Source organism: Kitasatospora sp. NPDC002227, from assembly GCF_040296285.1.
Classification (GTDB): Bacteria; Actinomycetota; Actinomycetes; order Streptomycetales; family Streptomycetaceae; genus Kitasatospora.
In genome coordinates this window covers 1-82,709 of record NZ_JBEOWY010000034.1, presented here as the reverse complement: position 1 = coordinate 82,709, position 82,709 = coordinate 1, and the positions used below count along the sequence as shown (strand labels likewise).

At 73.0% G+C, this 82,709-nt stretch carries 78 protein-coding genes, 2 pseudogenes and 1 riboswitch; of the genes and pseudogenes, 18 read left to right on the top strand and 62 right to left on the bottom strand.

All coding sequences use genetic code 11. The annotated features are described in order from the left end of the window. Positions 1–101: 101 nt before the first annotated feature. The 3 genes and pseudogenes from ABT095_RS26445 to ABT095_RS26435 form a co-directional block, all read left to right on the top strand. A pseudogene (locus tag ABT095_RS26445) lies at positions 102–317 on the top strand (RHS repeat-associated core domain-containing protein); the annotation flags it as partial. A 141-nt stretch (positions 318–458) separates the two neighbouring features. Beyond that, positions 459–1,493, top strand: a complete 1,035-nt coding sequence (locus ABT095_RS26440; RefSeq protein ID WP_350532003.1) for a hypothetical protein — start codon at positions 459–461, stop codon at positions 1,491–1,493. Between the two features lie 144 nt (positions 1,494–1,637). After that, positions 1,638–1,964 (top strand): hypothetical protein, encoded by a 327-nt coding sequence (locus ABT095_RS26435; RefSeq protein WP_350532002.1) that lies wholly within the window; start codon positions 1,638–1,640, stop codon positions 1,962–1,964. Between the two features lie 76 nt (positions 1,965–2,040). Here the strand turns inward: ABT095_RS26435 and ABT095_RS26430 are convergent, their stop codons facing one another. Beyond that, complete coding sequence (locus tag ABT095_RS26430; RefSeq protein WP_350532001.1) at positions 2,041–2,256, bottom strand: hypothetical protein; 216 nt, start codon at positions 2,254–2,256, stop codon at positions 2,041–2,043. A 135-nt stretch (positions 2,257–2,391) separates the two neighbouring features. On the opposite strand from ABT095_RS26430, the gene ABT095_RS26425 reads away from it, so the two are divergent. From ABT095_RS26425 to ABT095_RS26415, 3 genes are read left to right on the top strand one after another with little or no spacing between them, the layout of a single operon-like run. Further along, entirely contained in the window at positions 2,392–2,709 is a 318-nt protein-coding gene (locus ABT095_RS26425; RefSeq protein WP_350532000.1) for a transposase, read from the top strand. A gap of 17 nt (positions 2,710–2,726) precedes the next feature. Further along, positions 2,727–3,629: an integrase core domain-containing protein gene (locus tag ABT095_RS26420; RefSeq protein WP_350531999.1), complete on the top strand. Its 903-nt coding sequence runs from the start codon at positions 2,727–2,729 to the stop codon at positions 3,627–3,629. Beyond that, positions 3,626–5,878 (top strand): alpha/beta fold hydrolase, encoded by a 2,253-nt coding sequence (locus ABT095_RS26415; RefSeq protein WP_350531998.1) that lies wholly within the window; start codon positions 3,626–3,628, stop codon positions 5,876–5,878. Before ABT095_RS26420 ends, ABT095_RS26415 begins: the two co-directional genes overlap by 4 nt. Before the next feature lie 15 nt (positions 5,879–5,893). Here the strand turns inward: ABT095_RS26415 and ABT095_RS26410 are convergent, their stop codons facing one another. The 3 genes and pseudogenes from ABT095_RS26410 to ABT095_RS26400 form a co-directional block, all read right to left on the bottom strand. Then, positions 5,894–6,544, bottom strand: a complete 651-nt coding sequence (locus ABT095_RS26410; RefSeq protein WP_350531997.1) for a class F sortase — start codon at positions 6,542–6,544, stop codon at positions 5,894–5,896. Beyond that, positions 6,531–7,205 carry a hypothetical protein gene (locus tag ABT095_RS26405; RefSeq protein ID WP_350531996.1) on the bottom strand — a complete coding sequence of 225 codons (675 nt, stop codon included), beginning with the start codon at positions 7,203–7,205 and terminating at the stop codon, positions 6,531–6,533. The genes ABT095_RS26410 and ABT095_RS26405 overlap by 14 nt, the downstream gene beginning before the upstream one ends. Before the next feature lie 162 nt (positions 7,206–7,367). Next, positions 7,368–8,084 (bottom strand): annotated as a pseudogene (locus ABT095_RS26400) (AMP-binding protein); the annotation flags it as partial. Between the two features lie 288 nt (positions 8,085–8,372). Here ABT095_RS26400 and ABT095_RS26395 point away from each other — a divergent pair. Beyond that, complete coding sequence (locus ABT095_RS26395) at positions 8,373–10,319, top strand: potassium transporter Kup (RefSeq protein WP_350531995.1); 1,947 nt, start codon at positions 8,373–8,375, stop codon at positions 10,317–10,319. Between the two features lie 139 nt (positions 10,320–10,458). Here ABT095_RS26395 and ABT095_RS26390 read toward each other — a convergent pair whose 3' ends face one another. The 5 genes from ABT095_RS26390 to rpe all read right to left on the bottom strand — a co-directional run bounded on the left by ABT095_RS26390 (position 10,459) and on the right by rpe (position 16,130). Further along, complete coding sequence (locus ABT095_RS26390) at positions 10,459–13,290, bottom strand: AfsR/SARP family transcriptional regulator (RefSeq protein ID WP_350531994.1); 2,832 nt, start codon at positions 13,288–13,290, stop codon at positions 10,459–10,461. A gap of 130 nt (positions 13,291–13,420) precedes the next feature. After that, positions 13,421–13,741, bottom strand: coding sequence for a response regulator transcription factor (locus ABT095_RS26385; protein WP_350531993.1), 321 nt, complete (start codon positions 13,739–13,741; stop codon positions 13,421–13,423). 52 nt (positions 13,742–13,793) lie between these two features. Then, complete coding sequence (locus tag ABT095_RS26380; protein ID WP_350531992.1) at positions 13,794–14,285, bottom strand: SRPBCC family protein; 492 nt, start codon at positions 14,283–14,285, stop codon at positions 13,794–13,796. A gap of 60 nt (positions 14,286–14,345) precedes the next feature. Then, positions 14,346–15,305 (bottom strand): pirin family protein, encoded by a 960-nt coding sequence (locus tag ABT095_RS26375; protein ID WP_350531991.1) that lies wholly within the window; start codon positions 15,303–15,305, stop codon positions 14,346–14,348. Between the two features lie 141 nt (positions 15,306–15,446). Then, a complete protein-coding gene (gene rpe / locus ABT095_RS26370) occupies positions 15,447–16,130 on the bottom strand; it encodes a ribulose-phosphate 3-epimerase (RefSeq protein ID WP_350531990.1) in 684 nt (227 codons plus the stop codon). Positions 16,131–16,332: 202 nt separating this feature from the next. Between rpe and ABT095_RS26365 the strand changes: the two genes are divergently transcribed. Next, positions 16,333–17,187: an SCO6745 family protein gene (locus ABT095_RS26365; protein ID WP_350531989.1), complete on the top strand. Its 855-nt coding sequence runs from the start codon at positions 16,333–16,335 to the stop codon at positions 17,185–17,187. A 112-nt stretch (positions 17,188–17,299) separates the two neighbouring features. Continuing rightward, positions 17,300–18,151, top strand: a complete 852-nt coding sequence (locus tag ABT095_RS26360) for an SCO6745 family protein (protein ID WP_350531988.1) — start codon at positions 17,300–17,302, stop codon at positions 18,149–18,151. Positions 18,152–18,153: 2 nt separating this feature from the next. Here the strand turns inward: ABT095_RS26360 and ABT095_RS26355 are convergent, their stop codons facing one another. The 5 genes from ABT095_RS26355 to ABT095_RS26335 all read right to left on the bottom strand — a co-directional run bounded on the left by ABT095_RS26355 (position 18,154) and on the right by ABT095_RS26335 (position 23,666). Beyond that, entirely contained in the window at positions 18,154–19,347 is a 1,194-nt protein-coding gene (locus ABT095_RS26355) for a serine hydrolase domain-containing protein (protein ID WP_350531987.1), read from the bottom strand. A 56-nt stretch (positions 19,348–19,403) separates the two neighbouring features. Beyond that, positions 19,404–20,957: an ATP-dependent DNA ligase gene (locus tag ABT095_RS26350; protein WP_350532005.1), complete on the bottom strand. Its 1,554-nt coding sequence runs from the start codon at positions 20,955–20,957 to the stop codon at positions 19,404–19,406. A 271-nt stretch (positions 20,958–21,228) separates the two neighbouring features. Continuing rightward, on the bottom strand, positions 21,229–21,972 hold the full coding sequence (locus tag ABT095_RS26345) for an APH(3') family aminoglycoside O-phosphotransferase (RefSeq protein WP_502885012.1): 744 nt from the start codon (positions 21,970–21,972) through the stop codon (positions 21,229–21,231). Positions 21,973–21,983: 11 nt separating this feature from the next. After that, positions 21,984–22,634, bottom strand: a complete 651-nt coding sequence (locus tag ABT095_RS26340) for a cysteine peptidase family C39 domain-containing protein (protein ID WP_350531986.1) — start codon at positions 22,632–22,634, stop codon at positions 21,984–21,986. Between the two features lie 60 nt (positions 22,635–22,694). Beyond that, positions 22,695–23,666, bottom strand: coding sequence for an aldo/keto reductase (locus ABT095_RS26335; RefSeq protein WP_350531985.1), 972 nt, complete (start codon positions 23,664–23,666; stop codon positions 22,695–22,697). A 232-nt stretch (positions 23,667–23,898) separates the two neighbouring features. Between ABT095_RS26335 and ABT095_RS26330 the strand changes: the two genes are divergently transcribed. Beyond that, entirely contained in the window at positions 23,899–24,582 is a 684-nt protein-coding gene (locus ABT095_RS26330) for a DUF6426 family protein (protein ID WP_350531984.1), read from the top strand. A gap of 181 nt (positions 24,583–24,763) precedes the next feature. Next, on the top strand, positions 24,764–26,320 hold the full coding sequence (locus ABT095_RS26325; protein ID WP_350531983.1) for a class I adenylate-forming enzyme family protein: 1,557 nt from the start codon (positions 24,764–24,766) through the stop codon (positions 26,318–26,320). On the opposite strand, the gene ABT095_RS26320 is transcribed toward ABT095_RS26325, so the two are convergent. Further along, complete coding sequence (locus tag ABT095_RS26320) at positions 26,275–26,772, bottom strand: HAD domain-containing protein (RefSeq protein ID WP_350531982.1); 498 nt, start codon at positions 26,770–26,772, stop codon at positions 26,275–26,277. The two genes, ABT095_RS26325 and ABT095_RS26320, sit on opposite strands and share 46 nt — an antisense overlap. Before the next feature lie 77 nt (positions 26,773–26,849). Here ABT095_RS26320 and ABT095_RS26315 point away from each other — a divergent pair, with 77 nt between their 5' ends. After that, complete coding sequence (locus tag ABT095_RS26315; RefSeq protein ID WP_350531981.1) at positions 26,850–27,734, top strand: LysR family transcriptional regulator; 885 nt, start codon at positions 26,850–26,852, stop codon at positions 27,732–27,734. A 164-nt stretch (positions 27,735–27,898) separates the two neighbouring features. Here the strand turns inward: ABT095_RS26315 and ABT095_RS26310 are convergent, their stop codons facing one another. From ABT095_RS26310 to def, 7 genes are all read right to left on the bottom strand, one after another. After that, positions 27,899–29,320: an FAD-binding oxidoreductase gene (locus ABT095_RS26310; RefSeq protein WP_350531980.1), complete on the bottom strand. Its 1,422-nt coding sequence runs from the start codon at positions 29,318–29,320 to the stop codon at positions 27,899–27,901. Between the two features lie 92 nt (positions 29,321–29,412). Then, positions 29,413–30,405 carry a cucumopine synthase-related protein gene (locus ABT095_RS26305; protein WP_350531979.1) on the bottom strand — a complete coding sequence of 331 codons (993 nt, stop codon included), beginning with the start codon at positions 30,403–30,405 and terminating at the stop codon, positions 29,413–29,415. Positions 30,406–30,425: 20 nt separating this feature from the next. Next, positions 30,426–31,619, bottom strand: a complete 1,194-nt coding sequence (locus ABT095_RS26300; RefSeq protein ID WP_350531978.1) for an NAD(P)/FAD-dependent oxidoreductase — start codon at positions 31,617–31,619, stop codon at positions 30,426–30,428. Between the two features lie 215 nt (positions 31,620–31,834). Next, entirely contained in the window at positions 31,835–32,617 is a 783-nt protein-coding gene (locus ABT095_RS26295; RefSeq protein ID WP_350531977.1) for a class I SAM-dependent methyltransferase, read from the bottom strand. A 241-nt stretch (positions 32,618–32,858) separates the two neighbouring features. Continuing rightward, entirely contained in the window at positions 32,859–34,298 is a 1,440-nt protein-coding gene (locus ABT095_RS26290; protein WP_350531976.1) for an RsmB/NOP family class I SAM-dependent RNA methyltransferase, read from the bottom strand. A 67-nt stretch (positions 34,299–34,365) separates the two neighbouring features. Next, positions 34,366–35,298 carry a methionyl-tRNA formyltransferase gene (fmt, locus tag ABT095_RS26285; RefSeq protein WP_350531975.1) on the bottom strand — a complete coding sequence of 311 codons (933 nt, stop codon included), beginning with the start codon at positions 35,296–35,298 and terminating at the stop codon, positions 34,366–34,368. Positions 35,299–35,337: 39 nt separating this feature from the next. Further along, on the bottom strand, positions 35,338–35,883 hold the full coding sequence (def, locus tag ABT095_RS26280; protein WP_350531974.1) for a peptide deformylase: 546 nt from the start codon (positions 35,881–35,883) through the stop codon (positions 35,338–35,340). Between the two features lie 231 nt (positions 35,884–36,114). On the opposite strand from def, the gene ABT095_RS26275 reads away from it, so the two are divergent. Then, positions 36,115–36,612 (top strand): hypothetical protein, encoded by a 498-nt coding sequence (locus tag ABT095_RS26275; RefSeq protein WP_350531973.1) that lies wholly within the window; start codon positions 36,115–36,117, stop codon positions 36,610–36,612. 106 nt (positions 36,613–36,718) lie between these two features. Here ABT095_RS26275 and ABT095_RS26270 read toward each other — a convergent pair whose 3' ends face one another. The 15 genes from ABT095_RS26270 to pyrR form a co-directional block, all read right to left on the bottom strand. Further along, entirely contained in the window at positions 36,719–38,779 is a 2,061-nt protein-coding gene (locus tag ABT095_RS26270; RefSeq protein ID WP_350531972.1) for a primosomal protein N', read from the bottom strand. Positions 38,780–38,900: 121 nt separating this feature from the next. Beyond that, entirely contained in the window at positions 38,901–40,109 is a 1,209-nt protein-coding gene (metK, locus tag ABT095_RS26265; RefSeq protein ID WP_350531971.1) for a methionine adenosyltransferase, read from the bottom strand. Between the two features lie 167 nt (positions 40,110–40,276). Continuing rightward, on the bottom strand, positions 40,277–41,503 hold the full coding sequence (coaBC, locus tag ABT095_RS26260) for a bifunctional phosphopantothenoylcysteine decarboxylase/phosphopantothenate--cysteine ligase CoaBC (RefSeq protein ID WP_350531970.1): 1,227 nt from the start codon (positions 41,501–41,503) through the stop codon (positions 40,277–40,279). Between the two features lie 156 nt (positions 41,504–41,659). Next, complete coding sequence (gene rpoZ, locus ABT095_RS26255) at positions 41,660–41,926, bottom strand: DNA-directed RNA polymerase subunit omega (RefSeq protein ID WP_030240625.1); 267 nt, start codon at positions 41,924–41,926, stop codon at positions 41,660–41,662. A gap of 82 nt (positions 41,927–42,008) precedes the next feature. Then, positions 42,009–42,566: a guanylate kinase gene (gmk, locus tag ABT095_RS26250; RefSeq protein WP_350531969.1), complete on the bottom strand. Its 558-nt coding sequence runs from the start codon at positions 42,564–42,566 to the stop codon at positions 42,009–42,011. 61 nt (positions 42,567–42,627) lie between these two features. Then, positions 42,628–42,954 (bottom strand): integration host factor, actinobacterial type, encoded by a 327-nt coding sequence (gene mihF, locus ABT095_RS26245; RefSeq protein ID WP_104820664.1) that lies wholly within the window; start codon positions 42,952–42,954, stop codon positions 42,628–42,630. Positions 42,955–43,221: 267 nt separating this feature from the next. Further along, positions 43,222–44,076 carry an orotidine-5'-phosphate decarboxylase gene (pyrF, locus tag ABT095_RS26240; RefSeq protein ID WP_350531968.1) on the bottom strand — a complete coding sequence of 285 codons (855 nt, stop codon included), beginning with the start codon at positions 44,074–44,076 and terminating at the stop codon, positions 43,222–43,224. 9 nt (positions 44,077–44,085) lie between these two features. Then, entirely contained in the window at positions 44,086–45,045 is a 960-nt protein-coding gene (locus tag ABT095_RS26235; protein ID WP_350531967.1) for a dihydroorotate dehydrogenase, read from the bottom strand. Beyond that, positions 45,045–45,944, bottom strand: coding sequence for a dihydroorotate dehydrogenase electron transfer subunit (locus tag ABT095_RS26230; protein ID WP_350531966.1), 900 nt, complete (start codon positions 45,942–45,944; stop codon positions 45,045–45,047). The genes ABT095_RS26235 and ABT095_RS26230 overlap by 1 nt, the downstream gene beginning before the upstream one ends. Before the next feature lie 340 nt (positions 45,945–46,284). After that, positions 46,285–47,385, bottom strand: a complete 1,101-nt coding sequence (locus ABT095_RS26225) for a quinone-dependent dihydroorotate dehydrogenase (protein WP_350531965.1) — start codon at positions 47,383–47,385, stop codon at positions 46,285–46,287. Positions 47,386–47,471: 86 nt separating this feature from the next. Beyond that, a complete protein-coding gene (gene carB, locus ABT095_RS26220; protein ID WP_350531964.1) occupies positions 47,472–50,780 on the bottom strand; it encodes a carbamoyl-phosphate synthase large subunit in 3,309 nt (1,102 codons plus the stop codon). Positions 50,781–50,782: 2 nt separating this feature from the next. Beyond that, a complete protein-coding gene (gene carA, locus ABT095_RS26215) occupies positions 50,783–51,958 on the bottom strand; it encodes a glutamine-hydrolyzing carbamoyl-phosphate synthase small subunit (protein ID WP_350531963.1) in 1,176 nt (391 codons plus the stop codon). Next, entirely contained in the window at positions 51,955–52,533 is a 579-nt protein-coding gene (locus tag ABT095_RS26210) for a PH-like domain-containing protein (protein ID WP_350531962.1), read from the bottom strand. Before ABT095_RS26210 ends, carA begins: the two co-directional genes overlap by 4 nt. Next, on the bottom strand, positions 52,530–53,834 hold the full coding sequence (locus tag ABT095_RS26205; protein WP_350531961.1) for a dihydroorotase: 1,305 nt from the start codon (positions 53,832–53,834) through the stop codon (positions 52,530–52,532). The genes ABT095_RS26210 and ABT095_RS26205 overlap by 4 nt, the downstream gene beginning before the upstream one ends. 55 nt (positions 53,835–53,889) lie before the next feature. Beyond that, on the bottom strand, positions 53,890–54,495 hold the full coding sequence (gene pyrR, locus ABT095_RS26200; protein ID WP_350531960.1) for a bifunctional pyr operon transcriptional regulator/uracil phosphoribosyltransferase PyrR: 606 nt from the start codon (positions 54,493–54,495) through the stop codon (positions 53,890–53,892). 297 nt (positions 54,496–54,792) lie between these two features. Between pyrR and bldD the strand changes: the two genes are divergently transcribed. Further along, entirely contained in the window at positions 54,793–55,296 is a 504-nt protein-coding gene (bldD, locus tag ABT095_RS26195; protein ID WP_280715562.1) for a transcriptional regulator BldD, read from the top strand. Between the two features lie 106 nt (positions 55,297–55,402). On the opposite strand, the gene ABT095_RS26190 is transcribed toward bldD, so the two are convergent. The 6 genes from ABT095_RS26190 to nicT all read right to left on the bottom strand — a co-directional run bounded on the left by ABT095_RS26190 (position 55,403) and on the right by nicT (position 60,730). Beyond that, the gene (locus tag ABT095_RS26190) at positions 55,403–56,260 is read right to left on the bottom strand and encodes a DUF8829 domain-containing protein (RefSeq protein ID WP_350531959.1); all 858 of its coding nucleotides are present in this window, start codon (positions 56,258–56,260) and stop codon (positions 55,403–55,405) included. A 137-nt stretch (positions 56,261–56,397) separates the two neighbouring features. After that, positions 56,398–57,222, bottom strand: a complete 825-nt coding sequence (locus ABT095_RS26185; protein ID WP_350531958.1) for a thioesterase family protein — start codon at positions 57,220–57,222, stop codon at positions 56,398–56,400. A 165-nt stretch (positions 57,223–57,387) separates the two neighbouring features. Next, complete coding sequence (gene nusB / locus ABT095_RS26180) at positions 57,388–57,828, bottom strand: transcription antitermination factor NusB (RefSeq protein ID WP_350531957.1); 441 nt, start codon at positions 57,826–57,828, stop codon at positions 57,388–57,390. A 2-nt stretch (positions 57,829–57,830) separates the two neighbouring features. Next, the gene (efp, locus tag ABT095_RS26175) at positions 57,831–58,394 is read right to left on the bottom strand and encodes an elongation factor P (protein WP_350531956.1); all 564 of its coding nucleotides are present in this window, start codon (positions 58,392–58,394) and stop codon (positions 57,831–57,833) included. A gap of 70 nt (positions 58,395–58,464) precedes the next feature. Then, positions 58,465–59,571: an aminopeptidase P family protein gene (locus ABT095_RS26170; protein WP_350531955.1), complete on the bottom strand. Its 1,107-nt coding sequence runs from the start codon at positions 59,569–59,571 to the stop codon at positions 58,465–58,467. 37 nt (positions 59,572–59,608) lie between these two features. Then, complete coding sequence (nicT, locus tag ABT095_RS26165; protein ID WP_350531954.1) at positions 59,609–60,730, bottom strand: Nickel transporter NicT; 1,122 nt, start codon at positions 60,728–60,730, stop codon at positions 59,609–59,611. Between the two features lie 30 nt (positions 60,731–60,760). Then, positions 60,761–60,970: riboswitch (cobalamin riboswitch) on the bottom strand. Between the two features lie 175 nt (positions 60,971–61,145). Between nicT and ABT095_RS26160 the strand changes: the two genes are divergently transcribed. Beyond that, a complete protein-coding gene (locus tag ABT095_RS26160) occupies positions 61,146–61,508 on the top strand; it encodes an ArsR/SmtB family transcription factor (protein WP_350531953.1) in 363 nt (120 codons plus the stop codon). Between the two features lie 193 nt (positions 61,509–61,701). After that, positions 61,702–62,271, top strand: coding sequence for a 2'-5' RNA ligase family protein (locus ABT095_RS26155; RefSeq protein WP_350531952.1), 570 nt, complete (start codon positions 61,702–61,704; stop codon positions 62,269–62,271). On the opposite strand, the gene ABT095_RS26150 is transcribed toward ABT095_RS26155, so the two are convergent. The 9 genes from ABT095_RS26150 to ABT095_RS26110 all read right to left on the bottom strand — a co-directional run bounded on the left by ABT095_RS26150 (position 62,219) and on the right by ABT095_RS26110 (position 71,922). Further along, the gene (locus ABT095_RS26150) at positions 62,219–63,043 is read right to left on the bottom strand and encodes an ATP-grasp domain-containing protein (protein ID WP_350531951.1); all 825 of its coding nucleotides are present in this window, start codon (positions 63,041–63,043) and stop codon (positions 62,219–62,221) included. The two genes, ABT095_RS26155 and ABT095_RS26150, sit on opposite strands and share 53 nt — an antisense overlap. 9 nt (positions 63,044–63,052) lie before the next feature. Beyond that, positions 63,053–63,862 carry an Fpg/Nei family DNA glycosylase gene (locus ABT095_RS26145; RefSeq protein ID WP_350531950.1) on the bottom strand — a complete coding sequence of 270 codons (810 nt, stop codon included), beginning with the start codon at positions 63,860–63,862 and terminating at the stop codon, positions 63,053–63,055. A 62-nt stretch (positions 63,863–63,924) separates the two neighbouring features. Then, positions 63,925–65,094 carry a nucleotidyl transferase AbiEii/AbiGii toxin family protein gene (locus ABT095_RS26140; RefSeq protein ID WP_350531949.1) on the bottom strand — a complete coding sequence of 390 codons (1,170 nt, stop codon included), beginning with the start codon at positions 65,092–65,094 and terminating at the stop codon, positions 63,925–63,927. 5 nt (positions 65,095–65,099) lie between these two features. After that, positions 65,100–65,762, bottom strand: coding sequence for a hypothetical protein (locus ABT095_RS26135; protein ID WP_350531948.1), 663 nt, complete (start codon positions 65,760–65,762; stop codon positions 65,100–65,102). A 43-nt stretch (positions 65,763–65,805) separates the two neighbouring features. After that, positions 65,806–66,267, bottom strand: a complete 462-nt coding sequence (locus ABT095_RS26130) for a MarR family winged helix-turn-helix transcriptional regulator (protein ID WP_350531947.1) — start codon at positions 66,265–66,267, stop codon at positions 65,806–65,808. Continuing rightward, positions 66,264–67,709: an MFS transporter gene (locus tag ABT095_RS26125; protein ID WP_350531946.1), complete on the bottom strand. Its 1,446-nt coding sequence runs from the start codon at positions 67,707–67,709 to the stop codon at positions 66,264–66,266. Before ABT095_RS26125 ends, ABT095_RS26130 begins: the two co-directional genes overlap by 4 nt. 67 nt (positions 67,710–67,776) lie before the next feature. Beyond that, positions 67,777–69,108: a tetratricopeptide repeat protein gene (locus ABT095_RS26120; RefSeq protein WP_350531945.1), complete on the bottom strand. Its 1,332-nt coding sequence runs from the start codon at positions 69,106–69,108 to the stop codon at positions 67,777–67,779. A 76-nt stretch (positions 69,109–69,184) separates the two neighbouring features. Beyond that, positions 69,185–69,592 (bottom strand): peptidase inhibitor family I36 protein, encoded by a 408-nt coding sequence (locus tag ABT095_RS26115; RefSeq protein ID WP_350531944.1) that lies wholly within the window; start codon positions 69,590–69,592, stop codon positions 69,185–69,187. Between the two features lie 89 nt (positions 69,593–69,681). Next, the gene (locus ABT095_RS26110; RefSeq protein WP_350531943.1) at positions 69,682–71,922 is read right to left on the bottom strand and encodes an MMPL family transporter; all 2,241 of its coding nucleotides are present in this window, start codon (positions 71,920–71,922) and stop codon (positions 69,682–69,684) included. Between the two features lie 241 nt (positions 71,923–72,163). On the opposite strand from ABT095_RS26110, the gene ABT095_RS26105 reads away from it, so the two are divergent. After that, the gene (locus ABT095_RS26105) at positions 72,164–73,321 is read left to right on the top strand and encodes a sensor histidine kinase (protein ID WP_350531942.1); all 1,158 of its coding nucleotides are present in this window, start codon (positions 72,164–72,166) and stop codon (positions 73,319–73,321) included. Positions 73,322–73,323: 2 nt separating this feature from the next. After that, the gene (locus ABT095_RS26100; protein ID WP_350531941.1) at positions 73,324–74,004 is read left to right on the top strand and encodes a response regulator transcription factor; all 681 of its coding nucleotides are present in this window, start codon (positions 73,324–73,326) and stop codon (positions 74,002–74,004) included. On the opposite strand, the gene ABT095_RS26095 is transcribed toward ABT095_RS26100, so the two are convergent. From ABT095_RS26095 to ABT095_RS26050, 10 genes are all read right to left on the bottom strand, one after another. After that, positions 73,965–74,291: a DUF6221 family protein gene (locus tag ABT095_RS26095; protein ID WP_350531940.1), complete on the bottom strand. Its 327-nt coding sequence runs from the start codon at positions 74,289–74,291 to the stop codon at positions 73,965–73,967. The genes ABT095_RS26100 and ABT095_RS26095 overlap by 40 nt on opposite strands. Before the next feature lie 32 nt (positions 74,292–74,323). Continuing rightward, the gene (locus tag ABT095_RS26090; protein ID WP_350531939.1) at positions 74,324–75,061 is read right to left on the bottom strand and encodes an AAA family ATPase; all 738 of its coding nucleotides are present in this window, start codon (positions 75,059–75,061) and stop codon (positions 74,324–74,326) included. Positions 75,062–75,208: 147 nt separating this feature from the next. Further along, positions 75,209–75,649 carry a type II 3-dehydroquinate dehydratase gene (gene aroQ / locus ABT095_RS26085; RefSeq protein ID WP_350531938.1) on the bottom strand — a complete coding sequence of 147 codons (441 nt, stop codon included), beginning with the start codon at positions 75,647–75,649 and terminating at the stop codon, positions 75,209–75,211. Continuing rightward, a complete protein-coding gene (gene aroB, locus ABT095_RS26080; protein WP_350531937.1) occupies positions 75,646–76,734 on the bottom strand; it encodes a 3-dehydroquinate synthase in 1,089 nt (362 codons plus the stop codon). Before aroB ends, aroQ begins: the two co-directional genes overlap by 4 nt. Further along, positions 76,734–77,243: a shikimate kinase gene (locus tag ABT095_RS26075; RefSeq protein WP_350531936.1), complete on the bottom strand. Its 510-nt coding sequence runs from the start codon at positions 77,241–77,243 to the stop codon at positions 76,734–76,736. Before ABT095_RS26075 ends, aroB begins: the two co-directional genes overlap by 1 nt. After that, positions 77,240–78,424, bottom strand: coding sequence for a chorismate synthase (aroC, locus tag ABT095_RS26070; RefSeq protein WP_350531935.1), 1,185 nt, complete (start codon positions 78,422–78,424; stop codon positions 77,240–77,242). Before aroC ends, ABT095_RS26075 begins: the two co-directional genes overlap by 4 nt. A gap of 288 nt (positions 78,425–78,712) precedes the next feature. Further along, a complete protein-coding gene (locus ABT095_RS26065; protein WP_350531934.1) occupies positions 78,713–79,555 on the bottom strand; it encodes a shikimate dehydrogenase in 843 nt (280 codons plus the stop codon). Between the two features lie 23 nt (positions 79,556–79,578). After that, positions 79,579–81,378, bottom strand: a complete 1,800-nt coding sequence (mltG, locus tag ABT095_RS26060; RefSeq protein ID WP_350531933.1) for an endolytic transglycosylase MltG — start codon at positions 81,376–81,378, stop codon at positions 79,579–79,581. 112 nt (positions 81,379–81,490) lie between these two features. After that, positions 81,491–82,495, bottom strand: a complete 1,005-nt coding sequence (mltG, locus tag ABT095_RS26055; RefSeq protein ID WP_350531932.1) for an endolytic transglycosylase MltG — start codon at positions 82,493–82,495, stop codon at positions 81,491–81,493. 29 nt (positions 82,496–82,524) lie between these two features. Further along, on the bottom strand, positions 82,525–82,709 hold a 185-nt coding region (locus tag ABT095_RS26050; protein WP_350531931.1), incomplete at its 5' end, for an LPXTG cell wall anchor domain-containing protein.

Here is an 82,709-nt window from a genome sequence, read left to right as displayed (position 1 = left end):
ACAACCGCAAGCGGCGGCACTCCGCCCTCGGTTACCGCAGCCCGGTCGACTACGAGCGACAGCACGCCGCCAGCGTCACTAACCTGGAGCTGGTCGCATAACTGGCGAGTGTCCACGAAATAGGGCAAAGCCCGAACCTCGGCTACCAGGGCGGCTGGACCGACAGCGCCACCGGCCTCGTTGGCACGGCCAGCCGCTGGTACAACCCGGCGACCGGGACCTTCACCAGTCGCGACACCGCCGATCTGCCGCCCGTCAGCTCCGTCAACGCCAACCGCTACGCCTACGCGAACAACAACCCGCTCACCAGCCAGGACCCGTCGGGCCACAGCAGCCGCTGCGACGAGGGACCAGATGGCGGCGGGGACGGCGCTGGGGCCGGTAGTGGTGGAGGCGGTGGCGGCGACGGCTGGGAACCGCCCGCAGGCTACGACTCCGCTGACGATGGCTCGGAGGCGATGGCCGAGGCCAACTACGAGGCCCGGCTGGCTGCTCAGCCCTACTACTCCAGGCCGGCTGGCCCGCAGCGCTCGCAGTACATGCTCTCCAACGGCAGCGTCGTCTGGGTTTACAGCGACGGACAAGCACAACAGATGCAGGAGGACCTCAACCGCGAGCTCGAGGCCGACCGGATCGAACGGGACTTCGAAGAGTGGGAGCGCGAGCTCGAGGAGTACCGGAGGGAAATGACATCCGCCGGCGACTCCAGTCATGACGTTGACGTCAACGAGCTTCTCGGCCTTGCCTCGATTCTCCCTGGAGGATCCAGCTGCAGCATCGTCACCCACCCTTCCCCCCCGCCGCCTACTGCCAAGGACGGGCTCGGCAAGAAGCCGGTCAACGACAAGCCCATCGACAACGGCGACAATGACCTCGTCAACGAAACGGTCAAGCATCACGCGCCCCCGGCATCCAAGCCGGGTGACACGCCGACCGACCCGCTCCAAGTCCAGGCCCAGTCGAATCCGGTGACCGCTGCCACTTCTCATCCGGCATTGCCTGTGGGGGACAGCAGCTCAAGGCTTGCTCTACCGGCCGGGAACAACCGATTGGCATTGAGTACCGCATTGGGGAGGGGGTGGCAGGCCGGTGAAGACTATGCTCGCAATATGTATGGCGGGAAGGCCACTCCTTTCAAGGTTGACCCTGAGGCGGATGCGGTTGACCGATTTCCGATCACCGATACAGGTCTCCGAAATGTGGACTCTGCCAGCCATGAGCAAAATGGGACTATTCTCGCCGTAGAGGTCAAGAGCTACCGGAGGTTCCTTTCCAAGGTCTCGATGGTCGACGGGGAGGAAGTGGTTTCCTGGTACAAGAACTCCGTTTCACTGCGCGGCATCGAACATCAAATAGCAAAGGACGTGGCTTTGCGGAGCATTGATCCGAGCTACGATCCCAGATGGGTATTTATGGGGGCGGGGCCGGCCCAAGATACGGCCGACAGGTTGAATGAAGCTGGTATCATCTATGTGTGGCACAACCCGTACTAGGAAGGGCGGCATATAATCGTGAGGTACCCCCAGCCGGACGTGGCCGCATTTGCAGCGGGGAGTCGAGATCATTGTCGAGGTATCCTGGGGGACATCGGCGAGGATCCTGCTCTGATGGAGAGGGATCCAGCCTCCGCTCTCCGCGTGATGGAGGAAGTCCTCTCGGCCGGAATGGATCCGATCGCCATGACGGACGACGAGAGGGTGAGATTCCAATCGCTTCTCATGGCATTCATCGCCGAGTTTTTGATCAGTCAGCACGGGGCCAAATGGGATTGGGTTGTTGATGATTCATCGCCGCTGGGCGGACGGTGGGTTGTGAACGGAATTCCTCATCCTTTGAATCAGCAGACATTTGCCGTTGATGTTGGCCAGATTGCTCATAATGCACTCGCTAGTCGCAGGGTCAGCCTGGTTAGCCTGGTCAATGAGGCGGAGCGGGAGTCGGGGATGCGCATTATCAGGGCGTAGGTTTTGCGGCGATGGGGTGTGCTGCGGCACTCACCCCATCGCCGTAGCCTTCAAGGCTGGGGCGGATCACCGCCACCTACGGCAGGTCGTCGATGTCCGTGAGCAGTGCTGGGTACTCGCCGGTCGATACGGGCGAGCTCAGGTCCAGCAGGCGCCGCGAGTCGCTGCTGCCAACCAAAGGCAGGAACGGCGAGGGCGGCAGCCGTTCGAAATCGGTGAACATCCCGATCATCACCCCGTCCAAGCCGCACATTCGCCCGGCGGTCTTGCCGAGCACCCGGGCGTCGAACACCGGCTCCCGCTCGTCCTCGTACCACTCCAGGCCAGCGAGCTACTTAAACTTGATTGGGTCCTACTGTCGCGCGTCAGACTATGTGGCAGGGCTCGTTTCTTTCGGGTCCTGCTGCACAGAGGAGTCTGATCGTTCATGGCAAGGCCAGCGGCGGTGCCGCCGGAGGAGAAGGTCCGGATCGTGCTGTCGATCCTGGCCGGTGAGATGACGGTCCCCGAGGCCGCGCGGCGGGCGAAGGTGTCCGAGCAGTCGATCGGGAACTGGAAGCGGCAGTTCCTTGAGTCCGGCCGGGCCGGCCTGGCGTCCGGGAAGTCCGGTCCCAGCAGCCGGGAACAGCAACTCGAGGCCCAGGTAGCGGACTTGACCCAGGCCCTGGGCGAGGCCGCCGTCGAGTTACGGGTGTGGAAGAAGTCCGCGGAGGGCCGGCTGGGCCCTTCGAAAACCTTGAGGTGATCCGCGTGGATGCGGGCATGCCGACCGCGAGGTTCTGCAGGCTGATCGGCGTGCCCGAGCGGACCTGGCGCCGCCACCAAGCCCGAGCCCGCTGTGGCGCTGACCTGCGGGGACCGTGGCCGCGTCCCGCCCGGGAACGGGTGCGGGACGCCGCTCGCCGGCACGCGCTCGCCCACCCGGCCTGGGGCCACCGGAAAGTCTGGGCGATGTGCCGCCACGACGGCCACGACGTGTCGCAGGCGACCGTGCTTCGGCTGCTGCGGGACGAGGGCCTGCTCCTGGAGGCGAACTACCAGCGCGAACGCCGCCAGCTCGCCGCCCGGCGCAAAGCGGCCTTCGCCACCGAGCCGACCGGCCCGAATCAGGTCTGGCAGCTGGACTTCTCCGAGTTCGAGACCACCTCGGGCGGAGTCTGGCGGCTGGCCGGCTGCCGGGACTACTGGTCGAAGTACGAGCCGGGCTGGCATGTGGCGCCCACGGCGAACCAGCACGACGCGATCGCCGCGGTCGAGCTCGCCCTGGCCGAGGCCGAACGCCTGGCTGGGCACCCGCTGGTCGCCCTCGCCCCGCGCGACGCGGACGGGGCAGTCCAGCCGCTGGTCACGATCGTGACCGACAACGGCGGACCGTTCCGCTCGTTCCGGTTCGAGGCGTTCATCGCCACCCGTCCCGAGCTGCGGCACGTCCGCACCCGGGTCCGCACTCCAGGCCAGAACGGCTCCCGCGAGCGCGGCTTCGGGTCACTGAAGTACGAGAAGCTCTTCCTGGAGGAGATCCCCGACGCTCTGGAACTGGTCCGTCACGCCGAGGACTACCGGCGCAAGTACAACACCGTCCGCCCGCACGAGGCCCTGGCCTGGAACCGCCCGCACGACGTCCACACCGGAGTCGCTGCGCCAGTGGGTCGCGCGCTCACATGACCCCCACCGAGCGGGAGAAGCTGCGTCAGCTGCGCGGGCAGGTCTGTGAGCTGGAGCTGGAGAAGGAGATCCTGCGGATGGCGGCCCAGCCGCTCGACGGCGATCCGGCGCTGCTGCTGCCGGAGGCCCCCGTGGTCTGCTTCGACCGCCGCGACGACCTCCAGGACGCCTTCGTCCGCGAGCTGACCGGCAGCCTCGACGCGAGCCCGCTGCGCCACTACGTCCCGTCCAGCGAGGGGTTCGCGGACGCGGTCTGCGCCGGTCTCGGCTGGGGTCTCGTCCCGCACAGCCAGGCCGAACCCCGGCTGCGCGGCGGCGCGCTGGTCCGCTTCCTGCCGGACCGCACGGTCGAGGTTCCGCTGTACTGGCAGCAGTGGCGGATGGACTCGCCCGCGCTGACGGCGGTCGCCGACGCGGTGGCGGCGGAGGCCGCCCGGGCCCTGCGGGAGGCGGCGGGGCAACGGGCTCATCAGAACCTCATGGCACAGGCCCCAGACTGCCGGAGCCGGCGACGGCGCTCCCTGAACCCCCCTGCCGGGGAGCGCCGTCGCCGCCCTGCCCGGCCCTCACCGGCCGGGCACCGGACCAGCACGGCAGAACGGACCAGGACAGTGCGCGCACCGACTCGGCAGACCGCCCGCCCCCTCCTCCCGGCGCTGGCGGCCCTGCTCGCGGCGGCGGCCCTGGCCGGCTGCGTCCCGGAGGGCGCGAACGCCCCGCGCCCGGCCGCCGCCCCGCCCACCGCGAGCACCGCGCCCGCCGACCGGCCGGAGCTGCGCCCCTTCTACAAGCAGCAGCTCGCCTGGAGCAGCTGCGGCGAGCAGCTGCAGTGCGCCACCCTGACCGTCCCGATGGACTACGCCGCGCCGCAGAACGGCAAGACCTTCACCCTCCCGCTGGCCAAGGCCACCGCCACCGACCCGGTGCACCGCAAGGGCTCGCTCGTCTTCGGCACCGGCGGCCCGGGCGGCTCCGGCGTGCAGCACCTCAAATCCGGCGGCGCCGACTCCTTCGGCAAGCAGACCAGAGCCCGCTTCGACCTGGTCGGCTTCGACCCGCGCGGCGTGGCCGGCAGCACTCCGGCCGTCGACTGCACCCCGCCCGACACCCCCGCCGGCGGAGGCCAGGACAGCCCCGCGCCGCTCCACCCCGGCACCGAGGCCGAGCGCCGGGCCGCCCTCGCCGACGCGGACCGCGCCGCCGCCGAGTGCAAGGCCCGCAGCGCCGAGCTCCTGCCGCACGTCGGGACGCTCGACGGCGCCCGCGACCTGGACGTCCTGCGGGCGGCCCTCGGCGACGAGAAGCTGACCTACCTGGGCTGGTCGTACAGCACCTACCCCGGAACGGTGTACGCCGAGCAGTTCCCCGAGCGGGTGCGCGCCCTGGTGCTCGACGGCGTGGTGGACCCGGCCCAGGACTGGACGCAGCAGGTGCTCACCGGCGGCCGGGCGTTCCGCCGGGCGGTCGAGGACTACGCGGACCGCTGCCCCCAGGTGGTCCAGCAGGGCTGCCCGGCCGCCACCCCGGACGGGATCCGGCAGCTGATCGCCGACCTGTACGCGAGGACGGCCCGCCACCCCCTCCCGGCCGGGGACCACGACCGGCTGGACGAGACCACCCTGCACACCGCCCTGACCATGTCGATGTACACCCCGGAGAGCCAGTGGCAGCCGCTGTCCGAGGGCCTGAGCGCCGCCGCCAAGGGTGACGGCAGCAAGCTGGCGGCCATCGCCAAGGAGAGCGCCGGCGTCCAGGACCCCGGGCCTGACTCCGACTCGGATACTGACTCCGGCTCCGGCTCCGACTCCGACTCGGGCACCCCGGCCGCCGAACCCCGCGACAACAGCGCCGACGTGCTGACCGCCGTCAACTGCCTCGATGTGCCACACCCCGCCGACCCCCAGGCGTACTGGGACCTCCTCGACCGCACCCACCGGGACTCCGGCACCTACGGCGACTCCCTCCTGCTGGCCGAACTCACCTGCCGCACCTGGCCCAAGGGCCCGACCACCCCGCACCGGGTCTCCGCCACCCACCTCCCGCCCGTCCTGGTGGTCGGCACCACCCTCGACCCGGCCACCCCCTACGAGAACTCCCAGAGCCTGGCCGGCCAGTTCCCCGGCGGCATGCTGCTGACCCTCGAGGGCCCGGGGCACACCGCCTACGGCCGCGGCAACACCTGTATCACCGAGGCGGTCGACCACTACCTGGTCGACCTCGCCCCGGTCCCCGCCGGCACCACCTGCTGACGGGCCGTCGGCAGCTCAGCGGGCGGAGGTCAGGTGGGCGAACACCACGGTGTTGGACTCGTAGCCCGTCCGGCGGTCGAACCGGCCGCCGCAGGTGATGATCCGCAGCTCGGCCCGGTCGGTGGCGCCGTACACCTGGGCGTCCGGGAAGTCCTTCTTCGGCAGCACCCGGACGGAGTCCACGGTGAACACCGCCGTCCGGCCGTCCTTGCGGGCCACCTGGACGGTGTCGCCTGGGCGCAGCAGCCCGAGCCGGTAGAAGACCGCCGGTCCGCTGCGGTTGTCGGCGTGCCCGACCACGATCGCGTTGCCGGCGGCCCCCGGCGTGGCGCCGTCGCGGTACCAGCCGGCCAGGTTCCGCTGCTCCAGCGGCGGGGTGTCCAGCCGGCGGGAGGCGTTGAGCCCGAGCCCGTTCATCGGGGCGTCCACCTTGATCGCGGGGATCCGGATCCTGGTCGGCACCGAGACCGGCAAGGGGGTGGCGCTCGCGACGGGTGACGGAACGTCACTGCGGTGGGCGGACGGCTCGGGGGCCAGCGGCGGCCCCGCCCGGCCGGTGCTCCCGTCGAGCACCAGCCAGCCCCCGCCCGCCGCGAGCAGCACGGCGAGCACCCCGGCCCGCCACCGGCGACGAGCGGCACGTACGGGGCGGTCAGGACTCGGCATTGCGCCCGGAGCGGCGGCGCAGCGCCCGCAGGCCCAGCCCGGCCGCACCGGCCAGCAGGGCGGCGCCGCCGAGCAGCTCGCCGGAGTCCGGCCCCGACGTGCCGCCACCGCCGGTGCTCACCGGGCCCTGCGGCGCGACGGGCGAGGACGACCCGCCGGGCGCCGGACCGGCCGAGGAAGTGACCGACGGGCTCGGCGAGACCGGCGGGGTGGGCGGGTGGCCCGGGGGTGTGGGAGTGGGCGTGGCGCACTGCACCTGGAAGACCTTCTGCTTCGCGTTGCCGCTCTCGCCGACGAAGGTCCATTCGAGCTTGTAGTGCCCGTCGGGCAGGGTGTACGTCTGGGTCGAGCCGGTGCCGGTGACCAGCACGATCGACCCGGCCAGCACCAGTGCGTTGCCGGTCGGCGGCTGCTGCGAGATCGTCCAGCTGACCAGCTGGACGGTGTCGAAGCCGAAGGCGTCCAGGTAGAACTTGCAGACCTTCGGATCGTCGTTCTGGCTGGTCACCGCCGTGGCGCTGTCGTGCACCTTGACGTCGCCGTTGTCGCCGGGCGCGGCGGCCGCGAGCGGGGCGGTGCCGAGGCTGAGCACGACGGCGGTGGCAGCGGCGGCGGCAGCGGCCGGCCACCGGTGGATCGGCAGGAGGGAGGCAGGTCTCACGGGCGGGCACTCCAGGGTCCGGGGCCGCCCCCGGGCCGGGCGGCCGTCCCGCCACCGTCCGGCCGACCGCCCCCGGCGACAGCCTCGCCACGCGCACGCCGCCCTCCCAATCCCCTCAATGGCGCAACTCAATGGCGCAACTCGGCGGCGCGACCGGCGCCCTCAGGCCAGCCGCTCGGCGAGCCAGGCGCCGATCGTCCGCCGGGGTGCCTGGGCCAGCAGGCCGTCGTGGGTGGCGTCCACCGGGACGGTACTGACCCGGCCGTCCACGTAGGGCAGCCAGTCCGCCGGCTCCCGGCCGGGGCGGGGCTCCTCCCGGGTGACCCGGAAGACCGTCAACTCGCCCCGGTAGCACGGCGACCGGGCCGCCAGGGCGAGCCGGTGCACGTGCGCCGAGACGGCCACCGCCCGCCGGAGCAGGCCCGGCCCCGCCGAACCGGCGTACTCCGCCGCCTCCACCGCCCCCTCGCGGTGGCGCGGCGTCGGGAAGGCGTCGAGCAGGGCCAGCAGCGCACTCTCGGCGAGCCCGGGGTAGGCGGTACGGCAGTGCTGGAGGTAGGTGCCGAGCGCGCCGCGGGTGACCACCACGCCCTTCGGGCGGCCCGTGGTGCCGGAGGTGTAGCACAGGTACGCGGCGCTGTCCGGCCCGGTCTCGCCGCCCGCCTCCGCGGGCTCGCCCGGCAGCAGCTCCGGCGAGTCCGAACCGGCGCCGTCGGTCAACGGCCAGGCCGGGCAGGCGTCTTCGGTGATCTGCGCGAGCCGCTCGGCCGGGTGGTCCGGGTCGAGGTAGACGGCGGTCGCGCCCGCCTCGGCCACCGCGAGCAGCGCGGCGACCAGCCGGGCCGAGCGGCGCATCCGCACCCCGACCCGCACCTCCGCGCCCGCGCCGACGGCCCCGCACTCCCCTGCCTCGCCGGAACCACCGTCGGCTGCCGCACGGCCGCCTCCCCGTCTCCTCGCTCACCCTCGGCCCGCCACGGCTGCGGCGGCCCCAGCCGTGAACCCTGGCAGCCCGCTCTTAACCCTAGAGGCCGGGGCTCGGCGGCGATCCCTCGCTCATGCCCCCTGACGGCCCATCACGCGGCCCGGCCTGCCGAACATCGGATCACCTGATCGGTAACGTCCGCTCCAGTGTGCCCACCGCGGCCCGACCGGAGGAGGACCACCATGGCCGACCGCGACCCCGCCCTCCGGCCGCCCGAGGCCCACCACCCGGCCGCCCACGACACGGCCCGCCTCGCGCTGGTGGTCGGTGCCCTCGGCGTGGTCTTCGGCGACATCGGGACCAGCCCCATCTACACCCTGCAGACCGTCTTCAACCCGGACGACCCGCACCCCGTCCCGGTCACCACCGCCAACGTCTACGGCGTGGTCTCCCTGGTCTTCTGGTCCATCGTGGTCATCGTGCTGGTCACCTACGTGCTGCTCGCCATGCGCGCCGACAACGACGGCGAGGGCGGCATCATGGCGCTGATCACCCTGCTGCGCCGCTCGGCCGCGCAGCGCGGCAGGCGCACCACCGCCGTACTGGCCGCCCTCGGCATCTTCGGCGCGGCCTTGTTCCTCGGCGACAGCATGATCACCCCGGCGATGTCCGTCCTCTCCGCCGTCGAGGGCCTCAAGGTAGTCGAGCCCTCCTTCGAGGACGCCGTCGTCCCGCTCACCGCCGTGATCGTCGCCGCGCTCTTCCTGGTCCAGCGCCGGGGCACCGCGGCCGTCGGCCGCGTCTTCGGCCCGGTGATGATCCTCTGGTTCCTCGTCATCGGAGCCTGCGGAGTCCGCGGCATCGCCGACCACCCGCAGATCCTCAAGGCCCTCTCGCCCAGCTACGCCTTGTCCTTCCTGGCCGGCCACTTCGGCACCGCCTTCTTCGCCCTCGCCGCCGTCGTCCTCGCCGTCACCGGCGCCGAGGCGCTCTACGCCGACATGGGCCACTTCGGCCGCCGCGCGATCACCCGTGGCTGGCTGTTCGTCGTCCTCCCCGCCTGCGTCCTCAGCTACCTCGGACAGGGCGCGCTGATCCTCGCCGACCCGGCCAACATCAGCGGCCCGTTCTTCCTGCTCGTCCCCGGGTGGGGCCGCTGGCCGATCATCCTGCTCGCCACCGCCGCCACCGTGATCGCCTCCCAGGCCGTCATCACCGGCGCCTACTCGGTCGCCTCCCAGGCCGCCCAGCTCGGCTACCTGCCACGCCTGCGGATCGCCTACACCTCCGAGTCGACCATGGGCCAGATCTACGTCCCCTGGATCAACTGGCTGCTGATGGCCTCCGTCCTCACCCTGGTCTTCGCCTTCCGCAGCTCCGCCGCCCTGGCCTTCGCCTTCGGCATGGCCGTCACCGGCACCATCACCATCACCACCCTGCTCTTCCTCTACGTCGCCCGCGCCCGCTGGAACACCCCGCTCTGGGTGATCGCCACCGGCGGCACCCTGCTGCTCGTGGTCGACCTGCTCTTCGTCTCCGCCAACGCCACCAAGCTGCTGCACGGCGCCTGGCTGCCCCTGCTGATCGGCCTGACCGCCTTCACCGTCATGACCACCTGGCAGCGCGGGCGCGAGATCGTCACCGCCGAGCGCGAGCGCCACGAAGGCCCGCTGCAGCAGTTCGTCGACCAGCTGCACACCGGCGAAGTGCCCGCCGTCCGCGTCCCCGGCACCGCCGTCTTCCTCAACCGCGGCAACCTGACCGCGCCCCTGGCCATGCGGGCCAACGTCGAGCACAACCACGTCCGTCACCAGCAGGTCGTCATCCTCTCCATCGAGACCGACACCGTGCCCCGCGTCCCCACCGAGCGGCGCGTCCTGGTCGACGACCTCGGCTACGCGGAGGACGGCATCGTCCACGTCACGGCCCGCTTCGGCTACATGGAGACCCCCGACGTCCCCGGCACCCTCGCCCTGCTGGCCCCCGCCGCCACCGAAGGCCCGGTCGAGCTCGACCAGGCCTCCTACTTCCTCTCCACCATCGAACTGCGCCGCGGCCAGGAGCCCACCATGGCGCCCTGGCGCAAGCGCCTCTTCATCGCCACCTCCTACATCACGGCCGACGCCGCCGAGTACTTCAGCCTTCCCCGGGACCGCACCATCATCATGGGCTCCCACATCGAGGTCTGAGCCCATTGAACCCGGGCCGGCCCGCCTTGACGGCTCCTTGATCCGCCCGGCCGCGGCGTTGACGCGGCCTGGGCCCGCTGACCGGCAGCCTGCTCTCCCCCAACGTGCTCCGGCAGGCCGAGCTGGTCGCCCTGCGGGTTCAGGCCGAAGCGCCGCCCGGAGCGCCCTGACCGCCCACCGGGAGCCCGAAGTCGGCGCACAGCCCGTCGATCCGCGCCTCGGCCGCCGGGTCCAGCTCGGCCAGCAGCTCCCGGGCCCGGTCGAAGGCCTCCGCCGCCTGCGCACCGTCCCCGCGCGCGGCCAGCGCCGTCCCCAGGTACTCCCAGCACTTGCCCTCGAGCGAGACGTGCCCGACCTCGCGGTTGGCCTCGATCCCCTTGCGGGAGGCCGTCACCGCTTCGTCCAGCCGCCCGGCGCCGTACAGCAGCAGGCTCAACTGCTCATAGCCGATCGCGGTGTTGAACCGGTCGCCGAGCTCCTCGTAGACCGCCATCGCCGCGCCCTGCAGCTCCAGGCCGCGCTCCGTGTCGCCGAGCGCGAGCGCGATCTGCCCCAGGCCGCTGAGGGTCGCACCCTCGCCGAACCGGTTGCCGATCGACCGGTGGAGCTCGAGGGCGGCCTCCATCGCCCGCGAGGCCTCCTCCAGGCGCTGAAGCTCGTAGAAGACGATGGCGAGGTTGTAGCGGGCCGTCGCCTCGCCTCGGACGTCCCCCTGCGCCCGCCGCATCACGATGGCGGCGCCGAAGGAGTCGATCGCCTCGGCCAGCCGCCCGGCCCGCAGCTGCGCCGAGCCGAGGTCGATCAGCAGGCTGGCCTGGTGGTCCTCGCTGCCCGCCTGGCGGGCGGCGGCCAGCCCGAGGGTGCAGGCGGTGATCCAGTCCTCCCAGTAGCCCCGGTGGTTGAACAGCTCCCAGAGCGCTGTCGGCAGCCGCATGGCGACCCCGTGCCGCTCGGTGGCGGCAGCCGTCGCGAGCACGGCCATCAGGTTGCGGTGCTCCGCGTCCAGCCAGCTCTGCGCCGCTTCGTACGAGGCGAACTCCAGCCGCCCGCGCCCTGGTTCGACCTGCTCGGGCACCGCGTGGCGCCGCTGCGGGGTCATCACCCGGGCGGCGGCGTCCGCGCTGTGCAGGTACCAGCCGAGGTACCGGTTCAGCGCGTCCTCCCGGGCACCGGCCGGTACGTCGGCGAGCAGCCGCTCCCGGGCGAAGACCCGGATCAGGTCGTGGAAGGCGTACCGGCGCGGCCGCGGCGCTTCGAGCAGGTGGATCCGGGCCAGGGCGTCGAGCGTGTGCTGGGCGCTGCGGGTGTCCACGTCCAGCAGGGCCGCCGCCGCCGGGGCCGTCACGTCCGGGCCCTCCCACAGGCCGAGCAGCCCGAAGGCCGAGGCCTGCGGCGCCGGCAGGCTGTTGAAGCTGACGGCGAAGGACGAACGGACGGCCCGGTCCTCCACCGCGAGCTCGTCCAACAGGCTGCTCTCGTCCTGGAGTTGCTCGGCCAGGGTCTCCACCGTCCAGCCGGGCTGGCAGGCCAGGCGGCTCGCGGCGATCCGGATGGCCAGCGGGAGCCCGGCGCAGATCCGCAGCACGGTGGCGACGGCCTCCGGATGGGCGGCGACGGAGTCCTCCCCGACGATGCGGGTGAACAGTTCCAGCGCCTCCGCCTCGCCCAGGACGCTGACGGTCAGCCGCTGCGCGCCGTCCAGCGCGGGCAGCGCGCTGCGGCTGGTGATGATCACCGCGCAGCCGGCCACCCCGGGGAGCAGCGGGCGCACCTGCGCGGAGTCCTTGACGTTGTCGAGCAGGATCAGCGCGCGCCGGCCGGCCAGGGTGCTGCGGTAGAGCGCCGCGCGCTCCTCGGGGTCGGAGGGGATGTTCTCCTCGGTGATCCCGAGCCCGCGCAGGAAGCGGGCGAGCACCTCGTGCGGGTCGGCGGGCGAGGCCCCGGCGCCGTGCAGGTCGGCCTGCAGCTGGCCGTCGGGGAACTGTGCGAGCACCCGGTGGGCGACGTGCACGGCCAGCGCCGTCTTGCCGATGCCGCCGGCCCCGTCGAGCGCGGTGAGCACGACGGCCGTACCGCCCTGGCGCCCGCCCGCACCGACCAGCAGACCCTCCAGCCGCCCGACCAGCTCGGCCCGGCCGGTGAAGTCGGCCAGATCGGCGGAGAGTTGGGCGGGGCGCACCGCCGCGGGCCCGTCCGGCTGCGGAGCGGCGGGGCGCTGCGGCGGCGAGGCGTCGCCGCTCAGCACGGCCCGGTGCAGCTCGGTCAGCTCGGCGCCGGGTTCGATCCCGAGCTCGTCCACCAGGGCCCGCCGGGCGTTCTGGAAGACCTCGAGCGCCTCCGCGCGGCGGCCGCAGCCGTGCAGCGCGAGCATGAGCTGGCCCTGGAGCTGCTCGTCGAAGGGGTGGTCCTCCACCAGGTCGGCGATCTCGCTCACCAGCTCGGCGTGCTCCCCGAGCTTCAGGCGGGCCGCCACCAGCTGCCGCTGGGCCCGCAGCCGGAGCCCGGCGAGTGCCTCCTGCTCCCGGTCCAGCGCCGTCCCGGGCTGCACGTCGGCCAGCGGCTCCCCGCGCCATTCGGCCAGCGCCCGGCCGAGCAGCTCGCGGGCCCCGGCCCAGTCCTGCGCCGCCAGCGCGGCGGAGCCCTCCTGTGCCAGCTCCTCGAACCGGTGCAGGTCCAGCTCCCCCGGCCGGACGGCCAGCCGGTAGCCCGGCCGGGCACTGGTGATCCGGGCGCCCGCCTCGGGGCCGAGCTGCTTGCGCAGCCGTACGACCATCACCTGGAGTGCCTGGCGCGGCTGCCGCGGGCGCTGCTGCTCCTCCCAGACGCAGGCCGCCAGGGTCTCGAGCGACACCGCGCTGTCGGCATGGACGAGCAGCACCGCCAGCAGACTCCGCATCCGCCCCGGCGGGACGGGGCACGCCGCCCCGGCGTCGTCGCCGACCCGCAGTGCCCCGAGCAACCCGAACTCCATGCCCCACCCTCACTGTCCGCCCGGCCTGGCTGTAGGCACGCTGTCGAATCGATGTAGACGCAGTGTAGGCGGCCCGGGCGGGCCGCTCACCTGCGCTCACGGGCGGCGAGCGCGGTGCCCGGGCAGGCGGTCACCCCGGCTGGGCGAGACCGTGCCGGAAGGCGTACCGCACGGCCTGCGAACGGTCGCGGGCTCCGGTCCTGGTGCAGATCCGGTTGAGGTGGGTCTTGATGGCGGCCTGGCTGATGTGCAGCCGGTCGCAGATCCCGGCGTTGGGCAGCCGTTCGGCGATCAGCCGCAGCACTTCGGTCTCGCGCGGCGTGAGCCCGTCCGGCACAGACGCGCCGGTGCCGGTGCCGGTGGCACCGGCACCGGGCGGGGCGTCGGCGGGCGCGGTGGCCCGGGACAGGCTGAGGACCAGGTACTCCTGCACGACGGGGTCGAGCCGCACCTGCCCGGCGTGGACGCCCCGCAGGGCTTCTCGGCGGCCGGCCGGGCCTCGGTCAGTGGTCCGCGGCACCGCCGGGCCCGGCGTGCAGTTCCGCCGCACGCTTGAGGTGCTCCAGGGCCTGGCGCATCCCGGTCTCCAACTCGTCGGCGTGGCTCCGGCCGCCGCCGAGGAGCAGGCCGGCGAAGATCCGGCTGAGCAGGGTGAGCCGCTTCGGGACGGGGCGGCGGTGGGTCACCAGTGTCCCCTCGGCATGCGGCGTGAGTTCGTAGATCCACCGCGCCCCGCTGGTCCGGGTGTCCCAGATCAGGCTCTGCTGCGGCACGACCTGCCGGACGACGTTGCGCGTCGGCCAGACGACCAGCTTGCGCCGGTTCCAGCCGATGTAGACCTGGCCCGCCCGGAAGCCGCCCGGCTTGAGAGGGGTCATGCCGAGCAGTTCGGGACTGGCGACGGCGAGCGCCCGGGTGTCGGTCAGCAGGGCCCAGACCACTTCGGGCCGCGCCCGGACCACCGTCCGGGCGTGCAGTTCGCGGTCCGCGTCCATCGCCTGTCTCCTGTCGGTCCGGTCGTGACGTCACTCGTCGGCCTGGGCGGGCCCCGCCGGTCAGCGCACCCGCCCCCGGGCCTTCAACGGTACCGGCGGCAGCTCCGGCGCCATCAGCCGGTCGCCGTCGAAGCCGTGCACCTCGCCGAAGAGGGAGCCGGTCTGCCAGTCCTCCCGGGCCTGCTTCATCTCCTCGCCGGTGCGGGTGATGAAGTTCCACCACATCACGATCTTCTCCTCGAACGGCACGCCGCCGAGCAGCAGGATCCCCGCGTCCGTCCGGGCCCGCAGCGGCAGTTCGCGGCGGCCGCAGCCGAGGTAGAGGAGCGAGTTCGGCTCGACGGTCACGCCGTCCACGTCCACGCTGCCGCTCATCGCGAGCACCGCGTACTCGAACTCCGGCTCCAGCGGCAGCCGGTGCGCAGCGCCCTCGCGCAGCTTGAAGTCCGCGCCGACCAGCGGCGAGTAGGCGGTGCCGGGCGAGGTGGCGCCGTCCAGGGTGCCCATGATGACGGTCGCGTCCAGGCCGGAGGCGGTGACCGTCGGCAGGGCGCCGTGGTGCTCGAAGGCGGGGGCGACGCCCCGGTGCTCATCCGGGAGGGCGACCCAGAGCTGGGCGCCGTGCAGGATCCGCGGGTGCGCGTGCGGGGACTGCTCGGCGTGCGAGATGCCCCGGCCCGAGGTCATCAGGCCGAGCTCGTACGGGCGGACGGTCTGCAGGCTGCCGAGGCTGTCGCGGTGCAGGATCTCGCCGTCGTGCAGCCAGCTGACGGTCTGCAGCCCCAGGTGCGGGTGCGGCGGCACCATCATCCCGGGCCGGTGCTCGACGTCGTCCGGCCCGTAGTGGTCGACGAAGCACCACGCACCGACCATCCGCCGGCCGAGGTTCGGCAGCAGCCGCCGTACCTCGGTCGACTCGCCCAGCGGCACCTGGCGCCCGGTCAGCAGCTCCTTGACCGGGCCGCTGTGGGGCTCGCAGCCGCAGGTGGTCGGGGTCGGCTTGAGGTCGAGGTTGCTCACGCGAACGTCATCTCCATCCATCGGGCGCTGTCGGCAGCCGGGCGGTGCGGGCCGTCACACCCGATCATCCGTCAGACACCCACCGAACACGAAGCGCACGCCCCCGACCCCGTCAGAGTCGCCCAAGCCCAGGACAGGGCGTCAGTGCGCGCAGGCCCACGGCGCCTTCGCCGTCGCGGCCTCCGCCTGCGCCCGCAGCCCCCGTACGGCCGCCGCCGGGTCCGCCGCGCCGTACACCGCCGAACCGGCCACGAACACGTCCGCGCCCGCCTCGGCGCAGCGCTCGATGGTCGAGGCGGAGACGCCGCCGTCCACCTGCAGCCAGAGGTCGAGGCCGTGCTTGCCGATCAGCTCCCGGGTGCGGCGGATCTTGGGCAGCATGATGTCGAGGAAGGACTGGCCGCCGAAGCCGGGCTCGACGGTCATGATCAGCACCATGTCCAGCTCGGGAAGCAGGTCCTCGTACGGCTCGATCGGGGTGGCCGGCTTGAGTGCCATCGAGGCGCGGGCGCCCTTGGCCCGGATCTCCCGGGCGAGGCGGACGGGCGCGGCGGCGGCCTCCACGTGGAAGGTTACCGAGCCGGCGCCCGCCTCGACGTACTGCGGGGCCCAGCGGTCCGGCTGCTCGATCATCAGGTGGCAGTCGAGCGGGGTGCCGGTGGCCCGGGCCACCGACTCGACCACCGGCACGCCCAGGGTCAGGTTGGGCACGAAGTGGTTGTCCATCACGTCGACGTGCAGCCAGTCCGCACCCCGGACGGCATCGGCCTCCTGGGCGAGCCGGGCGAAATCGGCGGAGAGAATGCTGGGGCTGATCTGGGCCATGACCGACTACCTTCGTGCGAGGGCGTGAGGGCTAGGGTGCCGGGGCGAACGGGCACCTCGCCCCATCATCCCGCGCCGGGGCACCGGCCACCGCACCCGCCGCCCCCGGGTGATCGTCATCACAGCCCGGTCAGGGTTAACGGGGCCGTCGCCGTGGTCATCAGCACTGCGTCGACCCACGCCGCCCCGAGGAAGGCCCCCGATGTCCGACCGCGTCCCCCTCGCCCGCGCGCTGTGGCGGCTCTACGAGCCGGTCTACGCCGTCACCTTCCTCCAGCCCGAGAGCCGGGCGGCCTTCGAGGCGATCGGGCTGGACGGCAGCTGGCGCGGTTACTTCGCCGCCCGCTCGGCGCCGCTCGGCGCGCTGGACGCCCCGCCGGTGATCGCCGCCTTCTTCAGCTTCGCTCCGGGGATGCTGACGGAGGCCCTGCCGAGCGTCTGGACGCACGCGAGCCCCGCCCAGGTGCTGGCCGCCCGCGCCGAGGGCTCGGCGGCGGCGCTCGCCCGGATCCTCGCGCCGGTCGCGCCCGAGCAGGTCGAGGCGGCGGCCGCCGCGCTGGAGCAGGCCGCGGCCCGGCTGGACTGCACCGGCCGGGTGCTGGCCGCCGCCAACGCGGCACTGCCCCGCCCGGCCGACCTGTACGGACGGCTGTGGCAGGCCGCGAACCTGCTGCGCGAGCACCGGGGCGACGGCCATGTGGCCGCCCTAGTCGCCGCCGGTCTCGACGGCTGCGAGGCGCCGGTGCTGCACTGCGCGCTGGACGCCCGCCGCGAGGTGCTCCAGCCGATGCGCGGGTGGACGGACCAGGAGTGGGCGGCGGCCACCGCCCGCCTGACCGCCCGTGGCTGGCTCACCCCGGACGGCACCGTCACCCCCGAGGGCCGCCAAGGCCGCCAGGCCCTCGAGGCCGCCACCGACCTGGCCGCCGGCCGGGTGTGGCAGAGCCTGCCGCAGGCCGAACTCGACCACCTGACCACCGCCCTGACCCCGATCGCGGCCCTCTGCCGCGACCAGATGCCGCTCAACCCGCTCGCCATGCCGCCCGTGCGGCAGTAGCCTCCGGCCGGTTGGCGCGCGGCGGTTCCGGGTAGCTCGGAGCTCGAAGCCCAGCAGGAGCGCAAGGCCCAGCACCACAGCCACACCTTCACCACAGCCCGAGAGGTTCCCGATGGCCGAACTCGTCCACCCCGCCCGCGCACTCTGGTGGCTCTTCGAGCCGGTGCACGCCCTCACCTACTTCTCCCCCGAGGGCCGGGCGGCCTACGAGGCAGCGGGCCTGCGCGGCTACTGGCGCGGCTACTTCGCGGGGCGCTCGGCGCCGCTCGGCGCGGTGGACGCGACCCCGGTGATCGCCGCGTTCTTCAACTTCGCCCCGGGCATGGTCGAGCGGGCCCTGCCGGACGTGTGGCAGCGGGCCACGCCCGAGGCGGCCCTGACCGCCCGGATCGACGGCGCGGCGGGAGCGCTGGAGCGGCTGCTGACCGGGGTAAAGCCCGAACTGATCCACTGCTCGGTCGAGTTGCTCGAGCGCGCGGTGGACGGGCTGGACTGCGGCGGGCGCGTGCTGGCGGCCGCGAACGCCGCACTCCCCCGCCCCGAGGGCAGCCTCGCCCGCCTCTGGCACGCCACCACCGTGCTGCGCGAGCACCGGGGCGACGGGCACGTCTCGGCGCTGCTCACCGAGGGGCTCGACGGCTGCGAGGCGCTGGTGGTCCGCGCGGCGCTGGACGGCCGCCGCGAGCAGCTCCAGCCCCACCGCGGCTGGACGGACCAGGAGTGGGACGCCGCCGCCGCTCGCCTGACCGCCCGCGGCTGGCTCACCCCGGACGGCACCCTCGCCCCCGAAGGCCGCCAGCGCCACCAGGCCCTCGAAGCCGCCACCGACCTCGCCGCCGCCCGCGTCTGGTCCGGCTTCCACCGCGCCGAACTCGACCAGCTCGCCGCCGCCCTGACCCCGATCTCCACCGCCTGCCGGGCCGACCTGCCGGCCCTCAACCCGATCGGCCTGCCCGACAACTGACGCTAGTCGATCGCCTGGTACGCCGCCGTCCAGAAGTCCCGGAAGAGCGCCGGGGGTTCGGGGGAGGTCATGGCGCGCTGGGTCAGCAGCACGCCGATCAGGCCCTCGGCCGGATCGGTGTAGCCGGAGGTGCCGGCGCCGCCGTCCCAGCCGAACCGGCCCGGGGAGCCCCAGAGTTCGTGGCGGCGCAGGGTGATCCCGCAGCCCATGCCCCAGCCCCGCTCCGCGCCGCCCGCCCCGAAGAACAGCGGGGCGGCGGCGCGCTGGGCGGCCGTCAACTGGTCGGTGGTCATCAGCTCGACCGAGGGCCGGGAGAGCAACTGCCCTTCCGGTGTACGGCCCTTGGCCAGCAGCATCCGGCAGAACGCCAGGTAGTCGTCGGCCGTCGACACCAGCCCGCCCCCGCCGGAGGCGAAGACCGGCGGGCGGGCCCAGCCGCTGTCCGCCGGCGAGTCGTACGCGGTCAGGCTGCCCGCCCGGTCGGGCCGGTACGCGGTCGGGAGGCGGTCGAGCGAACCGGCGGGCACCTGGAAGCCGGTGTCCCGCATCCCGAGCGGCCCGAAGATCCGCTCCTGCAGCACCTCCCCCAGCGGTCTGCCGACGGCCCGCTCGATCAGGATGCCGAGCACGTCGGAGCCGGTGTGGTACTGCCAGACCTCGCCGGGCTGGTGCATCAGCGGCAGCTCCCCGAGCCCGCGCAGCCACTCCTCCGGCGAGAGCGTGGGCGGCACGGCGCCCGGCATCAACCCGGCGTCGAACATGGCGGCTTGGATCGGGTACGTCCCCAGCGGGGCCATCACCACGCCGAATCCCATCCGGAAGGTCAGCAAGTCCCGCAGCGTGATGGCCCGGTGGGCGGGGACGGTGTCGTCGAGCTCGCTGTCGAGGCCGCGCAGCACCCGCCGCCCCGCCAGCTCGGGCAGCAGCTCGTCCACCGGGTCGTCCAGCCGCAGCAGGCACTCCTCCACCAGCATCAGCGTGGCCGCGGCGGTCACCGGCTTGGTCATCGAGGCGATCCGGAACACGGTGTCCCGCCGCATCGGCGGCCCGTCGAAGCTCGCCCGGCCGACCGCCTCGACCCGCGTCTCGTCACCCCGGCTGACCAGCGCGACCAGCCCGGGCAGCGCGCCCGCCTCGACATGCCGCTCCATCGCCACCCGCAGCCGCCCCAGCCGCTGCTCGTCGAACCCTGCCATCGGCCCCACCTCTCTCCCAGCGCGCACCGTACGCCTACCCGCCGACAGCCGCGCCGTCACTGCGGCTCCAGCGCTGCCAAGGCCCGGACGGCGCCGATCGTGTCGGCCTCCTCGGGCCGCTTGTCCGGCCGGTAGCGCACCACCCGGGCGAAGCGCAGGGCCAGCCCGGCGGGGTAGCGGGGGCTGCGCTGCAGTCCGTCGAAGGCGATCTCGACCACCAGCTCGGGCCGCACCCGGACCACCGCCGCGCCCCGGCTCTCCTCCCGGCCGGTCTCGCGGGCGAGCAACTGCTCGGTCTGCCAGGCCAGCAGCTCGTCGGTGAGGCCCTTGAAGGTCTTGCCGAGCATCACCCAGGGGCCGAGCCCCGGCTCGCCCTCGCCACGCGCGCCCAGGTGCAGGTTGCTGAGCCGCCCCCGGCGCCGCCCGCTGCCCCACTCGGCGGCCAGCACCACCAGGTCCAGCGTGTGCCGGGGCTTGACCTTGATCCACCCGGCCCCGCGCCGCCCGGCCTGGTACGTGGTGCCCAACTCCTTGACCACCACGCCCTCGTGCCCGTGTGCCAGCGCGCTCTCGAAGAACTCCTGCGCCTGCCCGGCGTCTTCGGTCACCAGTCGCGGCACCCGCAGCAACTCCGGTGTGACCGAGGCCAGTTCCTCCCACCGCTGCGCACCGGGCCGGTCGATCAGATCGGTGCCGTCCCGGTGCAGCAGGTCGAAGAAGAACACCCGCAGCGGGGTCTCGGCGCGCAGCCGCTGCGGGTCCTGCCGGGAGGCCGTCCGGGCGGCGGTCACCTGGAACGGGCGCGGGCGCCCGTCCGGCCCGAGCGCGATCGCCTCCCCGTCGAGGACCGCCGTCTCCACCGCCAACTCCCGGGCTGCCTCGACCACTTCGGGCACCCGCTCGGTGATCTCGTCCAGACTGCGGGTGAACACCCGCACCCGCTCGCCGTCCCGGTGCACCTGCACCCGGATCCCGTCCAGCTTCCACTCCAGCGCCGCCTGGCCGGTGCGCTCCAGCGCGGCCGCCACGTCCGGGGCGGAGGCGGCGAGCATCGGCCGGACGGGGCGGCCGAGTTCGAGCCCGAAGGCGCGCAGCGCCCCGACCCCGCCGGCCAGTGCCGCGGCGGCCACGGCCTTGGCGGAGCCCCGGAACATCAGCGCCCGCCGCACCGTGGCGGCCGGCACTCCGGCGGCCTTGGCCACCGCCTCGGCCATCACCGCGTCCAACGCCCCCTGGCGCAGCTCGCCGACCAGCACGGCCCGCAGGAAGTCCTGCTCGATCAAGGTGGCCCGCCCGAACAGCTCCCCCAGCAGCCGGTGCCGCTCGGCCTGCGAACCCGTACCGTGCACCGCCGCCAGCTCCACCAGCGCCGCCTCGGCCTCCCCCACCCCCAGACTCGCCACCGCCGCCGCCCCCGGCAGCTCCTGCAGCCCGGCGTACCCGACCCCGACCCGCAGCCGCCGCGACTCCCCCGACAGCAGCGCCACCGCCGCCGGGATCTCCGCCGCCCCCACCTCCCGCAGACAGTCCGCCAGCAGCGCCACCTTCTCGTTCCGCGCCGCCGTCCCGGCCACCGCCCGCGACGTCTGCGCCAGCCGCTCCAGCAGCACGCAGGCCTCCAGTCCGTCCGCACCGGCCTCCATGCTCACCCGCCCTGGCAGCCCCCGCACCCCGCCTGACCCACCCGGGGCGGCGGGCGGCCGCAGGCCGATGCGGGCACCCCGCGACCGACCCCCGACCCCCGACCGCCCCCGCGGCACGCCGTCCGGCCGAAGCGATCCGCCTCCCCCGGTCCCGGCCGAAGCGATCCGCCTCCCCCCGTCCCGCCCGGAGTCGCTTCTCTCCCGCCCCACCCCACTCGGCGCTGCCGGCGACCCAGCCCTACGCGAACTCGTCCAGCAGCCGGTAGTACGCCAGCCGCTCCTCCGCCACCTCACCGCCGTACGCCGCGAGGAACCGCTCCGCGGCCGCCGGCCCGCCGTACTGCGGGTTCAGCCGCCGGTCCGCGAGGCTGCGGGTCATCAGGCCGAGGTCCGCGCAGCGGTCGGCCACCCCCAGCCGGCCGAGGTCGACCAGGCCGGTCACCGCCAGGGTGTCCGGATCGAGCAGCACGTTCGGCACGCAGAAGTCCCCGTGACAGACCGCCAGGTCCTCCTCCGCCGGCCGGGTGGCCTCCAGCCGCCCGAGCAGCGACGGCGACTGGGCCGCCCCGTCCGCCACCGCCGCGCGGGCCAGCGGCAGGGTCACCGCCAGTCGCCGGTCGAACGGGCACTGCGCCACCGGCAGCGTGTGCAGCGCCCGCGCCACCGAGGCCAGCGCCTCGGTCACCCCGTCCCGCTGCCGGGCCGGCCAGGGCTCCCCCGCCGAACGCCCGCCCAGCGCGGTGGTCAGGACCCACTCGCCGTGCTCGTCCGCCCCGTGGTCGACCACCTCGGCCACCGGCAGCCCCTGCCCGGCCAGCCAGGCAGCCCGCGCCGCCTCCTGGGCGACCCCCGCCCCGGCCTTCAGGAAGTACGACACCGGCCCGGTCAGCCGCCAGACCCCGGCCCCGGACATCCCCATCGTCACCGGCTCCCACTCGTGCCGGTCGTACCGCCGCTTCAACTGCTCGACCATCTGTGTCACAGCAGCCGAACCTACCCGGCCGCCGCCCGCTCGTGCGGGCCCAGCACGATGCCCCGGCCAGCGTAGAACCGGGGCAGGTCCTCCCACGGCACGGGGGCGAACTTCTGCGAGCCGTCCGGGAAGCCGGACGGGTTGTGGATGAGCAGCTCCTGCGGGGTGGCGCCCACCGCGAGCACCAGGTGCCCGCCCTGCCGGGGCGGCTGGGGGTGCAGGGTGCGGATCGAGGGGTGCACCGAGAGCATCACCAGGCGCCCCTCGGCCAGCAGGCCGGGCAGCTCCTCCGGCGGCAGCGGCGAGCGCGCCTCGGCGGCGAGCCCCCACCGCTCCCGCGCGTACGCCGCGAACGGCACGTGCAGCAGGCCGTCGAGCCGCCCGTCCTCGTGCCGCACGTACGCCCCGGCGGCCCGGGCCTCCTCGGCCAGCGTCACCGCGGGCGGGGCCACCCCCCACCAGTGGTCGAGCGCCATCCGCAGGCAGGCCATCCCGCACACCCGCCAGGACCAGTACTCGTACTCCTCCGGATCGGCCGCCCCGGACTGCTCCCACCGGGGGTCCTCCGCCGCCAGGCAGGTCCCGGCCAGGATGTCGGGCACGAGCTCGGGCGACTCCCACTGGGCGTAGTAGGGCACCTGGTGGACTGTCACGTCTTCGCTCTGCGGCACCCCGGCATTCTGACAGACCCCCGGCGCCGAGCCCCGTCAGCCGGGCCGGTCGTCCACCCACTACCAGGCGTAGTCCTCCGGCGCGGTCCGGTGCCCGGGGAAGATCTCGTCCAGGCGGTCCAGCGTCTTCTGGTCGAGCGTCAGCCCCACCGCCCGGACGGCGGCGGTCAGCTGCTCCAGCGTGCGCGGCCCGACGATCGGCGCCGTCACGGCCGGGCGCGAGAGCAGCCAGGCCAGCGCCACGTCGCCCGGCTCGTGGCCGAGCTCCGCCGCCAGGTCCTCGTAGGCCTGCAGCTGCTCGCGCCGGGCGGCCAGCGTGTCGGCCGCCCGGCCGGAGGCACGCCGGACGCCCTCGCTCTCCTTGCGCAGCACACCCCCGAGCAGCCCGCCGTGCAGCGGCGACCACGGGATGAGCCCGAGGCCGTAGTACTCGGCGGCGGGGATCACCTCGAGCTCCAGGCTGCGCTCGAGCAGGTTGTAGAGCGACTGCTCACTCGTCAGGCCGAGGAAGTTGCGCGAGCGGGCGGCCTCCTGGGCCTGGGCGATGTGCCAGCCCGCGAAGTTGCTGGACCCGACATAGATGATCTTGCCCTGGGCGACCAGCACCTCCATCGCCTGCCAGATCTCCTCCCAGGGCGTGGCACGGTCCACGTGGTGCATCTGGTACAGGTCGATGTGGTCGGTGCGCAGCCGCCGCAGGCTGGCCTCGACGGACCGGCGGATGTTGAGCGCGGAGAGTCTGCCCTCGTTGGGCCAGTCGCCCATGTCCCCGTAGACCTTGGTGGCCAGCACGGTCTTCTCCCGGCGGCCGCCGCCCTTGGCGAACCAGCTGCCGATGATCTCCTCGGTGCGGCCCTTGTTCTCGCCCCAGCCGTAGACGTTGGCGGTGTCGAAGAAGTTGATGCCGTGCTCGAGGGCGGTGTCCATGATCCGATGGGCATCGGCCTCCTCGGTGTGCGGGCCGAAGTTCATGGTGCCGAGGCACAGGCGGGAGACGGTCAGGCCGGTCCGGCCGAGGTGGGTGTACTCCATGACGGCCAGCCTCTTCCGTACCAACCGCGCCTGTCCAGCGAGTTGACCCCCGGACGGCCCAACTGCCGCCCCCGCCAGTACGGTTTCCGCCAATCCCGCCACCTGCTCATATTCATATCAGCTAACGTGACGATATCTATGATTCACCCTGGCTCTGTTCCGCATGCCCCTGCCATCGTCTCTCCCAGAGCGGCCCGCAGCCCGGGCCACCGAAGTCCCCTTGGAGAGAACCATGAGGCTCAGGACCACCCTGGCGGCACTCGGCACCGCCGCCGCCCTCCTCGCCGGCACGGCCGCCTTCTCGACCCCGGCCTTCGCGGACTGCGAGAACATCGAGACGGACTGCCCCGGCTCCCACTACATTCCCCTCGACGACAACGGCTTCGAGAACATCAGCGAGGGGCCCGTCGGCGGGCACCAGTTCCCGGAGGCGCCGGAGGTGGTCATCTCCCACCCGCCACTGGACATGCCGCCGGTCGACATGAGCGTCTTCGACCCGCTGCACTGGCGGGCCTCCCTCCCGCCGAACTGGAACATCGTCCCGGCCGGCGGCTCGTACAAGATGACCGTCGTGTCGAAGGTCTGGGTCCGCCAGAACTGCGAGTACAACGGAACGACGCACTCGGAGACGATCAACCAGAAGGTCGACTACGAGGTGCAGAACACGACCCAGGGCAACGTCGACCTGTCGGTCCTGAAGATCCTCTCCGGCTCGATCGGCAAGACGTTCAACACGAAGATCACCCGCTCCACCACCGTCAACGCGACGGTCTACCCCGGCGAGGGCTGGGCCGTGAACGTCGAGTACCAGAACGTGGTCTACGTGGTGAAGGTCCCCCGGGCGGACGGCAGCACACTCGACGTGCCCGTCGTGGTCCAGGAACCGACCAACACCGTCGCCACCACCCGCTGCTGACCACCCATCAACGGTGCCGGCGCGACGGTCGGGGGGCCGTCGCGCCGGCACCGCGCAACCCCTGCTCGGCCCTGGCCGAGCTGCCTGCCCTCCCCGGCCTGATCCAGCACCGCCGGACGAATCTCTCCGCACACGACGCGACATGCCCGGCGCCGCACGGAAGCTCCGCCACGATGGCGTCATGAGCCGATACCTCTCCGCCGTCCTCGCCGGGCTCCGGGCCGACCCCGGCCGCGAGGCGCTCGTCCACCAGGGCCGCCGGCTGCGCCACGGCGAGGTCCTGGACGCCGTCCTCCGCACCGCCCACGCCCTGGGCGCACTCGGTCTCGGCCCGGGCGACACCGTCGCCTGTCTGACCGTCAGCTCGCCCGAGGCCGTGGTGACCAGGCTCGCCGTCCATCTGCTGGGCGGCTGCTACCTACAGCTCCAGCCTCCGCTGGCTCCGGCCCTGCACGCCACCGTGCTCCGCGCGGTCGCTCCGCGGGCACTGATCTACTCCCCCGACCTGCAGACCCCGGCCCTCGCCACTCTCGCCCTCATCGATCCGCCCTTGGTGCTCTCGCTCGGCCCCGCCCGGCCCGGTCTGCCCACCCGTGATCTGCTCGCGCTGGCCGCCACCGCCCCCACCGCCGCGCCCGCGCCCGCTGCCGTGCCCGAGCATGCTCCCGCCCAGATCATGTACACCAGCGGCACCACCGGCACCCCCAAGGCCGCCGTCCACAGCTACGCGACCATCGCCGAATGGCTGCGGATGGAGCGCTGGCTCCATGGGCCCGAGCCGCGCCGTTTCCTCCTGCACGGCTCGCTCGAGTCGGTCGCGGGCGAGAACGTGTTCTGGACCCTCGCCGCCGGCGGCACCGCCGTTCTCCTGGACGACGCCACCCCCGGCCGGATCCTGGAGACCGCCGCCCAGGAGGAGATCAGCTACTTCCTCTGCTACCCGAACCTGCTCGCCGAGCTGGTCGCCGAGTGCGGCGGTCGGCCGCCCCGGCTGCCCTCGCTGCGCCAGATCGAGTACGGCAGTGCCCCGGCCTCGGCGCACACCGTCCGCGACGCGCTCGGCGCCTTCGGGCCCCGGCTGCTGCACGTGTACGGGCAGCGCGAGTGCGGGTTCCTCACCACCCTCGGGACGGCCGAACACACCCCGGAGCTGCTCCGCTCGGCCGGTCGGCCGTTCCCCGGCGTCCACCTGGAGATCCGGGCCGCCGACGGCAGCCCCCTGCCGCCCGACCACGTCGGCGAGATCTGGGCCCGCACCCCGGCCGTCATGACCGGCTACCTGCACCGGCCCGAGGCCACCGCCGAGGTCCTGCGCGACGGCTGGCTGCGCACCGGCGACCTCGGCCGACTCGACCCCGAGGGCCGTCTCCTCCTCGCCGACCGGGCGGACGACATGATCATCGTGGACGGCTACAACGTCTACACCAGCGAGGTCGAGGAGGCTCTGCACGGCCACCCCGCCGTCACCCGCGCCGCGGCCCTCGGCCTCCCGGACGAGCGCACCGGCGAGACCGTCCACGCCGCCGTGGTCGCCCACGCCCCCGTCACGGTGCAGGAGCTCCGGGCGCTGGTCCGCCGCACCCTCGGCCCCTTCCACGAGCCCACCACCATCGCCCTCCTGCGGGCCCTCCCCCTCACCGCCAAGGGCCACCCCGACCGCCACGCCCTGCGCGCGGCGGCCCTGACCAGCCGTCAGACCCCGCCGTACTCCCCCAACCACGACTCGACCACCCGGTAGTCCGCCGCCGTCAGCCCCACCCCGGCGTCCACCCGGTGCACCAGCGCGGCGCCCGCGTGGTGCCCGGCCACCCACGCCTGGTCCGCCGCCGTCGTCTCGTCGTCGACCCAGACGAACGGCCGCCCCGCCGCCCACTCCACCACCGCCCGCGTCTTCCAGTGCAGCCCCGCCCGCTCGTCCTCCTCGTCCAGCTCCGAGGGCTCCGGCCACCGCACCACCGCCAACGCCGGCAGCCCGAGCAACGGCCCGAGCACCGCGTTCGCCTCCTCCTCCCAGGTGGTCGCCCACACCACCTGACAGGGCAGCCCCGCCAACCACACCCCGTGGGCCGGGTCGAGCCGCCCCAGCAGCGGATTGCCCCCGGCGGCCACCGGATACGTCCGGTACCCCGCCCCGCCGAACGGAATCAGCGGCCCGTCAACGTCCAGGAACAGCAGCGCGGTACCAGTCACCCGACCACACTGCCCGACCCGGTGCCCCACTGACAAGATCAAACCCGTCGGCCGGACAGGCCCTAGAATCGCGGGCCATGGAACTGAGGCAGCTGGAGTACTTCATCGCGGTGGCGGAGGAGGGCAGCTTCACCCGGGCCGCCGAACGCACCCACGTCAGCCAGCCCGGCATCAGCGCCCAGATCCGCCAGCTCGAGCACGACCTCGGCGCCACCCTGATCGACCGCTCGGGCCGGACGGCCGGGCTGACCACGGCCGGCGCGGCGGCGCTGCCGCACGCCCGGGCCGCACTCGCCGCCGTGTCCGCCGTCCGGCAGGCGGTGGACGAGGTGAACGGCCTGGTCCGGGGGCGGCTGGTGGTCGGGATGGTCACGGCCTGCACGGTGACGCCGCTGTTCGACGCCCTCGCCGAGTTCCACCGCGAGCACCCCGGCATCGAGCTCTGCCTGGTCGAGGACAACTCGGAGCGGCTGATCGAGCAGGTGCGCAGCGGCGCGCTCGACCTCGCCCTGGTCGGCGCCGCCGACGAGCCGCCGCAGGGGCTCGACTCGCTCGTCATCGTCAGCGAACGCCTGGTGGCCGCCGTCCCGTTCGGCCACCCGCTGGCCGAACAGCGCCGGGCCAGGCTGGCCGACCTGACGGCCTATCCGGTGGTCTGCCTGCCCAAGGGCACCGGCACCCGCACCGTCTTCGACCGCGCCTGCGCCGCTCTCGGCACCCGCCCCGAGATCGCCCTGCAGGCCGGCGCCCCGACCACGGTGGCCGATCTGGCGGCGCGCGGCCTGGGCGTCGCGATCCTCTCGGAGTCGATGACGGCCGTCCAGGACGGCAAGCTGGCCGTCCTGCCGCTCGAGGACGTCGAGATCCCGGCCCTGCTCGCCCTGGTCTGGCACGGCACCGGCAACGTCGCCCTGCGCTCCCTGCTCGCCTTCTGCCGGCAGGCCTTCGCCCCCGTCCGCTGACGCCGGTCCGCCGGCCCTAACTCCCGCAGACGGGACGCGGCGGCGCGGCCGCACCCCGGGACGGTGGGGGCGCGGCCACGCCGAACGCGGGAACCTCCCCCACAGGAGGCCCGCACCGGGCCTCCCTCACAGCGGGCGGCCCTGCTTCACCCGGACGGCCGCGCTCAGGACCGAGCGCCGACCGGCGGAATGTTGTGACCCAGCCGGAACAGGTTGGCCGGGTCGTAGGCGGCCTTGAGTTTCTGGAGCCGCCCATAGTCCTTCACCTCGTACGACAGCCGAACCCGCTCCGGGGTTGCATCCCCGCCGTTAAGAAAATTGAGCATCTTTCCCTGCGCCTGCGGCTCCGCCGCCGCGACCAGCCGCGCCTGCGCGGCCCTCAGCACCTCGACCGGATCCTGCGGCCCGACCTTGTTCAGCACCCCGAGCAGGTACGCGGCCCCGCGGTGCCCCACCGAGTTGGCCACCGCCGGCGGCGCGGCCAGCGCCCCGCCCAGGTGCCGGATCTCCACGATCGAGGTCACCTCGGCCGCCGGCCCGGTCAGCTCCAGCACCTCCCGGCAGAGCTCGTCGTCCAGCCCGCGCAGCAGCACGTTCGTCCCCACGTACGGGGCGGGGTGCGGTGGCTCGGCGTGGATCGAGCCCGACTCCGCGTACGGCATCACCCGCAGTCCGTCCAGGACGACCGGCCCGATCTCCCGCAGTGGCGCGACCAGTTCGGAGCCACGGCCGGCGTCGCCCAGGTAGGCGATCCGGATGTGCACCAGGTACCGGCCGCGCAGCGGTGCGGGCAGCACGGGGACGTCGGGGAACGGGACGAAGGCGATCGAGGAGGTCATCTCCTCGGGCACCGTCTCCGTCCAGCGGCGGTACACCCGCAGCGCCTCGACGGCCAGCTCGCCGTCGAGGAACAGCCCGCCGCCGTAGAGCTCGGCGACCGGCACCAGGCCGAACTCCAGGCCGGTGACGATCCCGAAGTTCTCCCGCCCGCCGCGCAGCGCCCAGAACAGGTCCGGGTCGCTGTCGGCCGTGACGTGGCGCAGCTGCCCGTCGGCGGTGACCACGTCGATGCTGCGGACGTGGTCGGCCGCGTAGCCGTACCGGCGGGCGAGCAGGCCGAGTCCGCCGCCGAGGGTGTAGGAGACCACGCCCACGCCCGGGGCGCTGCCGTTGAGCGGTGCGAGCCCGTGCGGCGCGGTCTGCTCGACCACCTGCCGCCACACGGCTCCGGCAGCGACCCAGGCGGTGCGCGCCACCGGATCGACCTTGACCTCGGCCATCCGGCGCGTACTGATCAGCACGCCGCCCTCGGCGGGGAGGGTCGGGGCGTGCCCGGTGCCCTGGACCCCGACCGGCAGGCCGTGCGCCGCCCCGAACTCGACGGCGGCCCGGACGTCCTGCGGCCCGGTGGCGCCGACCACCACGGCCGGGCGGTGGTTGCCGTAGGTCTGGTAGCCCGTCCGCTCCTCGTCGTAGCCCGCGTCCCCGGCCGTGCGGACGGGGCCGTCGACCCGGGCGGCCAAGGCTGCGACAGCCGCCTCGAACTCCTCGGCGGTGTCGGTGCTGATCTGCTGACGGTCGCTCACGTCCGGTTCCTCTCCCTCGATCTGCAGCCATCCTCACCGCCGAAGGGATCAGAAGTCCAAGAACTAGTTCCTCTGCGATCCAGAATCTCCAGTTATGCACAGGGCACCGCGGGCCAGCCTCGCTCGACGGTCAGCCAGACCGGCTCCTTGCTGCGGAAGGTGCTCTCCCAGACCAGCTCGCCCACCTTCCGCAGCACCGGCAGGTCCTCCGGCACCACCTGCCCGAGCACGGGCACCCGCAGCGGCTCGTTCGCCGGGCCGTACTGGACCACCAGCTTGTTCCCGGTGGCCATCGAGTACCGCAGCCGCCCGTCCGGCGCGTCGCAGATCCGCTCGGTCACCGGCGCCGGGGCCAGGCTGACCAGCGGCGTCCAGGCGTACATCGTGCAGCCGCTGACCACCGCGTGGTCCTGCAGCACGGTGAACGGCAGCGCAGCGAGGAACTCCTGGCAGAGCTCCTCGTTGAGGTCCGTCGCCAGCTCCCCGACGGCCTCCAGGCCGTGCGGCTCCCAGCGCAGGACCACCCGCACCCGCCGCTCCGGCCGCCCCTCGGGGGTGACCCCGCCGGGAGTGGGCGTGTACGCGCAGGGCGGCGCCGTCACGTCGTCCTCCGGGTAGCGGTACCGCTCACCGCCCAGGTGCCAGGGGAACTCGTGGTGCGACCAGGCCGTCAGCCGGTTCACATAGCCCGTCAGCTCCGCCAGCCCGTCGAGCAGCGAGGCCCGGTCGTGGTCCTCCCGGCGCAGCAGCCGCTCGGCACCGTGGGCCAGGGTCTCGAAGCCGCTGTACCCCAGGTAGGTGCTGTAGACCGGGTCGGCGGTGCGCAGCATGGTGAGCACGTGCCCGACCGGCAGCGTCTCGTCGGCGGCGATCCGCAGCCACTGGTAGAGGTTCATCGAGTAGTCGCGCAGGATGCCGTTGGCCAAGTCCCAGGTGGTGAAGTACTGGCCGTAGGAGCCCGCCCGGTGGGCGAGGGTGCCCGTCCGCAGCCGGCGGATCTCCACCGGCTCCTCGGTGCACAGCCGGTCCGTCAGCTCCCGCAGCCCACCGGCGCCCTGGTCACGCCCGCTCATCGCACTCCGCACGCTCGCCCTCCTCATCGCGCTCACGCCCGCAACCTGTCCGGCCGGCACTCGGCCAGCAGCTCGGGCGGTTCGCCGCCCGTCACGTACTCGGCGAGCAGCCGGCCCATCAGCGGGCCGACGGTGACGCCGCTGTTGGTCAACGCCTCGAAGTACCCGCCGACCGCCGGCACGGCGCCCACGCTCGGATGCCCGTCGGCCGGGAAGACGGCTGTGCCGACCCGCACCCGCTCGACGCCCGCCCCCGCCAGCCCCGGCAGGCTCCGGCGGGCGCGCGCCAGCAGGTCGGCCACCAAGTCCTCCGGCACCTCGAAGCCGTCGGCCGGGCCCTCACCCGGGCCGCCGGCCGAACCCCCGCTCGAACCCTCGCCCGAACCGTCACCCGAGTGGTCGGCCGACCGGCCGAGGGCCGGGCCGAGCAGGGCGTCCACCTGGTCCGACCGCACCCGCACCAGGCCGGGCCCGGCCGCCCGCGCGTGCAGGTCGGGGCCGCGCAGCACGGCCACGGGCGGCGCGGCGGAGGTCTTCAGGTCGACCACCAGACCGCTGCGCCGCGCGGGCGGGAGCATCGGCACGCCGACCCCGGCGGCCAGCGCCGCCGCTCCGGCGCCGGCGGCGTTGACCACGGCGTCGACCGGCAGCTCGGTACCGTCGGCCAGCCGCACCGCCCGGATCTCGCCGCCGCCCGCCACCAGCGCCTCGGCCCGGCAGCGCCACCGCAGCAGCCCGTGGCGCCGCTCGGCGGCCGCGAGCAGCGCACCGGCCAGGCCCGGAGCGTCCACCCAGCCCTCGTCGGGCAGCAGTGCGACGGGCTCCGCCGGGTCGGCGAAGCGGACCTGCGGGTCGAGCGAGCGGTTGACCTCGGCCGCCGACCGCCAGCTCACCTGGTAGCCCCAGCCGCGCATCCGCTCGACGTGCTCGTGCAGCGCCTCCCGGCCGTCCGCGTCGGCCCACACCAGGCTGCCGCTCCGGTGCCACCACGGCTCCAGGTCGACCAGGCGGGCCAGCGCCCGGTACTCGGCGATCCCCTCGCTGCTGATCCGGAACCGGGTGGCGGTGGGCTGCTGATAGGCACTCAGCCGCGCGAAGCTCACCGCCGTGGTGCCGCCGCCGACCTCGCCGGCCTCGATGCAGTGCACCAGCAGGCCCGCCCGGGCGAGGTGGAAGGCCGCACAGGCCCCGACGATCCCACCACCGACGACGGCGACCGCCCTCACGGCCGAGCCGCCCTCATGCCCGCACCGACCGCAGCGGCCCGCCGCGCACCAGCCTGGGCCCGAGCCCACCGCCGACCGGCGGCCGAGCTGGACCGGCCGCCCACGTCATCGGCCCGCCGGTCTCCTCCGGACCCGGCGCCACACCGCCCCGGGCCGCCCGCTCCGACGGCTCGTCCGCACTCCGCTCACCTGACCCCACGTCATCCGGCACCCCCTCACCCCACCGCGCCCGCGCGCCCGTCGGCCCCACTGCCAGGCTCCCGCCCGGCGACCAGGTAGACCATCGGGTACCCGAAGTGCGACCCGTCGGGCAGCTCCATCGCGGAGCGGCCCACCGTCTCACCCGTCATCAGCACCTCGAACCCGGCCGCCGCGTACAGCCCGGCCAGCTCGGCCAGACTCATCCGCCGCGCCCGCAGCCCACTGGCGCCGACCGCCGCCATGCTGGCGGGCAGTGTGCCGAAGCGCGCCATCACCTCGCGCTGCGCCTCGTCCAGCCGGGGCGACATCTCGATGTCGAAGACCCGGCCCCGGGCCCCGGCCAGCTCGGCGACGGCGGCCAGCGCCGTCGGTCTGTCCCGCTCCTCGATCGCGTGCAGCACTCCGCGCAGGTGCACATGGGCGTCACCGATCCGGTCGTGCAGCGCCCGGGCCCCGGCCACATCGGTGATGTCCAGCTTCTCGTAGTCGACGTTGGGCGCCGGGTTGAGCCGCCGGGCCCGCTCGAGGGCGGCCTCGGCCACGTCCACCCCGACCACCGAGCGGAAGTCCCGGGCCAGATGACGAGTCAGCAGACCGTCGCCGCAGCCGAGATCGATCAGCGGGAGATCCGCCCCGAAGTAGGCGGCCCGGGCGGCGTGGAAGGGTGGCGCGGCCTCGGCGACGTCCCAATTCCAGGGCGGCTCGGAGACCGTGCCCTCGAGCACGCCCCGCCAGTACCGCTCCCAGGTCTTCTCGTCGTTGGTGAATTCACCCTGCTCGATGTCAGAGCGGCCCATGGCGGCCTCCCTCCGGATTCGGGTCCCCGCTCCCCCGAGCCCGGAGGAGCAGCCCGAAGCTAACAGCCCGTCAGCACACGAATCCAGAGAGATTCCACCAATGGCTCAACGACCGACGGCCGTTTCACCCGTTCGCTCACAGATCAAAAATGAAACCCACTCGTCCGAACGAAATATCCAACGCAAACTCCAACGGGATATCCAATGGAACATCCGCCGAGCAGGCCACCCGCCCCGCCGCTCAGGCCGTCCGCCGCAGCAGCGCCAGGTACATCGCGTCCGTCCCGTGCAGGTGCGGCCACAGCTGCACGTCCGGCCCGTCCCCGAGCCCGGGCAGCCCCGGCAGCAGCGGCCGGGCGTCGATCCACTCCAACCCGCTCGCTCCGCCGTCCGTCCGCAGCACGTCGTCCACCACCGCCCGGGTCTCGGCCAGGTGCGGCGAGCAGGTCGCGTAGCCGACGACCCCGCCGATCCGGGTGGCCGCGACGGCGGCGCGCAACAAGTCCCGCTGGAGCGGGCCGAAGCCGGCCACGTCCTCCGGGCGGCGGCGCCAGCGCGCCTCCGGCCGGCGGCGCAGCGCGCCGAGGCCCGAGCAGGGCACGTCGACCAGCACCCGGTCGAAGGCGGCCGGCTGCCAGGCCGCCTTGGTGCCGTCGGCGGCGATCACCGCGTACGGGCCGGGGTTGCCGTCCAGCGCGCGGGCCACCAGCCGGGCCCGGTGCGGCTGCTTCTCGCTCGCCACCAGCGCGGCGCCCCGCTCGGCGGCCAGCGCCCCGAGCAGCGCGGCCTTGCCGCCGGGGCCGGCGCAGCCGTCCAGCCAGAGCCGGTCCGGGCCGTCCAGCGGGGCGGCGGCCAGCGCGGCCGCGACCAGCTGGCTGCCCTCGTCCTGCACACCGACCCGGTTCTCCCGGACGGCGTCGAGGCCGCCCGGGTCGCCGCCCTCGGCGAGCCGCACGGCGTACGGCGACCAGCGCCCGGCCTGCGACTCGGGCAGCGCCTCCCGCAGCTCGGCCGCCGTGGCCCGCCCGGGGCGGGCGACGAGCGTCACCTCGGGGCGCTCGTTGTCGGCGCGCAGCAGTTCCTCGATCGCGGTGCGGCCCGAGGCGCCGGGCTGCCAGCGGCCGAGCGAGTCCCACAGCGCGGAGACGACCCAGCGCGGGTGGGAGTGCACGACGGCCAGGTGGTCCTCGGGGTCCTGGTCGTACGGCGGGGCGACCTGCTGCACCCAGGCGTCCAGGTCCTGCGAGCTGATCTTGCGCAGCACGGCGTTGACGAACTTGGCCCGCCCGTCGCCGAGCACCACCCGGGCCAGCTCGACGGTGGCCGAGACGGCGGCGTGCGTGGGTACCCGGGTGGCGAGCAGTTGGTGGGCGCCGAGCGAGAGCACGTCGAGCACCGGCGGGTCCACCTCGCGCAGCGGCCGGTCGATGCAGGCGGCGATGATCGCGTCGTAGGTGCCCTGCAGCCGCAGCGTGCCGTAGACCAGCTCGGTGGCCAGCGCGGCGTCCCGCCGGTCCATCCCCTTCTGCTCGGCCTCACGCAGCAGCGAGGGGAGGATCAGGTTGGCGTACGCGTCCCGCTCGTCCACCGCCCGCAGTGCCTTGAAGGCGACGATCCGGGCCGGGTCCTTCTTGGGGCGGCGGTGCGGGCGAGGGGGGCGCTTGGCGCTGGGGGTGGTCACGGGGTGCCTCGAAAAAGTGCTGACGGATTTACGGATTCACACACGAACTGAAAAACGGGAGGGCGCCTCAGCCGAGCCGCTCGCCGGACTCGATCCGGACCCCACGGGCCCAGTCTGCCGCGCGCATCGGCTTCTTGCCCTGCGGCTGCACCTCGCCGAGCTCGATCTCGTGGCTGCCGGTGCCGACCCGCACGCTGTTCTTGGCCACGGCCAGTTCGCCGGGCGCCAGCTCGCCCGCGCCGGTCAGCAGCTTCACCGGGCCGGAGAGCTTGAGCCGCTCCTCGCGGAAGAGGGTCCAGGCGCCCGGCGCGGGGGCGCAGCCGCGCACCAGCCGGTCGATCGCCAGCGCCGGGTGCTCCCAGGTGATCCGGGCGTCCTCGACATTGAGCTTCGGCGCCACCGTGACGCCCTCGGCCGGCTGGGGCACGGCCTGCAGCGAGCCGTCCTCGATGCCGTCCATGGTCGCGGTGAGCAGCCGGGCCCCGGCCACCGAGAGGCGGGTGAGCAGCTCACCACTGGTGTCGGTGGGGCGGACCTCCTCGGTCAGGATGCCGAAGACCGGGCCGGAGTCGAGGCCCTCGTCGATCCGGAAGGTCGAGGCGCCGGTCACCTCGTCGCCCGCGAGCACGGCGTGCTGCACGGGGGCGGCGCCGCGCCAGGCCGGCAGCAGCGAGAAGTGCAGGTTGACCCAGCCGTGCTTGGGGATCTCCAGCGCGCCCGGGCGCAGCAGCGCGCCGTAGGCGACCACCGGGCAGCAGTCGGGGGCCAGCTCGGTCAGCCGGGCCAGGAACTCCGGGTCGCTCGGCTTCGCGGGCTTGAGGATCTCGATCCCGGCCTCCTCGGCGCGCTGCGCGACGGGGCTCGCGACCAGCCGCCGCCCCCGCCCGGCGGGCGCGTCGGGGCGGGTGACCACGGCGACTACCTCGTGCCGCTCGGAGGCGATCAGGGCGTCGAGGGCCGGGACGGCCACCTCAGGAGTACCGGCGAAGACGAGACGCATGCAGAAGCCTTTCCGAAGGAGAAGAGGGGAACGGAGCAGTCAGCGGACGGCGCCGAAGGTGCTGTGCGGCGAGACCCGCACGGTCGGCGCGGGGCCCTCGCCCCAGTCCGCCTCCCGGATGGCCTTGAGCGCGGCCTTGCGGCGCTCCCTGTCCAGCCGGTCGATGAAGATGATGCCGTCCAGGTGGTCGGTCTCGTGCTGGATGCAGCGGGCCAGGATCTCGGTGCCCTCGATGGTCACCGGGTCGCCGTACATGTTGAAGCCCTTGGCGACCACGCCGAACGCGCGCTTGGTGTCGAAGCGCAGGCCGGGCAGCGAGAGGCAGCCCTCGGGGCCGTCCTGCTCCTCGTCCGTCAACTCCAGGTCGGGGTTGACCAGGTGGCCCACCTCGCCACCCACGTTGTAGGTGAACACCCGCAGCGAGACGCCGAGTTGGGGCGCGGCGAGGCCGGCGCCGGGGGCGTCCAGCATGGTGTCGGTCAGATCCTTGACCAGGGTGCGCAGTTCCTTGTCGAAGGTGGTGACGGGCCGGGCGGCGGTCCGCAGGACCGGGTCGCCGAAGATCCGGATCGGCTGGATCGGCATGGTGGCTGCTCCTGTCGACGGCGTCGGCGGGCGGGGTCCCGTCCACCGGGGAAGTCTATGCAATCCGCGGCGCCGGTTCGGACAGAGTCCTTCCTTCCGCTTTCTGGCATATCCCGTCTCCGACACCGCGCGTGACCCCGGCCCCTGCTCCCGCGTTGGTCAAGTGAGATTGACCGGGGCGTGGACCGCGCCCCGTCCGGCAGCACTCGACGGAGAGGTGGCACCAGGGCCATGGCCGAGCAGATCAACCACGACGCGCGGGCGAGGGCCAGCCTGCACCTGCTGGTGCGGGACATCGAACGGGTCCGGCGGCAGGTGGACGCGCTCCGCACCCTGACCGCCCAGCTCGGCAACGTCTACCGCCCCCGGCGGCCCAGCACCTCGGCCGGGTTCGTCGTCTACGGGCGGGCGCCCGCCCCCACCGTGCGGCTGGCCCAGGAGCTGCGGGAGAGCGTCGAGACCCTGGTCGGCGCTGCGGTCGAGTTCGACCGGGCGCTCGGCTTCTCCTGGGACTCGGTGGGCTCGGCCCTCGGCGTCACCAAGCAGGCGGTGCACCGCCGGTACGGCATGCGGCGCCAGGGCGCCGAACTGCTGGCCACCGCGGTGCCGGGCCCGGCCCGCGGCGAGGAGATCCCGGCCCAGCCCACCGCGGCCCCCGCCCTCGCCCGCGCCATCCCCGCCGCCCGCCAGGGCGGCCTCGACCGCCCGAACATTCCGCTCCGGGGATAAACAGCCACCTCCAGTTGCACTACCAGGGGCGCGAGGAACTGCGCCACCAGCCACCCCCGAACGGGTGCCCTGCCCCCACAGCTCCCCCGCGCCCCGGTAGGCAGTCCTATCCGATGTCCAAGGGATCGACCCGCACCTTCACCACCTCCGGCGTCCGCAGCGCCACCCGCGCCACCTGCGCCGCCTTGAGCGAGGCCGCCAACGCCGCCCCCTGCCCGGGCGCCACCCGTACCAACGCCCGCTCCATCTCCTCGCCCCGCACAGCGGAGACCGGCACCGGCCCCAGCACGTCCGCCCCCTCCGGCAGCCGCGCCAGCGCCAGCAGATCCGCGACCGCCGCCGGCGACCCCGTCACCGAGGCCATCCGGGACACCGGCGGGAACCGCAGCTCGGCCCGCTCCGCCAGCTCCAGCGCCGCGTGCCCGGCCTGGTCCCAGCGCACCAGCGCCTGCACCGGCCGCGCCGTCGGCTCGGCGACGACCACGACCACGCCCCCCTCCGAAGCCGGCCGCACCAGCGAGGCGGCGGCCGTCCACAGCCGCAGCGTCTCCTCCCCGGCCCGCAGATCGGGCCGGGTGAGCAGCGCCCAGCCGTCGAGCAGCAGCGCGGCGGCGTACCCGCCCTCGGCCACCGGCTCCGCCCCCGGCGTGGCGATGACCAGCGCGGGCTCCCCGGAGACCGCGGAGAGCACCGCGTCCCGCCCGGAGGTCCGCACCGGCACCCGGGGGAAGGCCTTGCCCAGCTCCTCCGCCGTCCGCCGTGCCCCCACCACCTGCGCCCGCAGCTGGAACGACCCGCACTCGGCGCAGTGCCACTCCGGCTCCTCCCGCCCGCACCAGGCGCAGACCAGCGCGCGCTCGCCCGAGACCGCCTCCAGCGGCCCCACGCACGCCCGGCAGCGCGCGGGGGTGCGGCAGCGCCCGCAGGCCAGCCTCGGCACATAGCCCCGCCGGGGCACCTGAACCAGGACCGGCCCCCGGGTGAGCGCCTCGTGCGCCGCCTCCCAGGCCGGCCGGGGCAGCCGGGCGGTCTGAGCGGCTGCGTCCCGCGCCTGGTCGAAGTCGGTCACGGTACGGACCCGGGGGGCCACCGCGCGCACCGTCTCCCGCTCGGCGGCCAGCGGCCGGGCCCAGCCGGTCCGCAGCAGCTGCGCCGCCTCGACCGTCACCGAGAGCCCGCCGAGCAGCACCGCCGCCCCCTCCTCGGCGGCCCGCAGCAGGGCCACCTCCCGGACGTGCGGGTGCGGCGCGCGCAGGTCGCTGTGGTTGGCGTCGCCGTCCGACCAGACCACCACCAGGCCGAGGTCCCGCACCGGGGCGAACATCGCGGCCCGGGTGCCGACGGCGGCGCGCACCGAGCCCCGGCTGACGCTGAGCCAGCGCCGGTAGCGCTCCTTGGGGCCGAGATCGGCCGCCAGCAGGGCGTGGTGCCCCGCGCCGAGCAGCCCGGTCAGCGCGGCGTCCACCCGGGCCGCCGCCTTGCCGTCCGGCAGCACCACCAGTGCGCCACGCCCGCCCGCGAGGGTCGCGGCCACGGCCCGGGCGATCTCCTCCGGCCAGGTCGGCCCGGGCAGCGCGGACCACACCGCGCGGGGCGCACCGCCCTCGGCGAGCGCCCTCAGATACTCGGGCCCCTGCGGGTACCGGCTCCAACTGCCGGGGCCCGGCGGAGCGAGGAGCGGCGGCGGCGCCGGCGAGGGTTCGGCCTCCGCCTGGGCGTGCCTCGGCGGCACGGCGAGCTGCAGCACATCGGCCAGCGTCCCCGCGTACCGGTCGGCGACCGTCCGGCACAGCCGCAGCAACTGCGGGCTCAGCACCGGCTCGGGCGAGAGCACCTGGGCGAGCGGCGCCAGCGGGCCCTTGTAGTCACTGCTCGCCAGCCGCTCGACCACGAACCCGTCGTGCAGCTCCCCGCCCTCCCGCCGCCCGGGCGCCACCACCCGCGCGCCGAACCGCACCCGCACCCGCACCCCGGGCCGGGCCTCCTCTGCCATCGTCGCGGGCACGGCGTAGTCGAAGTACTGGTCGAGATGGAGCAGCCCCTTGTCCACCACCACCCGCGCCACCGGCAACTCCTCCGCCAGCTGCGCCCCACGCCACGTCCGCGGCTTGGCCTTCCGCACCGTCTCCCGGATGAAGGCCAGCTGCTCACCGTCTCCGCTGCTCACGCGCCTAGTCTCTCGCACCGCTATGACAGCTCGGAGCAGCCACTTGGGGGCGCGGCACCCCTGAAACGGCGAACGGCGGCCACCCCCGCCAGGGGGCAGCCGCCGTCCGTCACAGCGAGAATCAGGCGCTGACGGCCTTCTTCAGGGCCTCGGCGCGGTCGGTCCGCTCCCAGGTGAAGTCGGCGTCCTCGCGGCCGAAGTGGCCGTACGCGGCGGTCTTGGCGTAGATCGGCCGCAGCAGGTCCAGGTCGCGGATGATCGCGGCCGGGCGGAGGTCGAACACCTCGGAGACGGCCTTCTGGATGTCCAGGACAGGCACGGTCTCGGTGCCGAAGGTCTCCACGAACAGACCCACCGGCTCGGCCTTGCCGATCGCGTAGGCGACCTGGACCTCGGCGCGGCGGGCCAGGCCCGCGGCGACGATGTTCTTGGCGACCCAGCGCATCGCGTACGCGGCCGAGCGGTCCACCTTGGACGGGTCCTTGCCCGAGAAGGCGCCGCCACCGTGGCGGGCCATGCCGCCGTAGGTGTCGATGATGATCTTGCGGCCGGTGAGGCCAGCGTCGCCCATCGGGCCGCCGATCTCGAAGCGGCCGGTCGGGTTGACCAGCAGGCGGTAACCCTCGGTGACGAGCTTGATGCCGTCCTCGGCGAGGCGCTTGAGCTCCGGCTCCACGACGAACTCGCGGATGTCCGGGGTCAGCAGCGAGTCGAGGTCGATGTCGCTCGCGTGCTGCGAGGAGACGACCACGGTGTCGAGGCGGACGGCCTTGTCACCGTCGTATTCGATGGTGACCTGGGTCTTGCCGTCGGGGCGCAGGTACGGGATGGTCCCGTTCTTGCGGACCTCGGACAGGCGCTTGGAGAGGCGGTGCGCCAGGGTGATCGGCAGCGGCATGAACTCGGGGGTCTCGTCCGACGCGTAGCCGAACATCAGGCCCTGGTCGCCGGCACCCTGCTTGTCGAGGTCATCCTCATCGCCCTCGACACGGGCCTCGTACGCGGTGTCGACACCCTGGGCGATGTCGGGCGACTGCGCGCCGATGGACACCGAGACGCCGCAGGAGGCGCCGTCGAAGCCCTTCTTCGACGAGTCGTAGCCGATCTCCAGGATCTTCTCGCGGACGAGCTGCGCGATCGGGGCGTACGCCTTGGTCGTCACCTCACCGGCGATGTGCACGAGGCCGGTGGTGATGAGCGTCTCCACGGCGACCCGGGAGGTCGGGTCGTCCTTGAGGAGGGCGTCGAGAATGGTGTCGCTGATCTGGTCAGCGATCTTGTCGGGGTGACCCTCGGTGACGGACTCCGAGGTGAACAGGCGGCGAGACACAGCGCTCCCTGGTGGTTGCAGCGGCTGCTGACTGAATGCCCCAGCTCACCCGGGGCATCCGGAAAGACTTGATGGTGTGGAGTGTAACCGTCAGGTCCGTGCCCGCGGCACTCCTTCTCCAAGCTTGGTCATCTTCGTGAGACGGGACACCCCCCTGGCCACCCCTGTCAGGAGCCCCCGCCCAGGCGTGCCACGACCGCGTCCCACACCGTGTCGGCCAGTGATTCCTTGGGTCCTTCGGGGATCTCGGTCTCCGAGCCGTCCGACCCGAGCAGCACCGCCGTGTTCACATCCTGCCCGAAGGCCTTACCCGAGCCCACCTCGTTGACGACCAGCAGATCGCAGCCCTTGCGGGCGAGCTTGGCCCGGCCGTTGGCGAGCACGTCGTCCGTCTCGGCGGCGAAGCCGACCACCAGCTGGCCGGGGCGGGCCCGGTTCGCGGAGAGCTCGGCCAGGATGTCGGGGTTGCGCACCAGGGTGACCGGCGCCGGGTCGACCCCGTCCTTCTTCTTGATCTTGCCGCTGGCGTACTCGGCGGGCCGGAAGTCGGCCACCGCGGCGGCCATCACCACCGCGTCGGCGTCGGCCACCGCCTTCAGCGCGGCCTCGCGCAGCTCCAGCGCGGTGGAGACGTGCACCACGTCCACCCCGGCCGGGTCCGGCAGGGTCGCGTTGGCGGAGAGCAGGGTGACCCGGGCCCCGCGGGCGGCCGCGGTGACGGCGAGCGCGTAGCCCTGCTTGCCCGAGGAGTGGTTGCCCAGGTAGCGGACCGGGTCCAGCGGCTCGCGGGTGCCGCCGGCGGAGATCACCACGTGCCGGCCGGCCAGGTCGGGCTCGCGGACGCCGCGGGCCAGCACCCGGCGGCAGGCCTCGAAGATCGCGCCCGGGTCGGGCAGCCGGCCCTTGCCGGTGTCGACGCCGGTCAGCCGGCCCACCGCTGGCTCGAGCACCACGGCGCCCCGGCGGCGCAGCGTGGCCACGTTCTCCTGGGTGGCCGGGTGCTCCCACATCTCGGTGTGCATCGCGGGGGCGAAGACGACGGGGCAGCGCGCGGTGAGCAGCGTGTTGGTGAGCAGGTCGTCGGCCAGGCCGTGCGCGGCCTTGGCCATCAGGTCGGCGGTGGCGGGGGCGACCACGACCAGGTCGGCCCGCTGGCCGATCCGCACGTGCGGCACCTCGTGCACGTTCTCCCAGGTCTCCACGGCGGCCGGGCGGCCGGAGAGCGCGGCCCAGGTCGCCTCGCCGACGAAGTGCAGCGCGGCGGCGGTGGGCACTACGGTGACCTGGTGTCCGGATTCGGTGAACCGGCGCAGCAGCTCGCAGGCCTTGTAGGCGGCGATGCCGCCGCTGACGCCGAGGACGACGCGCGGCGCGTCGGTCCGGTCCGTAGTCATGGTGGTCCTTACTCCTCCGGTGGGGCTCCCCGGCCACCCTACGGCCACTCAGATCCGCCCCGCACCATGGCCTGCGGCACACCGGAGAAGCGACGGCGCGAACGACGAAGGGCCCGCCGGACGTGATGTCCGGCGGGCCCTTCGGGGAGCGAGGGCTCAGGCGGCCTCGATGGCCTCGGCCGTGAGCATGCCCGCGTTGATCTCGCGCAGCGCGATCGACAGCGGCTTCTCGTGCACGTGGGTGTCGACCAGCGGGCCGACGTACTCGAGCAGGCCCTCACCGAGCTGCGAGTAGTACGCGTTGATCTGGCGGGCGCGCTTGGCCGCGTAGATCACCAGGCTGTACTTCGAGTCGGTGGCCTCGAGCAGCTCGTCGATCGGGGGGTTGATGATGCCCTCGGGCGCGGTCATGGAAGAGGACACGTGAAACCTTCCGAAAACGGTGACAGACAAGGAACTGATCAGATCATCCACACAGGCGACACAGTCACCCGCAGTGATCCGGTCAGACTACACCGAGCAAGGCTAGCAGCTCGTGCGTTACCTGCTCGACCGAGTGGTTGACAAGGGTCGTGTCGAACTCGCTCTCGGCCGCCAGCTCGACCTTCGCGGCCTCCAGCCTCCGGTCGATCACGTCCTGCGGTTCGGTGCCCCGGCCGGTGAGCCGGCGGACCAGCTCCTCCCAGCTCGGCGGAGCCAGGAAGACCAGCTGCGCCTCGGGCATCGACTCGCGCACCTGCCGGGCGCCCTGCAGATCGATCTCCAGGAGCACCGGCGAGCCGTTCTCCAGCTTCTCGAGCACCGCCTGCCGGGGGGTCCCGTAGCGGTTGCCGGCGAAGACGGCCCACTCGAGCAGCTCGCCGTTGGCGATCAGCTTGTCGAACTCGTCGTTGTCGACGAAGTAGTAATGGACCCCGTGCTGCTCGCCGGGCCTCGGGTGCCGGGTGGTGGCCGACACCGAGAGCCATGCCTCGGGATGCTGCTGCCTCATATGAGCGACGACCGTGCTCTTGCCGACCCCCGAAGGGCCGGAGAGCACGGTCAGCCGCGGACGTTCACTCATGCACCGATTATCCCGGATCGCGGACGATCCCGGGACCACGGGGGCCCCGATCGGCGCCCGATCAAGCAGCCGGAGTACCGAACTCCCGCTCCAGCGAAGCGATCTGGTTCGTTCCGAGACCCCGCACACGGCGGCTCTCGCTGATGCCCAGACGCTCCATGATCTGCTTGGCGCGGACCTTGCCCACGCCCGGAAGGCTCTCCAGAAGTGCGGAGACCTTCATCTTGCCGATGACCTCGTCATCGGACTTGCCCGCCTTGATCACGTCCTGGAGCGAGGCCCCGGAGTGCTTCAGCTTGTTCTTGACGTCGGCGCGCTTCCGGCGAGCTTCGGCGGCCTTGGCGAGCGCAGCAGTGCGCTGTTCAGGGGTCAGGGGCGGAAGAGCCACGCCGTTCACCTCAGGGTCTGGAAGGAAGGGATTGAGCTATGACTGGGTCGTGCCACGGACACCGGCCACAGGGGAGCCCACGGGCTCTGACCTGCGAGAGCAACGGTGTTCGCCGCCCTTCGATGACCTACCGCCGGACACTACCCAACTTGAGCCGCCACGTCAGGAAAAGAACACGAAAAGTCCTGGTCAGCCAAGGCCGACCAGGACTTTTCCGGGCAAATCAACCGCTCTACGGGGGCCTGGAGCGGCCCACTGTGACGGCCGTCACTTGGCCAGTACGGCCCCGATCTCCTCGACGAACCGCGCCGAGGCCGCCCGCAGTGCCGCCACCGAGGGGCCGTGCTTGAGCACGTCGCGGCTCACACTGGGCACCACGTTGCGCACCGAGTCGCCGAACACCCGGGGCAGGTCGGCGGCGGTCGCGCCCTGGGCGCCGACGCCGGGGGCCAGCAGCGGCCCGTTGATCGCCAGGTCCACCCCGGCCTCCTGGAGTGTGGCACCGACCACCGCGCCGAAGGAGCCGAGCGGCTCGGCGCCCCCGTTCTCCGCCGCCAGCTTGTGCAGGATGCTCTGGGCCACGCTCTCGCCGTCCGCGCCCACCGCCCGCTGCACCTCGTGCCCCTGCGGGTTGGAGGTGAGCGCCAGTACGAACAGGCCGCAGCCGCTGGCCCGGGCCAGGTCGACGGCCGGCTGGAGCGAGCCGAACCCGAGGTAGGGGCTGACCGTCAGCGCGTCCGAGAACAGCGGGCTGTCGATCGCCAGGAAGGTCTCGGCGTACGCGGCCATGGTCGAGTCGATGTCCCCGCGCTTGGCGTCCATCAGCACCAGGGCGCCCGCCGACCGGGCCTCCGACACCGTGCGTTCCAGGACGGCCACGCCCTTGCTTCCGAAGCGCTCGAAGAAGGCCGCCTGCGGCTTGAGCACGGCGACCTCCCCGGCCAGCGCCTCCACCACGGTCAGGCTGAACCGCTCCAGGCCGGCCAGGTCGTCGCCCAGGCCCCAGGCGTTCAGCAGCGAGGCGTGCGGGTCGATGCCGACGCACAGCTGGCCGCGGGCGTCGAGGGCCTGGCGCAGCCGGACGCCGAAGGGAGCGAGGGTGCCGAAGGGGGCAGGAGACATGTCGGCCTTTCAGGCAGTGACGGGACGGTGGGCGTACCCCACCGCATCGGTGTACTTCGCGAAACCCCGGGCCGCCAGCTCGCCGCGCAGCTCGTCGAGGATGCGCAGCGGGGCGGCGGGGTCGTGGAACAGCGTGGTGCCGACGGCGACGCCGCTCGCGCCCGCCATGGCGAACTCCAGCGCGTCCCGTCCGGTCCGGATGCCGCCCATGCCGAGGATCGGCACCGGCGGGATGCGTCCGGCGGCCATCGCCGCGTGCACCTGGTGGACGCAGCGCACGGCGATCGGCCGGACGGCGGGCCCGGACAGCCCGCCGGTGCCGCCCGCGAGCACGGGGCGGCCGGTGTCCAGGTCGATGACCAGCCCGAGGGTGGTGTTGATCATGGACAGACCGTCCGCGCCCGCCTCCACGCAGGCGGCGGCGATCTCGGTGATCGAGGTGACGTCCGGCGAGAGCTTGGCATAGACCGGCAGCGCGCTGTCCGTCACCTCCCTGGTGGCCCGGACCACGTCGTACGAGGTGGCCGGGTTGCAGGCGAAGACCAGGCCCCGGTCGGCGACGTTCGGGCAGGAGATGTTGACCTCCAGGCCGATCACCCCGGGCTGCCCGTTCAGCTGCTCGGCGACCTCGACGAACTCCTCGAGCCGGGAGCCGGCGATCGAGACCAGCACCCGGGCCCCGCGCTCGGCGAGCCAGGGCAGCTCCTGCTGGACGAAGGCGGCCACGCCCGCACCCTGCAGCCCGATCCCGTTCAGCATCCCGGACGGCGTCTCGGCCATCCGAGGCGTGGCCAGGCCGGAGCGGGGGTACGGCATGATCGTCTTGGTGGTGACCGAGCCCAGCGCGTCCAGCGGTACGAACTTGGCCAGCTCCCGGCCGTACCCGGCGCAGCCGGAGGCGGTGGTGAGCGGGTTCGGCAGGGTCAGCGGGCCGAACGGCACGCTCAGGTCGACGTCCTGAGGCTCCATCAGGCACTCACCCCCATCGCCCCGGCCCCCTCCAGATCGGGCGGCACGGTGCCGATGTCCGCCCAGCGCACCCGCGCCCCGTCGAAGACCGGGCCGTCGGTGCAGGACCGGACGAAGCGGCTCACGCCGTCCTCGCCGACCACCGGCAGCACACAGGTCATGCAGACGCCGACGCCGCAGGCCATCGCCTCCTCCACCGCCGTGTGGCAGCGGGCGCCGCGCTCGACGGCGATCGCGGTGACGGCGGCCAGCATGCCCATCGGGCCGCAGGCGTAGACCACGGTGGCGTCGATGGCGTCCATCGCCTGCGCGAGGACGCTGGGACGGCTGGGCCCCTCCTGTCCGTCGCCGGGCAAGGAGGGCGGCTCGGTGACCAGGCCCGGCAGGCCGGCCGAACCGTCCTCGGTCACCACCAGCACGTCCTGGGTCAGCTCCTGGGCGAGCTCGACCCCGTACAGCCGCTCGGCGGTCGAGGCGCCGAGGATGAACCCGACCTGCCCGCCGCGCCGGCGGATCTCCTCCGCCAGCGCGAACAGCGGCGCGCTCCCGTACCCCCAGGCCACCAGCAGCGCACTCACCGGGCCCTCGGGCACCGGGAACGGCGTCCCGAGCGGGGCGATCAGGCTCAGCCGGTCCCCCGGCCCGGCCTTCGCCAGCTCCTTCGTCCCGGCCCCGTGCTCGGCGACCACCAGCTCGACCGTCCCCGCCGCCGCGTCCGCCCGGTGGATCGAGAACGCCCGCCGCAGCAGCAGCTCCGACGGCCCGCCGAGGGCCAGCGTCGCGAAGTGCCCCGCCCGCACCCTGGCCGCCGCCTCCGGCGCCACCAGCACGAGCCGGTGATACACCCCCTCCAGCTCGTTGGAGAGAACCTCCGCCTCCCCCACCACCGGATGAGCCATACCGACCACCTCTCGCCTAGCGTTACGGCGCCTTACTCTCTGCACTAATCTGCTGCACTCTGCCACACCATGCACCACCAGGGGCGCGGGGGACGGCGCGGCCGACCACTCTCGCGCCGCAGTCACACTCCGTGCTCCCGTTGGACCCTAGGGGCTGTCTGACAATTCCCGCCGGGTCCGGCCCGCCCCGCACGCACTCTCGCCGCACGGCCGAAACGCCCAAGTAGCTCCGCTACGAGGGCGTTCCTGCCGCACGCCGATAGCACGCACGAAGGGGGCACCTCCCGGCCGAAGGCTGGGGGAGACCCGGCCTGATCCGACGCGAATTGTCAGACAGCCCCTAGCCGCGAACGGCGGAGCCGACCGCCTCGCCGATCGACGCGAACCCGCTCGCCCGCAGCCGGGCCGACAGGCCCTTGTGCACGCGTCGCATCCAGAACGGCCCCTCGTAGATGAAGGCGCTGTACCCCTGCACCAGATCGGCCCCGTGGATGATCCGCTGCCAGGCGTCCTCCGCCGTCTCGATGCCGCCCACGGCCACCAGCGTCAGCCGGCCCTCGGTGCGGGCGCGCAGGCGCTGCAGCACCGCCAGCGACCGGGCCTTGAGCGGCGCGCCGGAGAGCCCGCCCATCCCGATCTCCTCGATCCGCTCGGCGGAGGCGGTCAGCCCCTCCCGCCCGATCGTGGTGTTGGTGCAGATGATCCCGTCCAGGCCCAGGTGCAGCGCCATGTCCGCGATCTCGTCGATGTCCTCGTCCGCGAGGTCCGGCGCGATCTTCACCAGCAGCGGCACGTGGTGCGAGGTGGCCCGGTCGGCCGCCTGGCGGACGTCCCACAGCAGCGGCCCGAGCGTCTGCACGGCCTGGAGGTTGCGCAGCCCCGGCGTGTTCGGCGAGCTCACGTTGACGACCAGGTAGTCGGCGTACTGCGCCAGCCGCTCGGTCGACTTCACGTAGTCGGCGGTCGCGTCGGCCTCGTCCACGACCTTGGTCTTGCCGATGTTGACGCCGATCACCGGGGTGAGGCTGGTGTGCGGGCGGGCGGCCAGCCGGGCGGCGACCCGCTCGGAGCCCTGGTTGTTGAAGCCCATCCGGTTGATCAGCGCGCGGTCCTCGACCAGGCGGAACAGCCGGGGCGCCGGGTTGCCGGACTGCGCCTCACCGGTGATGGTGCCGATCTCGACGAAGTCGAAGCCCAGCATCGCGAGGCCGTCGATCCCGACGCCGTTCTTGTCGAAGCCGGCCCCGAGCCCGAACGGCCCCGGCAGGTCCAGCCCCAGCGCGGTGGTCCGCAGCGCCCGGTCCTGCGGCGCGAGCACCTTCTTCACCAGCTGGCGCAGCCCCGGCACCGAGGCGGCCAGCCGGATCCAGAAGAACGCCAGGTGGTGGGCCTTCTCCGGGTCCATCTTCTTGAACACGAGATCGAACAGCAGCTTGTACAAGGTCTCTCTGGCCTCTCTAGCCTCTCCGGCACCGGGCATGGGTATGGGGGGCACCGTTGGCGCTGGTGCCCCCCACTAGGGTCTGGCTACTTCCGGCCCGCGTTGATGAGCGCCGCGTGCTCCTGCAGCGACCTCACCCCGACCTCGCCGCGCAGCAGCGCGTCGATGCCCTGGACGGCCGCGCCCATCGCCTGCACGGTGGTCAGGCACGGCACGCCGCGCGAGACGGCCGCGGTGCGGATCTCGTAGCCGTCCATCCGGCCGCCGGTGCCGTACGGGGTGTTGATGATCAGATCGACCTCGCCGCCGTGGATCAGCTGCACGATGGTCTGCTCACCGTTCGGGCCCTCGCCCTCGGAGTGCTTGCGCACCACGGTGGAGGGGATGCCCGCCCGCTGCAGCACCTCGGCGGTGCCGGAGGTGGCCAGCACCTCGAAGCCCTGGTCGACCAGCGCCCGGGCCGGGAAGACCAGGTTGCGCTTGTCGCGGTTGGCGACCGAGACGAAGACCTTGCCCTTGGTCGGCAGCGCGCCGTACGCACCGGACTGCGCCTTGGCGTACGCCGTGCCGAAGACCGAGTCGATGCCCATGACCTCACCGGTCGAGCGCATCTCCGGGCCGAGCACGGTGTCGACGCCGCGCCCGTGGATGTCGCGGAAGCGGCTCCACGGCATCACGGCCTCCTTGACCGAGATCGGGCAGTCGGCCGGCAGCGTGCCGCCGTCGCCCTCGGCCGGGAGCATGCCCTCGGCGCGCAGCTCGGCGATGGTGGCGCCGAGCGAGATCCGGGCCGCGGCCTTGGCCAGCGGCACCGCCGTGGCCTTGGAGGTGAACGGGACGGTGCGCGAGGCGCGCGGGTTCGCCTCGAGGACGTAGAGGATGTCGCCGGAGAGGGCGAACTGGATGTTGATCAGACCGCGCACGCCGACACCGCGCGCGATGGCCTCGGTGGAGGTCCGCAGGCGCTTGATGTCGAAGCCGCCCAGCGTGATCGGCGGCAGGGCGCAGGCCGAGTCGCCGGAGTGGATGCCGGCCTCCTCGATGTGCTCCATCACGCCGCCGAGGTAGAGCTCCTCGCCGTCGAAGAGCGCGTCGACGTCGATCTCCACCGCGTCGTCCAGGAAGCGGTCGATCAGCACCGGGTGCTCGGAGATGAGCCCGGCGTGCCGCTCGAGGTAGGAGGCCAGCGAGGCCTCGTCGTAGACGATCTCCATGCCGCGGCCGCCGAGCACGTACGACGGGCGGGCGAGCACCGGGTAGCCGATCTCGTCCGCGATCGCCTTGGCCTCCTCGAAGGAGAAGGCGGTGCCGTGCTTGGGGGCCGGCAGGCTGGCGTCGCGCAGCACGCGGCCGAAGGCGCCGCGCTCCTCGGCGAGGTCGATCGCCTCGGGCTGGGTGCCGACGATCGGCACGCCGTTGTCCTTGAGCGCCTGGGCCAGGCCCAGCGGGGTCTGGCCGCCGAGCTGCACGAGCACACCGGCGACGGGGCCGGCCAGCGTCTCCGCGTGCACGATCTCCAGCACGTCCTCCAGGGTGAGCGGCTCGAAGTAGAGCCGGTCGGAGGTGTCGTAGTCGGTGGAGACGGTCTCGGGGTTGCAGTTGACCATCACGGTCTCGTACCCGGCGTCGGCCAGCGCGAAGGAGGCGTGCACGCAGGAGTAGTCGAACTCGATGCCCTGGCCGATGCGGTTCGGGCCCGAGCCGAGGATGATCACGGCGGGCTTGGTGCGCGGCGCGACCTCGCTCTCCTCGTCGTAGGACGAGTAGAAGTACGGGGTCTTGGCGGCGAACTCGGCGGCGCAGGTGTCGACGGTCTTGAACACCGGGCGGATGCCCAGCGCGTGCCGCACCTCGCGGACCACGTCGGTGCGCAGGCCGCGGATCTCACCGATCTGCAGATCGGAGAAGCCGTGGCGCTTGGCGTGGAGCAGCAGCTCGGGGTCGAGCTTCTCGGCCTCGGCCAGCTCGGCGGCGATCTCGTGGATCAGGAAGAGCTGGTCGACGAACCACGGGTCGATCTTGGTGAACTCGAAGACCTCCTCCGCCGTGGCACCGGCCCGGATGGCGTCCATCACGGTGTTGATCCGGCCATCGGTCGGCACGACCGCCTTGGCCAGCAGCTCGGCCTTGTCGCCCACCTCGCCGGTGAAGGAGAACTGCGAGCCCTTCTTCTCCAGCGAGCGCAGCGCCTTCTGCAGCGCCTCGGGGAAGTTGCGGCCCATCGCCATGGCCTCGCCGACCGACTTCATGGTGGTGGTCAGCGTCGCGTCGGCGCTCGGGAACTTCTCGAACGCGAACCGCGGGACCTTCACCACGACGTAGTCGAGCGTCGGCTCGAAGGAGGCCGGGGTCTGCTCGGTGATGTCGTTCGGGATCTCGTCCAGCGTGTAGCCGACCGCGAGCTTCGCGGCGATCTTGGCGATCGGGAAGCCGGTGGCCTTCGACGCCAGCGCGGAGGAGCGCGAGACACGCGGGTTCATCTCGATGACGATGACCCGGCCGTCCTCGGGGTTCACCGCGAACTGGATGTTGCAGCCGCCGGTGTCGACGCCGACCTCGCGGATCACGGCGATGCCGATGTCACGCAGGATCTGGTACTCGCGGTCGGTCAGCGTCATCGCCGGGGCGACGGTGATCGAGTCACCGGTGTGCACGCCCATCGGGTCGAAGTTCTCGATGGAGCAGACGACCACGACGTTGTCGTGCTTGTCGCGCATCAGCTCCAGCTCGTACTCCTTCCAGCCGAGGATGGACTCCTCCAGGAGCACCTCGGTGGTCGGCGAGAGGGTCAGGCCCTGGCCGGCGATCCGGCGCAGGTCCTCCTCGTTGTGCGCGAAGCCGGAGCCGGCGCCGCCCATGGTGAAGGAGGGGCGGACCACGACGGGGTAGCCGCCGAGGGTCTCGACGCCCGCGAGGACGTCCTCCATCGAGTGGCAGATCACCGAGCGGGCGGACTCGCCGTGGCCGATCTTGGCGTTGACGGCCTCGACCACGCCCTTGAACAGCTCGCGGTCCTCGCCCTTGTTGATCGACTCGACGTTGGCGCCGATCAGCTCGACCTCGTACTTCGCCAGCACGCCGTTGGCGTCCAGCGAGATCGCGGTGTTGAGCGCGGTCTGGCCGCCCAGGGTCGGCAGGAGGGCGTCGGGGCGCTCCTTGGCGATGATCTTCTCGACGAACTCGGGGGTGATCGGCTCGACGTAGGTGGCGTCGGCGATCTCCGGGTCCGTCATGATCGTCGCGGGGTTCGAGTTGACCAGGATGACCCGCAGGCCCTCGGCCTTCAGCACCCGGCAGGCCTGGGTGCCGGAGTAGTCGAACTCGGCGGCCTGGCCGATGACGATCGGGCCGGAGCCGATCACCAGGACGGACTTGATGTCAGTGCGCTTCGGCACGGTCAGCTCCCTGCGGTGGTGCGGGCCGGGGCACCGGCCATCAGGTCGACAAAGCGGTCGAAGAGGTACGCGGCGTCGTGCGGGCCGGCTGCCGCCTCGGGGTGGTACTGCACGCTGAAGGCGGGCGTGTCCAGGCACTGCAGGCCCTCGACCACGTCGTCGTTGAGGCAGACGTGGGAGACCTCGGCGCGCCCGTACGGGGTGTCGCTCACCTTGTCCAGCGGGGCCTCCACGGCGAAGCCGTGGTTGTGCGCGGTGACCTCGACCTTGCCCGTGGTGCGGTCCTGCACCGGCTGGTTGATGCCGCGGTGGCCGTACTTCAGCTTGTAGGTGCCGAAGCCCAGCGCCCGGCCCAGGATCTGGTTGCCGAAGCAGATGCCGAAGAACGGCGTCTTCCTCGCCAGCACGCCCTGCGCGACGGCGACCTGGTGGTCGGCGGTGGCCGGGTCACCCGGGCCGTTGGAGAAGAACACCCCGTCGGGCTGGACGGCGTAGAGCTCCTCCAGCGTCGAGTTGGCGGGGAAGACGTGCACCTCGATGCCGCGCTCGGCCATCCGGTGCGGGGTCATGCCCTTGATGCCGAGGTCCAGCGCGGCGACGGTGTACTTCTTCTCGCCGATCGCGGGGACGACGTAGGTCTCCTTGGTGGCGACCTCGGCGCACAGGTCGGCGCCCTTCATCTCGGGCGCGGCCTGCACCCGGGCCAGCAGCGCGGCCTGGTCGTCCAGCGCCGGGCCGGAGAAGATGCCGACCCGCATCGCACCGCGCTCGCGCAGGTGGCGGGTGAGCGCGCGGGTGTCGATGCCGGAGATGCCGACGACGCCCTGGCGCTCCAGCTCCTCGTCCAGCGAGCGCTGCGAGCGCCAGTTGGAGGCGACCCGGGCGGGGTCGCGCACGACGTACCCGGCGACCCAGATCTGCGCGGACTCGTCGTCCTCGTCGTTCCAGCCGGTGTTGCCGATCTGCGGGGCCGTCATCACGACCACCTGGCGGTGGTACGACGGGTCGGTCAGCGTCTCCTGGTAGCCGGACATGCCGGTGTTGAACACGGCCTCGCCGAAGGTCTCGCCGACGGCGCCGTAGGCCTGGCCGCGGAAGGTCCGGCCGTCCTCCAGGACGAGAACGGCGGGCACGCGCTCCCGCCGCGATCGCTGGGTGGTGGGGGCAGGTGCGGTCATGAGGCGGCCTCTTCCGTCTTCTTCGTCTTACCGGTGGTACGAGTGGTACGGGTCGCGAGTTCTTCCACCGCCGCGACCCAGGCGGCGTGCTCATCAGGGTGGTCGGCCCGGAAGCCGGAATCCAGCGCCTTGCTGTCGTGCGTCCAGGTGACGACCAGCAGGCCGGCCGGGACGACCTTGCCGGCGATCCCGCTGTCCACCCGGGCGCCGCTGAGCGCCTCGGCGGGGATCCACAGGTCCTGGTCGCCCGGGCGGCGGGCCAGCAGGCCCCGCTCGGTGAGGGTCAGCTCCACCAGGCTGCGGGTGCCCAGACCGTGCGCGACGATCCGGTCCAGCCAGGCCCCGGCGGTGGTGCTGCCGTGGTAGCGGCCGCTCGCCGTGCGGAGCACCGGCCCGAGGTCCTCGGGCGCGGCGGGCAGCGGCGGCAGGTCCGACTGCAGCGTGCGGCGCCAGTTCCAGCCCTGCCGCATCAGCCAGTACACCAGCCCGATCAGGATCACGATCCCGACCGCCCAGCCGATGTACCCGGGCCAGTCGGTGACCTTGGCCTTCTCCTGCGCGAGTTCGTGGATCACGCGAGCTCACCCGGCTCCACCAGCTCGCCCGCCAGCACGGTGGGCACCCCGCGCAGGAAGGTGGCATGCACCCGGCCCGGCAGCTCCAGGCCGCGGAAGGGGGTGTTGCGGCTCTTGGTGACGAAGGCTTCACGGTCCACCACGCCACGGTACGCCGGGTCGAAGAGCACCAGGTTGGCGGGCTCGCCGACGGCCAGCGGGCGGCCCTGGCCGGTGAGGCGGCCGATCCGGGCCGGGCGGTGCGACATCCGGTCCGCGACGCCCTCCCAGGTCAGCAGGCCGGTGTCGACCATGGTCTGCTGGACCACCGACAGCGCGGTCTCCAGGCCGACCATGCCCATCGCGGCCACCGCCCAGGCGCAGTCCTTGTCGGCGTCCGGGTGCGGCGCGTGGTCGGTGGCGACGGCGTCGATGGTGCCGTCCGCCAGCGCCTCGCGCAGCGCCAGCACGTCGGCCTCGGTGCGCAGCGGCGGGTTGACCTTGAAGACGGCGTCGCCGGTGCGCACCATCTCGTCGGTCAGCAGCAGGTGGTGCGGGGTCACCTCGGCGGTGACCTTCCAGCCCTGGGACTTGGCCCAGCGGACGATCCGCACCGAGCCGGCGGTGGAGAGGTGGCAGACGTGCAGCCGGGCACCGATGTGGCTGGCGAGCAGCACGTCGCGGGCGATGATCGCCTCCTCGGCGACGGCAGGCCAGCCGCCGAGGCCGAGCTCGGCCGAGACGGTGCCCTCGTTCATCTGGGCGCCCTCGGTGAGCCGCGGCTCCTGGGCGTGCTGGGCGACCACGCCGTCCACGCTCTTGGCGAACTCCAGCGCGGCGCGCATCAGCGCGGCGTCGTCCACGCACTTGCCGTCGTCGGAGAAGACCGTCACGGCCGCCTCGGACCGGTGCATGGCGGCCAGCTGGGCGAGCTCCTTCCCCTCCAGACCGACGGTGACGGCACCGACCGGGTGCACGTCGCAGTAGCCCGACTCCCGGCCGAGCCGCCGGACCTGCTCGACCACGGCGGCGTTGTCGGCGACCGGGGTGGTGTTGGCCATCGCGTGCACGGCGGTGAACCCGCCCTTGGCGGCGGCCTGGGTGCCGGTGAGGACGGTCTCGGCGTCCTCCTTGCCGGGCTCGCGCAGGTGGGTGTGCAGGTCGACCAGGCCGGGCAGGGCGATCAGACCGTGCGCGTCGATCTCGATGTCTGCCTCGGCGCTCAGGCCGGCGCCGATCTGCTCGATGACGCCGCCGTCGATCAGGATGTCCTGCGGGGCGCCGCCGAGGAGCTGGGCGTTGCGGATCAGGTAGCTGCTCACAGCGAGGTCTCCGGGAGGGGGTTGGTGCGGGAGGAAAGGGCGCAGGGGGCGGAGCTCAACTGCGCGGCTCGGCGGCCAGGGCCTGCGAGGAGCGGGCCGCGTAGTCGCGGTCGCCGACCAGGACGGCGTCGCGGCCGTCGATGTCGGCCAGGCGCACCTGGACGGCCTCGCGGAGCGAGGTGGGGAGGTTCTTGCCCACGTAGTCGGCCCGGATCGGCAGCTCGCGGTGGCCCCGGTCGACCAGCACGGCCAGCTGCACGGCGCGCGGGCGGCCGATGTCGCTGAGGGCGTCCAGGGCGGCGCGGATGGTGCGCCCGGAGAAGAGCACGTCGTCCACCAGCACGACCAGCTTGCCCTCGATCCCGCCGGGCGGGACTTCGGTGTGCTCCATGGCGCGGGCGGGCTTGAGCTGGAGGTCGTCCCGGTACATCGTGATGTCGAGGGTGCCCAGCGGGATGTCGCGGCCGGTGATCTGCGCGAGCTTGTCGTGCAGGCGGCGGGCGAGGTGGACACCGCGGGTGTGGATACCGAGGAGGACGACGTCCTCCGCGCCCTTGGCGCGTTCCACGATCTCGTGCGCGATCCGGGTGATCACCCGGGCGACGTCGGTCGCGTCCAGTACCTGGCGCGGCGGACGCGGGTCGTCAGCGCGTGGAGTCATACCTGTGGTCATGCCGAAGCCGACCTCCTTCCCCGCCTCACGGGACGGGCCTTAAAGGATGTCTGGGGGACGCCCCCGGCGCACCGGAAGCTTCCGCACATCCTAACAGTGCGTCTCCGTCGAGTTGCGTTCGCACGACTGCACCATTCGGCTTGACGCAACTACCTCACTCTACGTAACCTCACAGTGAGTTACGAGACGGCCGTCCGACCCACCGGTAGCACGGCAGGCGGCGGTCCACCCGACCACCGGGCTCGTGGCCCACTCAACGCGAAGCAATCTCGTCCGGGGAGACCAATGTCCAGCGACTACGCGAAGCAACTCGGGGGCAAGCTCCGAGCGATCCGCACACAGCAGGGTCTCTCCCTGCACGGCGTCGAGGAGAAGTCCCAGGGTCGCTGGAAGGCCGTCGTCGTCGGCTCCTACGAGCGTGGCGACCGTGCGGTCACGGTGCAGCGGCTTGCCGAGCTCGCGGAGTTCTACGGCGTCCCGGTCCAGGAGCTGCTGCCCGGCGGCACCCCGGGCGGTGCGGCCGAGCCGCCGCCGCGCCTGGTGCTCGACCTGGAGAGACTGACCCAGGTCCCCTCCGAGAAGGCCGGCCCGCTGCAGCGCTACGCGGCGACCATCCAGAGCCAGCGCGGCGACTACAACGGCAAGGTCCTCTCCATCCGCCAGGACGACCTGCGCACCCTCGCCGTGATCTACGACCAGTCGCCCTCGATCCTCACCGAGCAGCTGATCAGCTGGGGCGTCCTCAACCCGGACGCCCGCCGCGCGGTGCGCGACGAAGACGCGAGCTGAACCTTCCGCAGAAACGTTCAGCTCATCAGGGGCGCGGGGAACTGCGCTGCCAACCAAGCACCTCCGTGCACGGTTGCGCGCGCCGTTCCCCGCGCCCCCAGTGGTTTCAGCACACAGTTCCGAGCGGAAACCCCGGAGCGGCCAGCTCCGTCACCGCCGGCGTGTAGTCGTACCCCCCGCTCTGCCAGGCCCAGGCCACCTGCCGGTACTCCCCGCAGGAGCTCCCGCCGCCCTGCGTACCGGTGAGCACCGCCAGCCCCGGCAGCTCGCGGGCCAGGCCCGCACAGAGCACGGCACATACCAGGTCCAGGTCCTCGTCGTTCAGCCGCACCACCCCGTCCTCCCAGTGCAGCACCCGGGCCTGCGCCTCCAGCCGCCCGCCCGGCGCCTCCACCACGCACCGGAAGGTGAACGCCCCGTACCCGGCCCCCACCAGCATCCGCCGGAAGATCTCCGCCCCCTGCTGGTACGCCTGCCGGACGTCCTGCGGCTGCCGCTCCTGCGCCCCGCCGAGCAGCCCGCCCTCGAGCAGCAGGTCGGCGTGGAGCAGCGTGAGCCCGTTCTCCCGGGCCCGGACCAGCCGGGGCACGAAGTCCCCGGCCAGCTCCTCGCCCTGGTACGGCAGCAGCTGGGTCTGCAGCGCCGGGTTGACCAGGTAACGGTCCCGCGCGGCCGGCTCGGCCGGGTCGAGTCCGTGCAGCAGGCAGAACTCCGCGAAGTCCTGCGGATGGAACATCCGCGCCTGCACCACCCCGAACGTCCGCTCCGCCTCGGCGAGCAGCACGGCGGTGTCCAGCAGGTAGCTGTCGTAGTCCGCCGCGTCGGTCAGCGTCCAGGCCCGGGCCCGCTCGAAGTCCTCCGCGCTGGTCAGGATGCCGGTCAGGAAGGCCTGGTCCTCGCGTCGACGGGCACCGGCGGGGCCGGCGCAGCGGGTGGTACGGGGGTTGCGGCCGTTGCGGGGCATCGGTGGCTCCTGGTGCTGGAGGTGGTACGGGGGGCGGCTGCGCCGCTGCCCCCTTCCTCCCCAGTCCACCGCCTCGCACACGCACCTGATGTCACAGCTGGGTAACCGAGGGTGACGAACAGCTGCCCGAGGGCGGGTCAGCCGCGCGGCGCCCGGGCCAGCTGGCGGGACTGCGCGACCAGGCGGCCGGTGGAGTCCCAGATCTCCGCGTCCTCCTCGAAGTACCCGTCAGCGAGGTTGCGGGTGGCGTGGCTGACGAGCAGCCAGCCCGGCGCGGGCTTGGCCCGCAGATGGACCGTCAGCTCGATGGTCGGCGCCCAGCCGGGCAGGCCGAGGTCGAAGGTGACCGGCGGGAGCGCGTCGGCGACCAGGAGCAGGCTGAGCGGGTCGGGCTCGCGCCCGTCGGCCAGCTTGAACCAGCCCTGGATGCGGCCCTCGCCCGAGGGCGCGCCGAGCGCCCAGCCGACGGTGGCCGGGTCGAGCCGCAGGTCGAAGCGCTCGAGCAGGGCGGCCTGCTCGATGAACTGCTTGGGCGCGTGCTCGACGCCGATGCACTGCTCCGGCAGCGGCATCTTCGGCGGGGTGGCGCTGGTGCGGATCTCGCCGCCTCGGCCGGCCAGGTCGCCGTAGGTGGCCAGCACCCGCAGCCGCTCCTCGCCGCCCTGGCGCAGCACTGCGGTGCCGGTCGACAGGCTCTTGCCGGTGCGCACCAGCTCGGTCTCCACGGTGGCCGGGCCGGCCACCGAGGCGGAGAGGTAGTAGCCGCTGATCGAGACCGGGTCGGGGTGCCCGTCCTCGCCGTGCCGCTGCGAGAGCGCATGGCCGGCCACCGCGAGCAGCAGCCCGCCGTTGATGCCGCCGCCGATCTGCCAGCCCGGGTCGAGCTCACCCTCGAAGTGCCCCGGCGCGGTCGGGGTGAGGGCAATGCCCCGGTCGAACTCGCTGCGGATCACGGTGGTCATGGGTGGTACGCCCTTCGCTCCAGGGATGTTACCGGTCGGTAGCCAACATACGCCAGCACCTTCCCAACCGGAACACACAGCCGGAACACGCGGCTGGAGCACAGCTGGAACACGCGAAGGCCGCCGGACCGAGCGGTCCGGCGGCCTTCGACGAAGGAGGGGCGTTCAGGCCCGGCGGATGGAGGGCTTGAGCTCCATGAACCGCGCCAGCAGGCCGTTGACGAAGGCCGGGGAGTCGTCCGTGGAGAACTCCTTGGCGATCTCGACGGCCTCGTCCAGGACGACCGCGTCCGGCGTGCCGTCCTCCCAGATCAGCTCGTACGCGCCCAGGCGCAGCACGTTCCGGTCCACGATCGGCATCCGGTCCAGCGTCCAGCCGACCGCGTACTGCGCGATGAGCTCGTCGATCCGACGCGCGTGCTGGCAATAGCCCTCGATCAGCTGCATGGTGTACTCGCCCACCTGCGGCGTGCCCTCGTCCGGCTTCGGGTCGCGCGCGCGGCCCACCCAGTCAGCGAGTACCCGCTGCGGGTCGACGTTACGGTGGTCGGCCTCGAAGAGGATCTGGAAGGCCCGGGTACGAGCCTTGCTACGTGCGGATGACACGATTACTTGACCCGGCCCAGGTAGCTGCCGTCGCGGGTGTCGACCTTGATCTTCTCGCCGGTGACGATGAAGAGCGGGACGGCGATCTCGGCGCCGGTCTCCAGGGTGGCCGGCTTGGAGCCACCGGTGGAGCGGTCGCCCTGGACACCCGGCTCGGTGTGGGAGATGACCAGCTCGACGGAGGCCGGGAGCTCGATGTAGATGGCGGCGCCCTCGTACATCGCGACCAGGGCCTCGAAGCCCTCGAGGAGGTACTTGGCGGCGTCGCCGACGACGGCGGGCTCGATCGTGATCTGGTCGTAGGTGTCCGTGTCCATGAACACGAAGTTCTCGCCGTCCTTGTAGGAGAACTGCATCCCACGCTTGTCGACGTTCGCGGTCTCGACCTTGGTGCCGGCGTTGAAGGTCTTGTCGACCACCTTGCCGGTCAGGACCTCCTTGAGCTTCGTGCGCACGAAGGCCGGGCCCTTACCGGGCTTGACGTGCTGGAACTCGACGACGGACCACAGCTTGCCGCCCTCCAGCTTGAGGACCATGCCGTTCTTGAGATCGTTCGTGGAAGCCACGGGCGCACTTACTCCTGGATATAGCTGTCAAGGAACCAAGGGGTTGCGGCCTGCTCCCCGCCGGGGCGGTTCACAGGGCGAGGAGCTCCTTGGTGGTAATGGTGAGCAGCTCGGGCCCGCCCTCTTCGAGAGGGCGCACCACGAGGGTGTCCTCGATCCGGACCCCGCCCTTGCCCGGGATGTGCACCCCGGGGCCGACGGTTACCGGCACGCGATTGTCCAGTTTACCCATGTCCGCGGGCCCCAGACGCGGCGCCTCCCGGATCTCGAGCCCGATCCCGTGGCCGAGTGGGTGTACGGAGCTCTCGCCATGGCCCGCGGCCTGGAGGATCTCGCGGGCCGCCTGGTCCGGCGCGTGCTGCGCGACCCCGGGGCCGAGCGCCTCGCGGGCGGCCCGCTGGGCCCGGAACACCAGCCGGTGCAGTTCGACCTGCCAGGGCGCGGGGGCCGCGCCGATCACGAAGGTGCGCGCGGTGGAGACGCCGTAGCCCCGGTACTGCGCGCCGAGCACCACGGTCAGGAAGTCGCCCTCCTCCACCCGGCGGTCGGTCGGCTGGTGGGCCTCCTGGCCGGAGTGGCTGCCGGTGCCGACCGAGACCGGGAAGGCCGCCCGGTCGGCGCCGTGGTCGATCATCCGGCGCTCCAGCTCCATCGCCAGGTGCCGCTCGGTGCGGCCGACCAGGATCGACTCCAGGAGCTCGCTCAGCGCCTGGTCGGCGATCTCCGCCGCGATCCGCAGATCGGCGATCTCGTGCTCGTCCTTGACCACCCGCAGCCGCTCGACGGCCGCCCCGAGGTCCTTCAACCGGACCCCTTCGGCCAGCCCGGCCACCTGCCGGTGCCGCAGCACGGTGAGGTCGTGCTCCTCCACCGCGAGGTCGCGCACCCCCAGCCGGGCGGCCGCCTCGGCGGCGGCCAGCGCGGTGTCCTGCCCGCCGCCCACCGGCAGCCGGGAGGCGTCCGGGTCGACCAGGTGCTCCCCGGTGTCGTCCGGCGGCAGGTCGTCGGGCAGGGCGAGCAGGGCGCGCTCCCTGGTCAGCAGCAGCGTGGCACCGCAGGGGGCGCAGCCGGTGAGGTAGCGGACGTTGGCGGCACGCGTGATCAGCGAGGCGTCCGCCCCGAGGGCACTGCAGTGCTCGCGCAGCCGCTCACGCCGGACCGCGTACGCATCAGCCATGCTCCCGAGCGTACGGAGGGTGGCGGCACCCCGCCTGTCAGGCGCGTCCCTCCTTGGCCTTGGCGGACCACCGGTGGTCGACCTTGGCCAGCTTCCAGTACCCGATCGCGATCGCCCAGACCACCACGAACAGGCCGACGATCGCGAAGCCCACGTTGTCCAGGCTCAGCTCGGAGATCCAACCCGTCACCGGGTCGGTCAGGTCGAACTTGTCGTGCGCCACGGTGACCAGTTCGATGGTGCCGATCACGAAGGCCACCGCGATGGAGAGGCCGGTGATGGTGAGGTTGTAGTAGACCTTGCGGACGGGGTTGGAGAAGGCCCACTGGTAGGCGAAGTTCATGAACGTGCCGTCCAGGGTGTCGAACAGGCTCATCCCCGAGGCGAACAGCAGCGGCAGGCAGACGATCGCGTACCAGGGCAGCCCGGCGGCGGCGCCCGAACCGGCCATCACCATCAGGGTCACCTCGGTCGCGGTGTCGAAGCCGAGGCCGAGCAGCATCCCGACGGGGTACATCTGGCCCGGGCGGGTGATCGAGCGGGTGGCGCGGCCGAGGATACGGTTCATGAAGCCGCGCGAGTTGAGGTGGCGCTCCAGCTCGGTCTCGTCGTACTCGCCGGACCGCATCGCGCGGTAGACCCGCAGGATGCCGGTCAGCGCGGCCAGGTTGAGCGCGGCGATCAGGTAGAGGAAGGCACCGGAGGTGGTGGTGCCGATCATCCCGAGCACCTTGTGGGTGGTGGACTCGTCGTCCATCAGGGTGCCCGCGAGCGCGGCGCCGCCGGCGACCAGACCGGCCATCACCACGACCATGCTGGAGTGGCCGAGGGCGAACCAGAAGCCGACCGAGACCGGGCGCTTGCCGTCGGCCATCAGCTTTCTGGTGGTGTTGTCGATCACGGCTATGTGGTCGGCGTCGAAGGCGTGCCGCATGCCCAGGGTGTAGGCCGTGATGCCGAGGCCGACGCCGAAGACCTGGGTGCCGACCTTGTAGTTGGCCGGGACGACCAGGAAGAACAGGGTGCCGAAGGCGGCCACGTGCATGGCCAGGATGACCAGCATCAGGCCCGTGGTACGGACGGTGTCCTCACGCTTCCAGCGGAAGCCGGTCTCGGTGGGCGCCGCCGTCGGGGCAGCACTGATTTCAGGCAGGGTCATCTGCGGTCACGCTCCAGCACCTCGTGGATCAACTCGTGAAGTGCCGTGGCCGGTCTCCTGGCTTACGGGTCGACGCACCCGCACCTGGCCTTCCCGGACGGTTGGCGTCCAGTGGCCTCCGTGCTGTTCGCACGGAGACGGTGCGGGTACTACCCGATCACAGTGGCGAGGGCCGCTCCGGACTGGGACCTTGATGGTCCGTCACCGGTCTTCCCGAGCACCACGGCGTGGAACACCGTAGGGGTGACCCGCCACCACCTGCAAGCCTGCACACCTGCGCAGGTGTTGCAGATCACCTGCCCCGGCGTGCGCCGGGCGCTGGGGTCCGTCCGGCGGGACACGTCGGATGGCGTGCCCCGGCGGCGACCGCCCGGCGGGACCCGCCGGACAGACCCCGGATGAGAGAATCTCCGGCATGCACCTCGTCCCCGCCGACCGCGCGAACCACCGGACCATCGACGGCCACCGCGTCTGCGAGGCCATCGCCGCCATCGGTGATGCCGAGCACGTCCAAGCCTGGGCCGAACGCTTCTCCCTGCTGGCCGATCCCGGGCGCCTCTCGCTGCTCCTCGCCCTGCACGAGACCGGCCCGCTGGCCGTCTCCGACCTCGCCGTCGCCACCGGCATGAAGGACCCGGCCGTCTCCCAGGCCCTGCGCCTGCTCCGCGCCGGCGGTCTGGTCACCGGCGACCGGGACGGCCGGATCGTCCGCTACCGCCTGATCGACCCGGCCGTCGCCGAGGTGCTCGCCCACGGCGTCCTCGGCTACCGGGAATGAATGTTCATTCCAGCCGACGCCGGGGTCCTCGCCCCCGGCGCCCCGGCTGCTGGGAATGAACATTCATTCCGCCCGTCGCCAAGGCCCTCGCCCGCACGGCACCCCGGGCCATCCGGAATGAACATTCATTCCGCCATTCCACCCGACGCTAAATGCTTCGTCAGACCACCCGCCCGCTCCGTACGGTGATCCGATGCAGACCGTTGAGCTGACCTGCGATCCCGTGTTCGACGCCGCCGTCCGTGAGGTCTGGCAGCAGCTGGACGAAGGCGGCGTGGCCAGCCTGGCCCGGAACACCCACCCGACCCACCGGCCGCACCTGACCCTCGCCGCCTGCGGGAGCGTCCCGGTGGCCGCGCTGGCCCGGGTGGACGAGCTGATCGCGGAGGCCCTGCCGCTGCCGGTGCGGCTCACCGGGCTGCTCTCGTTCAGCGCGCGCAGCCGCCGCCGGGTGCTGTCCTGGTCGGTCGTGCCCGGTTACGAGCTGGTGCGCCTGCACCACCGGATCTGGCAGGAGCTGGCCGAGGCCGCCCAGCCCGGCTCAGCCCAGCCCAGCCCCTACTACCTGCCCGGCCGCTGGTCCCCGCACCTGGGCCTCACCCGGCGGCTCGAACCCGCCGAGCTCGCCCTGGCCCACCACCTGCTGGGCCGGCTGCCCGACCTCACCGGCAGCTTCGACGCCGCCCGCAGCTACGACACCTGCACCGGCCTCACCACGCCGCTGGGCGCGGCGCCGCCAGCAGTCCGTCCAGCGAGCGCTTGAACGCCGCCACAAAAGCCTTCCGAGTCCCGTCCCCCACCAGCTCCAGCGACAGGTACGGGTTGAGGTCCTCCAGCTCCACCAGCAGCAGCTCGCCCTCCCGCGTGCGGCAGGCGTCGACCCGCTGGATGCCGTGCGACAGCCCGTTCCACGCCACGAACCGGCGGGCGAAGGCGAGGTCGGCGCCCGTCGGCGCGTACGGCTCCAGCCGCCAGCGGGCCTCCTGGTCCGGGGCGTACAGGGCGTACTGGAACTCCTGGTCCACGAAGTAGAACGAGACCTCGTACGTGAAGTCGATCCTCGGCTGCACCAGCATCCCGGTCACCTCCCGGGCGCCCTTCGCGACCACCTCCAGGCCGATCGAGTCGGCCCCCTGCACCGGCTTCACCACGTACTCGGGCACCTCCGGCAGGCCCGCCCAGCTGCCCTCGGCGGTCGGGATCACCGGGTACCCGGCGGCGGTGAGCTCGAGCAGGTACCGCTTGCCCGCCATGTCGGCCTTGCCGTCCAGCGGGTTGTAGACGCGTATCCGCTCCCGGCGGGCCCGCGCCACGAACTCCACGTACGCCGCCCGGTGGTGCAGCACCGGCCCGCTGTTGCGGATCACCACCGCGTCCGCCCCGGCCATCCGCCCGGCCACCTCCGTCGGGTGGCAGGGCTCGACCGTGAAGTCGGCGCGCAGCTGCTCGATCAGCCACCGGTCCTCGGCACCGTAGTCACGGCCCTTGGCGGGGTAGTCGAAGTCGGTGACGTACAGCAGGCTGGCTCGTGACATGCGTGGACCCTAACGCTGCTGGCAGCGGGGGCACCAGAACAGATTCCGGGCCGCGTGCTCCTCCGTCCGGACCTCGGTGCCGCAGACCAGGCAGGGCATGGCGGCCCGGCGGTAAACGTAGACCTCGCCGCCGTGGTCGTCCACCCGGGGCGGGCGGCCCATCGCCTCGGGGGTGTGCTCGGGGCGGACGGTGTCGATCCGGCCGGCGCCGACGCCGTCGTGCATCAGGTCGACCAAGTCGCTCCAGATCGCCTTCCACTCCGCCTCGGTGATCCGGCGGCCGGGCCGGTGCGGGGCGATGCCCAGGCGGAACAGCACCTCGGCGCGGTAGACGTTGCCGACCCCGGCCAGGATCTTCTGGTCCATCAGCAGGGCGGCGATCGTGGTGGAGCTGCGCGAGATCCGCTGCCAGGCGGCCGCAGCGTCGGCGTCGGCCCGCAGCGGGTCCGGCCCGAGGCGGCGGTGCACGGCGGCCTTCTCGCCCGGGGTGAGCACCTCGCAGGTGGTCGGGCCGCGCAAGTCCGACCACCACTCGCCGTTCGCCAGCCGGGCCCGCACCTGCCCCACCGGCTCCGGCGCCTCCCCCGCCCCGAAGGTCACCCCGCCGTACAGGCCCAGGTGGATGTGCAGCCAGACATCGCCCTCGAAGCCGACGAACAGGTGCTTGCCGTGCGCCTCGGCCCCCTGGACCACCCGCCCGTCCAGCACCCCCGCCCCCTCGGCGAACCGCCCCTGGGGGCTCGACACCCGCGCCACCCGGCCCCCGAACAGCCGTGCCTTCTCCCCCGCCAACCGATGAATGATGTGGCCCTCAGGCACTGCTACTCCTCCAGACGCACCGACCGATCAGCCTCCATTCTCCCGGACGGCACTGACACCCCTCAGCCCCGAGCGATCAGCTCCTGGACAGTCCTGGCGCCCTTCCGGACCTGCCCGGCCCAGTACTCCCACCACGGTCCCGCCGGCATCCGCTCGGCCAACGCCGGCGCGTCCGGCTCCGCCAGCGCTTCGCGCAGCAGCTCGTGGGCCAGCCTGAACGACGGGTCGGCGGCCGCCAGCCAGCGCTGGGCGGCGTCGGAGCCCTCGGTGGCGAGCAGCTCGCGCACCCGCTCCACCCAGCCCGCCCGCCACCACGCGTCCACCGCCGCCGGCTCGACCTCCGCGAAGGTGGGCGCGAGCGCCGCCGCCAGCCGGCGCAGCATGCTCTGCGGGTCGGTGGCCAGCTTCGGGTACTCCCGCTCGAAGTACTCCCAGTCCCTGCCCACCTCGGGCTCCAGCCCGGTGAGGGTCTCCGGCCGCACCGGGTGCTCGGCGTAGTACGCCTCCCCCGGGAGGAAAGCGTCCCGCAGCACGCCGTAGCGCAGCGGGGCCGACTCGGCGAGCAGCACGGCGTCGTAGAGGTCCTTGCCCTGCGGGTAGCTGTCGGTCACCAGCCAGAGCAGCTTCCAGGCCAGCGACAGCTCCCGCGTCGCCGCGTTCAGCCGGGCCCCTGGCGCGACCAGCACCGGCTCCGCCGGCACCGGCAGCGGCTCGTTGAACACGAAGTCGAGCTGCGCCGCGCCGCCCGGCAGTCCCTCGGCCGCCCACGGCAGTACCAGCCGCCGCCCGGGCACCCGCTCGTAGGTCCAGATCTCCCCGGTGACCGCTCGGGCCGCCGTGAACCCGATCCCGTCGCCGCTCCTGGCTTCGGCCGCCGCCGCGATGCCGTCCAGCATCGCGCCGGTGCGCGGCTCCGTGACTCCCCACTCCCGCGGCACGACCACGAAGTCCAGGTCCCCCGGCTCGCGGGCGGCCTCGCCGTACCAGGCGCGCAGCACCACACTGCCCCGCAGCACCAGCGCCTCGCGCCACGGCGAGCCGGCGATCGCGGCCAGCACCAGGTCCATCGCCCGGCGCCGCGCGGCGTACCAGGCGGCGGAGAGGTCCGGATCGGCGAAGCTCGGATCCGCCGGGCGGAAGGCGTTCGCGTACTGCTTGAGCGCCGGGTCGAAGATCTTGGCCTGCTCTGCCCGTGGGTCGTCGACCGGGCGGTAGGTGGGAGGAAGGCTCACCAGGGTCACCTCTCGTCCAGCCAGCCGTCGTCGACGGCCAGGTTGCTGTCGTGCACCACGAATTCACGCTCCACCGCGGCGGGCGGGTACCCGGCCGCGGTCAGCGCGGCGGTCAGCCGGGCCAGCCTGCGCCCGGCGGTGGCCAGGCCGACGCCGTGGCAGCGCTGGGTCACGAACTGCTGCCGGAGCCCGCTCGGGTCGGCGCGCCGGGCGTTCCAGGACACGTGCGCGCCGTGCCCCGCCACCGCCCGCACCAGCCTGGGCCGGTCGGCCGGGTCGAGCAGCACCTTCACGTGGTGCTCGAAGTACGCCTCCGGGCCCAGCCGGGCGGCCTCGGCGTCGGCCTGCGGCACTCCCCGCGCCCACGGCGCCGCCTCCACCTTCACCCGCACCGGCCCGAAGCCGTCGCCCCGCAGCGCCACCGCCACCGCCCCGGCCCGGTCGAGCTGCTCCCGGTACGTCCCCTCGGCCCGCCAGGACAGCATCGGCTGCGAGGGTGTCCGCCCGCGCGCGAGCACGATGTGGGTGTACTTCAGCCCGCGCCCCGCCGCCCACCCCTCCAGCGCCGGCCCCGCCTCGGCGGCGGCCAGCGTCAGATGGGTCTCGAACTCCCCCGCCACAGCCGCCACACCTGTCGGCGGCCCGGCCAGGAGCGTCTTGATCGTCATGCCCGGCATTCTCACGGCCGGTCGAAGCCTCGGACAACCGGATTCAGTCCTCGCCCTCCCGCAAGGCCGTCAGCAGGCGTTCCAGGGTGGCCAGGTCGTCCCGGGTCAGGCTCAGCATGGCGGCCGGGGGGCGGGCGAGGATCTGGTCGGCGCGGGCCGCGGCGGCGCGGCCGGTGTCGGTCAGGGTGACGAGCTTGTAGCGCCGGTCGTCCGGGTGGACGGTGCGCGCCACCAGACCACGCTCGACCAGGTCGTCGACGATCAGCGTGGTGTACGCCTTGTCGCTGGCCAGCCTGGCGGCCAGCTCACGCATGGTCAGCGGCCCGGCGGCCAGCCGGCGCAGGGCCTTGGCCCGGGCGAAGCTCAGGCCGAGCGCGTCGCTCACCTGCTTGCGGCGGTCCCCGTGCTCCAGCACCAGACCGGACATCGCCGCCCAGATCCGGGTGGCGGTCTGCAGGGTGGCTCCGTCGGGGGCGAGCTCGGCCGTCGGCGGGTTGTCGTTCATGAGGTGGTGACCGGTGTCCTGGTCTGCTCGGGGCTGAGGTTGGCAGCCGCACGTTCGGCGGTCCGCAGGGCCCACCGGCCCGTGGTGAGGATACCCAGCACGAAGACCGCTCCCCCGCAGCCGGTGGTGATCCACCAGCCGGCGTGGCTGGCGGCGGCGAAGCCGGTGCTCAGCGGGCCGTGGACGGCGGAGGTGACCACCGAGCCGACCACGGCCACCCCCAGCGACTGCCCGACCTGACGGCTGGTGGAGGCCACGGCCGCGGCGACCCCGGCCTGGCTGCGCGGCATCCCCGACACCGCCGTGTTGGTGATCGGCGAGTTCAGCATGCCGAACCCCAGACCGAAGACGGTGTAGGCGGTGAGCAGCTGCCAGGTCGGGGTGGCGGCCGTGAGCCCGGTCAGCAGCAGCCCGCCGGCGGCCATCGAGACCCCGGCGACCAGCAGCGGGATCCGCGGGCCGCGGCTGCCGACGATCCGGCCGGACAGCGGTGCGAAGGCGACCGTCATCACGGCCATCGGCAGGGTGTGGAGCCCGGCCCGCAGCGCGCTGAAGCCGCGGACGTCCTGCAGGTACAGGGTGTTGAGGAAGAGGAAGCCGGCCAGCGAGGCGAAGCCGGAGACGGCGATCACCGTCGCCCCGGAGAACGGCGCGCTGCGGAAGAACCTCAGCTCGATCAGCGGTTCCGCCCGGCGCGACTCGTACCCCAGCAGGCCGAGCAGCGCGAGCAGGGCCAGCCCGAAGCAGGCGAGGGTCCGGCCCGAGGTCCAGCCGGCCGCGGGGGCCTCGATGATCCCGTAGGTGAGCGAGGCGAGCAGCAGGACGACCAGCAGCTGGCCGACCGGGTCGACCCGGCGGGCGCGGGCGGCCCGCGACTCGGGGACGAACCGCCCGGCCAGCACCAGCGCCGCGAGCCCGACCGGGATGTTCACCCAGAAGATCGCCTGCCAGCCGAACCACCCGGTCAGCAGCCCGCCGACCACCGGTCCCAGCGCCATGCTCACCCCGACCGTCGCGCCCCAGATCCCGATCGCGCGGGCCCGCTCCCGGGGCTCGGTGAAGGTGTTGGTGATGATGCCCATCGCGACCGGGTTGAGCATCGAGCCGCCGACGGCCTGGACGGTGCGGGCCGCGACCAGCCAGCCGAGGCTCGGCGACAGACTGCACAGCAGCGAGCCGAGGGTGAAGAGCACCAGCCCGGCCCGGAAGGTCCGGCGGCGGCCGATCCGGTCACCGGTGGAGCCCGACAGCATCAGCAGGCTCGCCAGCACCAGCGTGTAGGCGTCGATGGTCCACTGCAGGCCGGAGACGGAGGCGTGCAGCTCACGCTGGATCGACGGCAGGGCGACGTTCACGATCGTGTTGTCCAGCCCGACGATGAACAAGCTCATGCAGCAGATGGCGAGCACGACCGTCCGCTGCCGGGAGCTGAGCTCGGCCATGCCACACCCCAATGGTTGTAGTAGTGAAACTGTTTTAAGACTACAACCATCGGGGTGAGGTCCGCCGTCAGGCGAAGCGGGAGCTCCGGACCGGGCCGGCGGAGCGGATCGGGTCGCGCGGGCCCTCGGCGGGCCGGCCGGTCGCGCGGGCGGCGAAGGCCGTGAGGGTGTCGTCCGGGTCGGGCGGAGTCCCGCCGTCGCCCTCGGGGGCCTCCGGGGCCGCGGCGAGGATCGCCTCGGCCAGTTCCTCGGCCGAACGCTCGTCGGGGCCGCCCTCCCGCGCCTCGCCGTCCTCGCCGAACTGCAGGCCGGGCTCCCAGGGGGCGTTCACGATCTGGCCGAGCAGGGTGGAGATGTCGGCGCTCACGCCGGGCGGGTCGGTCCAGCAGGTGGCGTGCTCGAAGAGCAGCTCGCCCGGCGCCCGCTCGTTCAGCTGCGCCACCACGGCGGGGTCGCACTCGTTGAGGTCGTAGGCGACCACCAGGACGTCCGGCGTCCCCGGCAGGTACGGCTCGGCCGGCACGCCGAGCAGCCGGGCCGCCGCCAGGCCGAGCGCCCGGCTGCCCCGGTCGGCCAGCAGGCCGACGGCGGCGGGCTTGCGGCCGGTGGCGGCCAGGACGGCCAGCAGGCGCTCCAGGCCGTACCGGCAGTGCCCGAAGTCGTCCTGCAGGTAGGCCCAACGGCCGGTCATGCCCTGGTCGAAGCCGTGCGGCGAGAGGGTGGTGAGCAGACCGCCGGTCAGCACGTAGTGCCAGCCGCGCAGGTCCTTGTCACCGGCCGGCGGCAGCGCGGCGGCCCGCGCCAGCATCCGCCCGACCCGCTCCCCCGGGCCCACCCAGACGTCCTCCGGGGCCGACAGCCCGTCGTACACCTCGCGGGCCAGGCCGAGCTGACCGCTCATCACCGCGTTGTAGACCGTGAGGTAGCGGTCCGGCCAGTCGGCCAGCCGGTCGTCGTGCTCGCGCAGCACGGCCAGTGCCTCGGCGTGCCGCTCGCAGCCCTCCAGTGCGGAGACCAGCTCGAGCAGCACCTTGCGCAGACCGGGCTGCTGGGCGGGCCTGGCCTTGCGGCGGAACAGCCCGGTCCGCACCGGAGCGGCCGGCGGCTGATCCACCACCCGCAGCGCCTCCCGCAGCGCGGGGACGGCCAGCGCGTCGACGCCGCGCTCGACGCAGGCGTAGCCGTACGTGTAGAGCCGGTCGGCCTCACCGGGCCCGGCCGCCAGCGCGGTCGAAGCCTCTGCCAAGTCCTTGAAACCGGCGCCCTTGGCCAGCTCGGCCACCAGCGGCGCGATCTCGGCGGGCGGGAGCCTGTCCGCCGCGGAGCGCAGCTTGCGCATCGATCCCTGCGGGTCGCCGGCTTCGAGGAGCTCCCAGGCTTCGGACAGGTCGGTGGTCATGAGTCTCCGGTGGTCAGGTGGGGTGTCAGGGACCTCAGGATGGTCCTTGACACCCCGCCTCCGGGGCAACCGGGTTTCAGCTGTGCATCGAGATGACGTTGTTGTAGAGGAAGTCGTCGAGGACACCCGAGTAATTGGGCTGGATCTGCTCGCAGGCGCCGTAGGGCCCGTAGACACTGCTGCGGGTGCACAGGGTCCAGGTCACGCCGCTGTTGTTGACGACGGAGGCCGCGTTGTCCTGCACCTGCTGCCCGTAACCGGAGCCGTTGCCCCAGTGCCGGAAGGTGTGGTCGGAGAGGTGGGGGACCCAGCCGGGGCTCCAGTTCTCGAAGGAGCCCCAGCCGTACTGCGGGGAGTTGTAGTACAGGCAGATGGTGCCGCTGGGGCAGGCCTCGGCGCCCCCGGGGCCCGCCGCGAAGGCGGGGGTGTTCATGCCGAGCACGGCGGCGAAGGCGGCCAGGCCGACCGCTAGCTTTCGCTTCATCAGAGCCTCTTCGAAAGTCCGGTGGTGAGCTGGCGGAGATCGCAGCCCCGCGCAGGTGTACCAGCGGCGCGGCAGGGCCCGCAACGGGGTTACCAGGGCGCCACCGGGCCGGGCCGGGAGGCCGGTTCGTACGGCGGGGGCTCGTACTGCACCGGTTCGTACTGCACCGGCTCCGGCTCCCGGGCGGGCCGGGGGCGCAGCGGCCACCAGATGCTCCGGCCCAGCAGGACGGCGATCGCGGGCACCAGGACCATCGAGAGCAGGAACGCGGAGAGCAGGATGCCGAGCGCGGTGGCGAAGCCGACCTGGCGGCTGGCCGGGGTGGCACCGAGGGTGGCGAAGGAGCCGGCCAGCACGAGGCCCGCGGTCGCGATGGCCGGTGCGGTGTGCCGGACGGCCCGGGCGACGGCGGCGCGGGCCGAGCCCCGGTGCTCCATCTCCTCCCTGATCCGGTCGGTGATCAGGATGTTGTAATCGGTGCCGAGGGCGACGACGAACAGGAACAGGACGAGCGGCAGGGTGAAGGCGACCCCCGGCTTTCCCGCGGCGTGCTGGAAGACCAGGGCCGAGGCGCCAAGGGTGGCCGCGAAGCACAGCCCGACCGAGACGAGCAGGACGAGCGGCGCCAGCAGGCTGCGCAGCAGCATGAGGAGGATCAGCGCGATGAGGGCGGCGGCGACCGGGAAGACGATCCGCAGATCGTGGTCGACGGCCTCGGCGACGTCCGAGAAGACCGCCGGCGTGCCGCCCACGTGGGCCGAGAGCCCGGCGGGGGTGTTGGCCGCGACGGCCGCCCTCAGCGGGCCCTTGACCACGTCCCGGGCCTGCTGGGACTGCGGGTCGGCGGTCAGGTAGAGGTCGATCCGGGCCGCCCGGTGGTCCGCCGAGAGTGCGGTGGCACCCACCCGGCCGACGCCGCTGACCTCGCCCAGGGAGTGCCCGAGGCCGTCGAGCCGGCCGGCGGTCAGAGTGCCGCCGTCCCGGGCGGTGACGAAGACGGTGGTCGGGTCGGAGACCCCGGCCGGGAGAGCACGCGAGATCTCGGCGGCGGTGGCCGCGGCGGCCGTCTTCGGGCCGTCCGCGCCGAAGCCGTAGTCCATCCGGATCCCGGCCAGCCCGGCGGCCAGCACGCCCAGCAGGGCGAGCGAACCCACGGCGAGGGCGAGCGGCCGCCGGGCGACCAGGCCGCCGAGCCGGGCGGCGACACCGGCCCGGGGCTCCAGCCGCAGCGCCCGCGAGGGCCAGAAGATCTTCCGCCCGGAGGCGGCCAGCAGGGCGGGCATCAGGGTGAGGCTGCCGAGCAGCATGACCAGGACCGAGACCGCGATGGCGGGCCCGAGCACCCGGAACTGGCCGAAGCTCGCGACCCCGAGGGTGGCGAAGGCCGCGACGATGGTCAGGGCCGCCGAGGTGATCGCGGTGCCCACCCGGCCGCTCACCTCCGCCGCGATCTCCTTGCGGTGCGCCTCGGGCCGGGCCCGCAGCCGCTCGCGGAACCGGAACAGCAGGAAGAGCAGGTAGTCGACGCCGATGCCGAGCAGCACCACCTGGATCAGCGAGGGCGTGCTCGGGTCCAGCTTGATCCCGGTGAGCATCGCGGTGCCGACCACCGCCCCCGCCGCCGCCCCGCCGATCAGGGTGACGGCGATCAGCGGCAGGACGGCGGCCAGGACGCCGCGGAAGACCAGCACGTTGAGCAGCACGATCAGGGCGAGCACCAGCCCGCCGGTGATCTTCGAGGTCAGCTCGCCGTCGTCGGTGGTGTCCACCGTGTCGGCGAGCCCGCCGGTGAAGCCGGTCCGCAGGCCCTCGGCGGCGAACTCCGCCCGTGCCGTGTCCCGGAAGACCTTGTAGGTGGCCTGCAGCCGCGGGTCGATGGCGTTGCCGACCAGTCCGACCGAGAGCAGCTGGAAGCGGCCGTCCGGCGCGAGCACGACGGGGCTGACCGTCGGGGTCTGCGAGTAGTCCTCCAGCAGGAAGGACGGACCTTCCCCCTCCTTCGGCGCGGGGGTCACCACCCGCTGCTTCGCCAGCTTCGCGGCCGTCGCACCGATCCGCTGCTGGTCGGCCTCGCCCAGCGGGGCGCCGTCGGCCCTGGCCACCAGCACGGTGACGGCGTTGGCGTCGGGCTTCACCCCGAAGCGGTCCTCGGCGATCCGCAGGGCGGCCGCCGAGTCGTAGCTGCGCGGCAGGAAGTCACCGGTCTGGTTCTGTGTGACGCGGAACATGAGCGACCCGCTCACCCCGGTCAGGACGATGCCGAGCACCGCCCAGACGATGATGACCGTCCAAGGGCGTCTGGTCGAGTACCCGGTGAGGGCGCGGATCACGGTGGTCCTCCGGTTCGTGGAGCCTGGCGGCGCCGGGTGCTCCCGGGCCTCCTACAGACCATCAGCCGCAGACCCCCGAACACGTCCTGGCCAGGGACGATCTCCCACCGGGCCCCCGGCACCAGGCCTGCCGTCCGACCAGGACCCTGGTCCTGGTCCGAGGCCGTCCTCCCGGCGCCGCTGCGGCGGTCCGGGCCCTGACAGACTGGTCACGGCAGTCGGCAGCGGAGAGGGCGAGGACGTGGACAGGCAGATCGAGGGCACGCCGTGGACGCGGTCCGACGCGCTGGTGGCGGTCGGCGCGGCCGGCATCGACCTGCTGGGGTACTCACTCGGCAACTCCGGCGCCGGTCTGCCGGTCTCGGTCACCGGCAGCGTGCTCGTGGTCCTGGCGGCGCTGCCGCTGCTGGCCCGGCGGCGGTACCCGGTCGTGGTGCTGGCCGCCGTACTGCTGGTCTCCGCGGCCTTCAACCTGCTCGGGCCCCAGCTGACGCACTTCGGCGCGGCTCCCGCCGTGGCGCTCTACTCGGTGGCCCGGGTCTCCCGGCCGGCCGTCACCGCCTCGGCCACCGTCATCACGGCGGCGGTGATCCTGCTCAGCCAGCCCCAGGGGCCGCTCACCTGGACCGACGCGTTCAGCAGCGCCATCGCGGCCGTGCTGGTGACCGCCACCGCCACCGTCGTCCGCCGCTGGCAGCAGCAGGTGGCGTCCAACCGGCAGCTGTTGGCGGAGCAGGCGGTGGCCCAGGAGCGGCGCCGAATCGCGCGGGAGCTGCACGACATCGTGGCGCACCACATCACCACCATGCAGCTGATGGCCGGCGGCGCCCGGGCCAACCTCGACCGGGACACCGAGGTGGTCCGCGAGGCGCTCGTCACCCTGGAGTCCTCCGGGCGCCTCGCCCTGCGGGAGATGCGCCAGCTGCTCGACGTGCTCCGCGCCGGTGACGACCCCGAGCCCGGCACCCCGGAGCCCCAGCCCGGCGTCGCGGACCTCGACCGGCTGGTACGCGACTCCGGTTTTCCCGTCGAGCTGCGGTTGACCGGGACACCCCGGCCGCTCGAACCGACGCTCGGCCTGACGGTCTACCGGATCGTGCAGGAGGCCCTGACCAACACCCGTAAGCACGCGGGCCGGGCCCGGGCCGTGGTCACGCTCACCTACGGGCCCGACGACCTGCTGGTCGACGTCCAGGACGACGGCTCGGGCGAGCCTCCCCATGACGGGCCGGCCGGGCCGGCCGGGTACGGTCTGGTCGGGATGCGGGAGCGCGTCGCGCTGCACGGCGGGAGCCTGACGGCCGGCCGGCAGGAGGGCGGCGGCTTCCGGGTCACCGGCCGGCTGCCGCTGGCCGACCACACCGAGACCGTACCGACGTCACGACCCGAGGAGCACTGACCATGCAGGGGCCGACCGCACCGATCACCGTCCTGATCGCGGACGACCAGCCGCTGGTGCGGCGCGGACTGGCGCTGATCCTCACCCCCGACCCCGGCTTCGAGGTCCTCGGCGAGGCCGAGAACGGCGAGCGGGCCGTCGAGCTGGCCCACGTGCTGCGGCCCGACGTGGTGGTGATGGACATCCGGATGCCCGTGCTCGACGGCGTCGCCGCCACCGCCCGCCTGACGGCGGAGCTCCCCGACTGCCGGGTGCTCGCCCTGAGCACCTTCGACATGGACGAGTACGTGGTCTCCGCCCTCCGCGCCGGCGCCGCCGGGTTCCTCCCCAAGGACGTCTCCCCCGAGGAGCTCACCGCCGCCATCCGCACCGTCCACGCGGGCGAGGCCGCAGTCGCCCCCCGCCTCCTCACCACCCTGATCTCAACCTACGTCCGCACCCCGCCCCCCACCCGCCCGGCCACCCCCGCCACCGTCGACCTGACCCCCCGTGAGACCGAGATCTGGCGCCTGATCGCCACCGGCCTCGACAACACCCGGATCGCCGAGGAACTCACCCTCAGCGTCTCCACCGTCAAGAACCACATCACCAGCCTCTTCACCAAGCTCCAGGTCCGCGACCGCGCCCAGGCCGTCATCGCCGCCTACGAATCCGGCCTGGTCTCCGCCCGGGGAGACGGCTGAGGACGCCACTGCTCGCGGTACCCCGGCGTGTCGTCGTAGGTCTGGGCGAGGAGCCTGACCGCCGCTTCGAGGGCAGCGGCCCAGCCGGCTCGGAAGTCCCCGGTGGTGGGCTCGGCCGACGCGACCGAGGCGTAGAGGTCCGTGACAGCGCGGGCCATGTCGATCATCGGGACGGTGCTCTCGAGATGGACATCCGTGCCTGGCGGAGCACAGGACGAGATCATCACCACCCTGTGCAGGTCCTCGTCGAGCTCCGCCCGCAAGAACCGGATGAGGTCGTCATTCATGCCGGTCATCGTTCCGATACCCCGCCTGCGGGTCAACGCCCCGCGAGGCGGGCGGTGATGGCCTGGTCCAGGGCGGCGGCGGTGGCGGGGATGTCGAGTTGGGAGTTGTCGATGATGGGGAGGCCGGAGTTGTACCAGCCGGCCATGCGGCCGTGGATGCGGGCTACCTCCTCGTCGCGCAGGCGCCGGTTGCCGCTGCGGCGGGCGTTGCGGGCGAGGACGGAGTCGAGGCCGGGGAGGAGGACGACGGGGATCATCCCGGGGCCGATGTGGCGGCGCCAGCCGCCTAGGCCGATGGCGGGGCGGTCGGGGAAGACGGCGTCGTCGATGATGCAGGAGATGCCGTTGGCGAGGTAGTTGCGGCAGGCGAAGCCGCAGGTGCGGCGGGCCAGCCGGTACTGCGCCTCGGAGGCGTCGTTCCAGCCGGACTGCGGGTCGGCGAAACCGGCCTGCACCCATTCGCGGACGTCGTCCAGGCTCACGTGCGCCGTCGGCGTGGGCCGCCGCTCGGCCCAGTGCCGGGCCACGCTGGTCTTGCCCGCCCCGGCGGGGCCGATCAGCAGCACGGCGAGCGGCCCCGAAGCGGGCTGGTGCACGGGCGGCGGCACCGGCTGCGCCGGCGCCAGCGGGAAGTGCCCGGTCGTCAGCGAGGCGGCGGGGGCCATCGGCAGCAACGGAACGGTGGGCCCGCCACCGGCCGCGGTCGGCGGGTACGGCGGCGGTGCGAACGGGCGCGGCGGCACCGGGCCTGTCCCGTACTGCTGCGTCACTTCACCTCCCGGCGGGTCCGGACGTGCTCCCGAACCGGGACATTACACGTCGGCCCGGTGGCGGGCACAGTCCGCCACCGGGCCGACACTTCCGATCAGGCCGCCGGGTACCCCCGCTGACCTGCCGTCATGCTCGAACCGGCCACCCTACTTGGTCGCCAGCTGCTCCGCGATCGCCCGCAGCGCCAGCTCGTACGATCCGATCCCGAAGCCCGCGATGGTGCCGGAGGCCACCGCCGCGATCACCGAGGTGTGGCGGAACTCTTCGCGCGCGTACGGGTTCGAGATGTGCACCTCGATCAGCGGCGCGGTCCGCTGCGCCGCGGCGTCCCGCATCGCGTACGAGTAGTGGGTGAACGCGCCGGGGTTGATGACCACGGGTGTGCGTTCGTCGGCCGCACGGTGCAGCCATTCGACCATCTCCTGCTCGGAGTTGGTCTCCCGCACCTCCACCTCGAAGCCGAACTCCTTGCCGAGCGCCGTGCAGCGCTCGACCAGCCCGGTGTAGGAGGTGGCGCCGTACACGTCGGGCTCCCGGCTGCCGAGGCGGCCGAGGTTGGGCCCGTTGAGGACGACGACCCTGGTCACCCGGACACCTCCGCGTACGCGCCGACCAGCAGCGTCGGGTCCGGACCCTCGAGGACGGAGGTCTTGCCCAGGCCGTCGAGCACGATGAAGCGCAGCAGGTCGCCGCGCGACTTCTTGTCGATCTTCATGGCGTCGAGCAGCTTCGGCCAGGCGTCCGCCCGGTAGGTCAGCGGCAGGCCGACCGAGGCCAGCACGGTGCGGTGCCGGTCGGCCGTCTCGTCGTCCAGCCGGCCCGCCAGGCGGCCGAGCTCGGCGGCGAAGACCATGCCGATGGAGATCGCCGCGCCGTGCCGCCACTTGTAGCGCTCGTTGCGCTCGATGGCGTGGCCCAGGGTGTGGCCGTAGTTGAGGATCTCCCGGCGGCCGGCCTCCTTGAGGTCGCCCGAGACGACATCGGCCTTGACCTGGATGGCCCGGCGGATCAGCTCCACCGTGTGCGGGCCGGCCGGGGTCTTGGCGCCCTCCGGGTCGGCCTCGATCAGGTCGAGAATCACCGGGTCGGCGATGAAGCCGCACTTGATGACCTCGGCCAGGCCGCTCACGTAGTCGTGCTTGGGCACCGTCTCCAGCGTCGCCAGGTCGGCCAGCACGCCCACCGGCGGGTGGAAGGCGCCGACCATGTTCTTGCCCTCGGCGATGTTGATGCCGGTCTTGCCACCCACGGCGGCGTCGACCATGCCGAGCAGCGTGGTCGGCATCGAGACCCAGCGCACGCCGCGCAGCCAGGTGGCCGCGACGAAGCCCGCGAGGTCGGTGGTGGCGCCGCCGCCGAGCCCGACGATCACGTCGGAGCGGGTGAAGCCGGTCTGCCCGAGCACCGACCAGCAGTACGCGGCGACCTCGGCGCTCTTGGCCTCCTCGGCGTTGGGCACCTGGAGCAGGATCGCCTCGTAGCCCTCGCCCGCGAGGTCCTCGCGGATCGCGTCGGCGGTCGCCTCCAGGGCCTCCGGGTGGACGATCGCCACCCGGCGGGCCTGGGTGCCGATCAGGCCGCCCAGCTCGCCGAGCAGCTGATGGCCCACCAGCACGTCGTACGGGTCGTGGCCCGCGCTGCCACCCACGTGGATGGTGACGGTCTCGCTCATTACTTCCTCAAATCCAGTGCGTCGATGGTGGCCTCGGCCACCTGCTCCGGCGTCCGCCCGTGGGTGTCCACCGTGATGGTGGCGACCTCCTGGTAGAGCGGGCGCCGGGCCTCCATCAGCTCGCGCCACGTGGCACGCGGGTTGACGGCGAGCAGCGGGCGCGGCACGTCCAGGCCGACCCGCTTCACGGCGTCCGCGAGCGCCACCTCAAGGTAGACCACCCGGCAGTCGGCCAGCAGCTCGCGGGTGGCCTCGGCCAGCACCGCGCCGCCGCCGAGCGCCACCACACCGTCGTGCTCGGCCACCGCGGCCGCCACGGCCCGCACCTCCAGCTCGCGGAAGTGCGGTTCGCCCTCGTCCACGAAGATGTCCGGGATGGGCTTGCCCGCCAGCGCCTCGATGTCGGCATCGGTGTCCCGGTAGGCGACTGAGAGGCGCTCGGCGAGCACCTGGCCCACGGTGCTCTTGCCCGCGCCGGGCGGGCCCACCAGCACCAGCAGCGGGCTCATCGGACGATCAGGTTCTCGAGGTAGCTCTGCACGTTGCGGCGGGTCTCGGAGACGTTGTCGCCGCCGAACTTCTCGTTCACCGCGTCGGCCAGCACCAGCGCGACCATCGCCTCGGCGACGATGCCGGCGGCCGGCACGGCGCAGACGTCCGAGCGCTGGTGGTGCGCCTTGGCCTCCTCGCCGGTGCGGGTGTCGATGGTGCGCAGCGCGCGCGGCACGGTCGCGATCGGCTTCATCGCGGCGCGGACCCGCAGCAGCTCGCCGGTGGACAGGCCGCCCTCGGTGCCGCCGGAGCGGCCGGAGGTGCGCTTGACGCCGTCCGGGCCGGGCACGATCTCGTCGTGGGCCTGCGAGCCGGGCACCCGGGCCAGGTCGAAGCCGTCGCCGACCTCGACGCCCTTGATGGCCTGGATGCCCATCAGGGCGGCGGCCAGGCGGGCGTCCAGGCGGCGGTCCCAGTGCACGTGGCTGCCGAGGCCGACCGGCACGCCGTACGCGAGCACCTCGACCACACCGCCGAGGGTGTCGCCGTCCTTGTGGGCCTGGTCGATCTCGGCGACCATCTGCTTCGAGGCGTCGGCGTCCAGGCAGCGCACCGGGTCCTCGTCCAGGCGGGCCTCGTCGGAGGGCAGCGGGAGCACTCCGGCGGGGGCCTTGGCGGCGGCGAGCTCGACCACGTGCGAGACCAGCTCGATCCCGCAGGTCTCCTTCAGGTACGAGCGGGCGACGACGCCCAGCGCGACGCGGGCGGCCGTCTCGCGGGCGCTGGCGCGCTCGAGGATCGGGCGGGCCTCGTCGAGGGAGTACTTCTGCATGCCCGCGAGGTCGGCGTGGCCGGGGCGGGGGCGGGTGAGCGCCTCGTTGCGGGCCAGGCCCGCCAGGATCTCCGGGTCCACCGGGTCGGCGGACATGACCTGCTCCCACTTGGGCCACTCGGTGTTGCCGACCATGATCGCGACCGGGCTGCCCATGGTCAGACCGTGCCGGACACCGCCGAGGAAGGTCACCTCGTCCTGCTCGAACTTCATCCGGGCACCCCGGCCGTAGCCGAGCCGGCGCCGCGCCAGCGCGTCGGCGACCATCTCGGTGGTCACCGGCACACCGGCGGGCAGACCCTCCAGCGTCGCGACCAGAGCGGGACCGTGCGACTCCCCCGCCGTCAGCCAGCGCAACGTACCCAACGCAGCTCCTTCGTCAGCGGCCCTGCGCTGCGGCGGGCCGACCAGGCGTCTCTCGGCGGGCCCGGCTCACGACGGCACCCGCGCTCTGACCAGATCCTTTCACGTCCGGCGGCCCTCCCGGTGCACGGTCCGCGTGCCGGACAGCGGAGGTCCACGGCCCGGTCGCACCGCCTGGGCCGGGCAGGTCCGGGCTATCAGGGGGCGAACGGTCCGTCCCGGAGCCCGCCGGGCCGGTCCGCGGGTGATCTGCTCAGGGCCCGTCTCTGTCAGATCCGGGCTCCGACCTGGTCAGGTCCGATGCGCCTGCAGCGCCGCCTCGCCGGCCCGCCGCATGGCGCCGAGCACACCCTCCGACCGCCCCGTGAACTGCTCGAACTGCAGCACCGCCTGATGCACCAACAGATCCAGCCCGCCCAGCACCGTCGCCCCGCGCTCCGCGCAGGCCGCCACCAGCGCCGTCGGCCAAGGGTGGTACAGCACGTCGAACAGCGCTCCGGGCGCGTCCGGCACCCCCGCCGCGAAGGCATCCGTGGCCCCCGCCGGGGTCGTCGAGATGGTCAGCGGGGCGGTCAGCGCCTCCGCCCCCCGCTCCCAGGGAGCGGCCTGCACGGCCAGCCCCAGCTTCTCCCCCAGGGCCCGCATCTCGGCCGCCCGCTCGGGGCTGCGTACGTAGACCGTGACCTCGCCCGAGCAGATCTGTGCCAGCGCCGCCACCGCCGAGGAAGCCGTCGCCCCGGCCCCGAGCACCGAGGCGGCCTCGACCTGCCCGATGCCCCGCTCCCGCAGCGCGTTCACCAGCCCGGGCACGTCCGTGTTGTCACCGCGCAGGCACCCGTCGGCCCCCCGCACCACGGTGTTCACGGCGTCCACCGACACCGCCGTCGCGCTGATCTCGTCGAGCAGCGGCATGATCGCCCGCTTGAGCGGCATGGTCAGCGACAGCCCGGCCCAGCCGGGCTCCGCGAACGTGCCCGCCACGAACCCGGGCAGCCCCTCCTCGTCCACCTCGAACCGGTCGTACGACCAGGTCGAGTCCAGACCGAGCGCCGCGTACCCGGCCCGGTGGAGCACGGGCGAGAGCGAGTGCGCGATCGGCGAGCCGAGTACGGCGGCCCGGTGCTGCGGTGTCACGGTGATCAAACCCCCTGGTCAGTTCACTTGCACATGCCGGATTCGTCGAAGCCCTTGCCCTGCTGGGTGCACCAGTCCTTCACGTCCTTCTTGAACTGGTCGAAGGTCGAGGAGAAGCGGGTCTCGGTCGCCGAGAGCGCCACGAAGTACACCCAGTCACCCGGGGTCGGGTTGAGCACGGCCTGGATCGCCTCCTCACCCGGGTTGGAGATCGGGGTCGGCGGCAGGCCCTTGCTGACGTAGGTGTTGTAGGGGCTCTTGTCGCCTTCCTTCTCCGCCTTGGTGAAGTTGGGGCGGCCGAGCTTGTACTGCAGCGTGGTGTCGAGCTGCAGCTTGCCCTGCGTCGCGTTGGTGTTCAGGCGGTTGTACAGCGCCCGGGCGATCTTGCCGAAGTCCTGGTCGTTGTTGCCCTCGGCCTGCAGGATGCTCGCCTCGATGACCACCTGGTAGCCGTTGGCCAGCCCGACCTTCTGGGCGGCGGCGTCCAGGTTGAGGTCCTTGTAGTGCTGGACGGCGTTGGCGACCATCTGCTTGAGCAGCGCGTCCGGCTTCATGCCCTCGGTGATCGAGTACTTGGCCGGGTAGAGGAAGCCCTCGGGGTTGTTGTTCGCGTACGCGGGCAGGCCGAGGTTGGCCGCCTGGTCCTTGGCGATCTGGGCGGTGGTGCCCTTGTTCAGCTTGAGCTTGTCGTCGATCTTGGCGTAGATGTCGACGGCCTTCTTGCCCTCGGGGATGACCAGCGCGTTGCCGCCGTTGGACTCGACCAGCAGCGCGACGGCGTCCTTGGCCGACATCTGGTGGTGCATGGTGTAGGCACCGGGCTGGATGGTGTTGGCCTTCGGGTTGGCCACGAAGGCGTTGTAGAAGGCCTTGACGGACTTCACCACGCCGGCGGCCTGGAGCACCTGGCCCATCTGCTCACCGGAGCCGGGCTTGATCTCGATCGACACCGAGCCGGTGCCGGCGCCGCTGAAGTCCGCCGGCGGGCCGAAGTGGCTCTGGTAGAAGCCGTAGCCCCACCAGCCCGCGCCGCCCAGACCGCCGAGCAGCACCAGGGCGACCACCAGGCAGGCGCCGCCGTTGCGGCGGCCGGCGGCCTTGCCCTTCTCCTTGCGCTTGCGCTCGCCCTCGCGGGAGTGGTCCTGCTCGCCGAGGAACGAGTCGTGCTCCGGCTCGGCCCCGCCCTCCGGGTACTCCTGGCCGTCCTCTTCCCACAGCTCGGGCTCGGGTTCGGCGGTCCGCGGGTTCTCCAGCGCGGCGGCCTCGGCTTCCCAGTCGATCCCGTCCGGCCCGGGCCCGGCCGGCGCCGGGCGCTGCTGCTGCACCGGCGGACGCGGCTGCACCGGCCGCCCCTGCGCCATCTGCTGCTGCCCGAACGGCTGCTGCACCGCCTGCTGCTGAAGGCCCTGGTGCTGGAGACCCTGCTGCATCCCCTGCTGCCAGCCCTGCTGCTGCGGCATCTGCTGCTGGGGCACCTGCTGCTGGCCGAACTGCGCCTGCTGCCCGTACTGCTGCTGCTGAGCCTGCTGCTGCCAGAGCTGCTGTTGCTGGGCCTGTGCCTGCGCCTGTTGCTGCTGCTGCGCGTACGGGTCCTGCCCGTACTGCTGCTGCGCCGGCTGCTGCCACCCGGTCTGCTGCTGCTGACCGTACGAGCCCTGGGCGTACTGGTTCTGCTGCTGCCACGCCGCCTGCTGGGCCTGGGCCTGAGCCTGGGCCTGCTGCTGAGCGGCGGCGATCTCCTCGGGCGTCCCGCCGTAGCCGGGGTCGCCTGGGTGCCACGGCCGCGAGCCCTGGGGGCTGTAGCCCCCACCCAGATCACTCATCGAACCCCTTAAACCGGCGGCAGCTTGCCGTCTCGAACCAGCGTGCTACTCACACGCCCGGAGGGAGACGTTACCGTACCGCAGCAGGGCCCCCGGCCTGGTCAACTCCCCGTCAATGCCCACTGGCGCTGGGTGAGGACCGTTCCTTCGCCTGGTTGGCGTTGAACTCGGCGACGTTCTTCTGCTGCTGATCGAAGCTGTCGGTGAACCTGGTGTCACCCGGTCGTACGGTCACGAAGTACAGCCAGTCGCCCTCCGCCGGGTGGGCCGCGGCCTGCAGTGCGTCCCGCCCCGGGTTGGCGATCGGGGTCGGCGGCAGGCCCGGGTGCAGATAGGTGTTGAAGGGTGATTCGGTCCTGGTGTCACCCGTGGTCGTGGAGAGTGTGGAGCGACCCAGTGCGTAGTTGATGGTGGAGTCCAGCTGCAGCGGCATGTTCTTGCCCAGCCGGTTGTAGATCACCCGGGCCACCTTGGCCATGTCCTCCGGGTTGTCGGCCTCGCCCTGGACCAGGCTCGCGATGGTCACCAGCCCGTACGGGGTCTGGTTGTTGCCGCTCGCCAGGCTCTGCACGTCGTCTCCCCCGAACACCCGCCCGCTCTGGCCGACCATCTCCTTGAGCAGCGTGAGCACATTGGTGTCCCCCGTCACGGGGTAGGTCGAGGGGAAGAGGAAGCCCTCGGTGTTGCCGCCGGTCCAGTCCGGCAGGCCCAGCTCGGCCACGTGCTGCTGCGCGGTGGCCAGGGCCGTGCCGGTCGGCAGCTTCAGCTTCTGGTCGATCGCCGTGTAGACCTGGCCGGCCCGCCAGCCCTCGGGGATGGTCAGGGCGTTGGCGTTGGCCGGGTCGAGCAGCACGTTGAGCGCGTTGACGGCGGACATCTGCCGCCGCAGCTCGTACACCCCCGGCTGGATCCGGGTGCCCGCCACGCTGTGGCTCGCGGCCTCGGTGAAGGCCCGGGTGCTGGCCACCACCCCGCCCTTGAGCAGCGCCTGGCCGATCTGGGTCAGCGAGGCGCCCTGGGCCACCGACACCTGCACGCTGCCGCTGCCGCTCCCGGCGTAGTCTGGCGCGGGCTTCTTGCCCTCCGGCCAGAGCAGCAGCACGACCAGCCCCGCCACCGCGAGCACCCCGACCAGCGCCGTGACGCTCAGACAGCAGGCCAGCCCGCTGCGCAGGCGGCGCGGGTCCGGCGGCCGAAGACCGTGCGGCGCCCCGGGCGGCGCGCCCTCCGGTTCGGCCCCCGCCTGCGCCGCCGCACGACCAGGATCCCGGCGGCCCCGAGCACCGCGCCGACCGCGAGCACCAGCCAGCCGGAGGAGCCCCGCTGCGGCG

What these genes read in the sequence shown, in the direction of transcription:
- ABT095_RS26185 (WP_350531958.1), bottom strand. Translation starts at nt 57,222, where the DNA reads ATGACCACCGTGATCCGCAGCGAGTTCGACCGGGGCATTGCCCTCACC.
- def (WP_350531974.1), bottom strand. Translation starts at nt 35,883, where the DNA reads ATGCCGATCCAGCCGATCCGGATCTTCGGCGACCCGGTCCTGCGGACC.
- carA (WP_350531963.1), bottom strand. Translation starts at nt 51,958, where the DNA reads ATGACCGCACCTGCCCCCACCACCCAGCGATCGCGGCGGGAGCGCGTG.
- ABT095_RS26295 (WP_350531977.1), bottom strand. Translation starts at nt 32,617, where the DNA reads ATGGGCCGCTCTGACATCGAGCAGGGTGAATTCACCAACGACGAGAAG.
- ABT095_RS26160 (WP_350531953.1), top strand. Translation starts at nt 61,146, where the DNA reads ATGCACCTCGTCCCCGCCGACCGCGCGAACCACCGGACCATCGACGGC.
- ABT095_RS26415 (WP_350531998.1), top strand. Translation starts at nt 3,626, where the DNA reads ATGACCCCCACCGAGCGGGAGAAGCTGCGTCAGCTGCGCGGGCAGGTC.
- ABT095_RS26235 (WP_350531967.1), bottom strand. Translation starts at nt 45,045, where the DNA reads ATGGAGCCTCAGGACGTCGACCTGAGCGTGCCGTTCGGCCCGCTGACC.
- rpe (WP_350531990.1), bottom strand. Translation starts at nt 16,130, where the DNA reads ATGGCCCAGATCAGCCCCAGCATTCTCTCCGCCGATTTCGCCCGGCTC.
- ABT095_RS26365 (WP_350531989.1), top strand. Translation starts at nt 16,333, where the DNA reads ATGTCCGACCGCGTCCCCCTCGCCCGCGCGCTGTGGCGGCTCTACGAG.
- ABT095_RS26155 (WP_350531952.1), top strand. Translation starts at nt 61,702, where the DNA reads ATGCAGACCGTTGAGCTGACCTGCGATCCCGTGTTCGACGCCGCCGTC.
- coaBC (WP_350531970.1), bottom strand. Translation starts at nt 41,503, where the DNA reads ATGACTACGGACCGGACCGACGCGCCGCGCGTCGTCCTCGGCGTCAGC.
- ABT095_RS26190 (WP_350531959.1), bottom strand. Translation starts at nt 56,260, where the DNA reads ATGCCCCGCAACGGCCGCAACCCCCGTACCACCCGCTGCGCCGGCCCC.
- ABT095_RS26335 (WP_350531985.1), bottom strand. Translation starts at nt 23,666, where the DNA reads ATGGAGTACACCCACCTCGGCCGGACCGGCCTGACCGTCTCCCGCCTG.
- nicT (WP_350531954.1), bottom strand. Translation starts at nt 60,730, where the DNA reads ATGACCCTGCCTGAAATCAGTGCTGCCCCGACGGCGGCGCCCACCGAG.
- mltG (WP_350531933.1), bottom strand. Translation starts at nt 81,378, where the DNA reads ATGAGTGATCTGGGTGGGGGCTACAGCCCCCAGGGCTCGCGGCCGTGG.
- aroB (WP_350531937.1), bottom strand. Translation starts at nt 76,734, where the DNA reads ATGAGCGAGACCGTCACCATCCACGTGGGTGGCAGCGCGGGCCACGAC.
- ABT095_RS26315 (WP_350531981.1), top strand. Translation starts at nt 26,850, where the DNA reads ATGGAACTGAGGCAGCTGGAGTACTTCATCGCGGTGGCGGAGGAGGGC.
- ABT095_RS26100 (WP_350531941.1), top strand. Translation starts at nt 73,324, where the DNA reads ATGCAGGGGCCGACCGCACCGATCACCGTCCTGATCGCGGACGACCAG.
- ABT095_RS26150 (WP_350531951.1), bottom strand. Translation starts at nt 63,043, where the DNA reads ATGTCACGAGCCAGCCTGCTGTACGTCACCGACTTCGACTACCCCGCC.
- fmt (WP_350531975.1), bottom strand. Translation starts at nt 35,298, where the DNA reads ATGCGTCTCGTCTTCGCCGGTACTCCTGAGGTGGCCGTCCCGGCCCTC.
- ABT095_RS26170 (WP_350531955.1), bottom strand. Translation starts at nt 59,571, where the DNA reads ATGGCTGATGCGTACGCGGTCCGGCGTGAGCGGCTGCGCGAGCACTGC.
- ABT095_RS26360 (WP_350531988.1), top strand. Translation starts at nt 17,300, where the DNA reads ATGGCCGAACTCGTCCACCCCGCCCGCGCACTCTGGTGGCTCTTCGAG.
- ABT095_RS26275 (WP_350531973.1), top strand. Translation starts at nt 36,115, where the DNA reads ATGGCCGAGCAGATCAACCACGACGCGCGGGCGAGGGCCAGCCTGCAC.
- ABT095_RS26420 (WP_350531999.1), top strand. Translation starts at nt 2,727, where the DNA reads ATGCCGACCGCGAGGTTCTGCAGGCTGATCGGCGTGCCCGAGCGGACC.
- pyrF (WP_350531968.1), bottom strand. Translation starts at nt 44,076, where the DNA reads ATGTCTCCTGCCCCCTTCGGCACCCTCGCTCCCTTCGGCGTCCGGCTG.
- ABT095_RS26440 (WP_350532003.1), top strand. Translation starts at nt 459, where the DNA reads ATGGCCGAGGCCAACTACGAGGCCCGGCTGGCTGCTCAGCCCTACTAC.
- ABT095_RS26410 (WP_350531997.1), bottom strand. Translation starts at nt 6,544, where the DNA reads ATGCCGAGTCCTGACCGCCCCGTACGTGCCGCTCGTCGCCGGTGGCGG.
- ABT095_RS26330 (WP_350531984.1), top strand. Translation starts at nt 23,899, where the DNA reads ATGAGGCTCAGGACCACCCTGGCGGCACTCGGCACCGCCGCCGCCCTC.
- ABT095_RS26125 (WP_350531946.1), bottom strand. Translation starts at nt 67,709, where the DNA reads ATGGCCGAGCTCAGCTCCCGGCAGCGGACGGTCGTGCTCGCCATCTGC.
- ABT095_RS26325 (WP_350531983.1), top strand. Translation starts at nt 24,764, where the DNA reads ATGAGCCGATACCTCTCCGCCGTCCTCGCCGGGCTCCGGGCCGACCCC.
- ABT095_RS26425 (WP_350532000.1), top strand. Translation starts at nt 2,392, where the DNA reads ATGGCAAGGCCAGCGGCGGTGCCGCCGGAGGAGAAGGTCCGGATCGTG.
- ABT095_RS26390 (WP_350531994.1), bottom strand. Translation starts at nt 13,290, where the DNA reads ATGGAGTTCGGGTTGCTCGGGGCACTGCGGGTCGGCGACGACGCCGGG.
- ABT095_RS26355 (WP_350531987.1), bottom strand. Translation starts at nt 19,347, where the DNA reads ATGGCAGGGTTCGACGAGCAGCGGCTGGGGCGGCTGCGGGTGGCGATG.
- gmk (WP_350531969.1), bottom strand. Translation starts at nt 42,566, where the DNA reads ATGAGTGAACGTCCGCGGCTGACCGTGCTCTCCGGCCCTTCGGGGGTC.
- bldD (WP_280715562.1), top strand. Translation starts at nt 54,793, where the DNA reads ATGTCCAGCGACTACGCGAAGCAACTCGGGGGCAAGCTCCGAGCGATC.
- ABT095_RS26095 (WP_350531940.1), bottom strand. Translation starts at nt 74,291, where the DNA reads ATGAATGACGACCTCATCCGGTTCTTGCGGGCGGAGCTCGACGAGGAC.
- ABT095_RS26395 (WP_350531995.1), top strand. Translation starts at nt 8,373, where the DNA reads ATGGCCGACCGCGACCCCGCCCTCCGGCCGCCCGAGGCCCACCACCCG.
- ABT095_RS26130 (WP_350531947.1), bottom strand. Translation starts at nt 66,267, where the DNA reads ATGAACGACAACCCGCCGACGGCCGAGCTCGCCCCCGACGGAGCCACC.
- pyrR (WP_350531960.1), bottom strand. Translation starts at nt 54,495, where the DNA reads ATGACTCCACGCGCTGACGACCCGCGTCCGCCGCGCCAGGTACTGGAC.
- ABT095_RS26115 (WP_350531944.1), bottom strand. Translation starts at nt 69,592, where the DNA reads ATGAAGCGAAAGCTAGCGGTCGGCCTGGCCGCCTTCGCCGCCGTGCTC.
- ABT095_RS26120 (WP_350531945.1), bottom strand. Translation starts at nt 69,108, where the DNA reads ATGACCACCGACCTGTCCGAAGCCTGGGAGCTCCTCGAAGCCGGCGAC.
- ABT095_RS26230 (WP_350531966.1), bottom strand. Translation starts at nt 45,944, where the DNA reads ATGGCTCATCCGGTGGTGGGGGAGGCGGAGGTTCTCTCCAACGAGCTG.
- ABT095_RS26075 (WP_350531936.1), bottom strand. Translation starts at nt 77,243, where the DNA reads ATGAGCCCGCTGCTGGTGCTGGTGGGCCCGCCCGGCGCGGGCAAGAGC.
- ABT095_RS26380 (WP_350531992.1), bottom strand. Translation starts at nt 14,285, where the DNA reads ATGGACGCGGACCGCGAACTGCACGCCCGGACGGTGGTCCGGGCGCGG.
- ABT095_RS26135 (WP_350531948.1), bottom strand. Translation starts at nt 65,762, where the DNA reads ATGACGATCAAGACGCTCCTGGCCGGGCCGCCGACAGGTGTGGCGGCT.